The organism is Bacillus sp. AFS023182, from assembly GCF_002560575.1.
Lineage (GTDB): Bacteria > Bacillota > Bacilli > Bacillales > Bacillaceae_G > Bacillus_A > Bacillus_A arachidis.
The window spans coordinates 1-94372 of sequence record NZ_NTRO01000021.1 but is presented as its reverse complement, the minus strand read 5'-3'; the positions used below and the strand labels follow the sequence as shown (position 1 = coordinate 94372).

The following is a 94372-nucleotide window of genomic DNA, read 5'->3' as shown; positions in this document are numbered from 1 at the left end:
TCAAAAATATCCGTGTTTTAGTGCATTTATTTCATTTTTTAAAATTCGAATATATTTTTACAAATACGAAAATAATTAATGAGTTTACTATAAAAACACTCATTGATATTTTTCTATTCGAATTATATTTTCAAATGAAATATAAAAATCATTTTTATATTCCATTTGAAAAATCATTAGTTTTATATTTTTTTATAAATGTAATAGGCTTTACATTAACCTATAGCAATTTTGCTTTCTTCCCTTTCCTGTCTCCTTTAATACATATGATTTTACTACGAGATCGGTTAATGAATCTGTTAATGTTTTATATGATAAATTAGATAGTGCTAGCAGATCATTTGTATATAAAATTTTATGTTTTTCTAATAGTAATAATACTAATCGTTCAGATGGCTTTAATGTTTCATCACTTTCTAGTATAAAATCTACATCTTTCATAGGGATATTACATTCTCCTTATTTTTAAAATTACAATTATCGATTATTAATACGAAAATATTATATAATAAATCTGTTATTATTTCAAAATAGCGTAGTATATAGTGCATATTGTTTTAGTTAAAGCTACTCCCTTCGCTTCTTCCATTCCCTTTATAACACCCTTTTGGCAATTTCATGTTAAGATCCCTTCCTTTTTTAGTACAAAAAAGCCTCCACATTCGGAGGCTTCCTTCTATTTTACGATTGGCAATGTTAATTCACTTAATTTCACCGTAAGTTTCGTCCCTGCTTTTGGACGAATCGTATAGTCATAGTCACTTGCAATTAATACGACTCCTATTTGATGCCCAGCTTGGAATACATAATCATCCGGCTGCATGTCCCATGTAAATGAGTAATCTTTTCCTGGTATAATTGGTTCTGAGAAGTTTATTCCATTTAAGTTTTGTGGATCCATCCATCCTCTCGTCACAATTTCAGGTTTTACACCACCATAATCAACAAGCAATGCAGTTAAGTTTGATACGGGGCGATCAATACTACCCTTAAATGAAATTTTTGGTGTACCACTTATTCTCATTTCTTTTTCAAGCTTAGGCATTACATATACTAACCGATTTGGTGATTCTAATTCTGGATTTGCTACTAATTGATTCGTTTTTATTTTTGCATCATCTAATAATGAGGACACTTGTTGTACCGCCCCCATTCGAAGCGGTAAATCTACTGCTTTATTACTTAAAAGCATACGTATTTTAGACGGAGCCGCTGCAGGGTCTGGCCAATTTTCAAGTTTTTGCCACGTTTTATTTTCTCGTTGTACATCTACCATCGGTTCGTTCATAATTCCATTTTCAATTCCGTATAACCAATAATCGAACCATTTATTTTGTGTTTGCTGCCAGTTATTACTTGATGTTCCACCATGTCCCCCTTGATGTAACCACATTTTGCGAGGAACATTATTTTCTCCAAGAGCTTCCCACCACCCTGAAAACTGTTTTGTCTTTACATTCCAATCATTTAAACCATGTACAATAAATACACTTGCCTTTATGTTTTTAGCATCCTTCACGTAGTTACGCTTGTCCCAAAAATCATTATAATCTCCCGTTTTTCGGTCTTGTCCATCAGTTAGCTCTTTCGTGATTTTTTGACAAACTTCAGGATTCTCTCGTGTTAGCACTGCTTCTGCCATATTATCTGTATCTTCACCTTGGTAACCACCTGGTGCAACAACTGCCCCATTTGCACGGTAATAATCATACCAGCTACTAATTGCCGCAATTGGAATAATTGTTTTTAACCCTTCAACTCCTGTTGTTGCAACAGCATTCGGCAATGTTCCATTATAAGATGCACCTGTCATTCCAACATTTCCTGTAGACCAATCTGCTTTTATTTCCTTACCATCTTCTGTGAATGCTTTTGCTCTTCCATTTACCCAATCAATGACAGATTTTGTGCCAAGTATTTCTTGTTCGTCACCAGTTGTTGGGCATCCGTCTGATTTTCCAGTACCAATACTTTCTCCTAAAATAACCGCATATCCACGAGGAACATAGTAATTTCCATATGAACCGAGATTGGCTGGTCCTGCATAAGGTTTGCCTCCAGTAGGATGTAATTCTTCATCAACATTATAAACCGGTACATCTTTTATTCCCGACCGGTAAGGACTCATTTCATAAATAACGGGAACTTTCACATCTAGTTCTGTTTTCGGTCGCATTACTTTTATCGACACACGATCCTGCTTCCCATCTCGGTCACTATCAATCTCAGTTTCTACAAATAAATTTTCTACAATCGCCTCATCAATTGAATAAATAGGTTTCGTCATTCCATTTTCCAACTCAATTCTGGTCGACTGGGCTATTGTTTCTGGCACTTTACCATTTAACGGTAGCGAAGAAAATTTTATCGAACTCTCTTCGTTCTTTTCTGCATGTACTGTAATACTAGAAATACCTGATGTAAGTGTTAAAGAAAACATTGTCGAAAGCGCAATTATAAACTGTTTTTTCTTCAAATCCCTTCCCCCTTTATATTCTTCTATCCCTTCACTATACAATAAAATGACAGAAAATTCAGTTTATAAGAGAGCGAAAACTTGAGAAATTTGTAATATTTTAATCTTTCTTATATAGCTTATATAATTTCTCTAACCCAACATTATATTGCGTGTTATTATCTGTCCAATCTTCTCCTAAATTTCCAGGCCACCCTGATGTATTGGCGACATATTTCAAAAGCGCTAATTCTGTTAACCCCTTGTTTACTCCGCGTTTATAGGAACTCACCATATGCGAGATCGCTATAGTTGCATTCGTTTTTGCATCTTTTAAGTTCTCTTCTGAAAATTGTGCAGGTGCTAATCCGCCTCGATGTAACTGAAATAGCCCAAAAGATGTCCCTTTATCTCCAACAGCTTTTCGATTAAATTTTGTTTCATGATCAGCAATTGCAAGTGGAATCCATTCTGGTACACCGTATTGCTTCGAGATTTCAGTAATTACTAATTTATTATTTTCAATTTCTTTTTGTTTTTCATACTTCATATAAGCGGCATAGCATAAAAGTGTTAACGTACAAATTACTACTATATATTTTAATAATTGTTTCATAGATTCATCTCCTATATCGTTTATGCTTAATTCGGGTATACCTATACTATAAAATGTTCATGTGACATCTATTTGACAGAATAAAATTTTTATAAATAAAAAGAGCTTACGAAAGTAAGCTGAACTGTACCTTGAATCGTGGAAACTCAAAAAAGATGGTTCCGGTATTGTACCGGAACCATCTTTTAAGTGCTTAATTTCTAAAGGTCTTTTTATTAAACGGTCCACTTTATAAGATACAGTTCATTTTTCAATTGTTTTTTCTGTAATTACAGCCTTTTATCAGTGTTTAAAATGTGTTATAAACTTGTTCACAAGTTGCGGCCGTTGGTTGAAAAAAACAGTGTTTTTTATAACGTCCTACAAAGGGCTGATTATACCATTGTTGAGGACAATCGCCTGGTGGCCTAAAATACCACAAACTAAATTTCCCAGGCCAGTACCTCTCTCCATTGATAACTCGACGAGCTAAACGTTTTTCACTTTCTCTTGCTCTTTGATAGAAATATCCATGCGTAACAGCTTCAAATGCATGTTCTTGGAAAATCATTTGTCTAATGGTACGAAGATTTTTAAAGTCAGAGCAATTTGCTCTTAGTCGGTTAATTCCTACATTTCCAACGAGTAACATACCCTGAGTTCCTTCTCCTTCGGCTTCTGCTCTGAGTAATCTTGCTAAAAGTGCAATATCTGCATCTGTAGCGTTAACAACTCCCATAACTCCACCTCCATTATATTTTTCTCTTTATAGCATTGTTTATTGGTCAGGATAATGACTTGTATAATATAGGTTGAGATGTTGTCGACTCGGTATAAAAATAAGGATAAGTTGGGGCAAATGCTTATAAAAAATATTAAAAGTACAGTAACAATTTGTTTCTGTACTTTTTACTGGGATTATCTCCAGATATGAGGTATATGATAAAAATGCTGTGTAAAACAATTTTTCATACATCCCGAAAGACAAATATTTTTTACTGATGGTGGAAGAGAAAAGCAATGGTTACATATATTAGAACATAAAAGTGTAAGGTTATGATGATGCTCTACATACGGTCTCAAGTTTTATCCCTCCAAATTGAGGATTATAGATTACTTTATTCTAAATAAGCACAAAAATTAGATTGTCCATTATGAATCAAACAAATTTAATAAATAAAAGTAGATATGGTCAATAAAACCTTTATTATTAGTTACTTGAAGGTGTAGGCACTTATTACTTAGAACAACTATCTCTATTGGTTCCTTTGGCTTGAATTAGAGAAGGGTTTAGCATTTGATAAACAAGTTATTTCAACGTGTCAAAAACCCAATCATGTAACGTTTGATTATTCATTATGTTTTTTACCTCACTCAATTTACTCCCTCTTTTCTATATACATAAAAAATTGTATTTCCTCTTTTATAATGGAAACACCATAATCAAAACCATGTCGTTCTAAAATGCTCTTTACAATCGCTAGTCCTAATCCAGTTCCTGATATTTCTTTATTGCGTGAGGTCTCTCTAACACATAAAACGGCTCCCAAATTTTTCCGATATCTGTACTTACTTCAGGATCAATTCCGTTTTGAATACTAAAATATACATAACTATTTCTTTCTTCAAACACAATCTTGATATTTTGATTTGTTGTATATTTTATTGCATTTGAAATTAAATTATTAAATACCATTTTCATTTTATCCGAATCTGCATAAATAATCGCATCTCTCGCGCGACAATCCATTTGTAAATGTATATCCTTAGCTTGGAATCCAATTTCATGTTTATCAATTATATTTTTAATAAGCGGTTCTATCCGTACCTCTTCTTTTTGTAATGGGTCTCTTTCTAATTTCGAAAAACGTAATAACTCTTCTATTAAATTTGAAATTTGATCAGTTTGTTTAATAATTGTATCTAAGTATATCCCATCATCAAGACCATCTTTAATCCCTATAGAGTACGCCTTTACTAAAGCTATAGGTGTTTTTAATTCATGGGTAATATCCCCCATAAATCGCTTCAATTTTTCATTTCTATTCGTTAAATCCTGATGAGCTTCATATAATTTATCACTCATAATATTAATACTATTGGCTAAATCGCCAATTTCATCGTTTGTTTTCACTTTTGTTTTCTTAAATTCTAGATTGGAAATATCTTCTGCAACATCTCTTAATTCTTTTAGCGGTGTTGTAATCGTTTTTGATAATATCCAAACAAGTACAATGACAAGAAATATTGCAAATCCAAAAATATATATATTATTTGAGGGAATAGTAAATATGAGGTGTTGTTTCATGTTAAAAAAAATAGGATTCATTTTTCTGTTTTCATTTTTATTATCCGCAAATGTTTTCGCAGAAACAAATAAACAAATCGAAGTTTTTGATTGCCAAAAGGAGATGGTCGTGCAAAAACAATCCCTAGACATAGAAATTCAAAAAGAGGCAATACAATATGCCCAATCCATTACTGGAGCATTTAAAAACCTAAACGTTGTCCCTAAAACTGGCCATATGATAAAAGTCCCTTTATCTAAACCGGTTACCATTACAAATCAATGGATTCATACAACAATAGATGAAGTACTTGTACTCCTTCCACTTAACGAAAAACCTTATATCATGATTTATGATGATGAAAATAATCCACACTTTTATTATGTACAAGGTCATCCGGAACGTTTATTGAAGCATTTAAAAGTAAAATCATAATTACTTATAAAGAAAAAGATTCCATANNTATGGAATCTTTTTCTTTATTTTTTTACCTTGAAAGATTTTATTTTAAATTATTTACGCCGTTTTTTCAAATATCTTTAGATAAGTGAAAATCTTTGTCTATACAGAACCTACAACTTTCTCATCATCTACTTCATATTTTACTAAACAATCATTTTCCAAGACTAGTTCTTTGTCAACTAAGTTACCTGTGACACGATCAACTATTTTTTTATAAACTTTATTTTGTCTGTATACTTTATCTATTTTTTTTACAAAACAATGATCTTCTTCAACGATAGAATACTTATATGGAGGATACTGAGATGCCCTAATTTCTCCGTATATATATTCTTCGTCAAGATGTAGATTGACTTGATAGGTAATATTTGAATTGTTTCTCAATTTGAGATCAATAATACCATTCATCAAAGTGGCACCTGTTCCAAATGGAATTACACGTCCGTAGTCAGGGAATGGATCGAAACTATGACGATATCTTTCCACTGTTTCCAACTCTGAATGAAGAAACATCCAGTAGAGAAGATTCCCTAACTGACAGAGACCACCGCCTATTCCCTTTATCGCTTCGCCATTCATTAGAATAATTCCTTCTTTATATCCAGCCTTTTCATTAGAATTACCAACAAGATGCCAAAATGAAAATGTTTCTCCCGGTCTAATTACTACCTGGTTTATTTTACAGATAGCTAACCTTAAATTGGTGATTTTGTTATATTGCAGCTGTATATCCGTATCACCTAACTTTCTAATAAGCAAAGATTTATGTTTATAAATCCTGTAAGGTAATGGATTTCGCTCAAATGTTTTTGAAAATTTATGCCCTTCAAGACGGTCACTTATTTTTTTAAATAGCCTACGTTGTCTAATTCTAATAGGAATTAAAAAAGGAAATCTTTGCGTTAATAATTTTCTTGCCATTGAGAGTCGAGCTCCTTTACATATTTTTAATCTGTATATTTCAATTTATATTGCTCCAATAATACCGATCTTTCTCATTGATCGTTTAGCTCTTCTCGATTATAGATGAAGTTTCTATCAGAAAAAGTTAATGAACACTTTTCCGGACTCTCTCAGCCATAACGGATACTAAAAATTTCGGAAGGATCAACTGTCGTTTTATTCTTTTAGGCTGTGTTACTAATCTATATAACCATTCTGTACCAGTATCCCTCATTAGTTTTGGAGCTCGTTTTACCGTGCCGGATAAAATATCAATCATACCTCCAATACCAATAGATAAAGGTACGTTTAACCTTTGAAGATTTTCATAAATGAATACTTCTTGCTTAGGAGATCCTAACCCTACCAATAGTAAGTGTGGTTCAAATTTTTGAATGTGAAGTTTGACTTCTTCTAACTGCTCATTTTTGACAAAGCCATGTTGTCCTTCAAAAATAGCATGTGGAAAGCGCATTTTTAAATTTCCTAACGCTTTCTCATTACTTTCTGGTGCAGCACCGAAAAGAAATACACGGTACCCCTCTTGATTACAATACTCTATTAAGTCATGCGTTAAATCTGCACCTGTAACACGCTCTTTCAATGTTCCTTTTAAAATTTTCGAACCGAGTATCACACCTATTCCATCTGCTGTTATTAAATCCGCAGATAGTAAAATGTTTTTGAAATGTACAGATTCCGCTGAAGTTTGTTTGGCCGACATCACAATTTCAGGATTCGCTGTAACAATAAACTTTGGTTTATTTTCCTTTTCAGATAACCAATTTTTTAATAAGTCTATTACTCTCTTATACTCTAAGCTACAAAATGGTATACCTTTTATGTACTGTTGTTCCATTTCTTACATACACTTCCCCTACGTGTTTTCTTATAATAAATGGCTTAAACTTTCTCTTATACACGCTGTAAATACTCATCAATATCCTTATTTATTTGAAGCAATGATTTCTCCCAAAACTCATTATCCGCAAGGTCAATGTCAAAGTATTGTTTCACCAACTCTTCGACTGGGCGCTTTCCAGTCTCACACAAGAATTTTTTATATTTGGAATGAAACTCACCACCATCTTGTTTTGCCATTTCTAATAATCCTAAACTTAGTAGATAACCAAATGTATATGGATAGTTGTAAAAAGGAACATTCGCTGAATAAAATTGGCCATATTTCATCCAAACAAAAGGTTGATATTGAGTTAGAGAATTTCCATAAGCTGCTTTTTGTGAGAGTACAAATAATCTCTCTAATTCATCCGCACTTAAAGGTCCCTTATGAATTTCTTCATAAAATGTTTGCTCAAATTGAAAAGAAGCTCGAATGGCCATTACATAATTAAAGCTGTTTCTGATTTTCCAGCTAAGTAATGATTTTCTCAGTTCTTCACTTTCTGCTGTTTTAACTAAATAATCTACAAGTACCATTTCAAAGAATATGGATGCTGATTCAGCCATACTCATTGGAAGGTAATCATCCAAAAATGCGGTAGACTGCTCATCGCTCATTACATAAAAATGCCATGCATGTCCTAATTCATGTGCTAATATTCTTACACTATCAATTGTTCCATCATACCGTAATGAAATTCGAGACTCTCCTTCACTTAAGAAAGGAGCGCAAAACCCACTAGGAGGCTTATTATCTCGTGGCTCAGCATCTACCCATTCATTCATAATAGCGCATTTTGCAAATTGTGCTAGTTCTTCATCAATTTCCTTTAAGGCATCATAAATATTCTCGATCGCTATTGAAAAAGGAATTTCAATCTGTTCATTTTCTTCTGATGTCATAAGTTTATGCCATGTAAGTGTTTCTTTACTATTTCTATAAAAATCTAAAACACTCGATAACTTTTCAAGATTTCCTTCAATGGCATTCCACATTTCCAATAATGCATTTTTAGAAATCCCGTTTGATTGAAGGGATTGTGACAATACCTCTTTTTCTTGTAAGAGGTTACTTTTTAGATTACGCAATCTGCCCATATGATTTAGCACGCTAGCAAATACCGCTTCCTCCTTTTCCAATGCCTCTGTAAGAGAAGAAAATACCGATAATCTTTCATGATGAGTTTCAGCATTCATCGCAAGATAGTTTGCTTTTCCAAATGAGAATATTTCATTATTATTATGTATTTCTAATTTATTTCGCAATTGTATGTACATATCTTCCCAAGCTTTTAATTCATTTTCTATAAAGTTGATATTTTGATTTTCGGGGAAGTTACTTTTTTCATGATTCGATTCTTGTAGTAATATATGAACTTCTGTTTTCAAAGTATTTATTTTTGTGTGGGGGAAAGCAGTAGTTGCTTCATCTGTTTGTTCAGTAGAAAGGCAATAAAAGTAATACTCTGCCTTTTCGATATTTTGTATAATTTTCGAAAGAATTGCTGGGTCTCGATTTTCTTTATATGTTTCTATTAATTGCTCTATTTTCTCTATTTCTGTAGATAACATAGGGTCTTGTTCTTCAGGATATAGCCTTTTCAAATCCCAATTCGTCGGGTGATCAATTATTTGATTCATGTTATAGCCTCCTACTTTTACAAATAGTTACAATACTGCCTTCATTAGCTAATTATATATGAATTAATATAATTTTCATATCTTTCAATATTCCAACTTTTCAAAGGAGACTCCGCCAGTAATCTTACAAATCTCTCCATACCAATCTTGTACATGTCCATTGTTGTAACATAAAAAGGGATTGATCATACTAATCAATCCCCTTACTTTGACAAAGATATTTATACAAAAAATTGATTTATTTCCAAATTTCATTTACCCATTCAGGATGATCTACAAATGGATTTCGGTTATGTTGATACTTTGTATAGATTATTTCATTACGTTTTCGCTCAAAATCATCAACAGGGTCTTGTTCATTCCATTTTAGTAAGACTGATAATTTCCCCATATATGGATCTTTATTGTTATTTACTTTTTCATTAAGTTCTAAATCTACTTCACCGCTATCTCCTTCATAACGAACAGCCATGTAAAATAACATTCTAGCAATATCGCCTTTCACACTATCACGAGGTTCCCAAGAATCTTTATCGTATTTACACTCTGTCGCTTCTGAATGATTCACACCGCCATTATCAAAATCCAAATTCCCACGTGAACTATTGACTGATACATCCGTAGCTCTTAAATGATGAAGGTCAGTTCCAGGACCTGCAGCCGTTCCAAAATCACCGTGAGATTTTGCCCAAACATGCTCTCGGTTCCAATTATCAACCCCTGAACCATTCGTGAATTTCCCTTGTGAACGTCCTGTATATAAAAGGAGCACATTATTTTTATTATTTGGATCTTCATCAGTATCTCTTAGTGCATCCCAAACTGCACTGTAGGATATCTTTGTATGATTATCAATAATATTATGAAGTTCCTTTTTCAATTCTACTCCCGTTTTCCCCTTCGCGCTATTATAATATGTATCATCATAATTCGCTGCCGCTACACCTTGATTTACTTTTGAAGTCGAAGAAGTGCCTTCACCATATACGGTATCTGTAAACGATAAAGATGAAGAACCTAGAATAAATAATGAAGAAATAGTAAAAATAGCAAGTTTTGTATTTCGGAACACCATATACACATATCCCCTTTAAAATTTAATTTTAACTAATGAACGAAAACAACTCTTTCTAAATACATGAAATATTTCAAAACTACATACACATTTTCTTTTAATATTATAGAAAATCCTATTCAGCCTCTATAAGTTTCCATGCTTTTGGTTTATCCGTTTTTTTCCCTAAAACAATCCAGCTTTTTTCTTTTCCATTTTCTTGATAATTGATTGGATAGCCATCTGTATATAAGAAATATTCAGTTGGATTATTTGGATTTGGATACACTTTAAACTGTGCAGTATTTGTTTTTCGTTTCGCAAGGTGTACCCAATTTGTCATGTTAGAGTAATTTAGGAACACATAATTATCATAGTTGGATTGTGTCATTTTCAGCAGTACACTTTCTCCTCGATGAAGGATTCCGTTATTATCTTTATCAAATACAAACTGAACTGGTGTGCCATGAACTTTATTATCATCTACGTGATTCGATAATAATGCGTAGTCATTAGAAGCATATACTTCAAATGTTAAGCCTCTATTTAGAAACTCACTCGGTACGACGAAGTATTTTTTATTTTCTTGTATTGCTTCTCCCTTAGAATCTTTCACTATCGTATTTTCAATATCTTCAGCAGCCGTTTTGCCAACATATGTTTTAAACCATAAATGGATAAATCCCGCTGTATTTCTTTGGGCTGTTTGCAAGCTCCTCTGAACAGCTGGCATAACTTCTTGCTGCCAAAGAGCATTGTTTCCTTTATTATAGTGAGATTTAATCTCGTCATTGGTAATGTTTCCGATTTCCACTTTTGCGAGTCTCGCTGTTTCATGGATCCACTGTTTTGGATCATTAGAATTCACTAAATTATATACGCCCTCACCATCAGATACTTTATACTGATCCTGAATTGTCGTCACGTAATTTTCAAAAGCACTATGAAACTTTAAAGCACTCATATCGACAGCTGTAAAATTAGCGGCATGCATTGGTTGGGTTGCATCTGTAAAGTAATGCGTCGCAACACCTAAATAATAAAAAGCTTGTTTTCGGTCATCCTTCTTGAAGTATTCACCTGCTAATTTAAAATATTTATCTCCTTGCGAGAGAGCTGTTGGTTCTTCTTCTCCTTTATAATTCTTTCCCGTATCAGGATCATAGAAATGAGATTTCCATCCTCCCCTAATTAGCCCATCGATGCCAATTGTACCTGTACCTCCATCGTTAAATTCATCCAGGTAATCAGCATCATAAAGACCTCTTTCAAATAACTCCTTATATTCAGGCGTATTTAAAAATTGCAATTCATTTTCTTGAACTGTCTTATCTTGATTGCGACTCATAATTTGAATTGCATTTTGTGCAATCCATAAATGTGTACTTTCATTTGAATGATGCGGATGCTCTGCAGACCATCTTTTCACACGTTTATGTTCTTGTTGTTCTTGGTTTTCTTGTTTCATTACTTCTCCTATTCCACAAGCTTGTACTTCTGCTGGGATTACCACTGTACCAGAAGCTATCGCTGTGACAAGAGCCATTGTACATAATTTCTTTTTCATACGAATCTCCTAAACCTTAATTTCATCTATAACGTAAACGGTTTCACTTTAAGCAAAGATACCCTTCTACATTAAAATGTAGTTTAATCATAACTTATATATTTCAATTTATTTATGCAATTATACATATTTGATTACTAGATAAAAATTCTCTATGCAATGAAACAGAAAAACGAAGATTAAAAACAATTTCTATCCAGTTTGTTTTCAGGATACAAGTTCCCCTTGCGGCAATCCTTTATGTATACGAATTTGTCGTATTCGTTTCCCGATTTGCATGTTTCCACCCCGTATTCAAACATTCCTAATAATGAAATAACTATTTAAATACTGATTCTATTTTAATTATACTGTTGTAATTCTATAATTTCTATCCACTTGTTAAAAAAAATTGGTAAAAAAGCCAATTTTTTTATCATTTTTTTATAAAATTTAACTACTTGTTATTAACATAAACGGCATTGTATATTTTAAATATGATAAACTTGCTAGAAAAAAGATTTGAAGCAAATATAAACAATTGTTATTTCTACCCTATCTCTAGCAGCTTGCACTTATTTATTACACAAATATGATGTATGGATTTCTTATCATACATGTGATATTCGATTCATCACACCAACTTATTACATATGGATTTGTCTATTACGTATTCGGAAAAATCAAGACATCTTATTAAACAAAATAACGGTTGTTAAATGAGCTACAAGGAGTTATTGTTTATCGATTATTACAATCAAAAATATTTATTAAATAAGAAGAGGGATGAATATGATTTAGAGAACACATGACAAAAAGGCGCGAAAAATAGTAAGATATGTTGCAGGATTTACTACACTTTTAATACTAGTATCCTTTATTTATCAATGGAATAACGGTTTAAACATTGATACGACTGAGAGAGTTTCTTTCGGACTAGTTCTCACTTCACTACTTTCCTTTGCAGCTTTTTACCCGTAAAAAAACAAATCAATGAATAATAAAAAAGTACTTGAGGATAGACCTCAGGTACTTTTTTTGCAAGATAACATGTTATGTCTAATTATGTTAGCAGTATTCTTAATTGTATAACAAAAAGGATTGATCAAAAGATCAATCCTTTACTCTACTTCATTTAAGAAAAACAGTGTTACAACGCCTGGTCCTGTATGCGCACCGATTGCTGCACCAATTGTATTTACAATAAATACTTCACAGCCAAATTTTTCAGTAATTAATGCCTTTAATGCATTGGCAGTTTCTAAATCATCACCATGTGTGATTCCGATTGTTTGATCTTTCAGGTTCTTTCCTCGACCTTCCATGATATCAACCATTCGGCCTAAAACTTTCTTTCTTCCTCTTATTTTTTCAAGCGGTACAAGCTTTCCTTCTTCAACGTTTAAAATTGGCTTAATGTTTAATAGGCCACCAATAAATCCAGCTACCTTACTTAAACGCCCACCTCTAACAAGATACTGCAGGTCAGCTACAGTAAAGATATGCTCCATATGTTTTGTTAGAAAAGCAATTCGGTTCAAAATTTCTTCCTTTGAAGCACCCTCTTTAGCCATTTTCGCAGCCTCTAATACAACAAGCCCTTGACCAAGTGAAGCGCACTTTGTATTAATAATCTCTAAATCTAAATCCGCATATGTTTCTTTTACTTCTTCTTTAATTACTACTGAAGATTGATATGTACCAGAAAGTTCAGATGAAAAAGCTACATATATACAAGGTGTACCTAGCTTTGCATATGTAACAAATTTTTCTTGAAATGTTTCTAATGATGGTAACGACGTTTTGTACACTTCGCCCTCTCTCATCTTTTGTAACAATTGAGTCGATTCTAACGTTACCCCGTCTAAATACTCAGTTTCCGCTTCATCATATACACGAAGTGGAATCAAATCAATATCGTAAGTTTGCAGCAATTCTTTTGGTAAATCCGCCGCACTATCCGTAATGATTTTGACGCTCATTTTTTAAACCTCTATTCTATTATAAGTATACGAAAAAAGAATAATTACCTTTAAATTATATACGTAAAACACTTGTGAAGAAAGAAAAAGTATTATTAGACTATTCTATGCATGAGATAGCAAGAAATGAACTTCTTTTCAACATGATTTATATGGAGATACGAAACTATTATTTTATTACAAGTCACGTTATCACCTATATAATAGAAATATAAAAACTTTTCAAGGGGTGTATTTTTATGGGAATCAAGTTTGCTTCATTAGAAGATTTAGAATGGATTAATTATCAATATGAAGACGCGGGATTTGTGCCAAGTGACTTGAAAAAGGATAAAGTTGCGATTATAACGTACAACGGAGAATATGCAGGGTTAGGACGTTTAGTATATATTGATCAAAATACGATAGAGATGGGCGGTATTTACATCCTTCCCAAATACAGAGGTTATAAATTAGCTGGAGATCTCGTTTCTTTTTTAGTGCAAGAAGCCAAACAATCAGATGCATCTCATGTCTATTGTATTCCTTTTGAGGAACTTGCGGATTTTTATAAAAAATATGGTTATAAAAATGTTGATACAGATCAAAAAGCTGTTCATCCTATTATCATAGCTAAATATAAGTGGTGCTTACAAGAATACGATAAGAATGTTTTATTGTTTGCACTATAAAATTTTAATCAGTTACGACTGACAGAAGTCTCCTCCCTAACACATGCCTTGAGACAGGAGACTTCTGTTTGAATGCAGTTAAAGTGTATTATACTTTTTCACTTGTAATGGAATGGTAACTACATATAAATCAACCGCATAATAAGTAATCCAAATTCCTTTTCCTTCAGCATCCAGTTTTGATTGAAAAAATTGTTCCGACACTTTTCTTTTCCCCCACTTTTTAGGAAACCATTGAAATACTTTAGGAACATTATACTTCTTGTTAGACCACACTTTTAACCTCCATAGAGCAAAAATAACTACAATCAGGATGATTAAATTTAAAAAATCAGAATATGAAGCTTTCAAAAAAAACACTCCCCCTTTTTATTAAAAATGTAACAACTACCCTCTTAAAATAGCCTTTTTCACAAAAAAATACATGATAGAAAATAGTAAACATGTACCTACTATACCAACAATCGCGATCGAAATTTCACCTGCCATCGTTTCATTTGGATCTAAAACATGAGGGAAAACTGTACCAAAAATTTCCACACACGCTAACATTACCATCGTACCTTTTAAAACTTTCACTTTCTTATTCATACTAATTATCTCCTTACGTCCTTAATAGTGGGAATAATAAGGTTCTTGTTATGAACTGAAAAATAAATTCTTTATTCCTTATAAAATAATACACAATGATAGTATAAAATCCCATCTAAAAATAAGGAAACAATTTCATGTTTTCATCAAAAAACGTTATAATAGATTGTAGCCTCTACGACTATGTTATAAAGGAGAATGAAATAATGGCTAAAATTAAAGTATACCAAGCAAAAGAAGAACACATGGAAACAGTAAAAGACATTATTGATGTTCAAGAAGAAAACCCAACTGCTGAACATTTACAAATGCTATACACATGTGTATTAGATACAGAGGATATGGCATTGCCTGAATCATATATCGAAGAAGATATTTTAATCGATTCTATTGAAGTAATGGTAAATGTGTCTCAAAATAAATTAAGAGACCTAGGCACATACGATGTAATTGAAGTACAAAACAAAGGCAAAAAAACACAAATTTTATTATTAGCAGACGAAGAATACGAAATAATTGAAGGCTAATTGGTTACGTTACATACGAAAAACTCCTTTCTAATCTAGAAAGGAGTTTTTCGTTTTCTATGCTTTTGATGTCTCTGCTTTTATATTTTTTTGTTCCTTCTTATATACCATTCGCTCATTCCCCATAAAGAAGATAAACAAGAATGCTAAACCTGCTGGAACTAATGCCCACATAAATGTCTGAACGATAGAACTCGAAAGTGCATCAATAATTTTATCTAATATTTGCGGTGGAATTTGAGATCTTGCGCCTTCTGAAAGGATTGCTCTTGCATCCCCTAGCGCATTACTATTGATTCCATCGTCCATGCCTTTAAATGCTTCTTCTAATTGATCTTGAAAACCTGTTCTTTGAATCATACCAAAGATAGTAATTCCAAGTGTCATCCCTAGTGAACGAACAAAGTTACTCGTTGAAGTTGCCGATCCTCTTTGATTCATACCGAAATTATGGATTGCAGCCATACTTAATACCGAGAATGAGAAACCTACGCCAAAACCGATAATAATCATATAAATCGTTAACCATACACGACTTGTTTCTGGTGTTAATGTGCTTAGTAAGAACAATCCACCAAGCATAATAACAGCTGAAATAATCATGATATTACGGTAACTTAGCTTTGATGTTAAAAATCCACCTAACTGTGCTGTAACGACTGACCCTAACATCATTGGTAATAGTAATAGACCGGAATTCGTTGCGGACCCGCCATATACTCCTTGAATGAATAAAGGAATATAGACAGTTGCTGACATAAAAGCAGCCCCGTAAAATAAAGCGATAATTGTACTCATCCCAAATAAACGCTGTTTAAACATTTCAAACGATATGATAGGTTCTTCCACTTTTCTTTCGATGAAAATAAACATAATCATTAAAATAGCGAATGCTGCAAATAAACTTAAAATAAAAGTAGAATCCCAATCATACTTCTGTCCGCCAAGTTCTAATGCAAACATTAAGCACACGACTGCACCAACAAGTGTAATTGCACCAAACCAATCGATCTTTTGTTTTTGATGAACGCGTGATTCTTTATAAAAGAATATAATAAAAATAAGTGATAGAACCCCTAGCGGCAAGTTAATATAAAACACCCAGTGCCAGCTAATATAGTCTGTAATATATGCACCAAGTAACGGACCGAAAATACTAGACAATCCAAACACCGCACCAAACAATCCGCCCATTTTCCCTCGTTTTTCGGGCGGAAAGATATCAAATACAATCGTAAATGCAATCGGAACAAGCGCTCCCCCGCCAATACCTTGAATCGCACGATAAATACCTAACTGCGTAATATTTTCTGCTGTACCACAAAGTGCAGAACCAATCATAAAAACAATTAAACCGAAAATAAAGAATTTCTTTCTCCCATACATATCTGATAACTTTCCAAAAATCGGCATCCCTGCCATTTCCGCTACCATATAGGCGGATACGACCCAGACAAAGTTTTCTAATCCGCCTAAATCACCAACAATCGTTCCCATTGCTGTCACAACAATGGTATTATCCATTGATGCCATTAAAATCCCTAGCAATAAACCGGCAACTACAAAGCCGAGTTTACTATCCTTTGCAACCATGTGTCTTACTCTCCCTCTTAATACCTATATTTGTTTATGATCTTTTACAACTGATTTTCCTTTTTGATTAAAACTAGTATGGTATTCTACAACACCAATTTCACACCTAGGACCAATGGTAACATTGTTTCCCCTTACTACTTCAGCTATTGTATGTTCTAAATAAATATCATCCCCTTCAATAAGGCTTGCTTGAAGGGTACCAGTATGGGGTGTAAAAGGCATAAATCTAGATTTTTTTTGTACCGTAATCTTTTTGCCACCTATTTCTCGTATTTTGCTTCCTTCATAACGGAGTGTAATATGAATATTTTCAGCATTTAATAGACCTTCACTTTCAAGTCCACCTGTTAATAATAGCTCTTCTACTTCAATATCCTCCTTAACATGTAAAGCTCCTTTAATATCTACAACATTTCCAGATAATTTGCCTTTGACTTCAAACATACCTCTCACTTTCATCTTCTCAACGTGGCCATTACCTTGTACTTGCGTATTTCCATACACTTTCACATATTCTGCCTGTATATTTCCTTGAACTTCACTTTCTCCATAGACGACATAATTTTTTGCCTTCATATCACCAGAAACATCACTCGTTCCATACGTCTTAAATTCATTACAACTAACATGGTTAGAAATCGTTCCTTCACCACGGATTTTCACTTTATTATAAGCTCCACCTGCTGAACTACCTGATCCGTTCACAGTGAAACTATGCTGATTTCCCATATCTATTCCTCACTTCCTCCCAAAATTAAACTTGCTGAATTTCTTTTACTTTCGCATTTTTATCCACATGAAGAACTCCCGTATATTCAATCAGTCCAATCTCACAATTTGGCCCTACCGTAACATTGTTCCCTCTTACTGTTTTGATTTGTACGTGATCAATATCTATATTGTCACCTTCTAATAATTCAGCTTCTAAGTGCGACCCAAACACTGTTTTAAAAAGTCTACTAAATGCTGTTTCTCTATGCCTTACTTTAATTGTTTGACCACCTATTTCTTTTGCTCTACATGTACCGTGAATATCGATGTCAATTTCATCGGCGCTTAGTAGACCTCCAATTGTAAACTGTCCTTCTGACGAAAAGATATCTACTTCACAATTACCGTCAATAGTCGCTTGCCCGCGGATTTTAAGCTCTTCACCTTTCAAAGTACCACCAATTGCTCCTTTTCCAGCAATTTTCAAATCGTTAGCCGTTACATCTTTTGTAATCGTTGCTTTTCCATCAATTCGCATATTTTCAGTGCTTACTGTACCGTCAACTTTACCAGACCCACTAATTTTTGCGCTCTTGCTTTTTAAATCACCATTTACACTACCAGAACCGTTACATTCAAAGTTGTCACATTCAACATTCCCGTTCACAGTTCCTTTTCCGTTTAATTGTACTTTATGAAACTCCCCACCATTAGAAGAACCGTAACCATTTATAATTAAATTTTCTGTACGCACTATTTCTCCTCCACTATAATAGTTTTGATTTTAACGTTTCTGTATATTGCATAATTGTTAAACGTACAACTACCTTCGTACCTTTCTCGAAAAATAAATCATCTACATTTGATACTAAGAAGCATGTAGAAATACCGAGTTTACGAGCCACAACTAATTCACTATTCTTTTGTTTCATGATTTCATAATGTTCTTGAAATACTTGCAGTATCATCTTGCCTTCTTCCAAGCTAATTTCTCCGGATTGAAGCAATTCCTCTAAAATAAATACATAAAGAATATCTACAAACTGAAATTCTGCCTGTTTATTCATTTGTTCTATAAAAAATTGTACAACCGGTTCTGAAGCAATACCCTTTCGGATGATGTCTTCTTTCATGAAAGAAATCTCAGATACACTTGGTGAAAACATATTTGCTAATTCATCAAGCGATAGGTCTTCTTTCATCGTTTGAATTTTATCAATACGCTCTAATATCTTTTCTTTCGGAAAAAATGTTTCTTGCCCTGTAAAAGTCGATTTCCTGATAAACCAATCTTCTGGTATTAAATTCTTTCGTTTCCACCTATATAGCTGCCCGTATGAAATACCAGTCAGTTCCAATAAATCTTTTTTTGAAATTAAATCTGTACTCAACTGTATAACACTCCTTCCTGATAACAATGTAACATAACACTGTTACATTGTAAATGAGTGTTTTCCATAAATATGCATAATCATGTTCACAACCAGACGTTTATTCCACATAAAAAAGACCCTTTCGTATGCCATTTCATTTCGAAAGAGTCCCTTTATATCAAGGTTTAAACCATATATGGTAAAAATCAATCCATCCTTGAGAATTAATTCTTATATTTTGTACTTTTTCATGTGTACTTATGTGCTGTTTATTACGATATAAAGGAATAATATGAATGTTACGTAACAATGTGTCCTCCACATCGCGTAACAATGTCATTCGTTTTTCTGCATTCGGTTCATTAAAGTACGCATGTAATTGTTTATTAAAGTCTAGAGAGCTATGTTGATTTATAAAACTATTTTTTGCAAGAAACATTTGTAAAAAACTTAGCTCTATTTTCTCACTAATTGTGGCGCTATCATGAATCAAATCCGCTTGTTCCATTGTTTCCGCTCGTAATAATTCCAGTGCATCGAGAAAATGTATTTCAATTGTAATTCCGTACTTTGCACATTCTTTTTGAATCCACTTAGAATCTTCCACATGATCTTGTTCTTTAAACGTATATAAGTATAATACTTCGCCACTATATTCGCTCTTTTGTAGAAGAGTGTTCACACCCTCATTTATGCTCCAAGTTGCACGATTTGCTAGTAATAATTCATCTGCTCCCTCACCGCGTTCTCCCTCTAACTCATCTATTATTTTATTACTATGAATTATTCCATATAATGCTTGCCTAAATGTACTATTTTGCAAAGGTCCTTGTTTTTTAGTATTTAACGTAACATACGTTACGTTAGATTCCATTTTAGAAAGTTCTTTATGAGGGTTCTCTATCTCTTTATGCTCAGCTTTCATCGAAACGTCATATTCATCCGTACTTTTCGGCACATTCCAAAGTTCAATTCGATCAAGAAATGGTCGTTCACGAAAGTATGAATTATGTACTTCTAATACAAAGATAGAATCGTTATTTTCTCGTAATTTAAATGGCCCTGTTCCACTTACATTCCCTTCTTCATCTTCCGTTACAATAGAACACTGTTCTGCACCTAGAATATGTAATAGCAACTTATTTTCTGTATGCAAGTATATCTCCACAATATGTTCATTTACAATATGGATTCTTTCAACATGCTGCAACATCCACAAGTACGGATTATCCTCCCTATTCATAAATCTATCGAATGAGTAGACAACATCATGAGCTGTGAAACGTTTACCATTATGAAATTGCACACCTTTACGCAAATAAAAAGTCCACACTTTTTGGTCGTCATTATACTCCCAATGAAACGCAAGTCTCGGCTCTATTACATTGGTACTTTCGTTCACATATACAAGCGTGTCGTAAACATGTTTCACCATATGACATTCTGAACGCATTGTAGCATATACAGGATCCAATAGAATCTTCGGACGCATTTCAACTTGTAAACGAAGTACATCTTGTCTACCTTGAGTCGTCATTTCAATTTGATAACCAAATATTGAATTTATCCAAGTTTGGAATTGTTTTTGCAGCATTGGAAAATACTCCATATATTGTTCAACAAATTCTTTTCCGCCTTTTACATCCCCCTGTTTCGTTATTTCTTTCCCCTTTTCTAAAATTAATACAGCGGGATCTTTTTGAAACCATACCTTTGATCGATTCCCTCTCCCGCGTCCTGGAGACCAACAAACCCATCCTAGCTCTTCTAATTTTTTTATAATAAATTTACTGTTTCTATCAGTACAAAACAATGTTTCAGATATATTTTGTAATGTTATTTCTATTTTTTCTCCCTCTGGTCTCCCTTTTCCATACCGGATCCAAAGCTGAACGTACTGATCTAAAATAACCATATTCATCCCCCTAAAAGGTGAAAAATCCCACTCTTTCATTCTACCCTTTTTCATTCCTTGCTTCTATCTTAAGATTTCCATATAGAAAGGAGGAAATAAAGAATGAAAACTCTTATAAAACGTTATAGTAAACCGATTTGGATTCGACTACTAGGTGAATTGTTAACAAGAACAACTGAGGCGATGTTAGCAATAATTTTTATTGTACATGTCAATAAAGCTTTAGAAGGAAATGTCGTCCTGACGATGCTTCTCTTTGGCTTGCAACCACTTTCTGATATCATATTCACAATCATTGCTGGAGGCGTAACAGATAAGTACGGTAGAAAGAAAATTATGTTACTTGGATTATTCATACAGGCAATTGCAATCGGTGGATTTGTTTTCGCTGCATCAGTCCCGTTCTTTGCTTTGTTATATGTAATGAATGGTGTTGGCCGCTCCCTATACATTCCTGCTCAGCGTGCTCAAATTGCAGATTTAACTGCGCCAGAACAACAAGCGGAAATATTTGCTGTTCTTCAATCAGTGGGAGCAGTCGGAGCTGTAATTGGTCCGTTCATTAGTGCCTTTATTTATAACAGTCATCCTGAATACTTATTTATAATTCAAGCTATGGCTCTCCTGCTATATGCCATTCTCGTATGGACGCAGCTTCCCGAAACAGCGCCAATCATTCAAACAGCTCAAAAATCAACACAAGTCACAACAAAGAAAGAATTTATTTTTAAGCATTATGCCGTATTCGGACTTATGATATCTACTCTTCCGATTAGCTTTTTCTATGCTCAAACTGAAACAAATTATCGTGTATTTGCAGAGAATATCTTTCCAAATTTCTTATTCGTTCTCGCATTCATTTCAACTTGTAGAGCAATTATGGAAATCATACTACAAGTTGGTCTTGTCAAATGGTCTGAACGATTTTCAATGCCAAAAATCATCATGATTTCATATGTTTTTTATACATTGGCAGCCATCGGTTATGGTTATTCTACAACATTATGGTCACTCTTCTTTACATTGCTTTTCCTTACAATTGGTGAAAGCATTGCTTTAAATCACTTACTCCGCTTTGTTTCAGGAATCGCACCAAGTCACATGCGCGGATTATATTTTTCCATTTACGGCATACACTGGGACATTTCTCGAACATGCGGTCCCGTTATTGGAGCAATGGTATTAGGCCATGTAAACGGCAGTACCCTATTTTATATTTGTGCTTGCTTATTAATAATCGGTGGAATCATCCAAACCTATTTTGTTTCTTCTGTAGAGCGCAACAAATCAAAAGAGCTGTCTTTGTAAAAGAACAGCTTTTTTCTTCTCTTTACTAACCAGCACCATTATTCATGTTATCTTCTAGAGAAAATACAGAGATACGATCCTTGGATAATTACTTTTAATGCAATTTGTTGTATCCCCGCCGGTTATTCGTTTATACCGATCGTAATATTACAGGCGCTTATGAGAAAAAATTAGATATAAGTACTGTTTTGAAAAAATAAACCATTAAAAAAAGCTGCCCATTAAAGAGCAGCCCTAAATATGTATTTATACCTCAATATCTTTACCATCTTCAACAATATGGTACAGTAAATGAGCCAAATGATGAATCGGACCATACTCTTCCTCTTCTTCATCTGTTTCACCTTGGAACTCAAGATCATTTAAGTATAATGCTAAAAATTGATAGAATAATTTCAAATCAAATCCATAGCAAGCACTTGGTTCTTCGTGATCTCCTTCATATTGTAACATTAAGTATTGCTCGTTTCCTTCTGCATCTTCCGCATCAAAGAATACAAAGAATCCTACATTTGTATCTAAATCAAATAGATGGCGAGTACCGTTTTCTGTTACTTTATTGAAGTCCTCTTCACTTAATTTATGTACTGTTGTTGCTTTTGCATTGTCTTCTTGATGAAAGTTTACTGTAAATGATTTCAATGCTGACACCTCCTGATTGTATAACAGTAGCATAACAGATTAGGACAAATAATACAAAAATGGATTGCTGACAATTGACAGCAATCCACTTAATTCACTTTCGCAATGCACGCAGTAATAAGCTAACAATAAATATTAAAATGATTGCACCAATTAATGCTGGAATAATTGCATAACCTCCGATAACCGGTCCAAACGTACCCAATAATAATGTTCCAAGCCAAGAACCAATAATCCCAGCAATAATATTTCCAATTACACCACCAGGTACATCTTTACCAACGATTAAACTTGCTAGCCACCCTAAAATACCACCAACAATTAATGACCATATGAATGCCATATTATTTCCTCCTTCATATCATAAAAAAATAATCCTAAATCATCGCTTACCATTAGTTATGTTACTTTTTTTATTAAGTTATACTTTTAACTTGTGTGTTGTAAAAATACGATTAACCCAAACGATTTAAAGTAACACTGCCATCGTCAACAAGGATTTTACGGGAGACATAATCTATATCTTTATTCTTTGATCTAATTATTCAAGATTGGGTTTAATGGGTGCATGTATAATCCCCCAAAGGCTCCACAAACAGAACGCATGTTTTTTTTATTTTTCTTAAGATTCAGTAAAATGAACATATGAAAAGGGGAGCATAAATTGAACAAAGTCGATTTACTATTATTAAACCCATCAGAAGTGAGAAGACGAAGCATAAAAGTTTGGACAACTATTCCTGAGGATACATTAGATTGGAGACCAGATGCTGAGGCATTAAGTTGTAAAGAGATGATAAGACATGTTTTAGAAGCTGAATACATTTATCTGCAAATATTAAAAAATCAAGGTGATGCACAAAATGTAACGTCACCTTATGAGACAAGAGCATTTACATCTGTTTCGGACGAACTCCATTTTGCACAACCATACCATGAACTGTTTATTGATTTTATAAAATCTTTATCAAATGAAGAATTAGAAAATATAAAAATAAATCGTTCAAACCTAACTGAACTTGGATACACGGGATATATTCGCTCTTTAGGTGATATGCTACTACGAATGCGTATCATGAAAGTGTTCATACAGGACAAATATTAGATTATATGAGAACGATGCAGATAGATCGACCAGGTATTTGGGACTAAGGTGCTTGATATTTACACATTGAAGAGAATAATTCTCTATTCGGCGGAATAATTGATCCTAGGCCGTGATTTCCATGGATTTCCGAAAAAACAAAGGATCTTCCGCCATCATTGGTCGGCTCGCTCCTTTCATTATTTTTTACCTTCGTAACATAAACATTTCAGTTACAATCTCAAGGATATCAATATTACATGTTTTATCAGCACAATTTAAAGCAGCCGCATCATTGATACCAAAATCTCCAAAAAAAGATTGTTTTTTATTAACTCTCTTCCCCCTCCTTATCATATTCTACTATTATTAGTATGTGAAAAAGACAAGGCGGTGAAACAATAAAAAATAAAAAAGCCACCTATTTGCTGGCAGCTATAAAGAGATAATACAATTGTTTTCCTTATATTCAACTAACGTTCATTTTTTAAATATGAATACAACTTAGTTAGCTTTCATTTTCCTCTTAAAACCTAAAACAGCAATTACAAAGATAATAATCGTATTGCCAACTACCCATAATAAAGGTACAACCAGATCACGGTATTCACCAGATAAAGCAAATCGTGTAGCATCAACCGCATGAGCAAATGGCAATGCGTAACCGATTGTTTTAATTGTACCACCCATCATATCTAACTTGAACCAAGTGCCACTTAACCATGTGGAAATGAAACAAGTTTATCATATTTAGCGAGAAGACCTCTACCTCAAGCGCGTAACGGTAGGTGGGGGGAGTTCAATGTTAAAGGACTTTATTATTAACAGCAGTTTCCCTCTTTTTATAAGACAAATATGCTAATACATTCTTACTTGCATCATATTTGGGATTATTTCCTTTTCTTGGCTCCCTAACATGTGTCTTCTCAAATCCAGGAATTTCAGGCATGCTCTCCAAAAATTCGACAATTTCTTTTTCAGTTCCCTCAATACGTACACGAATCATTTTTACTACTCCTCAATCTTGTTTTTCTCCATATTAAGTATAACGTATCTGGAAAAGGCTGCAAGATAATTATCTTTTTAAAGTTGGGCTTTTTTGACATACAAAGAGCGCCATCTCAGTATAAAACGATTCTACTTTATTATTTTCAAAACAAATTTTGAAAAACTCCTTTATTTCATTTGAAGTCTTCATCATACAATCTGTTAACTTTGAGCGCGTTTGCTGTGGCACATCCATCATGTCGCACCACCAATCAAAATTAAATTGTTTCTCAAATGTAATACATGATCGCATTTGCAAACCGTTTTTTTCTAATAATGAAATCCATTCTGTTTTTGTCAAAGCCCGCTCGTGACTCGGATCACGTTTCTTCTCAATAAAATTATAAAATGTATCATACTCTGGATTTTCTGGAGAAACATTATCAATTAAAACGAAAAAACCCATTTCTTCTAATACTCGATGTACTTCCTGAATGAACTGAGATGGATTTTGGAAATGATGTGCTGCAATACGACATACTACTGTATCAAATGACGCATTAGAGAATGGTAAATTCTCAGCATTTCCAGCTACAAATGAAACGTTATCATGTCCATTAGAATGAATAAATTCTTTTGCTTTTTCCAACATTTGTTCCGTTAAATCAAGAGCAACTACACTTTTGAATAATGGTGCTAATGTATTCGCTACATGTCCACCTCCTGTAGCAATATCAAGAAGACGAGCATTTTTATGATCTTGAACTTGCTGCATTAAGTATTGCAAATCTGACCCTTTTGCATGAATTTGACTTTTGACATACTTTTCAGCGTTACTACCAAATTGAGTCTTTATAAGTTCTTCATTATTCATTCTGGATCAACTTCTTTCAACATATATTTACATATTCTTTTTCAGCAAGAATATATAAATATCCTCTTTTCATCGTAGTATAGAAGTTTATTTGTACCTTCTCTTTTTAACTTCGCCAAAATCCCCTCTATATTTTTATCACGCCAAGCATACACTCTTTACGCAACGAAACACCGTTTGAATAATAAAAAAATCCTGAGAAATAACGATTCTCAGAATTTTCACTTTAAAAATATTCTTAATTCAAATCTGTAAGCAGTTCGTTTTCCCATGCAATTGTATTCACGTATGAGTCCTTACTTCTAAACATTCTAAGCGTATAATTAAGATTGTACTTGTCCTGATTTATAAATTCTGTGTCCAATTTATTAAAATGACTACCGATATGAAAAGCAAGAAAATACTCGTTCCAATCCGAATAGGAGTTTTGGGCAAGTTTTGCTGCTTGCACCATGTAATGATTCGCTTCCTTTTTGGATAAATAACCTAATCTCCTACCAATCCGGCTCAAACAAATACACCATGCATAATCAAATGCAGCAATCCCCGAATCCGGTAACATATGTAACCCATGATTAGCGACATAAAGTTTTTCATAGTCGGGTTGATCTTTAGGTAACTGTTTCCTCCTCGCTTCTGAAAGAGGGCTTAATTGATTGCGCATAGAATTAAATTCGTAACGCGACCCCTCTTCTAAAAACCACTCAATTCTCTCTTTTAGCGCTGCTGGTTCTTGACAACCACATTTTCTCAGCGCTTTTTTTAAATGCTTTTTACCAAGTATACGGTCTCTTATGAAAGTAAATTCATATTCAGTATAATAATTCATAAGAAAATGAGTATCCAAACATACTGTGGACAAGCAGCGAAAATATTGGTCAATCTGCTTTCTTTTCCCTAGAACTAGCACCCTGTCTCCTCCTTATGCTTTAATTTTCAGTCTGCAAAATTTCCATAATTCCCAAATAATTGGAAGGAGAAAGAAATATTGAAGCGGCAACCGGGTTACCATTGTAATAATGAATAATACAACATAAATCCAAGTACGTCTTAAAAACATGAAAGTATAATACAAAATATAACTCATTATATGTTTCTTTGTTAACTTCTGCTTCTCTTCTTTTCTTCCATTTCTAACAAATAATTCATTGATATATGAAGCAAATTCCACGCGGTTCAAATCGATTTCTCGCGCCTCTTTCGCCTTATCTTCGGCTTTTTCTAACTCCCCTATCTTAGCTAAACATTTCGTCATCATCAACATAGCATCCATATGCTCCGGTTGAATCGAAAGCAGATGTTCACAATCCTTAATGGCAGTGTCAAATTGGCTACGGTTATAATTTATACGAGCGCGATACAATAAAGCATCTGGATCATCCGCATCAATTAACAATACGTCGCTAAATGATTGCAGTGCACGTTCCTGATTTTCTGTACGTAAATAATAAATACCTTGCATACGTAACAACTCTGGATCCTTTTGATACATTGAATATGCACGAGTTAACACTTCATCTACGGCTTTTAGTTCGTTCGCTATAAGTTGCCTTTGTACTTCTTCTCGTAAATAAAAATACGTTTCGAAATCGAAATGATTGTCCTTCTCGAAAACGTCATAACGCATCCCCTTTAATCCGCTAATTCTCTCTAATAAAAACTGCACATTTTCTTCACCATATTCACTTTCCAAATCCTCTTTTTGCTCACTAAAACGGAAAACATTGTCGAGCAACACCCAAATTGAATGTGGAAAATAATAATGATATAAGAGGAACTCTATTAATTGATCTTGAAGTGCTGCTGCGTATTGAACATCCCATATCACATCAGAACGCAATAATTCTTCCCAGTTTTCCGATTCCATTCGTGCAAAGAAATCATCATAAAGTGCCTCAATCCTTTCCATAAATGAATAAACTGGGTGCTCTGCAATAACGGTAGTAGCGATTTCGGCGTTGCTGTCAATCCATGGAGAGATTATAGGCTCTCTATCATGCCCATCCATTTCTTCTAGTTGAACGAGCGGCTTGTCTTTCATTTGCTTCGCACTTTTAATCGCTTGATCGTATGCCTCTCTCAACCGTTGATACCCTTCTGGATCATCTTCTGGATGATGTATTTTTAAACGTTTTGCATAAGCTTTTTTTATAGCTGAAATATCATCGGTCGATTCAATCTCTAACGTACTCCAAATACTCATTAACGATTGATCCACCTTTCTATACTCTCGATATGTTCTTTTAAAATACTAGCGGCTTCTTTAATCTTTTTATCATTTTGTGTCATAAGTACACTTTCAAATTGTTGTAGCAATATAGCAATTTTTTTCCGTTCATCACCAAGAAATTCTTCATAAAGTCGTTCACCTTTTGCTAGAAGCAATCGATTTTCTTCTCGATCTCGTGGATGAATTTTAATGTCTCTCAATTCTAAAAGTCTAGACTCAATTTCTTCATCTGTAAGATTTCCAGCATTTTGTTGAATAACGACTCTTTTCTTCTCTCCAGTTGTTGTACTTATTACTTCAACTTCAAGAATACCGTTAATATCGTATGTATATCGGACATCAATAGACTCTTTCCCTGCAGGAGCTGGGGGTACTTTAATTTTGAGTTCCCCAAGTTTTAAATTGTTTACTACCATACGGTTTTCTCCCTGATACACATCTACAAGTATATATTGTTGCTTATCCATAATAGTATAAAGTCTTTCCACTCTACTTACAGGAATCGGTGTATTCCGCTCAATTATTGGGAGGAAATACCCAGACTCTTTCTTTCCATCACCTAATTCTTGAACAACACTTGTTCCTAAGGAATATGGACAAACATCGGTTAAGATAACTTCTTCTAACGCCTTATTTCGTTCTTTTAGAGCAACTTGAATTGCAGCACCTAAGGCAACCGTTTCATCGGGATTTATATTCGCATACGGCATACGTCCAAACATTTTAGAAATAACAGATTTGATAAGCGGCATTCTCGTCGCCCCACCAATTAAAATAACAGCATCTAAATCCTTCGGGTCCAGTGAGGCATCACGCAGTGCACGTTCTATAGGATAACGAAGTCGTAAAAGAAGTGGTGTTACGATTTTTTCAAATTCGCCTCTGTTAATACGAGTTTCGTATGTCTTATTATTTATCATAACCTTCATATTCGCAGCATGTTCATCACATAAAGTAAGCTTACAACGTTCTGCCTGTGTATAAATTAATGATAACGTTTTCGAATCAAGAGAATCGGAATCAAGTTGATGTGACTCAAGAAAAAAATTCATTAAACTTCTTGTGAAATCTTCGCCTCCAAGATAATTATCACCAGCGATTGATTTCACATCCATTATTCCTTCAAACAATTCCAAAATGGAGACATCGAAAGTACCCCCACCCAAATCAAATACAAGAAATTTTGTTTCTGACTCTTCTTGATATAATCCATATGCAATTGCAGCTGCTGTTGGTTCACTAATGAGGCGCTCAACCTTTAATCCAGCAATTTCTGCAGCTCGCTTTGTAGCTTTACGCTGTGCATCATTAAAATATGCAGGTACACTAATCACAGCACCCGTAACAACTTCATTTAAATAATCCTCTGCATCTTGTTTCAAGGATTTAATAACAAAAGATGAGAGTTCTTCAGAAGAAAAAGTATAAGTACCTAGTTCATATTTTTTCTCTGTTCCTATGAAACGTTTAAAAGTTGATGCTGTCAGTTGTGGATGAGTAATTAATCGTTCTTTTGCAATACGCCCTACTAAAATTTCACCACTCTCATCAACACTGACTACCGATGGTGTAAGAAATTCGCCAAGAACATTCGGAATAAGGGTCGCACCATCCTCCGACCAAGAGGCTACTAAACTATTCGTTGTTCCTAAATCAATTCCAATTGTTGCCATACTAATCCCCTCTCTTTTTTAACTATATTTTACTATATCATTAGAATTAGGAAAAGTATGTAAAAACAAGGAATTCCAAAGGGATAAAACATTATATTAGTTTAGTTAAACACAATCTTGTTACGTGTAACTACTCCTCCATATACGAATGTTGAACGCATATTCGTGTTATCGAAAGTCAGCCTAATAAACTACAGTTTCGTCTTTCTAAACGTAAAGAACCAAGTAAGTCCTCTCTATTCAATGAACTAAACACTCTACTTCCTTCCGATCTTCATGTTTTATATATTTATATACATTTAAACCATATGCTTGTACGACGAAGGAAAGTGACAATACAAATAGTTCTTTTAACACATCCTCTTCGTACTCATCGACCCAATCCTTTGTTTCTGCGCAAAAATTAAAAATCAATGTATAGAAACTTCCGCATTCAATTTCTGTTTTGCCTACACCTATTTCTCTTAATAGCTCTTTACATAATAACGAATGTCTATCAATAAAACGCGGAGAGTAATAAGCATAAATCATTTCACGGCACTTCTCCCTAATTATTTCCTCAAATTTAATATAGTATATTTTACTTTCAAAATTGAGCGCTCCTCTTGTTTTCCCACTATACTCCCGTAAAAAATCTTCAATTGTATCATATGTATAGCTTTCGTGCGTTTGATTCATATGTACTAGAATACCACTAGAGTTCACCATATATTTTGGGACTGATATGTAATAATATGCAATCCAAAAACAAAGCTTTGCTATTATCTCCTCTTTCTGCTCCTGCAAAAACTCGTCGAACAATTTTTTAAAAAATTGTTGAATCATGAGTATCCCTCCCTCATACATTTTAAATTTATTCCAATGTATTTTCTAATATGTAAATTTGATTTTTTAGCTTTATAAATTCAATTTTTCATCCCAAACAAAAAGATTGAATTTCCGTTATCAAACACGTAATATAGACTCTGATTCAAAAAAGAACGATTGAAATATATGAATAAAAGGAGGGTTTATATACAATTTTTCCTATTTTATAAGACTGAGAGGTTTTGTTATGTGGCGTAATAAAAACGTCTGGATTGTTCTAAGCGGTGAGTTTGTTGCAGGACTCGGTTTATGGCTCGGTATTCTTGGTAATCTAGAGTTCATGCAAAAACATATACCATCCGATTTTATGAAATCAATGATTATGTTTATTGGACTATTAGCAGGTGTTCTTGTTGGACCAATGGCTGGCCGAATGATTGATCAATATGAAAAGAAAAAAATCCTTCTATATGCAGGGTTTGGTCGCGTTATAAGCGTTGTTTTTATGTTTTTTGCTATTCAATATGAAAGTATTGCTTTTATGATTGCCTTTATGATTGCCATTCAAATTTCAGCTGCGTTTTATTTTCCTGCATTACAATCAGTTATTCCACTTATCGTTCGTGAACATGAGCTATTACAGATGAATGGTGTTCATATGAATATCGGGACAATTGCTCGTATCGTTGGTACATCCTTAGGTGGCGTTTTGCTTGTTATGATGAGTTTGCAATATATATACGCTTTTTCAATGATTGCATATGCACTATTATTTTTATCAACATTTCTATTACAATTTGAAGATCAAAAAAACAATACCCCAAATAAAAAAACAGAAAAAGACAACAGTTTTATGGAAGTATTCCGTATTTTAAAAGGAATTCCAATCGCATTTTGTGCACTTATTTTAAGCGTCATTCCCCTTTTATTCATTGGCGGTTTTAACTTGATGGTAATTAATATTAGTGAGATGCAACATGATACAACAATAAAAGGATTTATTTATACGATTGAAGGGATCGCATTTATGTTAGGAGCCTTCGTTATTAAACGTCTGTCCGAGTATTTCCCACCAGAAAAATTGCTATACTTCTTTGCGTTCTGTACTGCTTTTGCACATCTTTCACTGTTCTTTAGTGATGTAAATTGGATGGCACTTGTATCATTCGGGCTATTCGGATTTAGTGTCGGTTGCTTCTTTCCTATCATGTCGACAGTTTTTCAAACGAAAGTTGAAAAAAGCTATCACGGACGTCTTTTCTCATTCCGTAATATGTTTGAAAGGGTCATGTTCCAAATTGTCTTACTTGGAACGGGATTTTTCTTAGATACAATTGGATTGCAGTATATGGTGCTTATTTTCGGTGTCATTTCATTATTCATTATCCTTATGTCGTTATCAAAACAAAAGCAAACAACTAAAAATACTTCCAAAGTATCAAACATGTAAAATCCATCTCAACATTGAGATGGATTTTTTCTTATTGTAAGAGTTGTCCAAAGTCTCCGGTTGTTATACTCCCACTATTTGCTTCATCTGTATCGATATGCATATCTAATGCGTAAGTATCTTTTACACGAATTAGTACTTGATTAAAAACCAATCCTCTGTTTCCTTCTACTTTAACACTTACATATTGTCCATCTTTCACTTGAAAGGTATCAGCATCTTGAGGTGTCATATGTATATGACGCTCAGCGATGATTACGCCTTTTTCAATTTCTAAAGAGCCCTTTGGACCAATAAGAGTAATTCCTGGCGTTCCATCAATATTACCTGACGCTCGAATCGGAGCATCTACTCCTAACTTACGTGCATCTGTTTTTGAAATTTCAACCTGTGTAAACTTTCGGATAGGACCAAGAATACGGACTTTTGAGATTTCTGCCTTTTCAGTCTTAATCGTTACTGTTTCTTTTGCTGCAAATTCTCCTGGTTGTGAGAGTTCTTTTGCAACCACTAGCTCATATCCTTCCCCAAAAAGTTTTTCTAAATCTTCGTTTGTCAGATGGATATGCCGATTTGATACGCCGATTGGAATTTGTTTCACCTGAAACACCTCTTCATTATATAGTAGCATTCATACTCTTTAGTCTTTCCTTCTTTTTCTTTTTACACAACTACATTTTGAATTCTGGCTCAAAAGTGTTAAAATATAATTATGTGTTTTCAGAATAATAAAAGAATATAAAAAGTAGATCATTGAAAACACAGTTTTTTAGGAGGGGTTTTGATGACTTATACGTTAGCAACTAGAATGAAAGCATTCCAATCTTCTATATTTAGTGAACTAGCAGCTTATAAAAAAGAAAAAATTGCAGCAGGTCACAAAATGATTGATTTAAGTATCGGCAATCCAGATATGCCTCCTGCTGATATTGTAAGAGAAGCTATGGTACATACAGCAAGTGGAAAAGAAAATTACGGTTATACTTTATCAGGTATTCAAGAATTTCACGAATCCGTAACTGAATATTACGATAACAATCACCATGTTAAATTAGATCCAAACAATGAAGTTTTATTATTGATGGGTTCCCAAGATGGGCTCGTTCACTTGCCGATGGTTTTTGCAAATCCAGGTGATCTTATTTTAGTACCTGATCCTGGATATACAGCATATGAAACAGGTATTCAAATGGCAGGTGCAAAACCTTACTTCATGCCTTTAAAAAAAGAAAATGACTTTTTACCTAATTTACAAGACATTCCTGAGGAAATTGCTAAACAAGCAAAAATGATGATATTGAACTTCCCTGGAAATCCAGTTCCAGCAATGGCACATGAAGATTTCTTCAAAGAAGTTATTACCTTCGCGAAACAACACAAAATTATTGTGGTACATGATTTTGCCTATGCAGAATTTTATTACGATGGAAAGAAACCAATCAGTTTCTTATCTGTTCCTGGTGCCAAAGAAGTTGGTGTTGAAATTAATTCCTTATCCAAAAGCTATAGCTTAGCTGGTAGTCGCATTGGTTATATGATTGGAAATAAAGAAATTGTAGGTGCACTAACACAATTTAAATCAAATACAGACTACGGTGTGTTCTTGCCAATTCAAAAGGCAGCATCAGTTGCCTTACGTCACGGTGCCGACTTCTGCGCCAAAAATCGTATCATCTATCAAGAACGCAGAGATACTTTAGTCGATGGTTTTGCTTCTTTCGGATGGCATGTTGATAAACCTATTGGTAGTATGTTCGTATGGGCGGAAATACCAATAGGCTGGACTTCATTAGAATTTGCTTATGCATTGATGGATCGTGCGCATGTTGTTGTAACTCCTGGTCATGCTTTCGGACCACATGGTGAAGGTTTTGTGCGTATCGCACTTGTCCAAGATAAAGAAGTGTTACAACAAGTTGTTGAAAATATAAAAAAGAGTGGTATTTTTTCTCTTGAAAAAGCAGATGTATTAGTCAAAAATTAATTACAAATCCCCTGCTTGCTTTTAGCAGGGGTTATTATTTTCCCATTTAAAGATTAAAGATCGGAGACCTTTATGAATATCAAGAATATTAACGATATACTTCCTCATCGCTACCCATTTTTAATGATTGATAGAATCACAGACATTGAAGATGGAAGATCCGTTAAAGGATATAAGTTCATAACAAATAATGAATGGTTTATAACGGAGTCGCAAAATAACATGCCTCACTTGCTAATTGTAGAAGCACTTGCACAGCTTGGTGCGTTCGTAGGAACAAACAATTCTACTGGATTAGGATTTCTCTCTTCATTAGACGGTGTAACATTTAATGGAACCGCTACACCTGGTGACAAACTAGATTTGCAATATGAAGTTCTGCGAAACAAACGAGGATTTATTCTTGGAAAAGGAATTGCTTCTGTAAACGGTAAACCAATTGTTACAGTTGAAAAATTATTAGTTTACATTTCTTCATAAAGAGTCAATGATAGATGTTCATTATTATTACACAATGATAAGGGGTGCAAAAATGAAGAGCGCCGTCGGTATTGATGCTGGAGGAACACTAACAAAAATCGCTTATTTTGATGATGACAATGAATTGCATTTCGAAAAATTTTACTCACATGAGCAAAACAAAATTAAAGATTGGTTCAATAAAAATAAATATATAAATAGATTGTCTCTGACTGGTGGTAAAGCTGAACAGTTACAAACAACATTTCCAGAAAAATACAATATAGAGTATGTTGCAGAATTCGATGCCACACTTGCTGGTGTTCATTATCTCATTGACCAAGAAAAGCATTCCATAAACAACTTTATTTTAACGAATATCGGCACCGGTACGTCCATTCATTATGTCCATAACAACAAGTATATTCGCACTGGTGGAACAGGGATTGGCGGAGGAACTATCATGGGGCTATCAAAATTATTAACAGATATAGATTGTTTTGAAGAAGTCATTCAACATACAAAACTAGGATCTAGGCGGAATCTCGATATTACAGTTGGAGATATTTATAACGGCATTCTTTCCCCTATTGATAGTAATTTAACAGCCAGCAATTTTGGAAAAGCTGTTAGCAGTGAAGTGGATTATAACAAATCTGATTTACTTGCAACCCTTCAAGGTCTTGTCGGTGAAGTAGTTACTGCATTAAGCCTTCAATTTGCAGAAGCGAATGATGTAGCTCATATCATTTATATTGGATCTACCCTTTCAAACAATAAAAAACTACAAGAGATTATAGGTGATTATACCGTGTATCAAAATAAAAAACCTATCTTCTTGCAAGATCACGGTTTTTGCGGGGCTATTGGGGCCTTATTGCGTACAACAAAATAAATTTATTATTAACTTAGGAAGAGCTAGAGATCGACTTCACGGCTTAATTTAGCCTTTAATGTAACTTACATAATAAAAAGGGCCCCTGAATAAATATCATGTCATCCATTAATATTGTGGATGACATGATATTTCCCATATAATTGAAATACATTATGTAAAGGAGTGAAATTATGGATACTTCTGCGTTTTACTCTATTGTGATCATAGTTGCTGCGTTGGTCTTATGGCGTAGAACTAGAGCAATGTATCGTCCTATTAAAGGAAACGGGATCCGCATTCTCTTACCCATACTATTTTTGTTATTACCCTGCATTCCCATCATCTTAAATCCAAAAGCACATGCCTCAGGTTGGGAATTGATTTGTGCAGTTATCTTTGGGTTCCTTTTGTCAATTCCACTTATTTGGACCACTAACTATGAAATTCGATCCGATCAGCATATTTATGCTGTAAGAAACAAGAGCTTTATTATTACCTTTCTCATCGTACTTATTATCCGGTTTTTACTTCGTGATTATTTAAAATGGCTAGATCCAGAAACAAAAGCATCACTATTTATGACTGTAGCACTGGGATATATCTTACCTTGGAGAATTATCTCTTTCATCAAATTTCGTCAATTATACAAAAGTCGAATCCAAACGAACGACAATATTGACTTACGGTAACACTGAATACGTGCCCCTTCAGTACTTCTGAAAGGGCTTTCAAAGTTTTTTAAACCTAATTGGACTTACCATTAAGAGCGCGAGGATTAAAGTAATCCATGCATTGCTATATAAAAACAACCCCATTCCAGCTAATGGCAATCCAGCGGCTGGGATAGGTAATCCCTTAAAATATCCAATGGTTGGTTTAACGCTAAATTTAGCTAATCTTAAGGCACCCATCGTTGGAAAAAGGATAAATGCCAAAGAAGTTAAAATAGATGGTGCTGCTATCGAATGAAATAGAAGTGCAGGAGCAACTCCGAAACTAACAATGTCAGCTAAGGAATCCAATTCTACGCCGAATTCACTGTTCACTTTCAATTTTCTTGCAATCCTTCCATCAAGAAGGTCTAAAACAGCAGAAAAGAAAATAAAAATAGAGGCTGCTTCCAAAAGGCCACTCATATTCAAGGTAATTGAAAAAACACCACACAATAAATTTCCGATCGTAAATAAATTGGGTATAGCTTTTACTATGTGATTGAACAAGGTTGTCCCCCCTAAATTGATCAAACTTCCCATATATGTAGCATTTTCTATATATTCTTCTGTTATTCTTTAAAATAGATGACTACTGTACGCTAAGTAAATTTCGACAAGAGAAAAGTATCTAAGAAGGTTACAAACTTGAGGTTTATAAATTAAATACTGCATAATAAGCAGTATTTCTAAAGTGCGCTTAATCCCGACAACAGAGAGAATAAAATGATTTTCGTTTGTAGGTGAGATTAGCGTAACTGCTTCGCATGCCAATTTCACTCATACATCTTCTTCGTTAATAAAAGGATTTGAATGAGATTCTTGTAATGGTTCTTCTTGTGTGAGAACGTTTTGTTTAATGTGGATATTTTCATAAATACCCCGATATAAAAGCCTTTATTTTCGTAATATTATATACTATCTAAAGTAAAACGAGTGTTGTAGTAAAACTATTTTTGATGTGATAGTACATAAGGTCATATAGAGTTCTTCTAAATTGAACTACCCCCACCTACCGTTACGCGCTTGAGGTAGAGGTCTTCTCGCTAAATATGACAAAAAGTACACCACTCCCTAATAAGTGATGTACTAACAATTATATAATGTTACAGAGTAGCCTGTTTTCTATTGAACCTTTTCATTTTCTAACATATACGTATCTGTGGATACCGACTGCAAGAACGCATTCATTTCCCCTACAGAATAAATATATAACTCATGCATTGCACGTGTACAAGCAGTATAAAATAATTTCCGTTCACTTTCTCGGCTATATTTTTTCTTTGATGCATCATAGATGATAACCGCATCAAACTCTACCCCTTTCGATAAATACGATGGGATAATCAAAATACCTGTATCAAACGAACTCGTTTCTTTCTTAATGAGACGAACTTGTAATGATGTTTGAAGTGCAAGATAAGCTTCTTTACTTTCCTCAGCTGTTTTACAAATAACCGCAATTGTCTTATGACCTCTTTGCTTCAACTGCTCGATTTGATCCACAATCTTTTTATGATGCGCTTTTCCTTCTTTCACTTCCGTTATACTTGGTTGTTTACCGTCACGCTGAAACGGTTCAATTTCATGCCCATCTGTAATTAACTGCCTTGTAAATTCAATGATTTGTTTTGTAGAGCGATAACTACGCGTAAGTACGATTCTTTCACTCAGCTCTTCTCCATACAACGTACTTAACTGTGAAAATTCATTCTCTGATGCATGTTCATAAATGGTCTGATTAAAATCACCTAGTATTGTCATTTTTGTATGAGGGAATATTCGTTTTAAGAATGCATATTGAAATGCAGAATAATCCTGCGCTTCATCAATAAATATGTGCTGCACAGATGTATTTCTTTGCAACTCTTCCAGTTGATCTTTTAAATATAAATAAGGTGTTGCATCTTCATATGACATATAAAAATCTTGTATTTTTTCTATTGTTTCTTTACATATTTCATTCCATCTTTGCGGTAATTTACTTTCCTCTACAAGTTGCTTAGCAAACTGCGGATCTTTAAATATTTGTATATAAATTGCTGATGTATGAATAAATTGTAATTTTTTCACACGTCTTCGGAGTGGTTTAAAATGTTCTTTCACAACGATAGCCGCCAACATATTTTGTTCTCGTTCAAATTCATCAAACGCATCCTGGGAATATTCTTGCCTTTGCTGTAATTTCTGATGAACTTTTGCATATGTTTCCTTATCTAATAACTGTACTTCTTCTTCCACCCAAAGTTTTTTTCTCTCTATTTTTTCTTGTTCTTTCAGCTCTTTTAGTAGCCATTCAGAAATTAATTTTATTCGATTTGGAATCCGTATTGAAGAATCAAATTCATAAAACCGTTCTTTTATTTGTTCTTTGGAGATTAATACTTCTCCTCTAAATTTAATATCTTTAAATAACATACCTTCTCGTTTTAAGTAAGATATATACCGATCTACTACTTCAATAAAATCAGAACTTGCTTTATATCTAATTCCTTCTAATCGTGTTTCATAACTCTTTTCTTCCATTCTTGTCAGTACATATTCCATTTGTGTAAATGGATCTTCCAATTCAAACTTCTTATCAACATGACGCTCTAAGTATTCTTGGAATGTCGTTTGTTTCATATTGTCCTCACCAAGTTCCGGTAGCACTGTGGAAACATAACTATTAAACATCGAGTTGGGAGAAAAAAGAACGATTTGATCAGCGTGTAGAGAATCCCGATATCGATATAATAAATACGCGACACGCTGAAGTGCTGCCGATGTTTTACCGCTTCCCGCAGCTCCTTGCACAACAAGCAAACGACTTTTTTCATTCCGGATAATTTGGTTTTGTTCCTTTTGAATTGTTGAAACAATGCTTTTCATTTGTGTATTAGCGTTATTCCCTAATACTTCTTGCAGTAATTTATCACCAATCGTAACACCTGTATCAAACATACTTACAATTTGGCCATTCCGAATAACATATTGTCTTTTTAATGTCATTTCACCCGAAATCGTATCATTAGGTGCTTCGTATTTTGCTCTTCCTACAGAATAGTCATAATACAAACTTGATATAGGGGCTCGCCAATCATATACAAGAAATTGTTCTGTATTTTCATCGTAGAATGAGTGAACACCAAGATAAATAGCATCTTCACTTTTTTCACCGTCTTCTAAGAAATCTATCCTTCCAAAGTATGGGGACTGTTGTAATCTTTGTAGTCCTTTTAGTTTTTGATAAGCATGGCGATGACTTTGCTCTCGTTCGGATAATAACTCTGCTTGTTGTTTAATACTCGCTGCCGTTTCAATAGCCTCTTCTGTATTATCAACATTCACTGTTACATCGTCCCAAAAATGTTTTCGAATCTGGACAACATCTTTCATTGCTGCACTCGTATATCGCTCTAATGTATCAATATGATTTTTTATCTTTCCAACTACTTCTTTCAGACGATGTTGTTCCTGTTTCCATTCTTGATTTGTTTTTTCCATATCGCCACTCCTTATCAACTAATCGTTCTGATGCTCATTGTTTAATGCTATAACAAATTCAATAAAAAGTTTGACAAACAAGTAATCGATTTGTTATAATTAAATTGGATAATTATTGAGTTTTATATAAAAATAAACAATGAGCGTTTTTCCATTTTAACACATATATATGAAAAATCAATAAAAAGGAGATACAAATTTGTATCTCCTTTTTATTTTGGAAGTTCCACTTCAAATTCTATTATTGATTCTCCATCTTCCCCAATACGTTCAACACTTACTTTTTCAATTACACATTTTAAGTTGATACTTAAATCCGGTAGCTCCTCTGCTATTTCTTTTGCTATTTTTTCATTTTCTTTTCTCCCGACCGTCACATGCGGTATATAAGAAATATCGCTTCGGAAAAATGCCGCTAAAGGCCCTTTATATAACTTTTCATGTAATGTACTTACTTTTTCACTTCCCTTTTCAGTAAGTAAAAACAAGTACTCTCCTTCATTACTAATTCGATCTGTAAACTCGATTGCTATCGAATCAACCCCTTCTAGACTTTCAATAATGTGCTTTTTAAGTTCATCGTTAGTAACCATGCTTTCAAAAGGGAATACAAGTGTAATATGAGGATTAATCAGTCCGAATAAAGGATCATGTTTTTTTCTAACCACTTCAATTTCATCTATTTGCGCCTCATTTAGAAAAAGTAAAATAGTACGCATTTTCTATTCCTCCTTCAACAAAACCAAAAACAGCAATTTTATGAAACTGCACGAAATACTTTTCTAAACTTTATATAACAAGCAATTCTCCAAGGGATGATATAAGAAGCAGCAACAACATAAAACAATAAGCCTATTGTTCGCTGATCCAAATCGATTATATATTTCCTAGAAACATACCTTAAAACTACAATCCCTATAAAAGTAATGAGAAATGCTACACTTTTTTTCGTATATATATTCCCATCTTCTCTTCTCTCATAGTTTGTAAGTATAATAAGCGGAAGCGCAAAAAGAATCCCAAATAATATCGCAAAACTAATGTATAATACAGCTGGATGAATAGGACCAAAAAACATTAAAATTCCTGGTGATAAAAAAAGTAGTGGTAATAAAATTCGCTTTCCATTTCCCTTTATCGGTTTATGCATTGATCGATAACGTCTCCTTAAAATTAACATTGCAATACATAAAAATGAGGTTAATAGTGAAGAAGTATCCTCCATACATTGTCCCTTCTCTCCTAAAATATTTATCTAACAATCATTTATATCATTTGCTCAAAGGAAACTTTACGAATAAGTATACTACTAACTATGATATAGACTACAGTTAATCCCATTGAAATCATAATAAAATATGGTACGTCTATTAAGGTTTCACTATTTATAAACATGAAACTTCTTATCCCTACTTCTCCATAGAGCACACTCGTTACCCCTAAGAAAATCGTCCCCCCTACAGCAAGACCAATCCACTGAAATCGTTGTTTAAAAATAACTACTACTTGAAAAAAACTCGCTATTGTAACGTAGAATAAAAACTGTGCAAAAAATCCCCCTAGTGAATGCCCCCCTATACGAGCGCTTTCTGAACTATATACTATATTCTGTAAAAAAATCAATTGAAGAGATGAAAATACTGCGGCTTGTAATGTTATATAACAAACTGCCCCAACAAAAAATTGTAGTCTTGTTACCCCAAACGAAACAACTAAACGAAATACTTCATCCTGTATAATAAAAGTGCTTACTACTATAAAAAATGTAATTGCAATCGAAGGATTATTTAAAATATCCTGTAAAAATCCTACTTTTATTCCGTTTAAATCCGCTGCACTCGTTGTTCCTTTTATAAGTAACGCCACAATCCAAAATATAAGAATCGCTTTGTAATGAAATTTCATATGTAACTTCAATTGTTTCATTAGCATCATCATTTCACCTCATCATCTGTTATATAAATAAATAGTTTTTGTAGTGTTACGCTATCAATTTCTAATCCTTCTTTTTCAATAAATTGATAATCTTTAGTAGAAAACCCCTCCCATATAACAGCAATCTCCTTATTTCCATATACCTCTCGATGTACAACGTTTTTATTTATTAGAAATTCATCCACTTTATCTTTTCGGCCTGATATGCAATAGGCTTCCTGTAATAAATCTTCAACGGCTGATTGAACAACTACTTCTCCTCCTTTCAAAATCAGCACATCTTCCACAATATGCGCTACTTCTTCTACTAAGTGCGTTGATAAAATAATTGTTCGAGGGTGATTACCATAGTCTTCTAACAACATATTGTAAAATAATTCTCGGTGCGCCGCATCTAAACCGGTAGTCGGCTCATCAAAAATTGTAATAGGTGCCCTACTTACTAATCCCTTAATAATTCCAACAACATTCTGCATACCATGCGATAATTTATGATATTTTTCTTGTACATTAAGCCCAAATTTCCTCGTAAGTTCTTCAGCATAGGCTTGGTCCCAATTTTTATAAAACATGTTACATAGATTAAAAATCTCTTTCACCTTATAGTTTAAATAAACTTCTTCTTTCACTTTTACAAAACAAATATTTTGCAGCGCTTTCCTATTTTCAAAAACATTTTCATCAAATACGGATACACTTCCACTACTTGAAACGATCTGTCCAGAAAGAAGATGTAATAATGTCGTTTTCCCCGCCCCATTTCTACCGAGCAAACCGTATATTTTATGTTTTTCCATCGAAATCGTTACTGCATTTACAGCCGCTTTTCCCCTATATTTTTTCGATAAGTCTTTTGTTTCGAATGCAATCATGGTCATTCCCCCTCCTTCGTAATTTTTCGAATCATATTCATTAATTCTTCTTTTGAAATTTCAAGAACTTTTGCTTCTTCCCACACTTTAGGTAAAAATTCAGTCATAAAAGCATTTTGCCGTTTTTTTAATACAACTTCTTTTGCTCCCTTTGTAACAAACATTCCAATCCCTCTTTTTTTATATAAGATCCCTTCATCCACTAGTAAATTTACCCCTTTCGCTGCTGTAGCTGGATTGATTTGTAACATCTTAGCAAATTGATTTGTCGATGGGACTTGTTCTTCTTCAAGCAATATCCCCTTTAAAATATCAGCCTCAATTGTTTCCGCAATTTGTATGTATATTAACTTGTTCTGCTCAAGTGTTGGTTTCACGTTTTCACCACCTTAGGTTCATAGGTTCATTACTTATGTAATTAACCATATCACAGGAATATAGATTCATTCAATATTTTCCCATAATTTATTTCAAAAAAAGAAGTATCACACCTTACAGGATGATACTTCTCTAAAAACTATTTATAAAACGGTTGTATTTTCTATACATGCTTTCAAGTTCTTTTCATTTAAACCATTTTGACAGAAATTCAGCTTCATTCCCTTTAATAATTTTGTACGATCTACCACTTGTCCTAAATGATAACCTGTATGTTCCACTAAATGAAACAGATCATGCATGTCTATCCTACTCATTTCCTTACAAGCTTTAACATAACTTTTTTCCCATTCATCAAATGTCCTCTGTACAGTTTCACATAACATTTTTGGACTCAATTGCACAATCGGAAAGTATTCTTCAATCCCATTTTCAAAATGTATATTTGGATTCGAATAACGGCTACTATTCCTTTTTATATGCTCACAAATATGTAATACGATGCCACCAATTGAATTCGCTGAATCCTCTTGCTTCCATAATTCTTCTGCATGTAAGTGCCCAATTGTTTGAATTAGTTTAGATAAATAATGGTCGTACATTCGATGATAGGCAATCTTATAAAACAGCTCCATCTTTCTCTCCCTCCTGTCTCTTGATGAAAAAGATATGATCCTCTAAAATTGACTGATTTATCTCATCTCTAAATCCTATCATGAATCATACAATTCCTTTCAAAAATATACGCACTTTAATCAAAATTAAAAATTTTCATTTTTTATGTTTACAATTATCCATTAATTGTATATACTTACTAACGTAAGAAAAAAATTCTAAAAGGAGGTCGAATGAAATGATGAAATTAAAATTACATGTTGCACCTGTTTTACAATTAAATATTAGTTCGACCACCCTAATGGAGAATTGAAAATCGTTCGATATTTTCTTTAATTAACACATTCGCCACAGGAGGTCGTATGCTTACCTGTGGCTTTTTCATGCCCTGCCACAGGAGAACCGTATCCTTCTGTGGCTTTTTTGTGCGATCTTTTAAATCTCTGACACCATTTCTTTAAGAAAGGAGCAAATATTCAATGACTTTTCACGTACTGTTTTTCAGTATTACAATTCAACGAAAGCAATTATCTGAAGTCGAAATTGTGCATGATCAACACATTCAAAAAGCTATGAGTGATATAAAGGAGCGTCAAAGTCCTTACAGTAGTCACCTGTAATTCCTTTACGAAAGGAGGAATTCGTTAATGACTTTTCACATTTTCTTTTTTACGATTACTCTTCAAAAAAAATCTTTATCTGAAACTGATATTTTACGTAAACAACAATTAAAAGAGATTATGGACGAAGTAAAAGATCGCAAGAGTTCTTATTATAATCAAATGTATTAAAAAATAATTTTCAAAAGGAGCAATCATCTTATGAAATTTCGTGTATTCTTTTTAACCATTACCATTCATAAAAATCAATTTTCTGAAACTGAGATTTCACATGAACAGCAGATTCAAAAAATGATAAACGAAACAAAAGAACGTCAAGTTTCTTATTACAATCATATGTACTAAAAACTCATATAAATAGGAGGATTTACCTGATGAAATTCCAAGTATTCTTTTTAACTATCACAATTCACAAAAACAAAGTTTCTGAGTTCGAAATGTTACACGAACAACAAATTCAACACGCTATGAATGAAGTGAAAGAACGGCAACTTCCTTATTGCAGTCACCTATAATTCCTTTACGAAAGGAGGAATTCATTTATGAAATTTCATGTATTCTTTTTAACGATTACGATTCAAAAGAAGCGATTAACTGAAGCTGAAATTGTACAAAAAGAGCAATATAAAAAAGTTTCTGATGAAATTCGAGATCGTAGAAGCAAGTATTATACACATCTATAATGATGCAAATTTAAATATTATAAAAGGAGTGAATTAAGATGTTAATGGCGCGGTGTAAAAAAATGATTTGGATTATTGAGAGGGATTCCACATAGTTCGTTAACCTTTAAAAGGCCATATACTTCAAATAAGTATGCAAAAATCATACAATAAAAACGGCTAATTACATCTTAAAAACTAGGCGTTTTTATTATTATTTATATGTGTAAATTAACTTTAATCGTTATATATAACAAGGCAGCAATCCCCCTTCTTCAAATCTTTTTACATCACAATCAAAAAAAGATACATTGCTAAAAAGCAATGTATCTTTCTTGATTCTTATGAATTCTTTTTATTTCCGATTATTTCTTTTCATCTTAATCAATCTCACCAAGTTTGAAACAATCGTTTTCGTCACAGCGTAAACTGGTACTGCTAAAATCATTCCAATAATACCAGCGAAATTACCTACACCAAGGATTAACACAATGATTGTTAAAGGGTGTATATTTAATTTCGAACTCATAATACGCGGTGAAATAATATTACTTTCAAATTGCTGTACAATTGTTACGATACCAATTACCCAAACAGCTTGCATGGGCGATACAAATAATCCAACAATTACAGCTGGTGCCGCTCCAATAAATGGCCCTAAGTTCGGAATAATATTAGTAAATGCCGCTATAATCCCTAAAACGAAAGCATACGGCAAATCAATAATTATATATCCTACAAATGTAAATGCACCGACAAATAAACAAACGAGCGCTTGTCCCTGGATATAGGCAGACAACGTTTCGCCTGTTTCTTTTATAATATGAAGTCCTTCTTCACGATACGATTCTGGTAAAAAACCAACAGCTTTCCTTGGGAATGCATGACCATCTTTAAACATATAAAACAAAATAAACGGTACTGTAAAAATTACTAATGCAACGTTTGTAATAATACCAAACAAAGCCGTTGCACTCGACGTGATTGTATTTGGTATTTCTTTCAAATACTCCATTACATTTTTTTCAATCGTTTCAATTGATACATAATTTTGTGTAGCTAACCATTCAAATAGCCTATGATGAGATAATTCTTGTATGTATACTTTTCCCTCTTTGATATATGTTGGCATATTTTTCACTAAATCCATCAGCTGCTGTGAAATCGTCGGAACGACTACACCAATTGAGACTGCAGTTAGTGTAATGATAAAAACATATAACAACAATATCGCTAAATTTCTAGGAACCTTTTTCCCTTCTAAAAACACTAAAATGGGATTAAATATAAAGTATAAAAACAAAGCGATTAAAATTGGGAAAAATAAAGTTGAAATGAATATACCAATGGGTTGAAATAAAAATGATATTTTTGTGCAAATAAATATAATCCCTACAACCATTAGCACTTCCAATGTCCAAAAGTGCACTTTCAATTTCAAAAAAACAGCCTCCTTTAAATTAGCACTTCACTTTATTGTATCAAAACACTCATGAATTTTATACTCTATTTTCATCTTCAATGTTCCAAAATACTAATAAATACACTACAATAAGAATACATACAAATTTTCAGGGTAAAAGGTGATAAATATGACGCAATGTATCATTTGCAGAAAAGAAACGAAAGAACTTAGTGAACAACATGTTGTCCCAGAGATTTTATGTGGATATTATTTTACAAATTTAATTTGTGATACTTGTTATGAGCATCTCACAACAAACGTAGACCGACCATTAATCAGGCATAAACTAATCCAATACAAAATCGAACAAATGAAGCAACAAATTGATTCTCCTCTTTATACGAATGAATATGGTCAAAAATTAGCGGCAGCGGAAACGGAAGAAGTTGAAACGAACGGCGAAGTATATTATTCTAATGCGTTAATTATGAAACTATGTAAAAAACATGATATTTCACTACATAATGAAATTTGGAAAGAAGAACGTGTAACGAAAGTAGCAAGCTCCATTCAACGTGAATTACTTTTAGATAACCGTAAATATAAAATGAGTATCTTAAAAATGGCTTATATATTCGCAGTACATACAATTGACGGTTATTTTAATGATCCTGATGCGATTGATATTTCTACTATTATATCTAATGTTGACTTTATCGAATTAAAAGAACGAAGCATTGTTCGTGATTTAAGTAAAAGCTCATTGTGGAATACCCTCAATACGACTAGCGATAACCATTACTTTATTTTATTAAGTGATAAAGATGGTCTATTCTGCTTTATTCGCCTATTTGATATTTTCGATGTTGTTGTCCATCTTTCTCGAAAAAAATATCAACTTCCATCTCCAATTGTTGGAGTGAATGATGTAGAAAAGCAAGAATTCTATATTGAGAATTTAAAACAATACATGGATCAATTATTTAAACAAAAGAGTACACAAACGACTCGCGTTTAATAATCTTTGGATAACAAAGTTATTTTTACAGATTGAATCATAGTTAAATAACAAGAATTCGCAACAAGAACATACGGTCTCCTTTCTTGTTGAAAAGACACTATGTTATAATGAGTATGAAAAGAACAATACAATCACATAAAACAATTATAAATTGTATATAAATAAAAAAGACTAGTGTGCGGCTACACACCAGTCCATGTAACTTAGCAGATTGGATTGTTCATTTATCCTATTTGTTTCTTACAAACGAAACAACCCACATTCTATTGGCGTAGGTGGGTTGTTATTTTTTGAGCTTATCGATTAAAACGACAACAAACGTTAACAGTGCAACGAGAAATAATCCGCCTTGCAACAATAACGAAATTTCACTCATTTATTATCACCTCCCTTCAAGCCTGGAGAAGTGATAATTGAACAACCAACCGTACCATAAGTTACCTCTTAATTTTATCATATTTTCTAATTTTTTACGATGAAAACCGGCAAGTCTCTCGCTTGCCGGTTTTACTGATTCCTATTCTTTTATTCCTCATCTTTCTCTAGTTTTTCAACAATTGCTTCATAAAATCTCCGATTATCATCCACATTCACATGTACACGATTCACCTTTTTCGTAAATCCATATAGTAACTGCGCTGTTAACGGCTCTTTTAATTTGATTTCAAAGGTAGCCGGTTCTTTTATAAATTCCATTACCGTTGCTTCGAATATTTCTTTTCCTTCTTCCTTAGTTAATACTTCACCTTTGTAAAAGGAAATTTCTTCTATTTGAAAAAATGGTACAACAATTTTCCTACCAAATCCAACTTGAATGATCATTTCTGTTTCTGTCATAATATATGGATTTTTACGGACTGCTTGTATCTCAGCTAAAAAATAAAGGATTCCATATATATTTAAAATGAGTAAAATCCAAGCTAACACTGGATTCCATTGATGAAGTAAATAATGAAACCCAATTGATTCAATTAATGTTGCGTGAATCAGCATAATATAAAATGGAATTGCTCCAGTCTTTTTATGATATGAAAAAACATGCTGACTTTCTGGCATCTTTGTACGCCAAGAAAATAAAGCATAGTAAAATAACTTACATTCTGTAACGATCACATTTACTACAGTATTTCTTGTGAATGTTTTATCTAATGTTTTATCTAATGCCTTATCAATTGCAAAAGAAAATGATGGATATTCATTCTTATATTGCTTATAACATCGTATAATCTTCGGTAATGCTCTAGCAGTCTTATATAGAATAAATAACTCTAAACCGATAAACACAATTTCTCCTGCAACTAAAATATAAGAAACAAATGAAAACGACTGTAAATAATCGCTTGGAATTATGAATCTTGCGGCAATATAGCCTGCTATTACAACTGGAAATATATAAGTTAACGAATAGCGTTTTCGTATGATAAAGAAATACGTAATAACTGGAATTACAATAAGAAAATCAAACAAGGACCCTAGCACCATTTCCTTCGGTACAGCGGGTACAATAGGAAGTGTATATGCTAGATAATTTGATATTACAATTAAAGCAATAAGACCAATCGAAACATTTCTTCTTTTATGTGAAATTGAATCACTCATGCACTCTCTCCTTTTTATTTAAAAATCTTATTAAGCTGGTCTTTATAGAACAAAATAGCTCTTTCATATTCTTTAATATTATATTTTGCAATGGAAAGAACTACTTTCATGGTTTCATTGTCCGGAAACTTTTTGAGCCCAGCTTCTAATGTAACAATCGCTTTATCGTATTCACCGATGCATCGATATGTACTTCCGAGTCCAATATATGCCCTACATAATGCTTCTCCTTTAAGTCCATTTACAATTGCTTTTTCGTAAAATGGAACAGCTTCTGTTTTAAGTCCCATTACATCATGTATATAAGCGCATTCATAGAGAACTTCTGGATGCTGGGTAAGGTTAGTTAACCCAATGAGTATATCCCTTACTTGTACATATTTCTTCATTCCGAAATTGAATCGTTTGCTCCAATAAGTGTTTCACCTACATCACTCCTTATCTGCTCCAGAATACATGCTATACCATCCTCTTCATTGCTATCTGTTATGCAATATGCTAATTCTTTTAGCTCCAAAATTGCATTTTCCATCGCAATTGGATAACCACATTCTTTGAACAAGCCGATATCATTCCAATCATCACCAAATGCCATTACTTGTTTTGCACTTATCTCGTGCTTTTGGCACCAATTCAACACAGCATTTTCTTTCGAAACATTACGCCCCATTATTTGGACGAGCTGATTTTGATCTGTACAAATTACGTTTACTTTATGCCGAAATTGTTCTTCTAATTTTTCATAGTGAGAAAACGAGTGTAACAGTATTTTAGATACAGAACGTTGTTTCATTTCTTCATTCGTCATAACAATCGGCTTCGTCGCTGTTATAAAATTTGTTTTTATATTTTGATTAATGTAACATGTATCTTGTACCTCAATTGCAATGAAAGAAGCAGGTTGCGTTTGCATAACAAAATTGATAATTTCCGCTGTGTGAACAGCATCAATTGGGTAATGGTAATTCATTTTTGTTATTTGATCCCGTAATAGAGCGCCATTGTAATACACCATCATTCCAATACTCTGTAATTCCTTTGGAAGAAACTGTTTTACAGAACGAGGAGCTCTTGCTGTCGCAAAAATAATATGTATTCCTTTTCTATGACAATCCAAAACTGCTTTTATATTTCTCTCTGATACCTTCTTTTCATTATTTAACAATGTACCATCTAAATCTAATACAATGACTTTGATATTTTGAAAAAGCATGAACACCTCTCCCTTTTTATAAACGGCCCAAACTCCCCTCTTCTACACGATTGCATAACTGTTCTAATTTGGTTACAATCTCTTTTGCTGTTTCATCTTTCCCTTCACAAATACAAACATTACCATCTTCTCCGATTACATGATGGATGGCTGCATTTGAATATAATGAATGCGGAGAATTTGCTACCATAAGATTTGCTTTCGCCTGCCTCATTCTTTCACTCGCACGTTGAATTAATTCTACTTCATTGACATCGCTTTCAAGTTTAAATCCAACTAAAACCGTTTCTGGATCCCATTGTTTAATTTGTTTTAATATTTTTGGTGCTTTTTGAAAATGAATAATTGGTGCTATATCACTTGAAATCTTCCCATTCTTATCAAGTATATTTCCATCTTGATCACAAATTTTATTAACGATCCAATCCGATCCAGCTGCCGCCATAATTACTGCATCAATTTTCTCGTGTGTAATGATACTTTTCATCTTATCTTGTAAATCAACAATACCTTCGAATGGATGTAATTCTAATTGATCATTGGTAGTATGCGGCTTTTCAGCGAAATAACCATGTAAATATATAACGTGTGCTCCCTTTGTCATCGCTTCTTCAGCAAGCATTCTTCCGATTGTACCTTTTGCTAAATTTGTATGACCACGTACTTGATCCCATTTCTCTAAACAGCCACCACTTGTAATTAAAATCTTTTTCCCCTTCATCATAACCATCCCTTACTTATTTTTCGAACGAAACCATTGTACACCAAAGTCAACAATTTCTTTTTGTTTCATTAATCTACACGTTGCATTTCCTACTTTATTAATTGTTACAGCATTTATACGTTCAAACTCTTTTCCAATCTCAACAAACAAGTCAGAATCATAATCCATTTCATCGAACTCTTTCCACACCCTTATGTTATTTTCTAAAACGGGTGCTCCAACTTTAATTAATTCACGTGCTCCTGTACGTATTTCAGATAGGTGAATCGATGTATTAGAATCATAGCCTACACCTATCAACAATACATATCCATCTAAATCATATATTTTCTTTAAAGGTGAGTGTTCTCCAAAACTAATGGAAAGTGAATGCTCAGCTATAATAGTCTCTGCATGTTTCCCCCATACTGCGAAGCTATTTAATGGATGATTACTCCGTTTTACATTCGGATATGTACGAAAACATTCTACAACTTTTCCCATCGCGAGTGTTGGGGTTATATCTGGATGGAATGCTGGAACGTTGTCTCGAATAATTTGCCACCAGCTTTCTGGGACAGGAGGTCTTGCCCAATTTTTTGGATCCGATAAATCAGACGTTTGTGTCGGCATAATGATCGTACCTTCTTCAGTAATTACATTCATTAACGCTTCTACAACCGCGACTGCCCCACCAGATACCCAACCAATTGAACTAAGAGAAGAATGAACAATCACTGTCATTCCTTTTTTAAGTCCTAATGCCTGTAAATCATTCGATATCGTTTCAATTGTATTTGGTAATTGCGTTTCCGCCACTATGTCGTTTATTTTCATGATTACTCCCCCGTTTGTTCTGTGTTAAGATTTTACAAACTACCAATTTTCACTTTGAATTCACTCTCAATATTTTATCATATTTTTCTCAATTTTTAATCTAAACAAACACGTTAAGTACTAAATTTATAAATATAAGATTAAAAATTCGAAATAGTAAATTTATGGTATAATTATATGAATCATATTCTTTTTAAAGGTGGATAATATGAAAAAATTCATATTCATTTTTGGAGTACTGTGTATGATCGGATTAAGTGGATGTACTCTATTTACAAGCGATTATGAAAGCTATTGGGTTCTAGAAAAATCTAGATATAATGAAGGTGAATTCGGACCAATTAATCTGTATGAAAAAGCACAAGAAGATCCAACACTTGTTCATCACTCAATTGAAAGAATTAGCGAAGAAAAAATGATGATATTTTTAGCATTTGGCGAAAAATATCAGAATGATAAAATTACAGTAAAAGAAGTGAAAGATGAAAAAGATAAATCAGTTATTGTATTACATGTGGAAAAAGATAAAGGTAGAGATAAAAACCCTGTTATGTATATTGGCGTAAATAAATTAAGAGACTCTGTAAACATTGTAAATGAAGATGGTAAAAAAATTTTTGAGATAAAACAGAATGAAGGAGTTACGTCACAACAATAAAAACACAATACTTCATAACTAAAAAACCAAAGAAAAAGACGTCCTTATCTTCATAAGAAATCCGTCTTTTTCATTCTATTACTTTATACAAACTATCACGATTTTACAATCTCGCTACCTTTTTCAGCATAACTCATATCGCCAACAGACTCAATTTTATACGTCCCATCTTGATAGAGAATTTTAGTTACACTTGCATTTTCTACCCCCATTTTTGTTTTACTACTATCAAGCATTTCTACTAATGAAGTGATCATCAGTCCATGAGATACGATTAAAACGTTACCTCCTCCATTTTTGGCGGTGTCTTCACTAATTTTATCAATTTCTTTTTTGATACGAGTTGAAAATACTTCCCAATTTCATTGTAGAGTCTGCTTCTACAATGAAATTGGTAATCTCTTTAATAGAGAACTTCATTAATTCAGTCGCTGATTTCACACCAGCAAGGTTTTTAATAGCCTCCCACATATTTTCAATCTTTTCACCTTCATAAATCCCAAAATTTAATTCACGTAAATCTTTCCTTTGTTCAAGTTTTAAATTTGATTGTCCACTATACTTTAATACTAAGTTAGCAGTTTCAATTGCACGCCCACTATCACTACTATAAGCATCAACAAAAAGAATATCTTGTAATCCATTCCCTAAACCTTTAGCTACTTCAATGCCTTTCTCCACTAATGGAGAATCAGCCCAGCCTTGTACACGTTCATTTGTGTTTAATATTGTTTTGCCGTGTCTAGTAATATATAACGTAACGATATTATCCATGTTTTTATCTGTTATATTTATATCTTTTTCCATATTATTCATTTCTTTCTCTCCCTTTAGCCTAATCTATTTGTTCTATCCTTACTATGCGAAAACACGTCTCAGTAAACAGGAACTCCCACCTTTATTATATGTTACATATAAAGTTAGTATATATCAATTCATATGATTAAAACAAAAAAGGATCAGCCCACTATAATTATGCATCCGTTCCTTTCTCTTTACTTAATCACTATAATCTGCAACTAGGAATTCAATTTCCCATCGTTGCCTTAGTACAGTCACTTCCACCATAATGCTTTCCCTTCTCACTTTACTTATCTTATAGAATATATGATTGTCTTCTAATCTATTTAGAAAATGAATGAATCCTTTTAATTCCATGTAAATTCCTACATAAAAAAAATATTAGCTCCTTATTTTCAAAGAGCTAATATTCATTCACGCCGTTATTTTTTCATCCTTTTTCACGACAACTGCAACATAGCTATGCAAAATCATTCCAACCACCACTAAACTCATTCCAATCCATGATAGCGATGATGGAAACGGAGCAGATAACCATATCAACTCCCCTAATAGCGCAAATAAAACCTCACCAGATTGCGTCGCTTCTACAGTAGCTAATTTCTGCGGATCATCCTTTACAAGGTCAGTTGCAAAGAAAAATAATACAGTAGCAATTAAACCAGAACTAATTGCTACGATGAAGCATTGGAAGACTTGGTCACTTGATGGCAAGCCATTTGTAGAAACCTCATAACCTGATAACAAAAACCAAAATGGTAAACTTGCGAGTGTCATTCCAAGAACTCGCTGAAAAACATCTATCTCACCTTTACATATTTGCATCATTTTCCGATTACCAAATGGATAAGCAAACGCTGCAACTATTACAGGAACTACACATAAAACAGTTTCACGAATCCCTAAAGAAGAAGCTTGCTCTACTTGCATGAGAAGAACACCTAATAATATGACAGCAGACATCATCAATTCTTTCATTGGAATTTTTTTATGTAGCGAATTCGTTGCGAAGAATGGTGTTAATAAAATTCCTGCTATAATCGTAATTTGCCATGTTGAGGCAACGAGCCACCCTGGTCCAAATGCACCTGCGAAACTAAGTGGTGCATAAAAAAGACCGAAGCCCACAATACTCCATAACAACCACTCTTTCGGATTATTTTTCATATATTGAAAGAGTTGCTTTAAGTTTCCTCTATACATGACTATCATGACAAGTAGCGGAACCATAAAGTAATATCGTAACGATGCACTCCAAATCCAGCTTCCCCCTTGTAAGTCCATCGCACGGTTCAAAATAAATGTAAAGGCAAAGAAAAACGATGCCAAAACTCCCGCTGCAATTGCTTTCATCCTAAAACCCCTTATACCGTTTTCCCTCTACTATATAACAAAATATAATCAATTTGAAATAAAATTCGGAAATTTCATGCTTGAATTAGTGCTTTTATATGTTTATTTCTTGTCGATACAATTTCCGTAATCGGCTTATGTGAGCTTGATGATAGCGGCTATGATCAGCTATATGCCATATCCCCCACCTAATCGTAGCTGTTTCAGCTTTTTCATAATAGACTTCGCGGGTTAAGTCGGTTTCTATTAGTTTTATACATTCATTATAAAACATATTATGAACATCTTGATAATCGTGCATGAGTTCTTGCAAAGAACCTTTTGTTATATTGGGCAATTCTCCTTTTTCATCAAGCATAGGACCATATTTTTCTTGTAATACTAATGGAGCCTGCACACCTTTCAAACGATACACCCAATGTAAATCTACAACTGCTAAATGCTGAAGAAGCTGTCCGATGCTATTTTCATCATTAGAAGGACCTTTGTAATACAATTCTTCTTTTCCTACACCTTCAACTAGATCTCTTAATCTTTTGAATGTGTCACTTACAGTAGCATATAATATTGCAACATGAGGGTTCATGTCCCTTTCTAAATATAAATCTTTCACTGTAATTCTCCCATCTAACTCTTTATCTTTTCATTGATCTCAGTTGCCTGTTCATGATGATTATAATGAATACGCCTCTTGTTTTTAAACACCTTCAACCCTTTTGAAACATTCTCTTAGAGAAATAAAACCATGTGCTCCTCATTACGATATACATCATTCATTTTCAACGCTCTTCTTTCTACACCATACGTTGTAAAACCCATTGATTGATACAATGTTTTTGCTGCTTTATTATCTGAAACAACTCCTAAATTAATTTGCTCAATTTTCAGCTCTCTTGCTTTTTCAATTACTGCTCCAATTAAACATTTTGCGAATCCTTTCCCTCTACTTTGAGCATCTACATACATAGCAACAAGATGTCCTTTATGCTTAAAGGCTGCCTTTTGCTCTGTCAGTAATGTTACTACACCTAGCAGTCGATTTTCGTTATTAAAAGCTCCAAATGTGTAACTAGTTTTTGAATTAAAATTTTGAGCAACTTCCTCTACAGGATTTTCTTTTTGCATCGCTTCTTCATACGTGGTCACAAATGCATCTGGATTTACTCGTAATGCCTGCAAACGTAAATCCCAATATTGCACTGCGTTAAGGTCAGATAAAATTCGAATCATTTTTATACATCCTTTCATAATTAAAAAGAAAAACCTGCTCTTTTAGCAGGTTTAACTCATATTTTTATTTTCTCTCTATATCGTCTTTAATAAATTACCGTGTTCTAAATAATATGTTTAATTAATTGATTCATACATCATTTCATAAAAATACGATTCATACTTCCAGCAGATGTAGAATTTAATTTCCATTGATTTTTACCATGTTTCTCCATCTCAACTTCAGCCTTTTCTTCAATGCTAGAAGTTGTTACCTCTTGTAACAATTTCTCATAAACAGCAAATACCTGATTAACAATTTGTTCATCTGTGGCATTTGGATTTGTTGAAGCAAAGTTCATCATTTCACTTTGCATTTTAGATTCTAATGCACTATTATCAATTGGTTTCCCTTTAATTTCAACCTTTGCTTTTCCATTTTTATTTGAAATTACTTTCGTTTCATACTTTACATTTTTTTGAATAGCTAACTTTATTTTTCCTAATAAACTTTTTAATAAATCGTCATTCACCTTTTGACCGATTTCTCTTTCCATCGTTTGCTTAAATGCTGCTTCAAAATCATTTAAAAATTGAGTACTATCTTCACCAGTTAAAGTTTTTAATTTCCCCGCATCTTTGTCATAAAATGCTGCATTTATGTAGGCATTTAACGCTTCTGCTGGCTTTTGTAAATCCTTCGCCTTTTCAGCTAATTTTTTGCCATCAATCTTATATCTTACTTTTTCATCTTTATCTTTTTTCGGATCTGAAATGAACTTTGTATACACTAGTTCATACTTTTCTCCAGCTTCTACATCAAAAAATATATTACCAGTAATTGACTTACCCTTATCCAACTCTCCAGGATTTAAGTTTCCTTCTGATCCAAAATAGGTTTTCATTTTCTTATCATCAAGATATAGAGCGAAATCATTTGGAAGAATATTTAATGATTTATCACCTTTATTTTTCATTGTCACTTCTACTTTTAATACTTGCTCATTTTCTAGTTTAGCGTATTGATCAGGTAAGACAAATTCAGCACTTTCTAATGTCATCTCGACATCTTTTAATTTGCTTGTGTCCCCTACTTCACTTACTTTTGTTTCCTCAGGTTTAGATTCTGTCTTCTTTGAGTTACAACCACTTAGAATACCTGCTGCTAAAATAGTTGCAAAGCAAATAGACATGACTTTCTTGTTAATCAATTATGCCACTCCCCTTTGTAAAATAAAAACAATTCATTAACTAATCTTAATTATATACAATAATACGACAATTTGTGTAGCTAAAATTTTAAATTTACATTATTTTTATATTCATCTCTTAATATACTAAATCGATATCTATCAATAAACATTCCATTTCGTACTCTATCTCTCCTCATAATTCCTTCACAAACAAATCCAGCATTTTCATAACTTTTTATTGCTTTTATGTTATCTACGTCTACACGTAGCCACACTTTCTCCAGACCAAATTCATAAAATCCAATTTGTAACATGCTGTATAACGCTGCGATACCATATCCGCACCCCCAATATTCTTTATTTCCAATTGCAATTCCTAATTCAGCATTTTTATTCGTTTTATCAAAGTTTTTTAGATCGACCCAACCGATATGCACACCATCCTCAGAAACGATAGCTCGTTGTTCATACCCATTTTCCCGGTTCATACACATTTCAATCCACCTTTTTGTCTCATCACGTGTAAATGGTGGGTATTGATCTGGTACCACTAAGTGCTTTGTTACTTTTGTATCCAATGACCATTGATATCGATCTTCTACGTCGTCTAATGTAAGTTCTCTTAACACAATAATTGGTACACTCATTTTTTCATCTCCCTTTTATTTCCCTATGGAAAAACCTTCAAACAACCTGCCACCATAGTTTTCTAAAGTTTTCTCGACAAAAATAATCAGTCTCTTTTTCTCTCCAGTTTTATAAAAATGATCAAAAGCTGCAACAAACTCTTCTGCAAATAATTCATCGTATTTTCTTAACACTCTAATAAACCATTTTGAATTTCCAACCCATTGCCCATTTACTCTAAGTACAAATTCATGAACCAACTCAGCCAAAAGATTAGCAATAAACAGTTCTTCTTCCCTCCTTGTCGCACCAATAAAATCATCTAATACATCCGTAATAAAGTAACGTTTCTGTCTAGTCAATTCTTCTGTCCACTTTTCAGGACCTTTATCTAATAATTGCCGTGCTTCCTGTTTTAAACTAGTTATAATTTCTTCCTTCCCCTTTAAAATAATCCCTTCCGAAACTAATTGTGGTAAACTAGGTCTCCCGCACTTGCAGTCACTTTTAAAATATTCTTTATATGTTTTAAAATTATGTACAAACACTTCAACAGGCCAACCATTGCTAAAAAAAGATTCACGATAACAATGAGATAGACTATCATCCCATATTACAATATCAAGGTCAGATGTTTTTGTCGCTTCTCCTCTTGCAACACTTCCTCCTAATAAAGCGGCATTACAATGTGGAAATTGCAATTCAATAAATTTGTGTGCAGCGTCAATTGCTTTCATGCCGTTCTCCTTCTTTCATTTACTTTTTTTATTTCGTTCTCTATCTCGGGCTTTTTTCATATACGCTTCTGCCTCAGATGTCTTACATGAAGTGACACCATGATCAACATCAGCTTTTCCAATTTCGCGTACAATTGTGATTGCTTTTTGCTCAAAGTCATCATTTCGAATTCCAATCGTAATAAGTGCACTATGTATCGCTTCCTTTTTCCATTTTTTTCGTATGTATATGCATCTGAACCTCTTTTAAAAATGGAAGAAAAAATTCATCTTCTAACACTTTATCCTTTATAGCAATATTAGCGAGTAATGACCAACCTGCTCTAGCAATCCATTCATCCTGATAGATTGTCCATTCCTTCAATTTGCCTATTGCAATCGAAGACAACGATACAGATGACATAAGTACATCCATTAAACAATAATTATCAACCTCTTGTTCATAATTTTCTTTACTTTATACATGTACTTACGATATATTCGACACTATTTCTTATTTTCCTAGTTTTTTCTTCAAATACGGTATGTGAAATTTATAATATTTAAAAACAGAATCCTGTTATATACCCCCTTGTTATCCTGACCACTCAAGCTTTTACCGGCCGTTTTTAATAAAAAAGATGTACGAAATAAACACCTTATCTCACTAAAGAATGGTTCATCAATTTTCAATATAGGTTTTATAATAGAATATAAATTCTTTAAATATGTAAATTTTTGTTTTTTACCACTTCTTTTTTTATTTTTAAAAACCTGCTAAACAAGAGTAATCCCGTCAGTAAAACAACAATATCTTGCATACTTTTCCACAAATTTTTTTGTACTTGTAAAAATCTTTTTTTGCATTTCTCTATCTAAAATTGCTAATATAGTAGAGTAGAACTATTATAGAGAGAAGGAAAATTATGCACAATAGAATTCGAATGACAACTTTAGTAAAGAGAGCATTGTTGATTTGCGTCGGGGTATTATTTTTGTACGAAGCAGTTTATGGATCAACTCATATTGCTTTAGCAAGTACGGAAGATGAAACGAAGTCTGTTCAACTTGTAAGTGAAATTCAAACTGCTCTTGCCCCCAAAGAAGCTCCAAAGCAATATAACGGGCAAGTCAGAAAAGTTGCTTACTTAACATTTGACGATGGGCCTGGAAAATATACTGCTGAGCTGTTAGACATGTTAAAAAAAGAAGATGCAAAAGCTACATTTTTCCTAATTGGAGCAAATGTTAAAGCATTCCCTGATCTTGTAAAACGCGAAGTTGCAGAAGGACATTATGTTGGTATGCATAGTATGACACATAACTACAAAAAGCTTTATACAGAAGGTCATTATGTAGATGAAATGAAAGAAGACCAAGGCTTAATCGCTGGGGTTATTGGAAAATCACCAATATTAACTCGCCCGTCTTACGGATCAATGCCAGGATTAAACGAAGCCCTTCGTAACAAGGTTGTAGAAAACGGCTTGAAAGTTTGGGACTGGACAATTGACTCTTTAGACTGGAAATATAATAAGATGCCAGTCGATGCTGCCTCAGCACAAATTGCGCAAAATGTTCTTGCTGGTGCAACAGACCCAACAGAAGTTGTACTTATGCATGATATTCACCCACAATCAGTAAAAGCAGTACCTGCCATCATTAAAGGTCTGAAGGAAAAAGGTTATGAACTGGAAAGCTATCATGAGGATGAACACTTCCCATTAAATTTCTGGCATGACAAACGTATTTAATTTAAAAAGACTTGATTTTCTCCTTAGAAAAATCAAGTCTTTTTTGTTTCTAAAGACTTTTTTCGTATACGCGAAGTTGATTATCATTCATGATTTCGATGTATGCTTGTAATGAGTACTTCTTGTTGAAAAGATGGGAGTATTACTGCCCATTAATACGGGGTAAAATTATTTCGTTTCTGTAGTATGCAATAATTATACACTTTTCATACATTCACTATACTCTATCCATACGGTATGTGAAATTACCTTGAGTCTCCTAAATAAAAAAGCCTCCTTACAAGGAATATTTATCCTTATAAGGAGGCCGGCATTGATTTATTTTTTTACGTTTAACCTTCTTGCTCTTGCTTTGTTGTTTTTACCTGCGTTTTATTTTTATCACGATGATTATAATTATATTTCGAACGATCTACAGGTGTAAATCCTTCTGGTGTGTAGAATCGGAGTAAATCACCATTTACAACTTCGTCAGAAAGCTTAAGTTTCTGTTGAACCATTTTTTCATTTTGTTTGATTTCATTCGTTGCTTCTACTGATTTTCCAGTGGTTGTATCATAATACTTTCCATTAAGCGCAGTAACGGTCGGACTTACATAGTTACCATTACGGAAAGGAACAACTTGTTGATGCTGTGTTGATAATAAATCTGTACCAAATTGGATATAATTCTTTGTATCTGTACCTAATAAGTGTAACAGTGTTGGGAGCACATCGATTTCTCCACCATATTGGTGTTGAACTCCGCCTTTCATTCCTGGAACATGAATGATTAAAGGTACACGTTGCAGTTGTGCATTTTCAAATGAATTAATTTCTTTACCCATAATTTGTGACATTGCTGCGTTATGATTATCTGAAATACCATAATGATCTCCATACATCACAATGATTGAATTGTCATATAAACCAGATTGCTTCAAGTAATCCATAAAGCCTTTTACAGATTCATCTAAATAATGTGCTGTTTGGAAATACGTATCTACAGATGTATCACCTGTTTTTGCTGGTTCAATTGTCGCTTCTTCCTTATTAATCGGATAAGGGAAGTGGTTTGACAATGTAATAAATTTCGCATAGAACGGTTGTTTTAATGTTTGTAACAATGGAATAGACTCATTAAAGAATGGCTTATCTTTTAGTCCATAGTTTACAACATCTTTTTCATTCATATCATAGTATGTTGCATCAAAGAATTTATTAAATCCAAATGATTTATAAATATCATCGCGATTCCAGAATGTTTTATAATTACCATGGAATACTGCAGATGTATAGCCCTGCTGCCCTAAAATAGCTGGTGCTGCTTGATACGTGTTATGAGCTTTGTTTGTAAATACAGATCCTTGTGGCAATCCAAATATTGAGTTTTCTAACATAAACTCCGCATCAGATGTTTTACCTTGTCCTGTTTGATGGAAGAAGTTATCAAAATACAATGTATTTGCATCATGCGTAAATGAATTTAAAAATGGTGTAACTTCTTGTCCGTTCAACTTGTAATTAATTAAAAAGTTTTGGAACGACTCTAAATGAATATAGATAACATTCATACCTTTCCCCTTACCAAAATACTCTGGATTAGGGCTTGCATAGTTCGATGCAATATAATTTCTTACACCTGTCATACTATCTCCATCTGCTAAAGCTCGTTCTGTTGATGCTTTCATGCTTTGAATCCCATCATAAATCGTATAATTATATGCACCTAAATATTTTACAATGTAGTTTCTGTCAAATGTTCTTGTCAGTAATTCCGGACGATCAGATTCTGCTAAACCTAAGTTGATGCTAAACAACAAAATCCCTGTAATAAATACAAGTGACAATTTATGTTTTGCAACACGAATTGGTTTTGGATTTGCAAATTTTGTTATGACTAACACAAGTAGAATAATTGTATCTAAGAAATATAATGGGTCATATAGGTGTAATAACGCTAAAATACTACCACCTAAATCTCCAAAATTATTTGTTTGTGTTAATGTCGGGAACGTAATAAAATCGCTGAAAAAGCGGTAATATACCACGTTTGAGTATAAAAGAATTGACAATAACAAATTAATAATAATTAACCAGATATAAGATCTTTTCCCTTTTGCAAATAATGCAAGTCCTAAAAATAGGACAGCTGAGCTTAACGGGTTGAAAAATAGCAAGAATTTTTGAATTGTGTTTGATATCCCTAGGTCAAATTCCGTAACATATGCTGCATATGTTTTTAACCAGAATAAAACAACTGCAAAAATGAAAAATCCAAAATGGTTACTTAACACACGTTTGCTCTTTAACAATAATTGTTTCATCTCTCCACCTCTTTTTAACCATCCAAGGCTTATTTTTTTATAAGTCTATCTCTGTTTTTAATTTACGTCCCCAAACAACCCTCTCTTTTCTTTAACCTTATGAAGAATATTAGTAATTATAAGTTTAAGGTTGTATTTATTCAACTATTTCTTACGAAACATGTTGACCTAGATATATATTTAATGAAATACATTTGTAACATTTTTTATGACTAAAATCTAAAGACCATCCGTTTAACAGGACTCACCTACTATAAACCTTTATACACTACTTCGCAAACATTCTTATTTCCAAAATTACCAATTGGATTTGTTGTTACTAAATTATTCATGTATTAAGAGGTCTCGACTACTTTTTATTCCCTATAATTATTCATAGTTATAAGGAAATAATATAATTTACATCCAATATTCCCCTTGTTGTTCTTTATAAAATGCTCATTAAAAAATAAAAACCCTCAATCTTATAATAAGATTGAGGGTTTCATACTGCAGATTATTTTTGGTTATACATTGCATTTATTTGCTTTTGAAGTTCTTCATTTTCTAAGAACTCATCGTATGTTGCTTCTTTATCGATTACACCGTTTGGCGTTACTTCGATAATACGGTTTGCAATTGTTTGTACGAACTGATGGTCATGAGATGTAAATAGTAATGTTCCTTTAAATGCGATTAAACCGTTGTTTAATGCTGTGATAGACTCAAGGTCTAAGTGGTTCGTTGGATCATCAAGTGTTAATACGTTCGCTCCACTTAACATCATTTTAGAAAGCATACAACGAACTTTTTCTCCACCTGACAATACAGAAACATTTTTCTTTACTTCTTCACCAGAGAATAACATACGACCTAAGAAACCACGTAAGAAACTTTCTGTTTCATCTTGTGGAGAGAACTGACGTAACCATTCAACTAAGTTATATTCACTGTTCTCGAAATACTTAGAGTTATCTCTTGGGAAGTAAGCTTGAGATGTTGTAACGCCCCACTTAAATGAACCGCTATCTGGCTCCATTTCACCCATAAGAATTTTAAATAATGTTGTCATTGCAATATCATTACGTCCGATAAATGCAACTTTATCACCTTTATTTAATGTGAAGTACACATTATCTAACACTTTTTCTCCATCAATCGTTTTTGAAAGACCTTCTACAGTTAATAAGTCATTTCCTACTTCACGCTCTGGTGTGAAGCCAACGAATGGATAACGGCGTGATGATGGTTTAATATCATCTAATGTAATTTTATCTAATAACTTTTTACGAGAAGTCGCTTGCTTCGCTTTAGACGCGTTTGAACTAAAGCGTGCGATGAAGTTTTGTAGCTCTTTTACTTTCTCTTCTTTTTTCTTATTTGCATCTTGTGTTAGTTTCAATGCTAACTGGCTTGATTCATACCAGAAGTCATAGTTACCAACATATAATTGAATTTTACCGAAATCAAGATCCGCCATGTGCGTACATACTTTATTTAAGAAGTGACGGTCATGGGATACAACGATAACTGTATTTTCAAAGTTCATTAAGAAGTTCTCTAACCACTGAATTGCTTTTAAGTCTAAATGGTTGGTAGGCTCATCAAGTAATAAAATGTCAGGTTGACCAAATAAAGCTTGGGCAAGTAATACTTTTACTTTCTCTGCCCCTGTTAACTCAGACATCTTTTTATCATGAAGGTCTTCTCCAATGCCTAGTCCTTTTAAAAGGATAGCCGCTTCAGATTCAGCTTCCCAACCGTTTAGCTCAGCAAACTCACCTTCAAGTTCTGCCGCGCGCATACCGTCTTCATCACTGAAATCTTCTTTCATGTAAATTGCATTTTTTTCTTGCATTACTTTATAAAGACGTGTGTGACCCATTATTACTGTTTCTAATACAGGAAACTCTTCATATTCGAAGTGGTTCTGTTTTAACACTGCTAAACGCTCACCAGGCGTAATATTTACATCGCCTGTTGATGGGTCAATTTCTCCAGATAAAATCTTTAGAAATGTTGATTTACCAGCACCGTTTGCTCCGATTAAACCGTAGCAGTTACCTGGTGTGAATTTTATGTTAACATCTTCAAATAATTTTCTGTCCGCAAAGCGCAATCCTACGTTACTAACTGTAATCATGTGGTTCCTCCAATTTTAATACTTTTATATATATATCTCACTAACTATAACATATTTAGCCATCTAAAGGTATATCTAATCATCTTTCTATTTCAGCAACCGCAATTTTCTATTCAAAACCAAAAATGAAATCACTTAAAAGAAATCATAAATAAACGGCTTATGTAATGGAATCAAATGTTCTAACTCTTTCACTTCTTCCTCAGTTCCTGAAACAGAGCCAATTTCGTATAACTCTAGCGGACGTTTATATCCGAATAACATTGCTGATAAATCATTTATATTTAAATGAATTCCTCCACTGTTCCATTTTTCTGTTTCTTCTTTACTAATAATTACTACTTCTTTACTTTGTAATTTAACCGTCACATTATTCCATGGGGCAAATGAATCTGAAATATGCAAAATCACTTCGTTTTGTTGATTACTCCAAACAAATGAATATTGATTTAAAAACTGCTCCACGTCTACAATTCGAACCATAAAATAAGGAGTAATTTCAGCCTTAATTCGAGGCTCTTGCAGAGTATAAAGTAATGGCTCTGTTTCACTTAGTATCATCTTAAGTTCTCTTATCATAGAATCATGTTGGCAAATAAAATTCCAAAGTCCCCTTCTAGCTTCATTATTTAGCGGTACAAATTCTTCTACTGTCATTTTTGAATCATTTATTTTGTACAGTATGTAACCAGTAGCTTCATTTTCTTCATTGTAATAGACTGCTGCCGCCTTGTCATGATAAACTGCTTGCCCCCACCAATCTGTACTTCTAACTAGCATACCAGCGAATCGCCTCGCAAATTGCTCATATACTGCTTCTATTTCTTTTGGATGTGAATCTTTATTAAAACGTCTCACATTCCCTTTCACATGCTTTTGCATCACTAAATCACTCTTCGTCATTGAACATACGAAACGATTGGCAAATAGTTCCCATCCAAACTTTCTGTAAAATGAAACTGCGAATGGATGTAACATTGATACACTAAATCCGTCTTGTTTCATTTTTTGCAGTACATGTTTCAATAGTTCTTTTACATATCCACTACGTCTATACTCTGGGTATGTTGCCACCCCTGCAATTCCACCCATTTTAAATACCTCATCACCAATATTTATTTCTAACGGAAGAAGATGCAGTTTTGCTGCGAGTTGATCTCCTTCTAATATCCCAAACAATTGATGGTGCTTTTTCATTAATGTTAGACGCTTTTCAATCTGATCTTCTGGTACTTTATATTGGAAAGCATATTCGGATAATGTAATTGCTTCTCTATATTGTTGCCCTGCTAATTCAACTACTTTCATGACTTTTCTCCTCCTATTCCCTTAATACATTCGTACTCATGCGGATAAAATCCTATGCAAAAATGAGAAAGGGCGATGAAATATACATCGCCCTTTCTAAAATCGTTATATATATTGGTGTAACAAAAAACATCTTCCACATAAAGTGAAACTTTAATCAGTGGGGTTTTCTTCATCCCCCACTGATTATTAGCCCTCACCAATTGGGCTTTTACGGGCAGTTTATCTCCCACCTAACTTCTTAAAGAAAAGCGGAAGCGGCTCGCACAGAATCGCAGGACGCCCAAACACCCGAACAGAGAGGCGCTTTTTGCCTCGTACAAGGGGGCGAAACGGCCGGAGATTCTAGCCGCTAGAGCTGGACAATACTTTCGCTGAATTTTGAGGTAGGAGTGTTACTGCTCGTTAATATGAGATAAAGATTTTCCATAAAACAAAAGGTTCTTTGTACTAATCACTTTCAGCACGTCCTTTGTATATCATATAAAGTGAAACTTTAGTCAGTGGGATTTTTCCTCATCCCTACGGATTATTAGCTCCACCGATTAGACTTTTACGGGCAGTTCATGCAAGATAAAATATGCAAAGCAAATAGTGCCCTTGTTCGATCTTACAAATCGTTCGTTTAGATAATTTGAATACCCAGATGCATACATTATCTAATTACTCCTCTATTCTTAACTAATAAATAAAGAAGGGAAGAATAAATAATTATGAGTTCTTATTATGACAAATTAAATAGATTGAATGGAAATCGAGATTCCCTTTCTCAAAGAACAAATGGCGACCTTAGAGGAGAGAGTTGTGAATCTACAAGGCCATCAGCATTTAGAGCAGTCAACATATCTTCACTTCAACAAATACCTGCTAATACTACTGTTAAAGTTTTATATCCTAACATTCAATTTGATTTGGCCAATGAATTCAATTCAGCTGCCTCCATGTTCATCCCTAACACAAGGGGTGTATACTCATTGATTGCCAGCCTTCTTTTTTCACCTAATAATTGTAATTCATCTTACAGAGGAAGAATAAACATTCAAGTAAATGGTCATGAAATAGCTGCTGATAATGATTTCTTTGGAGCAAATATCCAAATTAAAAATATTATATCCGTTTCTACCATTGCTCAATTAAAATGCGAGGATATTGTTGAGGTATTTTTTCTCTCTAACGTAGCTGGTACAATTAATATATTTAATAGCATTTCACGTTTTGAAGGAGCTAGATTTCCCTCTCCAGCAACCTAATCTAAAACGTCTATAACAAATGTTTCACTAATGTTATAGACGTTTATTTTATGACTTTTCCAATTCAGTTTGTAGTTTGTTTAGTTCTTTAAAGAATGTAGGATACGAAACTCCAACAGCTTCTGCATCTTCTAGTATTGTGTTACCATCTGCTATAGCACCCGCAATCCCAAGCATCATACCGATTCGGTGATCACTATGACTATTTACTTTATTCCCCTTTAACGAGGACTTACCGTAAATAATCATTCCATCAGCCGTCGCTTCAATATGTACTCCTAATTTAGTTAATTCAGCTACAACTGTATCTATTCGGTTTGTTTCTTTTACTTTCAATTCATGTGCATCCTTAATAACTGTATTCCCTTCTGCTTGTGTTGCCGCCAGCGCAATGATTGGAATTTCATCAATAAGTCTTGGGATAATATCTCCACCGATTTCAATCCCTTGAAGTGATGATGTTTCAATTGTAATATTCGCAGCTGGTTCTGACGCAGAATTATGAATAGGATGTATTTCTAAATTAGCACCCATTTTCGTAAGAACATCAATAATCCCTGTACGAGTTGGATTCATTCCAACATTTTTTAATACAAGTTTACTATTTGGAACAATCGCACCCGCAACTAAGAAAAATGCTGCTGAAGAGACATCACCTGGAACTTGGATATCCGTCCCGATTAAATGTTGCCCACCCGCAATTTTTACAGTTTTGTCCTCACGAATTACTGTAACACCAAACGCTTCAAGCATTTTTTCCGTATGGTCTCGTGAAATATGAGGTTCTGTAACAGTTGTTACACCTTCAGCCGTCAGCCCCGCGAGTAGAATGGCTGATTTCACTTGCGCGCTTGCTACAGGTGAAGTGTAGTCAATTGCTTTTAAATTTCCACCCCTTATTGTAAGTGGGGTAAATGTTCCTTCTTCTCTACCGCCAATTTTTGCTCCCATAAGCCTAAGCGGATTCGTTACGCGTTTCATTGGCCTTTTTCCAATTGATGAATCCCCTTGAATACAGGAGTGGAAAGGCGTATTTGCAAGTATTCCAGACATTAACCGTATCGTTGTACCTGAATTACCAACATCTAAAACATTTTTCGGTTCTTGTAATCCTTCTATTCCTTTTCCAATTACAACTACTTCATCACCATTTTGCGAAATTTCTACTCCCATTTCTCTAAAACAAGAAATTGTACTTAAACAATCTTCACCAGGTAAAAAACCCTTAATTGTTGTTTTCCCTTGTGCAATTGCTCCGAACATAACCGCACGGTGTGAGATAGATTTATCACCAGGAATTGTAATTGTCCCTCTTAATCCACTTTTGACAGTTTGTATCATTACTTCTTTCACAGTGTCACCCTCTCCCTATCATATTGTTTCATACGTTTGGTACTGTTCTTTCTGAAGTACTATCGTCGCTTTTAAGCGATCTTCTTCTCTTTGGAAACTAATACGAAGCACACCAAGTAATCCTTCTCGCGCTTCTATAATTTGCAGATTTGTAATACTAATTTCTTCATAAGCTAAAATACTCGTAATATGAGCTAATGCCCCTACTTTATCTAAAACATCAACATATAAGTCATGGAAAGCTGGAATCGCTCCGCTTTTTCGAACGGGTAAAGAATCACGGTACTGTTTCGCATTTTCAAAGTAGTTTTGTAATTCAACAGAATCACCTACAGAAACCGTCTTGTACAGCTCTTTCATCTCACTAATCCACTCTTCTAGTAATTGTAATAAATGACTTTGATTCTGTTTTACGATATCACTCCACATTTTCGGACTGCTCGAGGCAATACGTGTAATATCCTTAAACCCACCTGCCGCAAGTTGATGGATAAGTGGATTGTCCCCTCCATGTTTTTCAACTTGTTTCACCAACCCCGCCGCAATTAGATGTGGAAAATGACTCACAATTCCGGTTACATAATCATGCTCTTCTGTATTTAATACAAGAAAATGAGATCTTGTTCCTTTTAACCAATCTTTTAATTCTTCTACTCGATGATCTGACACATGACTCCTTGGTGTTAAAATATAAAATGCATTTTCAAACAAGTGAGCCTTTGCACTTTCAACACCCGTTTTATGCGAACCTGCCATCGGATGTCCCCCAATAAAAGCCACTCCTGCAGGTAATAGATCTTCAGCTTCATTCATAATCTTGCCCTTTGTACTACCTACATCTGTAACAATTACATCTTCACGTAAATCATATAATGCAAGCTGACGTAATAACTTTATTGTTTCTTCAACTGGAGAAGCAAAAATAATTAAATTTGCCTCTTCACAAGCAGCCTGTAAATCTCCTGCAACTTTATCAATTACATGAAATTCTTTCGCGCGCTCCATTTGTTCACTATGAATATCATAACCTGTAATCATCACTTCATGTTCCCTCTTTATTGCTAATGCAAGCGAACCACCTATTAAACCTGTCCCAATTAATACAACTTTTTTACACATTTGCCTCATCTCGAAACTTATTCTTTCTATTTATAAAGTGCTGTTTTAACACTGAAATCACTCCTTCATTCTGTTCACTCGTTCCAATCGTAATCCGGACACCATTTGAAAACGGACGAATAATAAAACCTGCGTGTGCACACCGTTCATAGATTTCCTCTGCATCGTCTACTGGTAAAAAGATAAAGTTTGTTTGAGATGGATAAAACGGAATCCCATTCTCGGTACAAAAACTCTCATATCGCTCTAATCCTTCTCGATTTACACGAGCGATCTCCTTTATAAATCCATCATCATTACAAGCGATTGTTGCCGCTCTTTGCGCAAATAAAGAAACATTAAATGGCAAACGAACAACATTTAATTTCTCAATCAATTCTGCCTGTCCAATTGCATACCCTATGCGAAATGATGCTAAACCATATGCTTTGGAAAATGTTCGTAATACAAGAAGGTTTTTATGTTTTTTCAATAATGGTATTGTTTCTGGAAAATCTTTCGCTGTTACATACTCATAGTACGCTTCATCAATTACAATTAGCGCATCATCATGTACACTATTTATAAATTTATTTAATTTTCGGTCATCAATATATGTGCCCGTTGGATTATTTGGATTACAAATCCAAATTATTTTTGTCTTTTCATCTACAGTTAAAACAATTTCCTCTAAGTCATAAATCCCTTTCTTTAATGGAACTTCTCTTACTTCACAACCTTCAATCACTGCATGATGACGATATTGCGGAAAAGTTTCTCCTGCTGTTACTACATTATCTCCCTTACAAAGTACCGCACGACTTATAATTTGAATAACTTCATCAAGTCCACTTCCGCATAAAATTTGTTCCTTTTGAACTTGCAGTTTTTCTGCGATTGTTTGACGAAGCTCTAATGCCCCTCCATCAGGATATAAAGCATGGTCATGCCATGTTTTTTGTAATTCTTCTTTAACACGTGGTGAACAACCAAATGGATTTTCATTTGATGCTAATTTTACAAATGAATGATCCCCATATACTTCTTTCATTTGCTCCGCTGATTTGCCTGGCTTATATGGCTGTAATGATGATAATTGCTCTTTCATCTTCATTTGTAATCCATCCTTTTTAAAATTCTTTTGCATATTTGTTATGCTGCGTTATATTTTGCTTGATTAATTCCATGCGATCTTTTCCGAATTGTTCAACTAATGCATCCGCAAGTTCCCATGCAACAACAGCCTCTGCAACAACACTTGCAGCTGGTACTGCACAGCTGTCAGATCGTTCAATACTTGCTTGGAATGCTTCTTTCGTATCAATATCTACACTCGCCAGTGGTTTATATAATGTAGGAATCGGCTTCATTACACCTCTTACTACAATTGGCATTCCTGTAGTCATACCACCTTCTAATCCACCTGCATGATTCGTTTTTCTCGTATATCCTCTTTCTTCGTCCCATAGAATTTCATCATGTACAGAACTTCCTGGCTGCCTTGCCGCCTCAAATCCAATCCCGATTTCAGCACCTTTAAAAGCATTAATACTCATAATTGCTCCTGCAAGCTTTGCATCTAATTTTCGATCGTAATGGACGTAACTTCCAACGCCAATTGGCATTCCTTCCGCAATGACTTCTACAATTCCGCCAATTGAATCACCGTTTGCTTTCGCAGTATCAATCGCATCCATCATTGTTTGTTCTACCTCTTTATCTAAACAACGAACAGACGAATTTTCTGTGATTGTTTGAATTTCTTCTATTGATAACTGCCCTACATGACTTGCTTTGACACCGCCAATTTCAAGAACATGCCCAGCGATCTGTACATCTAATTCTTTTAAAACTTGCTTTGCAACTGCACCAGCTGCTACTCTTACGGTTGTTTCCCTTGCAGAAGAGCGCTCTAGAACATTTCGTATATCACGGTGCCCATACTTAATTGCACCGTTTAAATCTGCATGTCCCGGACGTGGTTTTGTAATCGTGCGTTTCATTTCTTTACTTTCTTGCTCAGAAATCGGTTCAGCTCCCATTACTTTCGTCCAATGTTTGAAGTCATCATTTTTTACGATTAATGTAATTGGGGAACCAAGTGTCACTCCGTGGCGTACACCACTTACAATCTCTACTGTATCTGTTTCAATTTGCATGCGTCTCCCGCGACCATGGCCTTTTTGTCTTCTTAATAATTCCTTATTAATATGTTCTGCTTGTAACGATAACCCTGCAGGTACACCTTCTAAAATAACAGTTAACTGTGGACCATGTGATTCTCCAGCTGTAATGTATCTCATTTCTCTTACCCCTTTATTATTTTTTTGTACAAAAAAGTCCCTACTGAGCAATCAGTAGGGACGATTATTATCGCGGTACCACCCTAATTGTAGACTACCTTCGTCTACCTCTTATCATTTTTAACGATTTATAAAACCGTCTTTCCCTTCGTAAAGACCATGATCTTTACTACGAAAAAGATGCTCTAGGGCTGTAATTCATGCTTATCTTTGTACTGATTCTCAGCGTCCATCAGCTCTCTATAAACAGGGAGATAAGCACTACTGTTTCCCTTTCAACGCATATTCAATATGAAATTAAGATAATTTATTTTTGAATCCTTTTAACTCTTCCATGAATTTATGGAACTCTGGAATATCCATTTGTTGTGCAGAATCAGATAATGCAACTGCTGGATCCGGATGTACCTCAGCCATTACTGCGTCTGCTCCAATTGCCAGTGCCGCTTTTGCAGTAGGTAATAATAAATCTCTGCGTCCTGTAGAATGTGTTACATCTACGACAACTGGTAAATGTGTTTCTTTCTTTAAAATTGGCACTGCTGAAATATCTAACGTATTACGCGTCGCTCTTTCGTATGTGCGGATACCACGCTCACATAGAATAATTTGATCATTCCCTTGCGCGATAATGTATTCAGCTGCATGAATGAATTCGTCAATTGTTGCTGCTAAACCACGTTTTAATAACACTGGTTTATTTACTTTACCTACAGCTCTTAGTAAATCGAAGTTTTGCATGTTTCGTGCTCCAACTTGAATGACATCAACGTAATCAAGAGCCATCTCTACATCGTTTGGATTTAAAATTTCACTAATAATCGCTAAATCGAATTCATCAGCTACTTGACGTAAAATTTGTAAGCCTTCAATCCCTAATCCTTGGAAGTCGTATGGTGATGTTCTCGGTTTGAAAGCACCACCGCGCATTAATTTTAATCCTTGTTCTTTCATCGCTTGCCCTACTTGGCGAACTTGCTCTAAGCTTTCTACAGCACAAGGCCCCATAATGAACGTTTGCTTTCCATTTCCTAATAATTCACCTTTTACATCAACAATTGTATTTTCTTTTTTCTTTTTACGTGAAACAAGTAACGCTTTACGATTGTCATCCTCCTGCAATTCTAAGCTTGCTTTGAAAATTGTTTTGAAAATGTGTTGAACTGTTGAAGTTTCGAATGGACCTTCATTATGTTCCGCAATCATATCCAGTACTTCACGCTCACGAACTGGATCAAAACGTTTCGTACCTTGCACTTGTTTTTGTTTTCCAATCTTTTGAACGATTTCTCCACGTTTATTTAACAGTTGTAATAATTGTAAATTGATTTCATCCACCTGTTTACGTAATTGTTCTAACTCATGATTTGCCATTTTAAAATCCTCCTTTTAATGTTTAAAACTATTTGAAGAGAATAAAAATTCCCTATTTTCTGAATTAAAATTCTATAAAAACTTATTGTGAGATCGATTCCGCCTTTTTTGTGTACAAAAAATCCCTACTGATCTACTCAGTAGGGACGATATTTATCGCGGTACCACCCTAGTTGTAGACTACTTTCGTCTACCTCTCTTCACTGTTAACGATCGTTTGACCGTCTTTCCCTTCATAAAGACTATCATCTTTACTACGAAAAAGATGCTCCAGGACTGTAATTCGCACTTGTTTTTGTACTGGTTCACACCAACCACCAGCTCTCTGTTACAGGGAAACAACTACTACTTCTTTTCCTTTCACTGCATGTAATATTCAATTTTCAAGTTGGACCACAAAAATACAAAAAGTCCCTACTGATCCAATCAGTAGGGACGATATTTATCGCGGTACCACCCTAGTTGTAGACTACTTTCATCTACCTCTCTTCACTGTTAACGATCATTTGACCGCTTTTCCTTCATAAAGAACATATATCTTTACTCGAAAAAGATGCTCCAAGACTGTAATTCATGAGTATCCCTGTACTGATTCACACCAACCATCAGCTCTCTGTTACAGTAAGATCTTCACTACTGTGATCTCTTCATTGCACTTTGTTTATTCAAATGTTTGTGAAATTGAATAAGTATGATTCGTATTATAGAATGCTTTTTAAAATACTGTCAATACTTTTTTAGTTATTTTTTTAAAATTCCACTCTTTCCCCACTATCAATCTTGTAAATTTGTCATCACAAGTCCAATACGAATCATTTCGTTTTGAATAGATATTAATAATTGTTTCTCCACTTGGTAATCTGTTAACAATTGTTTAATCTCAATGATTTCATTTTCAAAAGAATTTGCCTCATGAAGGTTTTGCAGTAGCGAAAAAAATAATTCACCATAGGTTTCCACATGATATTTCATGTTATTTTTCTTTTCCAAAATAGCCAAAAATAGTTGTTTCATTTCCGCTTGGTCGTAACGTTCTGATATGGGAGAGAAACGAGTAAGAATTGTTTGTATTCCGTTTTCTGCAACTTCATCCATATATAATACAAAACGTAAAAACATGACATATTCTCTACCAGTTACAGAACTCATTTTTGGACGTTCCATTAAAAAACCAGCTAACCAAGCCTCCCAAAATTTTTGTTGTTCTCTTACGCTTAATGTTTTCACATAATAACATAAGTATTCCATAAACTTAATTTTGTCATTTTCCGTTTCCTGTATAAAAAGTGGATATAACCAATCGGCTCGTTGATCCCAATATAATACACATTTAATAAAAACAAAGCTGAGCCACTTTAAAAATACTTTCTTTGTATGTGGATGTAATACATATAAATGTTCGACTGCATATTCAATATATCGCTTTATCTCTGTAAATAGCGGTAAATTTATTTGTGTATAGCAAAGGCCTGACCATGCATATTTTATTACCCTATCTTGTTTTTTTAAGTCGAGATAAGGTAGCAAATTTTTTCTACACCATTGTTTCTCAATATGGTACAAAAATGTTATGTCTGCCGTTAATCGTGCAAGCATGAAATGTGTACTCTGTGACAACGTTCGCATTTGTTCTTCAAATAAAAACAAGTATTCGTGAATGTTCCGATCGTATAAGTGATCATATGCTAGCAGCTTTAATAATACTGACGTCATCTTTCCAATAGGATGTTGAATAGACTCATTATAAAAGTCATGTTCCCCTATCTTGAAATTCGGATCACTTTTCATTACTTGGGGAAATAAAGAAAAGGCAAAACGTTTCACAACACGTATACTATCCTCTTGAAATTCTTCTAATCGATTGCTGATTTCATAAAGAAAACTACTAATTAACCATTGAAAAGATGTATTCCTTACAAATTGTTGTAAGAGTGGAATAATTTTTTGTATCTGTTGATTAGTAAGCTTTCGATTATTCCCCCATGCCCTAATACAGACAAACCATACTTCATTACTTACCATACTTTCCCCTACTAATTGATAAGCAAGCGAAATACTCCACTCTGTATTCAATTTACATGCTTTTGATAACATTTCTAAAAAATGACGCTGTTCAAAAATACCGTCATGAGAAAAGAGCTTAACTTGTTTCATCATTTCATGCTCTTTCAATTGCAATAACCCATCAGCAGTTACGTTACATGTAATGCTTTGTACAGCATCCTCTACTCGCTTTTCACCATAACTCTCTGGAGAAAAATGCGGATGTTTTTGTTTCATTTTTTTATATGCTTGTACTGTACAATTACCATTCGGATCACATGTGTATAGTAAATCCATAACAAGACAAGCATCAAAAGCTCTCTCATTAACAAGGTGTTTCATCACCCTTTGTAACACCTCTTGTTTACTTTGTTCCGAAGCACAGGAATAATGCTTCTTTAAAAAATTAAATACTTCATGCCTATATGTAACATGTAAAAGTAAATTTTGTTCTAGCAACCATTTGACTTTTTCATCGTCAGTTGCAAATGAATTTTCACTCATTGCCTCTACCGCAATTCGTTTTTGTAATATACTATCTGTTTCAATCATTTGAGCGATATAGTAGTTTGCCTTTCTCTTATGATTCGCACATAAATATGCGAGGGATTCTTTTACAATACGAATTAAAAATGTAAAATCTTTTGGCTGTAAATCATGTTCAGAAAACTCGACTCTATTATATGTCACACCGTCCTTTTTCTCTAATGCAGCCTGTCTTAAAAATAACATTTGGATTTTTTCTAATCCCATAACCATAATTTGGTCAGCAAAATATGCGATATGCGGTTTCATTCTCTCATCCCAAATCTGTTGTACAAATGAAAATACAGGAACTGGCAAACGACTTGTTTCCTCTAATTCAATCGAATCCTGCATATCGTGTTCCCATCTTCTGACACGTTTTAATTTAATCTTTCCATCCAAAATAAACGCCAACAATAAGATGAAAATTTCTTTATGTTCAGGGAAAGAACATCTATGTAACAAATGTGAAACAAGTTCTATAGAACTGCTATTTTTTTCTGCTGTTTCTAGTAAAAGTAATGTCCATTTTGCAAATAATAGCGGTTCAACCTGCTCTTTTGTTTCGTTTAAATACGTACAAATGGTTCGCCATAACAAAGGAGAAATTTTTGAGTGATTTTTATAAATAAGCTGAAATAATTCTTTTTGATGACTAAAAAGAAATTGTTCGACAAGCCAATCGGCCAGCAATTCATCCTCTTCATTATGAATGGTGGAAAGTAAAAATAAATTTTGGAGTTTCCCTTCTGCCTCTAACCATTCTACCCACTCGTAATCACGAGCAAATTCTATAAAATACCGGAGTGTTTCGATCTTTTTTACTGATTGCTTTATATATGATAATTGCTCTTGTTCAACTGATGGTGGAACTGTCACAATATCACGAATCCGCATTCTTTTTGTAATATAGTTATCCCCCATTAATTCAGCCCAGCGCCTCACAGCTTGCACAAGTGCCTGATGATTGTTCACCTTATTTGGATAAACAATGGGGCGTACTCCCAAATGCTCCCAATGATATGTATTATCTCCTTGAGCAACAAATGCATAACGTCTTGTACTCGGTGGTAAACCTGTTGCTAAATATTTCATAACAGGATCATTATGGCTATATCCGATGAATAGTACCGTATAATTCGAAAATAAATCAACTAAAAATCTTCTTGCCCATCCCTCTGTTAAGTAAGCCCTTCCAAAATCACCGTCCGTTAATATTAAATTTTCTTTCTCCTGCTCTATATTGCCATGTATATATGCTAAACCTTTGAACGCTCTACCTGTTGGAAGTGCAGGTGCGTAATATATATTAATATCTCGATTCATTTGTCTAATTACACTTGTAAAATGTTGATCAAAATTTGTAGTGACGATGCGAACATCAATGTCATCTGAAAAAAGCCGCGGAATGGCATAGTGTAATGGATTCGGCTTTGAATCTTTCACATCAACAAGATCTTGTGCAACTTGATGTACATCTTTCGTCTTCGCAACTTTTCCAAGATAATAATCATGCGGTTCGTTTTTTTCACGCTTTTCAACGTATAAAGTTTCCGCAATTTCATCAACTAAATCATCGAAATTTGGTAAGTTTGATTTCCCTTTCATAGAAACCCCTGCTCCGACAAATAATACAAGCCTTCCTTGCTCAAGATTATCAAATAGTTCATCTGGAATTTCTACTTCTGAAGTAATCCACATCTGGATCCCCCCTTACCTAAAAATGTCATATACTCTCATTTTACTATAACATTTTTTGTTTATTTTTTTAATATTTCGACAAGATGTTTAACATGAAAAAAATTTTTTTACACTCATGTACATACATAAGGAATGTATGAACTTCTTGTTTTATACCAAAACTATGTAAAAACAGGAGGTGTGCACTGTGAGCAATTTTACTAATGTGCTTATCAAATTTATATCGTGTATCATTGCTTTTGCTATCGGACTTGATTTGTTTTTTGATGCAACAATTGTTGATGTTATTTCCTTTAGCCTGTTTGTAACAATCGTTTCCTATATGTTTGTTGATAAGATTCTATTGGAGCACATCGGCAATTCCGCCGCTATTATGGCCGACTTTTTGTTGACATATTTAAGCGTATGGATTTTCGGTAATATTTTATTGGACAATTATATGCAGATCGCATGGGGTAGTATTCTGTCCGCTATTCTCTTTACGTTATCTGAAGTATTTGTGCATCGCGCCTCTCATACGCATGAAAGACATAAAAATGAACGAATTAATATGAATGGTCGATTCGCGTATGGAACTGAGTTTGCTGAAGAACAAAACATCTTAGATAAAGATAAGAAAAAATAAGAAAAGAAGGATGTCACAATCTATATCATGACATCCTTCTTTTTCATAAACTTTTCTTTTGATAATATTGCTCCATAACAGATTGCGGAACCATTCCGCTACCTGCTGTCACTACTTCCTTTCAATTCGATTTTATACTTCTATCTTTATATTTTTGAAATCCACAACATCAGCAAATGCACCCAGTACTGCATTATGATGCTTAACAATTTCTTCCGCGCTCAATTGCTCCGAGTCAAATGTACTATGTGCATCGCGAATCAAAGTTACTTTATATCCTTCACTAAAAGCTCTGCGAGTTGTTGTATCCACACAATATTCTGTTTGCATTCCTGATATAATTACATGTTCGATTTCCTTATCTTCTAATACTTTACGAAGATTTGTTTTATGGAAAGAATCTGGTGTTTCTTTTTCGATAATGGTATCACCATCTTTCGGTGCAATGTCAGAATGAATATTCCAGGCCGGTTTTCCTTTTTCGAAAGGATGACCTTTAGGCCCATTATGCTGTACATATATAACAGGAATCTCATTTGAACGACATTTTTGAATTAATTCTTGTAAGGTTTCTAATAATTTCTGTCCATTATGTACTGGTCCATTTGCTGTATACATACCTTCTTGAACATCTATTACTACCAAAGCTTTCTTCATCACACATCGCTCCCTTTTTTTCTATACTCCATCATCCAGCAATCTTCTAATTTCCCTTCGTGTAACTCATGTGCTTTTAATCTTTTCACCTTCTGAAATCCACATTTTTCATAACACCGAATGGCACGTTCGTTACTTACTCTTGGATCCATTGCAATTGCTTCTGCCCCTAATTCGTTGATGATATATGTAATTGTAGCTTGGACGAGTTCTGTACCAATTCCTCTATTCCAATATGTTGGTTCACCAATAAATTGGTCCATGCCCCATATATCCTGATTTTCTCTATATCCATATAACTTGTTCCATTCTGATTCTATCGGGTACATTTGCACATAACCAATTTGTTCTCCAGCATATTCTACTAGACACCTTTTTTCATCACTCTTTGGATTTTGGATAAAATGCATACGTACTTTTTCTGGAGATTGCGGATTATCTCTGCCTTCGTAATACTGTAAAACTTCAGGATTTGTTAACCATTTTGAAATTGTATTCACATCTTCTTCTATAACATATCTAATCGATACATCCCCTTTTTGAAATAACATATTTCACCTCTTTATTCATAGCCTTATAATATTCTATACTCATTGAATTAAGTCCTCTTATTAGACAGTGAATACGATACACCGCCTTGCCATCATACCTTCGTATAAGTTTCACCTCAAAAAATACTACTATGGCTGGATGTTATAAAACCTTTACTTTAGTAATCTATAGATATCAAACCAACATAGGAGGCATAAAAATGTCTAAAGGTTATGATTCAAAAGAGCAGCAACAAGAAGAAATACATGCAATCCGACAAATGATCACCGAAATGGAAATTGCATTTAATACACATGATGCGAATGAATTAGATCGACACTTCACCTTAAATGCCACATGGGTCAATGTGCTTGGCAAGCGGCTTTCAGGTTGGAAGCAAATCAATAAGACGCACAAAGTTCTTTTACCAGGACCTCTTCGTAATTCATACGCTCGTTATACAATTGAAAGCATTAATTTCATACGTTTCGACGTAGCTATCACACATATTAGACAATATCCAACAACCTCTGACGGGACAATAATAGAAAATGAGCAAGGCAGTCTTGCTGTTTATGTGATGGTCAAAGAAAAGGAAGCGTGGAAAATTGCTGCCGGGCAAAATACGCTCATTCAATATTACTTCACATATCCCCTATTTGAACTGGAGGTTACGACTCATGTCGCACGTAAATCTGAAAAAAATAACTTCTACAAACTGGCGAGAAGCTCTAAACCTTTCTGTAAATATTGAGCAACAAAAATTCGTTTCTGAAGTTACACCACCTGTTGCTATTGCACTTGCAAAAGCGTATATTAAGCCAGATGATAGAATGATTGAACCTTTTGTAATTTATCATAACGAGAAAATAGTTGGTTTCTTTAAACTACATTACGAACCGGATTGTCAAAAGGACTTTTGACTATTTCATTTTTTTATCGACAAAAGATATCAAAGAAAAGGATTTGAGGGCACGGCAATGAAAGTGTTAATTAACCATATAAAAACCATTCATCCATCTTGCCATCGCATTCGCTTAACTGTGCACCCTGAAAATGATTCGGGTCAAAAATTCTATTCAAATCTTGGGTTTACCGATGATGAAATTCTCACATACGGTGAACAAACCTATTCCTTGTACCTCTAGAATTTTTTTATTTTAGCATGATAACGAGCAAAGAGTGCCATGCAAAGTTCTAAAGACACTCTTTGTTCGTGTGAAGTACTATAGGTTATATCGGACTGTCTTAAAATCTCAAATACCAATATATTGCAACTTCATCACTTTTCTCATTTATCCCTTTATATACAAGAAAATCAAAGCCCCCTATAACAAATCCACAACTCTCATAAAAGTTGCATGCTCTAACGTTATTGCATTGTGTCTCCAGCATAATTCCTGGCATTTCACAAGCTTGCGCCCATTGCTTTGCTCGCTCAATTAATTTTCTACCTACTCCAAGCTGTCTAAACTGCTTATCTACTGTTATATCTTCCACGTAAGCAAAACCATTCCAATTCCTCTTTAATATAATCATTCCAATTATTTGGTGATTCATAACCGCCAAAAAGATTATTTGATCTGGATTATTAACATATTCACTATAGTCTATCTCATCCCCTTTATATATATCGTCTGAATAATTTTTCTCATAGCTTGGTATTTCTTGCACTGTGTATTCTATTTGTTGATTTATAGCTCCTAATGAAAGAACTAGCTTAGAGTCAACCGTAAAACTATCATCAATTTCAGGAAATTCATTCAAATCTTCTAATTCTAGTTTCCTAATAACAATGTCCATCTTTCTCTCCTCTAAGTAAAATATAATATATTCCCCATACTAAATATTTATAGAGATTCCTGCAATGAATAAACTAACAATTATGAGAAAAGGCGGACCAATCATTGCACCTCTTAGATGCATCTTATCATTGTTATACCCCTTCATTCCTTCAGTACTTGAAATAACAACAAACCTCAGATTAATCTGGCAAAGTATAAGCCAATCTATACATGTAAATAGAAACCACCTAAGAACTGTCTAGCGACACAAAAGCACCAACTGTTTTTGTGAACAGATAACGACTAATGTTAAGTTAACGTAATAATAAAACAGTAAATCAAAAAAGATGTAATATTCATGAAACAAACTCCTTTTCAAGTTTCTCTCATTGAATTATTACATCGATTGTTTAAGTCCCTATAGTACAAAATTGCACATCTATCTTATTTGATTTTTCAACCCTGTTAAAAGCTATGGATTAAAGAATTCTGCCTGAGAAACTTCCTTAAAGCTACTGATTGCAAAAGTCAAATCATATCCATTCTCATTCACAATTTTTTCAGTTCCTTTAAAATAAAGTTTTCTCGGTGTATTCATCTATTCTGCTCGCATTGGTTAACAATTTTTTGATTTTGATTAATTGCGTTACTAAGCTTCACCCATGTGTCAGTAATTTAATTTATTCTAATAAATGCCGTTTACTACTCCTTTATATAAAAATACTTTGTTTTTACAAATAATACGCAAACATTTTTGCAACCTTTTCTTTCATTTTTTCTTTTATCGATAATTGATTGACGTCAGAGGATGTTACTCGCTTTGAATTTTGTAAATCTGCATGAATGACTGGCTTTATTTTCGAAATATAGACAGGGTCATGGATATAACAGTTCATTTCTTCATTTAAATGAAACGAGCGCGAATCAAAATTCACGGTCCCAACCATCAATATTTTTTCATCAATCAAAAATACTTTACCGTGTAACACTCCCTTTTTATAACCATATACTTCCATCCTCTGTTTTAATGCTTTTCGGATATATGGATACGCTGCTTCTTTAACTAACAGTGCATCCGAATGAGGTGAGAACAGAATTTTGACACGGACTCCCCTCTTTCTTGCATCTACTAATGCATTCCAAATCGTTTTGTCTTTTGGTATAAAATAAGGCGTTAATATAATGATGGACTTTTTTGCTTGTTGAAACAGCATTGCATAATCTTGTCCAAGTTTTTCTCCGCTATAATATGCAGTAAATCGATGCGAGGTTGCTCCCTTTTCCTTTATCGCGCTGTGTTTCGGAATTGGTTTCTCTGAGTTTTTCTTCCAGTCTAACACAAATTGGTTTTCTAGATCTTGAACGCCTTCTCCTCGTATTTGAAGGTGATAATCTCTCCAGTAACCAAGTTTTTCTTTTTCCCCCAAATACTTCTTGCCAATGTTAAATCCGCCAATGTACCCTATCTTTCCATCAATAACTGAAATACGACGATGATTCCGATGATCCAAAGAAGAAGAAAGATAAGGGAAAGCAGGCTTATTGTAATATGTAAAATGCACTCCTTGTTTAACTAATAATTCTCTTTCCTTTTTCTTTAGTAAAATTCCACCTAGCCTGTCCAACGCATAGTATACTTCTACACCTTCCTGACTTTTTTGCCTCAATAACTCTAGAAACTGATGACTTACTTTATCATCAGCAATAGAGAAAAAGTTAATATGCACGTAATGTTTTGCTTTCTTTATATCTGAGAATAATTGATTGTTTAACTGTTTCCCGTCTGTATACATAGTAATATCACTTTGACGAATAGGGTATTGGCTAGGCTGCTGGCCAAATCTCCCACTTTTTTCAGCTGCTGTTCTGTCAATTTCATCCCACACAAGCAAAACAAAACATACGCCGATAAATACAAAGAGGAGTACCAGGAAAGTTTTCCCTATCTTTTTCAACATATTTAATCTCCTTTATATCTTATCGTTTTCTTTCTGTTAGTTTTTGTTATCGGTACAAAACTATTCCATACCCATCCATGAATCTAATCTTCACCATAGAATATATAAATAAATTACGTTCTTACATGGTAGATTTTTCTTATGAATATTCTATTCACGTTAAGTTAACATAACACCACTTAACAGTATTCCATGTAGCTATTAGCTAAAAAAATCCTCCCTCAAATAATTAACTGTAAAATTTCTCATTCACATAACCCTAAAATTGGAAATCGTACTATAATAACAAAATAGGCATTCTATATTTTGAAGCACATTTACAAGGAGGAAATACTACATGACAGTAAGCACTAAACTTAAACAAACTATCGCTGGATTAAAGAGTGCTCAAGCATGCCTAGAAGGATTTGTTCTTGATACTGATAACCAGCAAGCAAAACAATTATATAAAGGTGCAGCACAACAAACTCAAGAGATTATTGAATCTTTAAATCCTCGTCTTCAGCAAATTGAACAAGAAGAACCTCAGTACAAGTAATAACGTAATACCTTTCACATAGAATATCTTCTACATGGAAGAGTGCTCAGCTTAGATAACGATTATTAAAATGATGATTACAATTAAAATCAAGATAAGAAAAGTAAGTATCCCAAAACAAAAAAATGTACATTTTCATCTGAAGATGTACATTTTTTCGTTTTAAGTGTGTTATAAAATTCTTAAGTTGATGGAGAGGCAAATCCTTTATATCACAATAAAGCTAAACACTTTGAATCTTATTTTATTACTTTTGAATCTGAAGCACGTCTTGAAATTATGCGGAAGAAAGGAATAGAAGATAAACCTAATCCCGATATAACTGGATATGCTCATTTGTTTTTTTCTGTTGGTAGTGAAGAAAATGTGAATCAACTAATCAAAACATTAAAAGAAGCTGGATATCCTGTATTAAATGGACCACGTTTCACTGGAGATGGCTATTACGAGAGCATAATAAGTGATCTGGAAGGAAATCATATCGAGATAACCCTCTAGCATCATACTTATATTATTAGATATTTAAATTATGAAATAAAATAAAAACCGTTCAATAATTTTGAACGGTCTTACTATCTCATTCTTTAAAAAAGTTTGATCATTACAGAAATGCTGGTTCTGTCGTTTTCCTTAATGACAATACCGGTCTACTAACCCCTTTAGATGTTCTATGTTTTCTGAAGATGAATTTTCTGATAATCTAGCCCCAGCAATAATAGGAGCCCACTCCAAAACTTCATTCCTTGATAAGCCAGTATTATTGCAATATATACGTAAATACATTTCAGCTAACTCGACTGAAGACTGCGCATACAATAAATATGTTCTGTATACATCTGCACGAATATCTCCCGCGCTAGCATCTACCCAATCAATAATTTTCACGTTATCATGACTCATGATCAAATTAAATGGATGAAAATCTCCATGACATAGCCTAGGTTCAATTACCATTGAATCCAATTTTCTTAACAATTTATCCTTTAGTTCCTCATCTAGATTGTATACTGATTCAATCTGGCGATGTAGCTTTGCTGACATCGGTTCAAGTAAATCCGAATTAACAACAACAGCATGCATCTTTTGTTGTATATCGACACAAATACTTATGTAATGCTCCGCCCGTTCCATATGATTTATCAAAAGTTCACCAACTGTTTGCCCTTTTACATATTCCATTATAATTGCTTGCCTACCCTTTATTTCTGTAACTTCAAATACCTGAGGGACGTTAAGTCCACATGAATAAGCGTATTCTTGTTTCTTTGCCTCGTATAAAGATTCTGTATTTGGAAAGTGTTTTTTAAACACTTTTACAATTTTATGATCACAAAGATATATCTTTGCTGTATTTCCAATAGCTATTGGCTTACCTAGGTTCAATTATTTTCTCTCCTTAAGATAAATTACAATAATGTCTTACACTTCATCTAATATATTCGATGTAATTATATTGAAAGCCTCCCCTCTTATATTAAACTCTGAATTTTTTAATACCCATATTTCGTTAGCGAAACAGGTGATCGATTAACAATACATACAGTAGAAGGATCAAATCTTGGTTCTTTTATTTTTTCCTATCGATTAGAGACCAATAAAAAAGACCCTGTAAAACAGGATCTAAATAAACTTTAAAACATCGTGTCAATATTTCAAATCGATTTATGCTCTTAATTATTTTTTCTCCATAATTGCAAAATAATTTTTCTCGTGATCAGCAAAATTAAATGCTCTTCCAGACGGCATATTTACAATTTCTCCGACTGTAATTTCTTTCTCTACAAACTCTTTATGTAACTTATCGATATCTTCAGTGAAAAATAACATGGATGGCGTACTTAAATTTAATTCAGGCTGCATCTTCGCAATTAATTCCTTATTATGTAGAACAATACTCGTTTCCGCTTTCTCCGTTGGCGCAATTTCAATCCATCTAAATCCTTGACCATTATTTTCATCAGCAACTAAGTGGAAACCTACTTTTTCTGTCCAAAATTGCACAGCCTCATCTTGATTATTTACATATAACATAATTTGACCAACTTTATGAATCATCAGCTTCTCTTCCCTTCTTCTACTTCAGTTGTATTCAGTATATACGAACTAGCGTTCTTTTTGAAGTGCTTTTATGCTAAATTTTCACTTCACACATTTTTACACACTGATTTTCTCGCTCTCTTCATATCTTGAGATGAGTTTGAGTTTTAGTATTTAAATAATAGCCAACTTACTATTCCTTAACATAATAATATTATGTAAACTATATTGTTATATTCTCTCTTCACTTTAACCTATATATCTTAACTTGTTACAGGAGCATGAAATGTTGCTCCTTTTGGATGGATTGGCTTCTACTTTTCCTATTCTCCTCCGTTGTTAGTGTAAAATGATAATAATGTTATTTAATTTTACAAGCTCAAACAAGCATAACCCCGTTCTAAATTTAGGACGGGGTTAAACATATAGTTGTTTAATTTTTGACGTAGTATAATTTACTACACTAAAAATATAACAATAAAGTCGTTTGAAATTCTAAGTTTTATTCAACAATAGCTTACTTTAACAGAAGATCCGATTTCAACATAATCTTAACAGACATTAATATTGTTCTTCCGTTACTGCCCCCCCATTTGTCCTAGTGACTGAGGAGGTTACCATAGACCGCAAAGCACCGTGTTATCAATGATTCTCTTAATTCGAATGCTCTTCTTTTATGATTTAAATGTAATGAATTATAGTATTTCTATATACCCTTCTGCTCCATTCACCCTGATCCTTTGTCCATCCTTGATCAACTTCGTAGCATTCTCCACACCTACAACTGCTGGAAGACCGTATTCTCTGGCAATGACAGAACCATGGGTCATCAAACCACCTACTTCCGTAACCAAGCCTTTGATAGATACAAACAGCGGTGTCCAGCTAGGGTCGGTAAAGGCGGTAACCAATATATCTCCCTCTTCTAAATTCGCATTTTCCATATTTAAGATGACACGTGCTCTTCCTTCGATAATACCGGAAGAAACAGGTAGGCCTGCAATAGCATTAGGTGGAATATATTCCCGTTTGTACTCACCTGCAATGATTTCACCATCAGACGTGATAACACATGGGGGAGTTAGTTTTTCATATAATTTGTACTCGTCTTTTCTTTTGCTGATGATCTGGTAATCTAGTTGATTTGTGCGTACAACTTCGCGAAGTTCTTCAAAAGTGAGATAGTATATATCTTCTTTTTCATGAATAACATTGACTTGCACGAGTTGTTCGGCTTCTTTCAGTAAAGCCTGCTTATAAGCGAAGTAGCGATTAATCATGGCGTATTTTGGATATTCACGATAACCGATGAAATCCCGGATTAGGCTGATCATTCGTTTTGCCTTTTTAGCTTTTTGTTTACCACCCGGTAATTCTTTCAATTGATCTAATAACTCTTGTTCCTTTTTCCAAGCTTCCTGTCGCCCTTGCTCGAATTTCCAATTGCTAGCATTCGGCTCAAAGTTTTTAATGTTACCGAGAATCATGGGGACAAGTGTACTTGGCTTTTCACTCCAACGAGTTTTAGTAATATCAATTTCTCCACTACATCGCATTCCGTATTTATTGAGATAAGAATAGATAGCGTCTCTGGTTTTTTGTCCACCTTCAAACTTAACCAGTTCATCCAAAAAGTTATCATCTTTTACATGTTGTAAATAAGCAATTACTTCTGGATAAGGACGAATCACATCTGCGACATCCAATAATGCTAGACCCATTTCCGAAGTAATATTGTTTGGTACAGATTGAGAAAGCGTGTCTGCTACGTTTTTTTCACCTAACCACTTCTCCATTTTTTTATTGATCCATGATGAAGCATCCATAGCTGCCATAATTACAGCCAAACTCTGCGGGTTAAATAATATCTTCTTTAATTGCTGGATATCTTCTAGAATAAAATTAAATAAATTTGATCCTGATTTCGTTTGGATGTTTTGTTTTAACTCTTCTATCGATGTTTGACTACTCTTAATCAAATCAGTAACGATCGTCGGATTGTTTTCGATTTGTGTTAGAAAATCCACAGATTTACCATTATTACTTTGACTGGAACTTTGTATTTTTTCATCATCTGGTAACGATTTTATAAATTTTTTTCGCTTGACTACGGTCATAAGTGCGTCTTTGATGAGCGGATTGGATTGTCCCATGACATTTAATAAATTTTTTCTACTGACAGGCGAAGCCAGATTATGTGTGACATCAACAAATAACCTTCCACCAGCTGCATGCATGGGTGGATGAGCTGTTAACTGGAATAAAGACATCCCCAATGGTTTCATGGGGTCAGTCATCATTTGTTGATGACCGACAGATACATAGACGTGATTTTCTTGATCACTCGCTTCAGGGATGGGGTATAAAGTAGTGATTGGCCGGCTCTGAACAATATATAATATATCATCAACCAAACACCATTCGATATCTTGTGGGCAACCAAAATAAGCTTCGATCTGGCTTCCTATACGTGCTAGTCGTAATATTTGTTGTTCAGTAAGTGTTTGGCTTTTTTGCTGATTGGGTTCTATCTGCTGTGTTTCTGTGCCTCCTTCTTTTAAGGCGTAGATTGCTAGTTTTTTGGTTGCAATCATTTTATCGATAATCTTTTCTTCTTGCACCTTATAGCAATCGGCAGATACCAAGCCGGAGACAAGGGCCTCTCCTAGTCCAAAGCTAGCATCGATAGATAGTAGCTTTCGATTGGAAGTAATCGGATCAGCAGTAAATAAAATTCCTGAAGCCTGCGGGAACACCATCCGTTGAATGATAACGGATATATACACTTGACTGTGGTCAAATCCGTTTTGCATACGGTAAATCACGGCACGATCTGTAAATAGAGAAGCCCAACATTTGCTGATGTGCTGTAAAATGGGTTCTTTTCCGATGATATTTAAATAGGTGTCTTGCTGGCCGGCAAATGAGGCATGTGGTAAATCTTCAGCAGTTGCACTGGAACGCACTGCATAAGCATGTTCATCACCAAACTGGGAGAGATAGTAAGTAACATCTTTCACAACATCGAAAGGAATCTCTACTTCCATAATGATTTTCCGAATTTCCCTGCTGATTTCACCAATTTGATTTCGATCCTCTACTTTTAGTAGTACTAGTTGATCCAGCAATACGTGGAACGCTTCGTTTTGTTCGAGGGCTTTTTGATAGGCTTCTGTCGTAACACAAAATCCTTCTGGCACTTGTATTCCATGAATCTTCGATAGTTCCGCCAAATTCATTCCTTTGCCACCGACCAAGATTTGTCTCGTTTTATCGATCTCCCGAAACTCTAGTACATAGGGTTTCATTTCCTTCCCTCCCATCTATCGCTCAATACTAAGACGAATTATATGAAAAAATTGTTCATCTGATCAACTAATTACGCTGTCCACTCGTTCTTGCTCCTGATGAAGTTCTATATTCATATCAAACACTCCTTTAAAAAAATTGCTTTGTTAAATTATATTATTGAAACCATTAGTAGGTAATACTTATGTCTCCAATAGAATAGAGTACCGAAATGAATATCACCAATTAAACCTACCGATTTACGCAGGGAAAAACCCTCCAAACAATCGTTCACATATTGCAGAACAATTGTTTGATTCAATCAAATATCTACAGAATTCTTTAACAAAACCTTTTTATTATAATTGCTTGCTTTCTCAATATGTATATATATTAGATGTGTTAAAATCAAAAACAACGGCATGATTTTTCAAAAAAAGGAAGGTGAACGAGAATGAACAGAAACCTTATATGGTTAGCATTGATTTTAAGTTTACTGGTAGTTGTGCCGTTTAATTGGCATCTCGGCATTACTTCGTTAGTTGTAGTATTTATTAATATGATCACTAAATTTTCTTTATATTTCATAGGGATATTATCCGCTCTACACCTTATACAATATTTAAAACGAAAATCTAAATACGAAAAACAAATACTTGAACTTTTAAAAGAAATTAAGGAGAGTACAAAAAAGGATTGAGCCCTGTACAATACAGGATCCAATCCTTATTAGCTGCTTAGAATATTTGTCTAACTTTTTGGATTCACTTTAAATCATGGATTTTTTTAATTGTCCACGATTCGAGGTACAGTCTAAATATTAAGAAATTGGGCTTTTTTTGTTACCTCATTAAAGCGTCCTATAATTGAATAACTGATGGTTTTCTTACAGAAAGTTTACGAAATTCATAGTAAATTAGTAAAGTAAAGAAGAGAATATCCAAATTAATATTCTCTTCTTTGGGTTTATCCGTTTAAAAAGAAGGCAAGTTATCTAAGTTATTTTCTTTAATACCGTCAGGTTCACTACGTATAATATCCCTGCCATACTTATGAAATACGTCCACATGAGCTAACTTCCCTGATTTTGCTTCATCAAGAGCAGTAATATAATCTAATTCTCTTCCACTACTTGTTTTAAAAGCAATAATATCATCCTCATCATTTTTACGAACTGCAACAATTTGTTCTACTCCTGAATCGCCTTCCTCAACTACTTCCAATTGAGCTTGGTCTTCCCCTTGTTGTAAGTAATCATTATAAATTTTTTGAAAGTCTTTTTTATCCATAAAACCCACCTCCAAACATTTTATTAATATGCTCGGATGCTATTAGTTTTATGTACTGTGATCCTTAAGAAAATTATTTTTTTACAGTTTTTCACATTTCCATTCTATAAATGCGAACCTATTCCACTTTTTCAGCTCGTATTCAAATCGAACACAATTTTTGCTATAGAACTGCGCCCGATAGTTGAAGAATGAAATTAAAACGTTTCCCTAAGTGGATCTATTCTCAAATTCAAATTTAGCTATCTGTGCAAAGTTTAGACCCTTAGCGAGCCACGAAAACCCCTAACGGCATAGTAAGATTCTGCTCCATTGTGATACACGAAGACGTGCCCAAAGCGATAATCGCAAAAAAGGGCACCGCCGAGTTCTCTAATATCAGAAGGTGTTTGCACCCAACTTGACGTTTTCTTATCGAAATTTTCAAGATTCTGCAACGCCCGATATTGTTCTTCCGTTAATAGTTCAATACCCATGGCACTTGCCATATCAATAGCGTTATTTTCTGGTTTATGTTTTTTTCTTGACTCTAGCCCCTCAAGATCGTAACAAACACTTCTGCGGCCTTTAGGACTTTCCGCTGAACAATCATAAAAAATGTATTCGCCCTTCTCTATATCATGCCCAACAACATCCGGTTCGCCGCCAGTTCTTTCCATTTCATTGAGCGACCACAGTTTTTCAGTATTAGCATCCAGCTTTGCTTGGACTTTAGCCCATTCAAGGCCTTTATGGCGATTCATGTTTTTCTCAAAACGAACTTTCAATACTTCAAGTAATTCTTCACGTTGTTCTAGTGACAATTCCTTTTTATTGTTAATTTCATTTCTCTTTGTCATGTTAGGTCCCCCCTTATTATTTATACTCATATTAATTTCAGTATATATAAATAATTATTTTATAATAAATCATTTAAATGATTGTGTGAATTCAGTTTACAATGGATTATAGGATTTAGTAAATCCATTTCTCCACAATCCTGCCTATATGCGGAGGAACGTTAGCTATTATAATAATGTCTGGGTAATAATAAGTAAGTTATCGTTGCTTATTAAAAAAGCAAGGCCCGATTGGCCCTGCTTTTTATTTGACTATTACTTTTCCATCCATTCCTTTCTGGAAATGGTACCGACATATCAGTTCGTATGTACCGGTTTCATTCGGTTTCACGGTAATTGTTTTTTCTTTTCCCGGTTGAATTTCGGCGTCAATTTTGAGCTTCTCTACAGTGAAGGTGTGCTCTTTTTTACCTTGGTTTTTCAATATCAACGTTGTCGTTCTTCCAATCGGAATAGTGATGACATTCGGATTAAAGTAATCATCGTTCAACTCGACCTCAATCATTTCCACTGACTCAACAGGCTGCGTTACGACGCTGGATTCGGCAAATACACTGAGTGAGCCTGTATTTGTCACAACTATAAATATCGCAAGCAAAATGACCGATCCAGTTAACCACTTTTTCACAGACATTCGCAATCCTCCCTTTCCTAAGCACTATTGTTTTCCAATTCATAAAATATTATTACTATAAATGAGGTACAACGTGCTTCAAATAGTAACTCTTTCATCTGAAACAGTGACAAAGAAAAAAATCAACTCTTATAACGACTTTCTACAATCCATTCTTCTTCACTTAACCTGCACCATTAGTTTAAGTGTAATACTTCATATTCAAACAAAATATTTTTTATCATCTCTTTCATCTAGTTACCTTTTTAACTAAATGGTACAACGAGTATTTCCTAGTGATATTTATTGTATTTTATCTTTGGAATGTGCAATCTTATGAATTCCCATTCAAACGATAGATTAGTTGCACAACGCCAGAGGAGAACGTTCTTGTATGAACCATCTTTAAATTCAATCTCTGTTTTATATCAATAAACAACGGTTTTCCTTCTCCCAAAATAACAGGGTGAACGGATAATCTAAATTCATCAACAAGCCCTAAATTGATAAAAGTTGTAATAAGACTTGCTCCACCATATAGCCAGATGTCTTTACCAGGCTTATTCTTTAATTTATTTACTTCTTCAATAATATTATCATTTATGAATATTACTTTATGATCGGTCCCTTTTTGCGTTCTAGAAAACACATATTTTTCTTTACTATGAACTAATTCCCAAATTCCTTTTTCAGTATCAGTATCTTCAATTTCTGGAGTAAATTGTCCCCATAAATCGTAGCTTTTTCTTCCATATAAAATAGTATCAATTTGATTTAAGAAATTAATAAACTCCATATCAGAGTCCATGATACACCAATCAACTTCCCCATTTTTCCCTTCAATAAAACCATCTAAAGTAACTGCTAAATCTAAAATGACTCTTCTTAGCCTTACGTTATTGGACATAATTCTTCCTCCCTTTAATCATTTAGATATTGTTTCCTTAACTATGTATGCTGCTTTTCATTCCCAGTTCATCTTCAAATATATAACCCTCTTATGGAATAACATGACTGATGTTTTTAAACATCTGTATTGTAAATGTAACGATTTTATTTGTATGTAAACAATTTTAACAACTGTAAATATTTTAAAAGATAAAAAACAACCGTTTACAGTATACAAATAGTGCTAGTATCAAGAGTAATTTTTTACTTCCCCTTAGGATAGCACTATACTACATTAACATAACTAATAAAAAAGAAATCATATTATAATATTGAATATATTATTACGAAGTTTAAATCTTAATTTTAAGGAGGCGTTGTCGATGCAAAAGAAAATAGTATTCTTTGGACTTAAATATGAGGGAATAACGCTTCACTAGCCCAAAAACTGCGTGGTTCTATCACTCGAAAGGGGTATCATATTGAACAAAATAACTTTAAAACCCATTGATAAAAGTAATTGGGAGGAAGCTACTAGATTATCAGTGAAAGAAGAACAAAGTACATTTCTTGCCTCTAATCTTTATTCTATCGCACAGGTTCAATTTTTAGATAACTTCTACGCAAATGGTATATATCTTGATAATAAATTAATAGGTTTTACAATGTTTGGTATAGACGCTAATGATAACAATTTTTGGATTTATAGGCTTATGATTGATAAAGAATATCAAGGAAAAGGGTTAGGTATACAGGCTATATTTCTCATTATTGAAAAGATAAGAAGCATTAATAATAAAAATATTCCCCTAATTATGATTGGCTATAATCCTAAAAATCTTTCGGCGAAACTAGCTTATAAGAAGGCTGGATTTATTGAAACTGAATTATCATCTTGGGGTGAACAACTGGCGAAATTCATCTTTTGAACTCTAAAAATTCAGGGAGACTTTACTCGAAAATGAGTAAAGCCTCCCTAAAATACTTACCTTTTTCATGAAGGTTGATGAGTTAGTAGGAACGAATTATGCTACGAAGTTTAAGAATTCTATAATTTAGTTACCAAATCATTTAAAATACTACTAGAAAGGGTGAACCGTAGTGATTCGAGGTATCATTTTACATATCCCTTGTCACAGAAAATCTGAAAGGAGTTTTCTCAAACTACAAAAATACATACCTTTATGTGCACGATGCACAGGTATATTGATTGGTTTCTTTATGTTTCCAATTTATTTTTTAATAACACCTTCGTATACGCTATCATTAGCACTATCCTTCTCTGCTCAAATTCCATTATTCATCGATGGATTTACCCAAAAGTGGAAATGGAGAAGTAGCACAAATTTACTAAGAGTAACTACTGGTATCTTAAGCGGTAATGGTATGGGACTACTTATCTCATCTAGTATCATATGGATTCTATCCTAAATCTATTTTACATCGACGGAGGTATTTACATGTTCTGGATCTATTCAATTCTAATTCTCATTTCCGGTGGCAGTGGAATTGGTTTTATCTTTCATGAAAAGTATACAGAAGCAATAGTAGCTTTTGTTATTTGTTTACTATTTATCGGATTGCTAAATTTTCATCTTAAGAGAAACCCCAAAAAGAGAAATTTGGATTGTGGCACTTTAGATTGTGCCGATTGTTCAGATTTTGATTGTGATTGCAAAGATTAAATGTAAACTTGAAATAAAGTTGCGGTATGGGACAGTCTCGTTCTTGAACTACCCCCACTTAACAGTCTAACCAACTGTTTGAAGTGGGGGATTCCTACGAACACCAAAGTATCCCTCGGCTTTATGAGTAGGCAATCCCCGTAGTCCCTACGGTTAGAAGCCTTAAGGCCTCTTTTCTCAAATTTTGTCCTGCGTTGACATCTCTATCATGATGCATACCACAAGAAAGACACTTCCATTCACGCAACTCTAGATCTTTCACG

95 protein-coding genes, 8 pseudogenes and 3 other annotated features are annotated in these 94372 nt (G+C 33.9%); of the genes and pseudogenes, 28 read left to right on the top strand and 75 right to left on the bottom strand.

Translation table 11 applies throughout. From position 1 onward, the window contains the following. Positions 1–210 precede the first annotated feature (210 nt). From CN288_RS11045 to CN288_RS11025, 5 genes and pseudogenes are all read right to left on the bottom strand, one after another. The gene (locus tag CN288_RS11045) at positions 211–441 is read right to left on the bottom strand and encodes a hypothetical protein (protein ID WP_098302272.1); all 231 of its coding nucleotides are present in this window, start codon (positions 439–441) and stop codon (positions 211–213) included. A 235-nt stretch (positions 442–676) separates the two neighbouring features. Continuing rightward, on the bottom strand, positions 677–2476 hold the full coding sequence (locus CN288_RS11040) for a Xaa-Pro dipeptidyl-peptidase (RefSeq protein ID WP_026591037.1): 1800 nt from the start codon (positions 2474–2476) through the stop codon (positions 677–679). 100 nt (positions 2477–2576) lie between these two features. Continuing rightward, positions 2577–3071, bottom strand: a complete 495-nt coding sequence (locus CN288_RS11035) for a transglycosylase SLT domain-containing protein (RefSeq protein WP_026591038.1) — start codon at positions 3069–3071, stop codon at positions 2577–2579. A gap of 289 nt (positions 3072–3360) precedes the next feature. Then, positions 3361–3789 carry a cell wall hydrolase gene (locus CN288_RS11030; protein WP_003198028.1) on the bottom strand — a complete coding sequence of 143 codons (429 nt, stop codon included), beginning with the start codon at positions 3787–3789 and terminating at the stop codon, positions 3361–3363. A gap of 640 nt (positions 3790–4429) precedes the next feature. After that, positions 4430–5346 (bottom strand): annotated as a pseudogene (locus CN288_RS11025) (sensor histidine kinase); the annotation flags it as partial. 10 nt (positions 5347–5356) lie between these two features. On the opposite strand from CN288_RS11025, the gene CN288_RS28260 reads away from it, so the two are divergent. Beyond that, a complete protein-coding gene (locus CN288_RS28260; protein WP_026591041.1) occupies positions 5357–5773 on the top strand; it encodes a hypothetical protein in 417 nt (138 codons plus the stop codon). A gap of 126 nt (positions 5774–5899) precedes the next feature. On the opposite strand, the gene CN288_RS11015 is transcribed toward CN288_RS28260, so the two are convergent. The 6 genes from CN288_RS11015 to CN288_RS10985 form a co-directional block, all read right to left on the bottom strand. Further along, entirely contained in the window at positions 5900–6721 is an 822-nt protein-coding gene (locus CN288_RS11015; protein WP_026591042.1) for a VanW family protein, read from the bottom strand. Between the two features lie 127 nt (positions 6722–6848). Beyond that, positions 6849–7601: a WecB/TagA/CpsF family glycosyltransferase gene (locus tag CN288_RS11010; RefSeq protein WP_098302270.1), complete on the bottom strand. Its 753-nt coding sequence runs from the start codon at positions 7599–7601 to the stop codon at positions 6849–6851. 56 nt (positions 7602–7657) lie between these two features. Beyond that, positions 7658–9286 (bottom strand): M3 family metallopeptidase, encoded by a 1629-nt coding sequence (locus CN288_RS11005; RefSeq protein ID WP_098302269.1) that lies wholly within the window; start codon positions 9284–9286, stop codon positions 7658–7660. A gap of 238 nt (positions 9287–9524) precedes the next feature. Next, positions 9525–10361: an endonuclease I family protein gene (locus CN288_RS11000; RefSeq protein ID WP_026591045.1), complete on the bottom strand. Its 837-nt coding sequence runs from the start codon at positions 10359–10361 to the stop codon at positions 9525–9527. Between the two features lie 115 nt (positions 10362–10476). Continuing rightward, entirely contained in the window at positions 10477–11907 is a 1431-nt protein-coding gene (locus CN288_RS10995; RefSeq protein ID WP_098302268.1) for a zinc dependent phospholipase C family protein, read from the bottom strand. A gap of 1100 nt (positions 11908–13007) precedes the next feature. Continuing rightward, the gene (locus CN288_RS10985; protein WP_026591047.1) at positions 13008–13868 is read right to left on the bottom strand and encodes a DegV family protein; all 861 of its coding nucleotides are present in this window, start codon (positions 13866–13868) and stop codon (positions 13008–13010) included. 239 nt (positions 13869–14107) lie between these two features. Here CN288_RS10985 and CN288_RS10980 point away from each other — a divergent pair, with 239 nt between their 5' ends. Further along, on the top strand, positions 14108–14539 hold the full coding sequence (locus CN288_RS10980) for a GNAT family N-acetyltransferase (RefSeq protein WP_026591048.1): 432 nt from the start codon (positions 14108–14110) through the stop codon (positions 14537–14539). A gap of 78 nt (positions 14540–14617) precedes the next feature. Here the strand turns inward: CN288_RS10980 and CN288_RS10975 are convergent, their stop codons facing one another. Next, complete coding sequence (locus tag CN288_RS10975) at positions 14618–14899, bottom strand: hypothetical protein (RefSeq protein WP_441296554.1); 282 nt, start codon at positions 14897–14899, stop codon at positions 14618–14620. 27 nt (positions 14900–14926) lie between these two features. Continuing rightward, positions 14927–15130 carry a hypothetical protein gene (locus tag CN288_RS10970; RefSeq protein WP_098302267.1) on the bottom strand — a complete coding sequence of 68 codons (204 nt, stop codon included), beginning with the start codon at positions 15128–15130 and terminating at the stop codon, positions 14927–14929. 206 nt (positions 15131–15336) lie between these two features. Here CN288_RS10970 and CN288_RS10965 point away from each other — a divergent pair, with 206 nt between their 5' ends. Beyond that, complete coding sequence (locus CN288_RS10965; protein WP_026591051.1) at positions 15337–15657, top strand: hypothetical protein; 321 nt, start codon at positions 15337–15339, stop codon at positions 15655–15657. A 57-nt stretch (positions 15658–15714) separates the two neighbouring features. Here CN288_RS10965 and CN288_RS10960 read toward each other — a convergent pair whose 3' ends face one another. From CN288_RS10960 to CN288_RS10940, 5 genes are all read right to left on the bottom strand, one after another. After that, positions 15715–17250 (bottom strand): MDR family MFS transporter, encoded by a 1536-nt coding sequence (locus CN288_RS10960; protein WP_098302266.1) that lies wholly within the window; start codon positions 17248–17250, stop codon positions 15715–15717. A 24-nt stretch (positions 17251–17274) separates the two neighbouring features. After that, a complete protein-coding gene (locus CN288_RS10955; RefSeq protein WP_098302265.1) occupies positions 17275–17982 on the bottom strand; it encodes a cytoplasmic protein in 708 nt (235 codons plus the stop codon). Positions 17983–18007: 25 nt separating this feature from the next. Then, positions 18008–18718: a polymer-forming cytoskeletal protein gene (locus CN288_RS10950; RefSeq protein WP_026591054.1), complete on the bottom strand. Its 711-nt coding sequence runs from the start codon at positions 18716–18718 to the stop codon at positions 18008–18010. 13 nt (positions 18719–18731) lie between these two features. Then, positions 18732–19355 carry a YhbD family protein gene (locus CN288_RS10945; RefSeq protein WP_098302264.1) on the bottom strand — a complete coding sequence of 208 codons (624 nt, stop codon included), beginning with the start codon at positions 19353–19355 and terminating at the stop codon, positions 18732–18734. 160 nt (positions 19356–19515) lie between these two features. Next, positions 19516–21306, bottom strand: a complete 1791-nt coding sequence (locus tag CN288_RS10940) for an SgrR family transcriptional regulator (protein WP_026591056.1) — start codon at positions 21304–21306, stop codon at positions 19516–19518. A 48-nt stretch (positions 21307–21354) separates the two neighbouring features. On the opposite strand from CN288_RS10940, the gene CN288_RS10935 reads away from it, so the two are divergent. Continuing rightward, a complete protein-coding gene (locus CN288_RS10935) occupies positions 21355–22560 on the top strand; it encodes an MDR family MFS transporter (RefSeq protein ID WP_090689783.1) in 1206 nt (401 codons plus the stop codon). Between the two features lie 246 nt (positions 22561–22806). Here CN288_RS10935 and CN288_RS10930 read toward each other — a convergent pair whose 3' ends face one another. After that, complete coding sequence (locus tag CN288_RS10930; RefSeq protein ID WP_141527950.1) at positions 22807–23202, bottom strand: cytosolic protein; 396 nt, start codon at positions 23200–23202, stop codon at positions 22807–22809. A 94-nt stretch (positions 23203–23296) separates the two neighbouring features. Beyond that, complete coding sequence (locus CN288_RS10925; protein ID WP_026591059.1) at positions 23297–23545, bottom strand: GlsB/YeaQ/YmgE family stress response membrane protein; 249 nt, start codon at positions 23543–23545, stop codon at positions 23297–23299. A gap of 321 nt (positions 23546–23866) precedes the next feature. On the opposite strand from CN288_RS10925, the pseudogene CN288_RS10920 reads away from it, so the two are divergent. After that, positions 23867–24354, top strand: a pseudogene (locus tag CN288_RS10920) (DinB family protein). Here CN288_RS10920 and CN288_RS29535 read toward each other — a convergent pair. The 8 genes and pseudogenes from CN288_RS29535 to CN288_RS10880 all read right to left on the bottom strand — a co-directional run. Then, positions 24354–24675 (bottom strand): annotated as a pseudogene (locus CN288_RS29535) (nucleoside hydrolase); the annotation flags it as partial. The pseudogenes CN288_RS10920 and CN288_RS29535 overlap by 1 nt on opposite strands. Positions 24676–24790: 115 nt before the next feature. Then, the gene (locus tag CN288_RS10910; RefSeq protein WP_231503912.1) at positions 24791–24979 is read right to left on the bottom strand and encodes a hypothetical protein; all 189 of its coding nucleotides are present in this window, start codon (positions 24977–24979) and stop codon (positions 24791–24793) included. Between the two features lie 112 nt (positions 24980–25091). Continuing rightward, positions 25092–25292, bottom strand: coding sequence for a YvzF family protein (locus CN288_RS10905; protein WP_026591061.1), 201 nt, complete (start codon positions 25290–25292; stop codon positions 25092–25094). A 69-nt stretch (positions 25293–25361) separates the two neighbouring features. Beyond that, positions 25362–26147, bottom strand: coding sequence for a class I SAM-dependent methyltransferase (locus tag CN288_RS10900; protein ID WP_026591062.1), 786 nt, complete (start codon positions 26145–26147; stop codon positions 25362–25364). Positions 26148–26385: 238 nt separating this feature from the next. Next, entirely contained in the window at positions 26386–26994 is a 609-nt protein-coding gene (locus CN288_RS10895) for a DUF1266 domain-containing protein (protein WP_243765202.1), read from the bottom strand. A 75-nt stretch (positions 26995–27069) separates the two neighbouring features. Next, the gene (locus tag CN288_RS10890) at positions 27070–28350 is read right to left on the bottom strand and encodes a J domain-containing protein (protein ID WP_098302262.1); all 1281 of its coding nucleotides are present in this window, start codon (positions 28348–28350) and stop codon (positions 27070–27072) included. Beyond that, entirely contained in the window at positions 28350–30050 is a 1701-nt protein-coding gene (locus CN288_RS10885) for a molecular chaperone HscC (RefSeq protein ID WP_026591065.1), read from the bottom strand. The genes CN288_RS10890 and CN288_RS10885 overlap by 1 nt, the downstream gene beginning before the upstream one ends. A gap of 240 nt (positions 30051–30290) precedes the next feature. Further along, positions 30291–30875 carry a hypothetical protein gene (locus CN288_RS10880; protein WP_026591066.1) on the bottom strand — a complete coding sequence of 195 codons (585 nt, stop codon included), beginning with the start codon at positions 30873–30875 and terminating at the stop codon, positions 30291–30293. Between the two features lie 229 nt (positions 30876–31104). Here CN288_RS10880 and CN288_RS10875 point away from each other — a divergent pair, with 229 nt between their 5' ends. Continuing rightward, the gene (locus CN288_RS10875) at positions 31105–32307 is read left to right on the top strand and encodes an MFS transporter (RefSeq protein ID WP_026591067.1); all 1203 of its coding nucleotides are present in this window, start codon (positions 31105–31107) and stop codon (positions 32305–32307) included. 31 nt (positions 32308–32338) lie between these two features. On the opposite strand, the gene pduL is transcribed toward CN288_RS10875, so the two are convergent. Beyond that, positions 32339–32908, bottom strand: a complete 570-nt coding sequence (gene pduL / locus CN288_RS10870; protein WP_026591068.1) for a phosphate propanoyltransferase — start codon at positions 32906–32908, stop codon at positions 32339–32341. Between the two features lie 183 nt (positions 32909–33091). Between pduL and CN288_RS10865 the strand changes: the two genes are divergently transcribed. From CN288_RS10865 to CN288_RS10850, 4 genes are all read left to right on the top strand, one after another. Beyond that, positions 33092–34291, top strand: a complete 1200-nt coding sequence (locus CN288_RS10865; RefSeq protein WP_026591069.1) for an LL-diaminopimelate aminotransferase — start codon at positions 33092–33094, stop codon at positions 34289–34291. A 72-nt stretch (positions 34292–34363) separates the two neighbouring features. Further along, positions 34364–34771, top strand: coding sequence for a 3-hydroxyacyl-ACP dehydratase FabZ family protein (locus CN288_RS10860; RefSeq protein WP_026591070.1), 408 nt, complete (start codon positions 34364–34366; stop codon positions 34769–34771). Between the two features lie 52 nt (positions 34772–34823). After that, positions 34824–35645 carry a type II pantothenate kinase gene (coaW, locus tag CN288_RS10855; protein WP_026591071.1) on the top strand — a complete coding sequence of 274 codons (822 nt, stop codon included), beginning with the start codon at positions 34824–34826 and terminating at the stop codon, positions 35643–35645. Positions 35646–35818: 173 nt separating this feature from the next. After that, the gene (locus tag CN288_RS10850; protein ID WP_026591072.1) at positions 35819–36316 is read left to right on the top strand and encodes a cytochrome c biogenesis protein CcdC; all 498 of its coding nucleotides are present in this window, start codon (positions 35819–35821) and stop codon (positions 36314–36316) included. Between the two features lie 39 nt (positions 36317–36355). Here the strand turns inward: CN288_RS10850 and pssA are convergent, their stop codons facing one another. The 8 genes from pssA to CN288_RS10805 form a co-directional block, all read right to left on the bottom strand. Continuing rightward, positions 36356–36847 carry a CDP-diacylglycerol--serine O-phosphatidyltransferase gene (gene pssA, locus CN288_RS10845; protein ID WP_090689808.1) on the bottom strand — a complete coding sequence of 164 codons (492 nt, stop codon included), beginning with the start codon at positions 36845–36847 and terminating at the stop codon, positions 36356–36358. 615 nt (positions 36848–37462) lie between these two features. Further along, the gene (gene helD / locus CN288_RS10835) at positions 37463–39823 is read right to left on the bottom strand and encodes an RNA polymerase recycling motor HelD (RefSeq protein ID WP_026591074.1); all 2361 of its coding nucleotides are present in this window, start codon (positions 39821–39823) and stop codon (positions 37463–37465) included. Between the two features lie 212 nt (positions 39824–40035). Further along, positions 40036–40542, bottom strand: a complete 507-nt coding sequence (locus CN288_RS10830; RefSeq protein ID WP_026591075.1) for a 2'-5' RNA ligase family protein — start codon at positions 40540–40542, stop codon at positions 40036–40038. A 38-nt stretch (positions 40543–40580) separates the two neighbouring features. Beyond that, a complete protein-coding gene (locus CN288_RS10825; RefSeq protein ID WP_026591076.1) occupies positions 40581–41048 on the bottom strand; it encodes a CcdC family protein in 468 nt (155 codons plus the stop codon). A 41-nt stretch (positions 41049–41089) separates the two neighbouring features. Further along, on the bottom strand, positions 41090–41761 hold the full coding sequence (locus CN288_RS10820; RefSeq protein ID WP_098302260.1) for a DUF4052 family protein: 672 nt from the start codon (positions 41759–41761) through the stop codon (positions 41090–41092). Then, positions 41758–42630 carry an ABC transporter ATP-binding protein gene (locus CN288_RS10815; RefSeq protein WP_026591078.1) on the bottom strand — a complete coding sequence of 291 codons (873 nt, stop codon included), beginning with the start codon at positions 42628–42630 and terminating at the stop codon, positions 41758–41760. Before CN288_RS10815 ends, CN288_RS10820 begins: the two co-directional genes overlap by 4 nt. A gap of 2 nt (positions 42631–42632) precedes the next feature. Beyond that, positions 42633–43007, bottom strand: a complete 375-nt coding sequence (locus CN288_RS10810) for a GntR family transcriptional regulator (protein ID WP_026591079.1) — start codon at positions 43005–43007, stop codon at positions 42633–42635. A gap of 144 nt (positions 43008–43151) precedes the next feature. After that, the gene (locus CN288_RS10805) at positions 43152–43643 is read right to left on the bottom strand and encodes a hypothetical protein (RefSeq protein WP_098302259.1); all 492 of its coding nucleotides are present in this window, start codon (positions 43641–43643) and stop codon (positions 43152–43154) included. A 459-nt stretch (positions 43644–44102) separates the two neighbouring features. Here CN288_RS10805 and CN288_RS10800 point away from each other — a divergent pair, with 459 nt between their 5' ends. Genes CN288_RS10800 through CN288_RS10780 form a run of 5 tightly spaced genes read left to right on the top strand, consistent with a single transcriptional unit; the run spans position 44103 to position 44926 of the window. Next, positions 44103–44243, top strand: coding sequence for a YrzI family small protein (locus CN288_RS10800; RefSeq protein WP_026591081.1), 141 nt, complete (start codon positions 44103–44105; stop codon positions 44241–44243). 27 nt (positions 44244–44270) lie between these two features. After that, positions 44271–44414, top strand: coding sequence for a YrzI family small protein (locus CN288_RS10795; RefSeq protein WP_090689822.1), 144 nt, complete (start codon positions 44271–44273; stop codon positions 44412–44414). A gap of 30 nt (positions 44415–44444) precedes the next feature. Further along, the gene (locus tag CN288_RS10790; protein ID WP_026591083.1) at positions 44445–44588 is read left to right on the top strand and encodes a YrzI family small protein; all 144 of its coding nucleotides are present in this window, start codon (positions 44445–44447) and stop codon (positions 44586–44588) included. A gap of 29 nt (positions 44589–44617) precedes the next feature. Continuing rightward, entirely contained in the window at positions 44618–44758 is a 141-nt protein-coding gene (locus CN288_RS10785) for a YrzI family small protein (protein WP_026591084.1), read from the top strand. A 27-nt stretch (positions 44759–44785) separates the two neighbouring features. After that, positions 44786–44926 (top strand): YrzI family small protein, encoded by a 141-nt coding sequence (locus CN288_RS10780; protein WP_026591085.1) that lies wholly within the window; start codon positions 44786–44788, stop codon positions 44924–44926. A 334-nt stretch (positions 44927–45260) separates the two neighbouring features. Here the strand turns inward: CN288_RS10780 and CN288_RS10775 are convergent, their stop codons facing one another. Next, a complete protein-coding gene (locus CN288_RS10775) occupies positions 45261–46346 on the bottom strand; it encodes an AI-2E family transporter (RefSeq protein ID WP_098302258.1) in 1086 nt (361 codons plus the stop codon). Between the two features lie 151 nt (positions 46347–46497). Between CN288_RS10775 and CN288_RS10770 the strand changes: the two genes are divergently transcribed. Further along, positions 46498–47328 (top strand): HNH endonuclease, encoded by an 831-nt coding sequence (locus tag CN288_RS10770; RefSeq protein WP_098302257.1) that lies wholly within the window; start codon positions 46498–46500, stop codon positions 47326–47328. 286 nt (positions 47329–47614) lie between these two features. Here the strand turns inward: CN288_RS10770 and CN288_RS29530 are convergent, their stop codons facing one another. The 6 genes from CN288_RS29530 to CN288_RS10740 form a co-directional block, all read right to left on the bottom strand. Continuing rightward, positions 47615–47707: a putative holin-like toxin gene (locus CN288_RS29530; protein WP_098302256.1), complete on the bottom strand. Its 93-nt coding sequence runs from the start codon at positions 47705–47707 to the stop codon at positions 47615–47617. Positions 47708–47856: 149 nt separating this feature from the next. After that, positions 47857–48930 carry a hypothetical protein gene (locus CN288_RS10760; RefSeq protein WP_098302255.1) on the bottom strand — a complete coding sequence of 358 codons (1074 nt, stop codon included), beginning with the start codon at positions 48928–48930 and terminating at the stop codon, positions 47857–47859. A 14-nt stretch (positions 48931–48944) separates the two neighbouring features. Beyond that, complete coding sequence (locus CN288_RS10755; protein WP_098302254.1) at positions 48945–49319, bottom strand: tetratricopeptide repeat protein; 375 nt, start codon at positions 49317–49319, stop codon at positions 48945–48947. Continuing rightward, positions 49316–50143 (bottom strand): HAD family hydrolase, encoded by an 828-nt coding sequence (locus CN288_RS10750; protein ID WP_098302253.1) that lies wholly within the window; start codon positions 50141–50143, stop codon positions 49316–49318. The genes CN288_RS10755 and CN288_RS10750 overlap by 4 nt, the downstream gene beginning before the upstream one ends. A gap of 16 nt (positions 50144–50159) precedes the next feature. Then, positions 50160–50873 (bottom strand): phosphopantothenoylcysteine decarboxylase domain-containing protein, encoded by a 714-nt coding sequence (locus CN288_RS10745; RefSeq protein WP_026591089.1) that lies wholly within the window; start codon positions 50871–50873, stop codon positions 50160–50162. A 3-nt stretch (positions 50874–50876) separates the two neighbouring features. Next, the gene (locus tag CN288_RS10740; protein WP_026591090.1) at positions 50877–51683 is read right to left on the bottom strand and encodes an aminoglycoside N(3)-acetyltransferase; all 807 of its coding nucleotides are present in this window, start codon (positions 51681–51683) and stop codon (positions 50877–50879) included. A gap of 208 nt (positions 51684–51891) precedes the next feature. On the opposite strand from CN288_RS10740, the gene CN288_RS10735 reads away from it, so the two are divergent. Next, complete coding sequence (locus tag CN288_RS10735) at positions 51892–52341, top strand: hypothetical protein (protein ID WP_098302252.1); 450 nt, start codon at positions 51892–51894, stop codon at positions 52339–52341. A 95-nt stretch (positions 52342–52436) separates the two neighbouring features. Here CN288_RS10735 and CN288_RS10730 read toward each other — a convergent pair. From CN288_RS10730 to CN288_RS10695, 9 genes and pseudogenes are all read right to left on the bottom strand, one after another. Continuing rightward, positions 52437–53157: pseudogene (locus CN288_RS10730) on the bottom strand (histidine phosphatase family protein). Between the two features lie 183 nt (positions 53158–53340). Continuing rightward, positions 53341–53499 carry a hypothetical protein gene (locus CN288_RS28725; protein WP_155924321.1) on the bottom strand — a complete coding sequence of 53 codons (159 nt, stop codon included), beginning with the start codon at positions 53497–53499 and terminating at the stop codon, positions 53341–53343. A 57-nt stretch (positions 53500–53556) separates the two neighbouring features. Then, on the bottom strand, positions 53557–54495 hold the full coding sequence (locus tag CN288_RS10725) for a DMT family transporter (protein ID WP_098302251.1): 939 nt from the start codon (positions 54493–54495) through the stop codon (positions 53557–53559). Positions 54496–54589: 94 nt separating this feature from the next. Continuing rightward, positions 54590–55108: a DinB family protein gene (locus tag CN288_RS10720; RefSeq protein WP_026591094.1), complete on the bottom strand. Its 519-nt coding sequence runs from the start codon at positions 55106–55108 to the stop codon at positions 54590–54592. A 116-nt stretch (positions 55109–55224) separates the two neighbouring features. Beyond that, positions 55225–55725, bottom strand: coding sequence for a GNAT family N-acetyltransferase (locus CN288_RS10715; protein ID WP_098302250.1), 501 nt, complete (start codon positions 55723–55725; stop codon positions 55225–55227). 137 nt (positions 55726–55862) lie between these two features. Beyond that, positions 55863–56915 (bottom strand): DUF5105 domain-containing protein, encoded by a 1053-nt coding sequence (locus CN288_RS10710; protein WP_026591096.1) that lies wholly within the window; start codon positions 56913–56915, stop codon positions 55863–55865. An 80-nt stretch (positions 56916–56995) separates the two neighbouring features. Next, positions 56996–57544 (bottom strand): GNAT family N-acetyltransferase, encoded by a 549-nt coding sequence (locus CN288_RS10705; RefSeq protein WP_026591097.1) that lies wholly within the window; start codon positions 57542–57544, stop codon positions 56996–56998. Positions 57545–57559: 15 nt separating this feature from the next. Then, on the bottom strand, positions 57560–58261 hold the full coding sequence (locus tag CN288_RS10700; protein WP_098302249.1) for a nucleotidyltransferase domain-containing protein: 702 nt from the start codon (positions 58259–58261) through the stop codon (positions 57560–57562). A 15-nt stretch (positions 58262–58276) separates the two neighbouring features. Further along, positions 58277–58700, bottom strand: a pseudogene (locus CN288_RS10695) (DNA alkylation repair protein); the annotation flags it as partial. 466 nt (positions 58701–59166) lie between these two features. Between CN288_RS10695 and CN288_RS10690 the strand changes: the two are divergent. Then, positions 59167–59994 carry a peptidoglycan-N-acetylglucosamine deacetylase gene (locus tag CN288_RS10690; RefSeq protein ID WP_026591100.1) on the top strand — a complete coding sequence of 276 codons (828 nt, stop codon included), beginning with the start codon at positions 59167–59169 and terminating at the stop codon, positions 59992–59994. A 332-nt stretch (positions 59995–60326) separates the two neighbouring features. Here the strand turns inward: CN288_RS10690 and CN288_RS10685 are convergent, their stop codons facing one another. The 3 genes from CN288_RS10685 to CN288_RS10675 form a co-directional block, all read right to left on the bottom strand. After that, the gene (locus tag CN288_RS10685; RefSeq protein WP_026591101.1) at positions 60327–62300 is read right to left on the bottom strand and encodes an LTA synthase family protein; all 1974 of its coding nucleotides are present in this window, start codon (positions 62298–62300) and stop codon (positions 60327–60329) included. 496 nt (positions 62301–62796) lie between these two features. Then, positions 62797–64422: an ABC-F family ATP-binding cassette domain-containing protein gene (locus CN288_RS10680; protein WP_026591102.1), complete on the bottom strand. Its 1626-nt coding sequence runs from the start codon at positions 64420–64422 to the stop codon at positions 62797–62799. Positions 64423–64557: 135 nt separating this feature from the next. Next, positions 64558–65730, bottom strand: coding sequence for a GNAT family N-acetyltransferase (locus CN288_RS10675; protein WP_026591103.1), 1173 nt, complete (start codon positions 65728–65730; stop codon positions 64558–64560). A gap of 713 nt (positions 65731–66443) precedes the next feature. On the opposite strand from CN288_RS10675, the gene CN288_RS10665 reads away from it, so the two are divergent. After that, positions 66444–66980, top strand: coding sequence for a hypothetical protein (locus CN288_RS10665; RefSeq protein WP_026591104.1), 537 nt, complete (start codon positions 66444–66446; stop codon positions 66978–66980). A 48-nt stretch (positions 66981–67028) separates the two neighbouring features. Here the strand turns inward: CN288_RS10665 and aroA are convergent, their stop codons facing one another. The 6 genes from aroA to CN288_RS10630 form a co-directional block, all read right to left on the bottom strand. Then, entirely contained in the window at positions 67029–68333 is a 1305-nt protein-coding gene (gene aroA, locus CN288_RS10660) for a 3-phosphoshikimate 1-carboxyvinyltransferase (RefSeq protein ID WP_098302248.1), read from the bottom strand. Between the two features lie 18 nt (positions 68334–68351). After that, complete coding sequence (tyrA, locus tag CN288_RS10655) at positions 68352–69452, bottom strand: prephenate dehydrogenase (protein WP_026591106.1); 1101 nt, start codon at positions 69450–69452, stop codon at positions 68352–68354. Further along, positions 69445–70545 carry a histidinol-phosphate transaminase gene (gene hisC / locus CN288_RS10650; RefSeq protein ID WP_026591107.1) on the bottom strand — a complete coding sequence of 367 codons (1101 nt, stop codon included), beginning with the start codon at positions 70543–70545 and terminating at the stop codon, positions 69445–69447. The genes tyrA and hisC overlap by 8 nt, the downstream gene beginning before the upstream one ends. 16 nt (positions 70546–70561) lie before the next feature. After that, positions 70562–71734 (bottom strand): chorismate synthase, encoded by a 1173-nt coding sequence (aroC, locus tag CN288_RS10645; RefSeq protein WP_026591108.1) that lies wholly within the window; start codon positions 71732–71734, stop codon positions 70562–70564. Positions 71735–71787: 53 nt separating this feature from the next. Then, positions 71788–72022 (bottom strand) — a binding site (T-box leader). Positions 72023–72031: 9 nt separating this feature from the next. Beyond that, positions 72032–73108 carry a bifunctional 3-deoxy-7-phosphoheptulonate synthase/chorismate mutase gene (locus CN288_RS10640; RefSeq protein ID WP_026591109.1) on the bottom strand — a complete coding sequence of 359 codons (1077 nt, stop codon included), beginning with the start codon at positions 73106–73108 and terminating at the stop codon, positions 72032–72034. A gap of 139 nt (positions 73109–73247) precedes the next feature. Then, positions 73248–73481: a binding site (T-box leader), on the bottom strand. Between the two features lie 55 nt (positions 73482–73536). Beyond that, positions 73537–73768: a binding site (T-box leader), on the bottom strand. A 114-nt stretch (positions 73769–73882) separates the two neighbouring features. Then, on the bottom strand, positions 73883–77377 hold the full coding sequence (locus CN288_RS10630; protein ID WP_098302247.1) for a DUF4020 domain-containing protein: 3495 nt from the start codon (positions 77375–77377) through the stop codon (positions 73883–73885). Positions 77378–77564: 187 nt separating this feature from the next. Here CN288_RS10630 and CN288_RS10625 point away from each other — a divergent pair, with 187 nt between their 5' ends. Further along, positions 77565–78002 carry a YndM family protein gene (locus tag CN288_RS10625; protein ID WP_026591111.1) on the top strand — a complete coding sequence of 146 codons (438 nt, stop codon included), beginning with the start codon at positions 77565–77567 and terminating at the stop codon, positions 78000–78002. A gap of 132 nt (positions 78003–78134) precedes the next feature. Here the strand turns inward: CN288_RS10625 and CN288_RS10620 are convergent, their stop codons facing one another. Next, entirely contained in the window at positions 78135–78659 is a 525-nt protein-coding gene (locus CN288_RS10620; protein ID WP_026591112.1) for a cysteine hydrolase family protein, read from the bottom strand. After that, complete coding sequence (locus CN288_RS10615) at positions 78659–79210, bottom strand: GNAT family N-acetyltransferase (RefSeq protein WP_090689875.1); 552 nt, start codon at positions 79208–79210, stop codon at positions 78659–78661. The genes CN288_RS10620 and CN288_RS10615 overlap by 1 nt, the downstream gene beginning before the upstream one ends. Positions 79211–79410: 200 nt before the next feature. Between CN288_RS10615 and CN288_RS10610 the strand changes: the two are divergent. From CN288_RS10610 to CN288_RS29520, 3 genes and pseudogenes are all read left to right on the top strand, one after another. Then, positions 79411–79827 (top strand): annotated as a pseudogene (locus tag CN288_RS10610) (SgcJ/EcaC family oxidoreductase); the annotation flags it as partial. 43 nt (positions 79828–79870) lie between these two features. After that, positions 79871–80113 carry a GCN5 family acetyltransferase gene (locus tag CN288_RS29525; RefSeq protein WP_231503913.1) on the top strand — a complete coding sequence of 81 codons (243 nt, stop codon included), beginning with the start codon at positions 79871–79873 and terminating at the stop codon, positions 80111–80113. A 15-nt stretch (positions 80114–80128) separates the two neighbouring features. Continuing rightward, a complete protein-coding gene (locus CN288_RS29520) occupies positions 80129–80338 on the top strand; it encodes a GNAT family N-acetyltransferase (protein ID WP_255259964.1) in 210 nt (69 codons plus the stop codon). Between the two features lie 100 nt (positions 80339–80438). Here CN288_RS29520 and CN288_RS10600 read toward each other — a convergent pair whose 3' ends face one another. The 3 genes and pseudogenes from CN288_RS10600 to CN288_RS10590 all read right to left on the bottom strand — a co-directional run bounded on the left by CN288_RS10600 (position 80439) and on the right by CN288_RS10590 (position 82932). After that, positions 80439–80993: a GNAT family N-acetyltransferase gene (locus tag CN288_RS10600; protein ID WP_098302245.1), complete on the bottom strand. Its 555-nt coding sequence runs from the start codon at positions 80991–80993 to the stop codon at positions 80439–80441. A gap of 39 nt (positions 80994–81032) precedes the next feature. Beyond that, positions 81033–81203 (bottom strand): annotated as a pseudogene (locus tag CN288_RS29515) (nitroreductase); the annotation flags it as partial. A 502-nt stretch (positions 81204–81705) separates the two neighbouring features. After that, positions 81706–82932, bottom strand: a complete 1227-nt coding sequence (locus CN288_RS10590; protein ID WP_098302244.1) for a phospholipase D-like domain-containing protein — start codon at positions 82930–82932, stop codon at positions 81706–81708. Between the two features lie 337 nt (positions 82933–83269). Here CN288_RS10590 and CN288_RS10585 point away from each other — a divergent pair, with 337 nt between their 5' ends. Both CN288_RS10585 and CN288_RS10580 read left to right on the top strand, forming a co-directional pair. Beyond that, the gene (locus CN288_RS10585; protein WP_003198197.1) at positions 83270–83470 is read left to right on the top strand and encodes a DUF1657 domain-containing protein; all 201 of its coding nucleotides are present in this window, start codon (positions 83270–83272) and stop codon (positions 83468–83470) included. A 189-nt stretch (positions 83471–83659) separates the two neighbouring features. Beyond that, positions 83660–83968 (top strand): annotated as a pseudogene (locus CN288_RS10580) (VOC family protein); the annotation flags it as partial. A gap of 132 nt (positions 83969–84100) precedes the next feature. Here the strand turns inward: CN288_RS10580 and CN288_RS10575 are convergent. The 7 genes from CN288_RS10575 to CN288_RS10540 all read right to left on the bottom strand — a co-directional run bounded on the left by CN288_RS10575 (position 84101) and on the right by CN288_RS10540 (position 92443). Beyond that, positions 84101–84853, bottom strand: coding sequence for an aminoglycoside phosphotransferase family protein (locus CN288_RS10575; RefSeq protein WP_098302243.1), 753 nt, complete (start codon positions 84851–84853; stop codon positions 84101–84103). Positions 84854–85144: 291 nt separating this feature from the next. Further along, positions 85145–85525, bottom strand: a complete 381-nt coding sequence (locus tag CN288_RS10570) for a VOC family protein (protein WP_026591118.1) — start codon at positions 85523–85525, stop codon at positions 85145–85147. Between the two features lie 677 nt (positions 85526–86202). After that, the gene (ppsA, locus tag CN288_RS10565; RefSeq protein WP_098302242.1) at positions 86203–88815 is read right to left on the bottom strand and encodes a phosphoenolpyruvate synthase; all 2613 of its coding nucleotides are present in this window, start codon (positions 88813–88815) and stop codon (positions 86203–86205) included. Positions 88816–89769: 954 nt separating this feature from the next. Then, positions 89770–90084, bottom strand: a complete 315-nt coding sequence (locus tag CN288_RS10555) for a DUF3892 domain-containing protein (protein ID WP_026591121.1) — start codon at positions 90082–90084, stop codon at positions 89770–89772. A 257-nt stretch (positions 90085–90341) separates the two neighbouring features. Next, entirely contained in the window at positions 90342–90923 is a 582-nt protein-coding gene (locus CN288_RS10550; protein ID WP_026591122.1) for a DUF4256 domain-containing protein, read from the bottom strand. 244 nt (positions 90924–91167) lie between these two features. Next, positions 91168–91557, bottom strand: coding sequence for a cupredoxin domain-containing protein (locus tag CN288_RS10545; RefSeq protein WP_026591123.1), 390 nt, complete (start codon positions 91555–91557; stop codon positions 91168–91170). A 313-nt stretch (positions 91558–91870) separates the two neighbouring features. Further along, positions 91871–92443: a dihydrofolate reductase family protein gene (locus CN288_RS10540; RefSeq protein WP_026591124.1), complete on the bottom strand. Its 573-nt coding sequence runs from the start codon at positions 92441–92443 to the stop codon at positions 91871–91873. Between the two features lie 463 nt (positions 92444–92906). Here CN288_RS10540 and CN288_RS10535 point away from each other — a divergent pair, with 463 nt between their 5' ends. The 3 genes from CN288_RS10535 (at position 92907) to CN288_RS10525 (ending at position 94109) form a co-directional block, all read left to right on the top strand. Next, positions 92907–93353, top strand: a complete 447-nt coding sequence (locus CN288_RS10535; protein ID WP_026591125.1) for a GNAT family N-acetyltransferase — start codon at positions 92907–92909, stop codon at positions 93351–93353. 172 nt (positions 93354–93525) lie between these two features. After that, positions 93526–93855, top strand: coding sequence for a DUF2085 domain-containing protein (locus CN288_RS10530; RefSeq protein ID WP_081810981.1), 330 nt, complete (start codon positions 93526–93528; stop codon positions 93853–93855). A gap of 29 nt (positions 93856–93884) precedes the next feature. Then, complete coding sequence (locus CN288_RS10525; protein ID WP_026591126.1) at positions 93885–94109, top strand: hypothetical protein; 225 nt, start codon at positions 93885–93887, stop codon at positions 94107–94109. Positions 94110–94230: 121 nt separating this feature from the next. Here CN288_RS10525 and CN288_RS10520 read toward each other — a convergent pair. After that, positions 94231–94372: zinc ribbon domain-containing protein (locus CN288_RS10520; protein WP_141527949.1), on the bottom strand; the 142-nt coding region annotated here is incomplete at its 5' end.

Bases quoted from the DNA above. Each gene is read 5' to 3' on its own strand.
- CN288_RS10965 (WP_026591051.1), top strand. From the start codon at position 15,337: ATGGCTAAAATTAAAGTATACCAAGCAAAAGAAGAACACATGGAAACA.
- CN288_RS10825 (WP_026591076.1), bottom strand. From the start codon at position 41,048: ATGGAGGATACTTCTTCACTATTAACCTCATTTTTATGTATTGCAATG.
- CN288_RS10805 (WP_098302259.1), bottom strand. From the start codon at position 43,643: ATGGAGCTGTTTTATAAGATTGCCTATCATCGAATGTACGACCATTAT.
- CN288_RS28260 (WP_026591041.1), top strand. From the start codon at position 5,357: ATGTTAAAAAAAATAGGATTCATTTTTCTGTTTTCATTTTTATTATCC.
- CN288_RS10665 (WP_026591104.1), top strand. From the start codon at position 66,444: ATGAGTTCTTATTATGACAAATTAAATAGATTGAATGGAAATCGAGAT.
- CN288_RS10675 (WP_026591103.1), bottom strand. From the start codon at position 65,730: ATGAAAGTAGTTGAATTAGCAGGGCAACAATATAGAGAAGCAATTACA.
- coaW (WP_026591071.1), top strand. From the start codon at position 34,824: ATGAAGAGCGCCGTCGGTATTGATGCTGGAGGAACACTAACAAAAATC.
- CN288_RS10815 (WP_026591078.1), bottom strand. From the start codon at position 42,630: ATGATTGCATTCGAAACAAAAGACTTATCGAAAAAATATAGGGGAAAA.
- CN288_RS10795 (WP_090689822.1), top strand. From the start codon at position 44,271: ATGACTTTTCACATTTTCTTTTTTACGATTACTCTTCAAAAAAAATCT.
- CN288_RS10715 (WP_098302250.1), bottom strand. From the start codon at position 55,725: ATGATTCGAATTTTATCTGACCTTAACGCAGTGCAATATTGGGATTTA.
- CN288_RS10555 (WP_026591121.1), bottom strand. From the start codon at position 90,084: ATGGATAAAAAAGACTTTCAAAAAATTTATAATGATTACTTACAACAA.
- ppsA (WP_098302242.1), bottom strand. From the start codon at position 88,815: ATGAAACCCTATGTACTAGAGTTTCGGGAGATCGATAAAACGAGACAA.
- CN288_RS10830 (WP_026591075.1), bottom strand. From the start codon at position 40,542: ATGCGTACTATTTTACTTTTTCTAAATGAGGCGCAAATAGATGAAATT.
- CN288_RS10800 (WP_026591081.1), top strand. From the start codon at position 44,103: ATGACTTTTCACGTACTGTTTTTCAGTATTACAATTCAACGAAAGCAA.
- CN288_RS10985 (WP_026591047.1), bottom strand. From the start codon at position 13,868: ATGAGCGTCAAAATCATTACGGATAGTGCGGCGGATTTACCAAAAGAA.
- CN288_RS10880 (WP_026591066.1), bottom strand. From the start codon at position 30,875: ATGATTCAACAATTTTTTAAAAAATTGTTCGACGAGTTTTTGCAGGAG.
- CN288_RS10970 (WP_098302267.1), bottom strand. From the start codon at position 15,130: ATGAATAAGAAAGTGAAAGTTTTAAAAGGTACGATGGTAATGTTAGCG.
- CN288_RS11030 (WP_003198028.1), bottom strand. From the start codon at position 3,789: ATGGGAGTTGTTAACGCTACAGATGCAGATATTGCACTTTTAGCAAGA.
- CN288_RS10770 (WP_098302257.1), top strand. From the start codon at position 46,498: ATGACGCAATGTATCATTTGCAGAAAAGAAACGAAAGAACTTAGTGAA.
- CN288_RS10545 (WP_026591123.1), bottom strand. From the start codon at position 91,557: ATGTCTGTGAAAAAGTGGTTAACTGGATCGGTCATTTTGCTTGCGATA.
- CN288_RS10570 (WP_026591118.1), bottom strand. From the start codon at position 85,525: ATGATTCATAAAGTTGGTCAAATTATGTTATATGTAAATAATCAAGAT.
- CN288_RS10785 (WP_026591084.1), top strand. From the start codon at position 44,618: ATGAAATTCCAAGTATTCTTTTTAACTATCACAATTCACAAAAACAAA.
- CN288_RS10550 (WP_026591122.1), bottom strand. From the start codon at position 90,923: ATGACAAAGAGAAATGAAATTAACAATAAAAAGGAATTGTCACTAGAA.
- CN288_RS11010 (WP_098302270.1), bottom strand. From the start codon at position 7,601: ATGGAACAACAGTACATAAAAGGTATACCATTTTGTAGCTTAGAGTAT.
- CN288_RS10980 (WP_026591048.1), top strand. From the start codon at position 14,108: ATGGGAATCAAGTTTGCTTCATTAGAAGATTTAGAATGGATTAATTAT.
- CN288_RS10745 (WP_026591089.1), bottom strand. From the start codon at position 50,873: ATGGTTATGATGAAGGGGAAAAAGATTTTAATTACAAGTGGTGGCTGT.
- CN288_RS10690 (WP_026591100.1), top strand. From the start codon at position 59,167: ATGCACAATAGAATTCGAATGACAACTTTAGTAAAGAGAGCATTGTTG.
- CN288_RS10935 (WP_090689783.1), top strand. From the start codon at position 21,355: ATGAAAACTCTTATAAAACGTTATAGTAAACCGATTTGGATTCGACTA.
- CN288_RS10725 (WP_098302251.1), bottom strand. From the start codon at position 54,495: ATGAAAGCAATTGCAGCGGGAGTTTTGGCATCGTTTTTCTTTGCCTTT.
- tyrA (WP_026591106.1), bottom strand. From the start codon at position 69,452: ATGTGTAAAAAAGTTGTATTAATTGGGACAGGTTTAATAGGTGGTTCG.
- CN288_RS10885 (WP_026591065.1), bottom strand. From the start codon at position 30,050: ATGGCAACAATTGGAATTGATTTAGGAACAACGAATAGTTTAGTAGCC.
- CN288_RS10700 (WP_098302249.1), bottom strand. From the start codon at position 58,261: ATGAAAGCAATTGACGCTGCACACAAATTTATTGAATTGCAATTTCCA.
- CN288_RS10685 (WP_026591101.1), bottom strand. From the start codon at position 62,300: ATGAAACAATTATTGTTAAAGAGCAAACGTGTGTTAAGTAACCATTTT.
- CN288_RS11000 (WP_026591045.1), bottom strand. From the start codon at position 10,361: ATGGTGTTCCGAAATACAAAACTTGCTATTTTTACTATTTCTTCATTA.
- CN288_RS11005 (WP_098302269.1), bottom strand. From the start codon at position 9,286: ATGAATCAAATAATTGATCACCCGACGAATTGGGATTTGAAAAGGCTA.
- CN288_RS10850 (WP_026591072.1), top strand. From the start codon at position 35,819: ATGGATACTTCTGCGTTTTACTCTATTGTGATCATAGTTGCTGCGTTG.
- CN288_RS10705 (WP_026591097.1), bottom strand. From the start codon at position 57,544: ATGAGTGTACCAATTATTGTGTTAAGAGAACTTACATTAGACGACGTA.
- CN288_RS10865 (WP_026591069.1), top strand. From the start codon at position 33,092: ATGACTTATACGTTAGCAACTAGAATGAAAGCATTCCAATCTTCTATA.
- CN288_RS10960 (WP_098302266.1), bottom strand. From the start codon at position 17,250: ATGGTTGCAAAGGATAGTAAACTCGGCTTTGTAGTTGCCGGTTTATTG.
- CN288_RS10875 (WP_026591067.1), top strand. From the start codon at position 31,105: ATGTGGCGTAATAAAAACGTCTGGATTGTTCTAAGCGGTGAGTTTGTT.
- CN288_RS10900 (WP_026591062.1), bottom strand. From the start codon at position 26,147: ATGAATAATGAAGAACTTATAAAGACTCAATTTGGTAGTAACGCTGAA.
- CN288_RS10820 (WP_098302260.1), bottom strand. From the start codon at position 41,761: ATGATGATGCTAATGAAACAATTGAAGTTACATATGAAATTTCATTAC.
- aroC (WP_026591108.1), bottom strand. From the start codon at position 71,734: ATGAGATACATTACAGCTGGAGAATCACATGGTCCACAGTTAACTGTT.
- helD (WP_026591074.1), bottom strand. From the start codon at position 39,823: ATGGAAAAAACAAATCAAGAATGGAAACAGGAACAACATCGTCTGAAA.
- CN288_RS11015 (WP_026591042.1), bottom strand. From the start codon at position 6,721: ATGGCAAGAAAATTATTAACGCAAAGATTTCCTTTTTTAATTCCTATT.
- CN288_RS10940 (WP_026591056.1), bottom strand. From the start codon at position 21,306: ATGAAAAAGGGTAGAATGAAAGAGTGGGATTTTTCACCTTTTAGGGGG.
- CN288_RS10905 (WP_026591061.1), bottom strand. From the start codon at position 25,292: ATGATTCGTGTACGTATTGAGGGAACTGAAAAAGAAATTGTCGAATTT.
- CN288_RS10995 (WP_098302268.1), bottom strand. From the start codon at position 11,907: ATGAAAAAGAAATTATGTACAATGGCTCTTGTCACAGCGATAGCTTCT.
- hisC (WP_026591107.1), bottom strand. From the start codon at position 70,545: ATGAAGATGAAAGAGCAATTATCATCATTACAGCCATATAAGCCAGGC.
- CN288_RS10585 (WP_003198197.1), top strand. From the start codon at position 83,270: ATGACAGTAAGCACTAAACTTAAACAAACTATCGCTGGATTAAAGAGT.
- CN288_RS10615 (WP_090689875.1), bottom strand. From the start codon at position 79,210: ATGTTATTTCAAAAAGGGGATGTATCGATTAGATATGTTATAGAAGAA.
- CN288_RS10630 (WP_098302247.1), bottom strand. From the start codon at position 77,377: ATGTGGATTACTTCAGAAGTAGAAATTCCAGATGAACTATTTGATAAT.
- CN288_RS10620 (WP_026591112.1), bottom strand. From the start codon at position 78,659: ATGAAGAAAGCTTTGGTAGTAATAGATGTTCAAGAAGGTATGTATACA.
- CN288_RS29530 (WP_098302256.1), bottom strand. From the start codon at position 47,707: ATGAGTGAAATTTCGTTATTGTTGCAAGGCGGATTATTTCTCGTTGCA.
- CN288_RS10735 (WP_098302252.1), top strand. From the start codon at position 51,892: ATGAAAAAATTCATATTCATTTTTGGAGTACTGTGTATGATCGGATTA.
- CN288_RS10600 (WP_098302245.1), bottom strand. From the start codon at position 80,993: ATGGACATTGTTATTAGGAAACTAGAATTAGAAGATTTGAATGAATTT.
- CN288_RS10540 (WP_026591124.1), bottom strand. From the start codon at position 92,443: ATGTCCAATAACGTAAGGCTAAGAAGAGTCATTTTAGATTTAGCAGTT.
- CN288_RS10925 (WP_026591059.1), bottom strand. From the start codon at position 23,545: ATGGCATTCATATGGTCATTAATTGTTGGTGGTATTTTAGGGTGGCTA.
- CN288_RS10910 (WP_231503912.1), bottom strand. From the start codon at position 24,979: ATGATGGGTGGTACAATTAAAACAATCGGTTACGCATTGCCATTTGCT.
- CN288_RS10955 (WP_098302265.1), bottom strand. From the start codon at position 17,982: ATGGGAAATCAGCATAGTTTCACTGTGAACGGATCAGGTAGTTCAGCA.
- CN288_RS10760 (WP_098302255.1), bottom strand. From the start codon at position 48,930: ATGAGTGATTCAATTTCACATAAAAGAAGAAATGTTTCGATTGGTCTT.
- CN288_RS10750 (WP_098302253.1), bottom strand. From the start codon at position 50,143: ATGCTTTTTCAAAATATCAAAGTCATTGTATTAGATTTAGATGGTACA.
- CN288_RS10740 (WP_026591090.1), bottom strand. From the start codon at position 51,683: ATGAAAATAAACGACATAGTGGCGGAAACGCAATTACCAAATACAATT.
- CN288_RS10755 (WP_098302254.1), bottom strand. From the start codon at position 49,319: ATGAAGAAATATGTACAAGTAAGGGATATACTCATTGGGTTAACTAAC.
- CN288_RS29525 (WP_231503913.1), top strand. From the start codon at position 79,871: ATGTCGCACGTAAATCTGAAAAAAATAACTTCTACAAACTGGCGAGAA.
- CN288_RS10790 (WP_026591083.1), top strand. From the start codon at position 44,445: ATGAAATTTCGTGTATTCTTTTTAACCATTACCATTCATAAAAATCAA.
- CN288_RS10590 (WP_098302244.1), bottom strand. From the start codon at position 82,932: ATGTTGAAAAAGATAGGGAAAACTTTCCTGGTACTCCTCTTTGTATTT.
- CN288_RS10780 (WP_026591085.1), top strand. From the start codon at position 44,786: ATGAAATTTCATGTATTCTTTTTAACGATTACGATTCAAAAGAAGCGA.
- CN288_RS10680 (WP_026591102.1), bottom strand. From the start codon at position 64,422: ATGATTACAGTTAGTAACGTAGGATTGCGCTTTGCGGACAGAAAATTA.
- CN288_RS10525 (WP_026591126.1), top strand. From the start codon at position 93,885: ATGTTCTGGATCTATTCAATTCTAATTCTCATTTCCGGTGGCAGTGGA.
- CN288_RS10860 (WP_026591070.1), top strand. From the start codon at position 34,364: ATGAATATCAAGAATATTAACGATATACTTCCTCATCGCTACCCATTT.
- CN288_RS10890 (WP_098302262.1), bottom strand. From the start codon at position 28,350: ATGAGTATTTGGAGTACGTTAGAGATTGAATCGACCGATGATATTTCA.
- CN288_RS28725 (WP_155924321.1), bottom strand. From the start codon at position 53,499: ATGGAATTAAAAGGATTCATTCATTTTCTAAATAGATTAGAAGACAAT.
- CN288_RS10640 (WP_026591109.1), bottom strand. From the start codon at position 73,108: ATGGCAAATCATGAGTTAGAACAATTACGTAAACAGGTGGATGAAATC.
- CN288_RS11045 (WP_098302272.1), bottom strand. From the start codon at position 441: ATGAAAGATGTAGATTTTATACTAGAAAGTGATGAAACATTAAAGCCA.
- CN288_RS11035 (WP_026591038.1), bottom strand. From the start codon at position 3,071: ATGAAACAATTATTAAAATATATAGTAGTAATTTGTACGTTAACACTT.